Source organism: Microbacterium sp. CFBP9023 (genome assembly GCF_034045055.1).
In the GTDB taxonomy this organism is placed as follows: domain Bacteria; phylum Actinomycetota; class Actinomycetes; order Actinomycetales; family Microbacteriaceae; genus Microbacterium.
Genome location: NZ_JAXCWI010000003.1, coordinates 56,755 through 170,577 on the forward strand (window position 1 = coordinate 56,755; position 113,823 = coordinate 170,577).

At 68.6% G+C, this 113,823-nt stretch carries 102 protein-coding genes and 2 tRNA genes (2 of these 104 cut by a window edge); 67 read left to right on the top strand and 37 right to left on the bottom strand.

The window, feature by feature from the left end:
- The 9 genes from SOM10_RS14965 to SOM10_RS15005 all read left to right on the top strand — a co-directional run.
- Window positions 1-208, top strand: the final stretch of a protein-coding gene (locus SOM10_RS14965; protein WP_320490808.1) for an ABC transporter ATP-binding protein. It extends 1,568 nt beyond the left edge of the window; 208 of the gene's 1,776 nt are visible here — the last part of the coding sequence; its start codon lies beyond the left edge, outside the window; it ends in the stop codon at window positions 206-208.
- Window positions 209-236: 28 nt separating this feature from the next.
- A complete protein-coding gene (locus SOM10_RS14970; RefSeq protein WP_320490810.1) occupies window positions 237-1,328 on the top strand; it encodes a Gfo/Idh/MocA family oxidoreductase in 1,092 nt (363 codons plus the stop codon).
- The gene (locus SOM10_RS14975) at window positions 1,325-2,254 is read left to right on the top strand and encodes a hypothetical protein (RefSeq protein ID WP_320490811.1); all 930 of its coding nucleotides are present in this window, start codon (window positions 1,325-1,327) and stop codon (window positions 2,252-2,254) included. Before SOM10_RS14970 ends, SOM10_RS14975 begins: the two co-directional genes overlap by 4 nt.
- 163 nt (window positions 2,255-2,417) lie before the next feature.
- Window positions 2,418-3,713 (top strand): ABC transporter substrate-binding protein, encoded by a 1,296-nt coding sequence (locus SOM10_RS14980; RefSeq protein ID WP_053098762.1) that lies wholly within the window; start codon window positions 2,418-2,420, stop codon window positions 3,711-3,713.
- Between the two features lie 67 nt (window positions 3,714-3,780).
- Window positions 3,781-4,782, top strand: a complete 1,002-nt coding sequence (locus SOM10_RS14985) for a carbohydrate ABC transporter permease (RefSeq protein ID WP_053098763.1) — start codon at window positions 3,781-3,783, stop codon at window positions 4,780-4,782.
- Entirely contained in the window at window positions 4,779-5,720 is a 942-nt protein-coding gene (locus tag SOM10_RS14990) for a carbohydrate ABC transporter permease (RefSeq protein WP_053098764.1), read from the top strand. Before SOM10_RS14985 ends, SOM10_RS14990 begins: the two co-directional genes overlap by 4 nt.
- A gap of 2 nt (window positions 5,721-5,722) precedes the next feature.
- Window positions 5,723-6,400 (top strand): hypothetical protein, encoded by a 678-nt coding sequence (locus SOM10_RS14995; protein WP_053098765.1) that lies wholly within the window; start codon window positions 5,723-5,725, stop codon window positions 6,398-6,400.
- Window positions 6,401-6,442: 42 nt separating this feature from the next.
- Entirely contained in the window at window positions 6,443-7,444 is a 1,002-nt protein-coding gene (locus SOM10_RS15000) for a LacI family DNA-binding transcriptional regulator (protein ID WP_320490815.1), read from the top strand.
- A gap of 203 nt (window positions 7,445-7,647) precedes the next feature.
- Window positions 7,648-7,736: transfer RNA gene (locus tag SOM10_RS15005), tRNA-Ser, on the top strand.
- Between the two features lie 37 nt (window positions 7,737-7,773).
- Here SOM10_RS15005 and SOM10_RS15010 read toward each other — a convergent pair.
- A complete protein-coding gene (locus tag SOM10_RS15010; RefSeq protein ID WP_346433363.1) occupies window positions 7,774-10,398 on the bottom strand; it encodes an excinuclease ABC subunit UvrA in 2,625 nt (874 codons plus the stop codon).
- A gap of 228 nt (window positions 10,399-10,626) precedes the next feature.
- On the opposite strand from SOM10_RS15010, the gene SOM10_RS15015 reads away from it, so the two are divergent.
- From SOM10_RS15015 to SOM10_RS15025, 3 genes are all read left to right on the top strand, one after another.
- Window positions 10,627-11,667, top strand: coding sequence for an aldo/keto reductase (locus SOM10_RS15015; protein ID WP_320490819.1), 1,041 nt, complete (start codon window positions 10,627-10,629; stop codon window positions 11,665-11,667).
- Between the two features lie 99 nt (window positions 11,668-11,766).
- Window positions 11,767-12,423, top strand: coding sequence for a GntR family transcriptional regulator (locus SOM10_RS15020; protein WP_320490821.1), 657 nt, complete (start codon window positions 11,767-11,769; stop codon window positions 12,421-12,423).
- A 38-nt stretch (window positions 12,424-12,461) separates the two neighbouring features.
- Complete coding sequence (locus SOM10_RS15025; RefSeq protein ID WP_320490823.1) at window positions 12,462-13,436, top strand: NAD-dependent epimerase/dehydratase family protein; 975 nt, start codon at window positions 12,462-12,464, stop codon at window positions 13,434-13,436.
- Window positions 13,437-13,445: 9 nt separating this feature from the next.
- Here SOM10_RS15025 and SOM10_RS15030 read toward each other — a convergent pair whose 3' ends face one another.
- From SOM10_RS15030 to SOM10_RS15040, 3 genes are read right to left on the bottom strand one after another with little or no spacing between them, the layout of a single operon-like run.
- Window positions 13,446-13,841: a VOC family protein gene (locus SOM10_RS15030; RefSeq protein WP_053098770.1), complete on the bottom strand. Its 396-nt coding sequence runs from the start codon at window positions 13,839-13,841 to the stop codon at window positions 13,446-13,448.
- A 39-nt stretch (window positions 13,842-13,880) separates the two neighbouring features.
- Complete coding sequence (locus tag SOM10_RS15035) at window positions 13,881-14,816, bottom strand: NAD(P)-dependent oxidoreductase (protein ID WP_320490825.1); 936 nt, start codon at window positions 14,814-14,816, stop codon at window positions 13,881-13,883.
- 22 nt (window positions 14,817-14,838) lie between these two features.
- The gene (locus SOM10_RS15040) at window positions 14,839-15,822 is read right to left on the bottom strand and encodes a LacI family DNA-binding transcriptional regulator (RefSeq protein WP_053098772.1); all 984 of its coding nucleotides are present in this window, start codon (window positions 15,820-15,822) and stop codon (window positions 14,839-14,841) included.
- A 99-nt stretch (window positions 15,823-15,921) separates the two neighbouring features.
- Here SOM10_RS15040 and SOM10_RS15045 point away from each other — a divergent pair, with 99 nt between their 5' ends.
- From SOM10_RS15045 to SOM10_RS15055, 3 genes are read left to right on the top strand one after another with little or no spacing between them, the layout of a single operon-like run.
- Window positions 15,922-17,052 (top strand): Gfo/Idh/MocA family oxidoreductase, encoded by a 1,131-nt coding sequence (locus SOM10_RS15045; protein ID WP_320490827.1) that lies wholly within the window; start codon window positions 15,922-15,924, stop codon window positions 17,050-17,052.
- Complete coding sequence (locus tag SOM10_RS15050) at window positions 17,049-17,780, top strand: cupin domain-containing protein (protein WP_320490828.1); 732 nt, start codon at window positions 17,049-17,051, stop codon at window positions 17,778-17,780. The genes SOM10_RS15045 and SOM10_RS15050 overlap by 4 nt, the downstream gene beginning before the upstream one ends.
- The gene (locus SOM10_RS15055; protein ID WP_320490830.1) at window positions 17,777-18,838 is read left to right on the top strand and encodes a Gfo/Idh/MocA family oxidoreductase; all 1,062 of its coding nucleotides are present in this window, start codon (window positions 17,777-17,779) and stop codon (window positions 18,836-18,838) included. Before SOM10_RS15050 ends, SOM10_RS15055 begins: the two co-directional genes overlap by 4 nt.
- A 136-nt stretch (window positions 18,839-18,974) precedes the next feature.
- Here SOM10_RS15055 and xylB read toward each other — a convergent pair whose 3' ends face one another.
- Complete coding sequence (gene xylB / locus SOM10_RS15060; protein WP_320490832.1) at window positions 18,975-20,261, bottom strand: xylulokinase; 1,287 nt, start codon at window positions 20,259-20,261, stop codon at window positions 18,975-18,977.
- 5 nt (window positions 20,262-20,266) lie between these two features.
- The gene (gene xylA / locus SOM10_RS15065) at window positions 20,267-21,454 is read right to left on the bottom strand and encodes a xylose isomerase (RefSeq protein WP_056276871.1); all 1,188 of its coding nucleotides are present in this window, start codon (window positions 21,452-21,454) and stop codon (window positions 20,267-20,269) included.
- A gap of 86 nt (window positions 21,455-21,540) precedes the next feature.
- On the opposite strand from xylA, the gene SOM10_RS15070 reads away from it, so the two are divergent.
- The 4 genes from SOM10_RS15070 (at window position 21,541) to SOM10_RS15085 (ending at window position 25,268) form a co-directional block, all read left to right on the top strand.
- Window positions 21,541-22,710 carry an ROK family transcriptional regulator gene (locus SOM10_RS15070; RefSeq protein ID WP_320490833.1) on the top strand — a complete coding sequence of 390 codons (1,170 nt, stop codon included), beginning with the start codon at window positions 21,541-21,543 and terminating at the stop codon, window positions 22,708-22,710.
- A gap of 89 nt (window positions 22,711-22,799) precedes the next feature.
- Window positions 22,800-23,663, top strand: coding sequence for an AraC family transcriptional regulator (locus SOM10_RS15075; protein ID WP_072590736.1), 864 nt, complete (start codon window positions 22,800-22,802; stop codon window positions 23,661-23,663).
- A 107-nt stretch (window positions 23,664-23,770) separates the two neighbouring features.
- Window positions 23,771-24,403, top strand: a complete 633-nt coding sequence (locus SOM10_RS15080; protein ID WP_320490837.1) for a GyrI-like domain-containing protein — start codon at window positions 23,771-23,773, stop codon at window positions 24,401-24,403.
- 67 nt (window positions 24,404-24,470) lie between these two features.
- Window positions 24,471-25,268, top strand: coding sequence for a DUF1206 domain-containing protein (locus SOM10_RS15085; RefSeq protein ID WP_053098781.1), 798 nt, complete (start codon window positions 24,471-24,473; stop codon window positions 25,266-25,268).
- Window positions 25,269-25,277: 9 nt separating this feature from the next.
- Here SOM10_RS15085 and SOM10_RS15090 read toward each other — a convergent pair whose 3' ends face one another.
- Window positions 25,278-25,925, bottom strand: a complete 648-nt coding sequence (locus tag SOM10_RS15090) for a LysE family translocator (protein ID WP_320490839.1) — start codon at window positions 25,923-25,925, stop codon at window positions 25,278-25,280.
- Between the two features lie 209 nt (window positions 25,926-26,134).
- On the opposite strand from SOM10_RS15090, the gene SOM10_RS15095 reads away from it, so the two are divergent.
- From SOM10_RS15095 to SOM10_RS15115, 5 genes are all read left to right on the top strand, one after another.
- Window positions 26,135-28,660 carry a prealbumin-like fold domain-containing protein gene (locus tag SOM10_RS15095; RefSeq protein ID WP_320490840.1) on the top strand — a complete coding sequence of 842 codons (2,526 nt, stop codon included), beginning with the start codon at window positions 26,135-26,137 and terminating at the stop codon, window positions 28,658-28,660.
- A gap of 67 nt (window positions 28,661-28,727) precedes the next feature.
- Window positions 28,728-30,209, top strand: coding sequence for a SpaH/EbpB family LPXTG-anchored major pilin (locus SOM10_RS15100; protein WP_320490842.1), 1,482 nt, complete (start codon window positions 28,728-28,730; stop codon window positions 30,207-30,209).
- Between the two features lie 102 nt (window positions 30,210-30,311).
- The gene (locus SOM10_RS15105; protein ID WP_320490843.1) at window positions 30,312-31,274 is read left to right on the top strand and encodes a class C sortase; all 963 of its coding nucleotides are present in this window, start codon (window positions 30,312-30,314) and stop codon (window positions 31,272-31,274) included.
- Window positions 31,271-31,864: a hypothetical protein gene (locus tag SOM10_RS15110; protein ID WP_053098786.1), complete on the top strand. Its 594-nt coding sequence runs from the start codon at window positions 31,271-31,273 to the stop codon at window positions 31,862-31,864. Before SOM10_RS15105 ends, SOM10_RS15110 begins: the two co-directional genes overlap by 4 nt.
- A gap of 259 nt (window positions 31,865-32,123) precedes the next feature.
- A complete protein-coding gene (locus SOM10_RS15115) occupies window positions 32,124-34,028 on the top strand; it encodes a sigma-70 family RNA polymerase sigma factor (protein WP_320490845.1) in 1,905 nt (634 codons plus the stop codon).
- Between the two features lie 4 nt (window positions 34,029-34,032).
- On the opposite strand, the gene SOM10_RS15120 is transcribed toward SOM10_RS15115, so the two are convergent.
- Window positions 34,033-35,619, bottom strand: coding sequence for a helix-turn-helix domain-containing protein (locus SOM10_RS15120; protein WP_320490847.1), 1,587 nt, complete (start codon window positions 35,617-35,619; stop codon window positions 34,033-34,035).
- Window positions 35,620-35,773: 154 nt separating this feature from the next.
- On the opposite strand from SOM10_RS15120, the gene SOM10_RS15125 reads away from it, so the two are divergent.
- From SOM10_RS15125 to SOM10_RS15160, 8 genes are all read left to right on the top strand, one after another.
- Window positions 35,774-37,795, top strand: coding sequence for a sigma-70 family RNA polymerase sigma factor (locus SOM10_RS15125; RefSeq protein ID WP_320490849.1), 2,022 nt, complete (start codon window positions 35,774-35,776; stop codon window positions 37,793-37,795).
- Window positions 37,796-37,851: 56 nt separating this feature from the next.
- On the top strand, window positions 37,852-39,174 hold the full coding sequence (locus SOM10_RS15130; protein WP_320490851.1) for a cysteine desulfurase: 1,323 nt from the start codon (window positions 37,852-37,854) through the stop codon (window positions 39,172-39,174).
- Window positions 39,171-39,605: a Fe-S cluster assembly sulfur transfer protein SufU gene (gene sufU, locus SOM10_RS15135; RefSeq protein ID WP_056276906.1), complete on the top strand. Its 435-nt coding sequence runs from the start codon at window positions 39,171-39,173 to the stop codon at window positions 39,603-39,605. The genes SOM10_RS15130 and sufU overlap by 4 nt, the downstream gene beginning before the upstream one ends.
- A gap of 31 nt (window positions 39,606-39,636) precedes the next feature.
- The gene (locus SOM10_RS15140; protein WP_320490853.1) at window positions 39,637-40,584 is read left to right on the top strand and encodes a GNAT family N-acetyltransferase; all 948 of its coding nucleotides are present in this window, start codon (window positions 39,637-39,639) and stop codon (window positions 40,582-40,584) included.
- Between the two features lie 56 nt (window positions 40,585-40,640).
- Entirely contained in the window at window positions 40,641-41,282 is a 642-nt protein-coding gene (locus SOM10_RS15145) for an NADPH-dependent F420 reductase (RefSeq protein ID WP_320490855.1), read from the top strand.
- A gap of 138 nt (window positions 41,283-41,420) precedes the next feature.
- Window positions 41,421-42,071: a GntR family transcriptional regulator gene (locus SOM10_RS15150; RefSeq protein WP_053098794.1), complete on the top strand. Its 651-nt coding sequence runs from the start codon at window positions 41,421-41,423 to the stop codon at window positions 42,069-42,071.
- Between the two features lie 150 nt (window positions 42,072-42,221).
- On the top strand, window positions 42,222-42,467 hold the full coding sequence (locus tag SOM10_RS15155; RefSeq protein ID WP_072590746.1) for a hypothetical protein: 246 nt from the start codon (window positions 42,222-42,224) through the stop codon (window positions 42,465-42,467).
- A gap of 10 nt (window positions 42,468-42,477) precedes the next feature.
- Entirely contained in the window at window positions 42,478-43,341 is an 864-nt protein-coding gene (locus tag SOM10_RS15160) for a hypothetical protein (protein ID WP_320490858.1), read from the top strand.
- A gap of 1 nt (window position 43,342) precedes the next feature.
- Here the strand turns inward: SOM10_RS15160 and SOM10_RS15165 are convergent, their stop codons facing one another.
- Complete coding sequence (locus SOM10_RS15165; RefSeq protein ID WP_295101754.1) at window positions 43,343-44,182, bottom strand: SDR family NAD(P)-dependent oxidoreductase; 840 nt, start codon at window positions 44,180-44,182, stop codon at window positions 43,343-43,345.
- Window positions 44,183-44,310: 128 nt separating this feature from the next.
- Between SOM10_RS15165 and SOM10_RS15170 the strand changes: the two genes are divergently transcribed.
- Both SOM10_RS15170 and SOM10_RS15175 read left to right on the top strand, forming a co-directional pair.
- Window positions 44,311-44,892: an asparagine synthase gene (locus tag SOM10_RS15170; protein WP_072590748.1), complete on the top strand. Its 582-nt coding sequence runs from the start codon at window positions 44,311-44,313 to the stop codon at window positions 44,890-44,892.
- 66 nt (window positions 44,893-44,958) lie between these two features.
- A tRNA-Arg gene (locus tag SOM10_RS15175) sits at window positions 44,959-45,031 on the top strand.
- A gap of 233 nt (window positions 45,032-45,264) precedes the next feature.
- On the opposite strand, the gene SOM10_RS15180 is transcribed toward SOM10_RS15175, so the two are convergent.
- Window positions 45,265-46,311: a LacI family DNA-binding transcriptional regulator gene (locus SOM10_RS15180; RefSeq protein ID WP_233277289.1), complete on the bottom strand. Its 1,047-nt coding sequence runs from the start codon at window positions 46,309-46,311 to the stop codon at window positions 45,265-45,267.
- Window positions 46,312-46,479: 168 nt separating this feature from the next.
- On the opposite strand from SOM10_RS15180, the gene SOM10_RS15185 reads away from it, so the two are divergent.
- The 5 genes from SOM10_RS15185 (at window position 46,480) to SOM10_RS15205 (ending at window position 53,332) form a co-directional block, all read left to right on the top strand.
- Window positions 46,480-47,805, top strand: coding sequence for an ABC transporter substrate-binding protein (locus tag SOM10_RS15185; protein WP_320490862.1), 1,326 nt, complete (start codon window positions 46,480-46,482; stop codon window positions 47,803-47,805).
- 63 nt (window positions 47,806-47,868) lie between these two features.
- Complete coding sequence (locus SOM10_RS15190) at window positions 47,869-48,753, top strand: carbohydrate ABC transporter permease (protein ID WP_053098799.1); 885 nt, start codon at window positions 47,869-47,871, stop codon at window positions 48,751-48,753.
- A 4-nt stretch (window positions 48,754-48,757) separates the two neighbouring features.
- Entirely contained in the window at window positions 48,758-49,663 is a 906-nt protein-coding gene (locus SOM10_RS15195) for a carbohydrate ABC transporter permease (RefSeq protein WP_230101259.1), read from the top strand.
- Window position 49,664: 1 nt separating this feature from the next.
- A complete protein-coding gene (locus SOM10_RS15200) occupies window positions 49,665-52,289 on the top strand; it encodes a family 78 glycoside hydrolase catalytic domain (RefSeq protein ID WP_320490866.1) in 2,625 nt (874 codons plus the stop codon).
- A complete protein-coding gene (locus SOM10_RS15205) occupies window positions 52,286-53,332 on the top strand; it encodes a family 43 glycosylhydrolase (protein ID WP_320490867.1) in 1,047 nt (348 codons plus the stop codon). The genes SOM10_RS15200 and SOM10_RS15205 overlap by 4 nt, the downstream gene beginning before the upstream one ends.
- Window positions 53,333-53,336: 4 nt before the next feature.
- Here SOM10_RS15205 and SOM10_RS15210 read toward each other — a convergent pair whose 3' ends face one another.
- Window positions 53,337-54,269, bottom strand: a complete 933-nt coding sequence (locus SOM10_RS15210) for a LysR family transcriptional regulator (protein ID WP_056276933.1) — start codon at window positions 54,267-54,269, stop codon at window positions 53,337-53,339.
- Window positions 54,270-54,340: 71 nt separating this feature from the next.
- Between SOM10_RS15210 and SOM10_RS15215 the strand changes: the two genes are divergently transcribed.
- Window positions 54,341-56,071 (top strand): L-aspartate oxidase, encoded by a 1,731-nt coding sequence (locus SOM10_RS15215; protein WP_320490869.1) that lies wholly within the window; start codon window positions 54,341-54,343, stop codon window positions 56,069-56,071.
- 76 nt (window positions 56,072-56,147) lie between these two features.
- Here SOM10_RS15215 and SOM10_RS15220 read toward each other — a convergent pair whose 3' ends face one another.
- Window positions 56,148-56,567: a hypothetical protein gene (locus SOM10_RS15220; protein ID WP_320490870.1), complete on the bottom strand. Its 420-nt coding sequence runs from the start codon at window positions 56,565-56,567 to the stop codon at window positions 56,148-56,150.
- A gap of 16 nt (window positions 56,568-56,583) precedes the next feature.
- Between SOM10_RS15220 and SOM10_RS15225 the strand changes: the two genes are divergently transcribed.
- The 5 genes from SOM10_RS15225 (at window position 56,584) to SOM10_RS15245 (ending at window position 61,117) form a co-directional block, all read left to right on the top strand.
- Window positions 56,584-58,077 (top strand): L-serine ammonia-lyase, iron-sulfur-dependent, subunit alpha, encoded by a 1,494-nt coding sequence (locus SOM10_RS15225; RefSeq protein WP_320490872.1) that lies wholly within the window; start codon window positions 56,584-56,586, stop codon window positions 58,075-58,077.
- Window positions 58,078-58,129: 52 nt separating this feature from the next.
- The gene (locus SOM10_RS15230) at window positions 58,130-58,882 is read left to right on the top strand and encodes an AAA family ATPase (protein ID WP_320490874.1); all 753 of its coding nucleotides are present in this window, start codon (window positions 58,130-58,132) and stop codon (window positions 58,880-58,882) included.
- Window positions 58,883-58,916: 34 nt separating this feature from the next.
- Window positions 58,917-59,513 (top strand): TetR family transcriptional regulator, encoded by a 597-nt coding sequence (locus SOM10_RS15235; RefSeq protein WP_320490876.1) that lies wholly within the window; start codon window positions 58,917-58,919, stop codon window positions 59,511-59,513.
- Between the two features lie 96 nt (window positions 59,514-59,609).
- Window positions 59,610-60,386, top strand: a complete 777-nt coding sequence (locus SOM10_RS15240; RefSeq protein ID WP_320490878.1) for an ABC transporter ATP-binding protein — start codon at window positions 59,610-59,612, stop codon at window positions 60,384-60,386.
- Complete coding sequence (locus SOM10_RS15245; protein WP_320490879.1) at window positions 60,383-61,117, top strand: ABC transporter permease; 735 nt, start codon at window positions 60,383-60,385, stop codon at window positions 61,115-61,117. The genes SOM10_RS15240 and SOM10_RS15245 overlap by 4 nt, the downstream gene beginning before the upstream one ends.
- Before the next feature lie 7 nt (window positions 61,118-61,124).
- Here SOM10_RS15245 and hrpB read toward each other — a convergent pair whose 3' ends face one another.
- The 3 genes from hrpB to SOM10_RS15260 form a co-directional block, all read right to left on the bottom strand.
- Window positions 61,125-63,677 carry an ATP-dependent helicase HrpB gene (gene hrpB / locus SOM10_RS15250; protein WP_320490880.1) on the bottom strand — a complete coding sequence of 851 codons (2,553 nt, stop codon included), beginning with the start codon at window positions 63,675-63,677 and terminating at the stop codon, window positions 61,125-61,127.
- Between the two features lie 103 nt (window positions 63,678-63,780).
- Window positions 63,781-65,382 (bottom strand): SPFH domain-containing protein, encoded by a 1,602-nt coding sequence (locus SOM10_RS15255; protein WP_053098808.1) that lies wholly within the window; start codon window positions 65,380-65,382, stop codon window positions 63,781-63,783.
- 250 nt (window positions 65,383-65,632) lie between these two features.
- Window positions 65,633-66,061, bottom strand: coding sequence for a MarR family winged helix-turn-helix transcriptional regulator (locus SOM10_RS15260; RefSeq protein WP_053098809.1), 429 nt, complete (start codon window positions 66,059-66,061; stop codon window positions 65,633-65,635).
- 307 nt (window positions 66,062-66,368) lie between these two features.
- On the opposite strand from SOM10_RS15260, the gene SOM10_RS15265 reads away from it, so the two are divergent.
- Window positions 66,369-67,952 carry an SLC13 family permease gene (locus SOM10_RS15265; RefSeq protein WP_320490881.1) on the top strand — a complete coding sequence of 528 codons (1,584 nt, stop codon included), beginning with the start codon at window positions 66,369-66,371 and terminating at the stop codon, window positions 67,950-67,952.
- 17 nt (window positions 67,953-67,969) lie between these two features.
- Here SOM10_RS15265 and SOM10_RS15270 read toward each other — a convergent pair whose 3' ends face one another.
- Together SOM10_RS15270 and SOM10_RS15275 are read right to left on the bottom strand one after the other, a co-directional pair.
- The gene (locus SOM10_RS15270) at window positions 67,970-68,872 is read right to left on the bottom strand and encodes a PfkB family carbohydrate kinase (RefSeq protein ID WP_320490883.1); all 903 of its coding nucleotides are present in this window, start codon (window positions 68,870-68,872) and stop codon (window positions 67,970-67,972) included.
- Between the two features lie 124 nt (window positions 68,873-68,996).
- The gene (locus SOM10_RS15275; RefSeq protein WP_320490885.1) at window positions 68,997-70,013 is read right to left on the bottom strand and encodes an NAD(P)-dependent alcohol dehydrogenase; all 1,017 of its coding nucleotides are present in this window, start codon (window positions 70,011-70,013) and stop codon (window positions 68,997-68,999) included.
- Window positions 70,014-70,144: 131 nt separating this feature from the next.
- On the opposite strand from SOM10_RS15275, the gene SOM10_RS15280 reads away from it, so the two are divergent.
- The 4 genes from SOM10_RS15280 (at window position 70,145) to SOM10_RS15295 (ending at window position 74,459) form a co-directional block, all read left to right on the top strand.
- The gene (locus SOM10_RS15280; protein ID WP_157538090.1) at window positions 70,145-70,843 is read left to right on the top strand and encodes a DUF2306 domain-containing protein; all 699 of its coding nucleotides are present in this window, start codon (window positions 70,145-70,147) and stop codon (window positions 70,841-70,843) included.
- A gap of 4 nt (window positions 70,844-70,847) precedes the next feature.
- Window positions 70,848-71,963, top strand: a complete 1,116-nt coding sequence (locus tag SOM10_RS15285) for a sensor histidine kinase (protein ID WP_320490889.1) — start codon at window positions 70,848-70,850, stop codon at window positions 71,961-71,963.
- Window positions 71,960-72,646: a response regulator transcription factor gene (locus SOM10_RS15290; RefSeq protein WP_320490891.1), complete on the top strand. Its 687-nt coding sequence runs from the start codon at window positions 71,960-71,962 to the stop codon at window positions 72,644-72,646. The genes SOM10_RS15285 and SOM10_RS15290 overlap by 4 nt, the downstream gene beginning before the upstream one ends.
- A 178-nt stretch (window positions 72,647-72,824) precedes the next feature.
- A complete protein-coding gene (locus tag SOM10_RS15295) occupies window positions 72,825-74,459 on the top strand; it encodes an Ig-like domain-containing protein (protein WP_320490893.1) in 1,635 nt (544 codons plus the stop codon).
- 66 nt (window positions 74,460-74,525) lie between these two features.
- Here SOM10_RS15295 and SOM10_RS15300 read toward each other — a convergent pair whose 3' ends face one another.
- Entirely contained in the window at window positions 74,526-75,068 is a 543-nt protein-coding gene (locus SOM10_RS15300; RefSeq protein WP_053098813.1) for a hypothetical protein, read from the bottom strand.
- Window positions 75,069-75,222: 154 nt separating this feature from the next.
- Here SOM10_RS15300 and SOM10_RS15305 point away from each other — a divergent pair, with 154 nt between their 5' ends.
- Entirely contained in the window at window positions 75,223-76,443 is a 1,221-nt protein-coding gene (locus tag SOM10_RS15305) for a sensor histidine kinase (RefSeq protein ID WP_056277026.1), read from the top strand.
- Window positions 76,440-77,042, top strand: a complete 603-nt coding sequence (locus SOM10_RS15310) for a response regulator transcription factor (protein ID WP_053098815.1) — start codon at window positions 76,440-76,442, stop codon at window positions 77,040-77,042. Before SOM10_RS15305 ends, SOM10_RS15310 begins: the two co-directional genes overlap by 4 nt.
- 206 nt (window positions 77,043-77,248) lie before the next feature.
- Here SOM10_RS15310 and SOM10_RS15315 read toward each other — a convergent pair whose 3' ends face one another.
- Together SOM10_RS15315 and SOM10_RS15320 are read right to left on the bottom strand one after the other, a co-directional pair.
- Window positions 77,249-77,965, bottom strand: a complete 717-nt coding sequence (locus tag SOM10_RS15315) for a cation transporter (protein WP_320490899.1) — start codon at window positions 77,963-77,965, stop codon at window positions 77,249-77,251.
- Window positions 77,965-78,300 carry a helix-turn-helix domain-containing protein gene (locus SOM10_RS15320; protein ID WP_320491359.1) on the bottom strand — a complete coding sequence of 112 codons (336 nt, stop codon included), beginning with the start codon at window positions 78,298-78,300 and terminating at the stop codon, window positions 77,965-77,967. Before SOM10_RS15320 ends, SOM10_RS15315 begins: the two co-directional genes overlap by 1 nt.
- Window positions 78,301-78,421: 121 nt before the next feature.
- On the opposite strand from SOM10_RS15320, the gene SOM10_RS15325 reads away from it, so the two are divergent.
- Window positions 78,422-78,892: a GNAT family N-acetyltransferase gene (locus tag SOM10_RS15325; RefSeq protein ID WP_320490901.1), complete on the top strand. Its 471-nt coding sequence runs from the start codon at window positions 78,422-78,424 to the stop codon at window positions 78,890-78,892.
- Window positions 78,893-78,908: 16 nt separating this feature from the next.
- Here SOM10_RS15325 and treZ read toward each other — a convergent pair whose 3' ends face one another.
- From treZ to SOM10_RS15345, 4 genes are read right to left on the bottom strand one after another with little or no spacing between them, the layout of a single operon-like run.
- Entirely contained in the window at window positions 78,909-80,666 is a 1,758-nt protein-coding gene (gene treZ, locus SOM10_RS15330) for a malto-oligosyltrehalose trehalohydrolase (RefSeq protein ID WP_320490903.1), read from the bottom strand.
- On the bottom strand, window positions 80,663-83,011 hold the full coding sequence (treY, locus tag SOM10_RS15335; RefSeq protein ID WP_320490905.1) for a malto-oligosyltrehalose synthase: 2,349 nt from the start codon (window positions 83,009-83,011) through the stop codon (window positions 80,663-80,665). The genes treZ and treY overlap by 4 nt, the downstream gene beginning before the upstream one ends.
- Complete coding sequence (gene glgX, locus SOM10_RS15340) at window positions 83,008-85,218, bottom strand: glycogen debranching protein GlgX (RefSeq protein ID WP_320490907.1); 2,211 nt, start codon at window positions 85,216-85,218, stop codon at window positions 83,008-83,010. Before glgX ends, treY begins: the two co-directional genes overlap by 4 nt.
- Window positions 85,215-85,499 carry a hypothetical protein gene (locus SOM10_RS15345; RefSeq protein WP_053098820.1) on the bottom strand — a complete coding sequence of 95 codons (285 nt, stop codon included), beginning with the start codon at window positions 85,497-85,499 and terminating at the stop codon, window positions 85,215-85,217. Before SOM10_RS15345 ends, glgX begins: the two co-directional genes overlap by 4 nt.
- 178 nt (window positions 85,500-85,677) lie before the next feature.
- On the opposite strand from SOM10_RS15345, the gene thrC reads away from it, so the two are divergent.
- Window positions 85,678-87,081, top strand: a complete 1,404-nt coding sequence (gene thrC, locus SOM10_RS15350) for a threonine synthase (protein WP_072592216.1) — start codon at window positions 85,678-85,680, stop codon at window positions 87,079-87,081.
- Between the two features lie 5 nt (window positions 87,082-87,086).
- Here the strand turns inward: thrC and SOM10_RS15355 are convergent, their stop codons facing one another.
- The 4 genes from SOM10_RS15355 to SOM10_RS15370 form a co-directional block, all read right to left on the bottom strand.
- Window positions 87,087-87,497: a VOC family protein gene (locus SOM10_RS15355; protein ID WP_053098821.1), complete on the bottom strand. Its 411-nt coding sequence runs from the start codon at window positions 87,495-87,497 to the stop codon at window positions 87,087-87,089.
- Window positions 87,498-87,591: 94 nt separating this feature from the next.
- A complete protein-coding gene (locus SOM10_RS15360; protein ID WP_320490911.1) occupies window positions 87,592-87,858 on the bottom strand; it encodes a thioredoxin family protein in 267 nt (88 codons plus the stop codon).
- A 62-nt stretch (window positions 87,859-87,920) separates the two neighbouring features.
- Window positions 87,921-88,319 (bottom strand): DUF1801 domain-containing protein, encoded by a 399-nt coding sequence (locus tag SOM10_RS15365; protein WP_320490913.1) that lies wholly within the window; start codon window positions 88,317-88,319, stop codon window positions 87,921-87,923.
- Between the two features lie 40 nt (window positions 88,320-88,359).
- Window positions 88,360-89,370 (bottom strand): FUSC family protein, encoded by a 1,011-nt coding sequence (locus SOM10_RS15370; protein WP_053098824.1) that lies wholly within the window; start codon window positions 89,368-89,370, stop codon window positions 88,360-88,362.
- An 88-nt stretch (window positions 89,371-89,458) separates the two neighbouring features.
- Here SOM10_RS15370 and SOM10_RS15375 point away from each other — a divergent pair, with 88 nt between their 5' ends.
- Complete coding sequence (locus tag SOM10_RS15375) at window positions 89,459-90,802, top strand: M20/M25/M40 family metallo-hydrolase (protein ID WP_053098825.1); 1,344 nt, start codon at window positions 89,459-89,461, stop codon at window positions 90,800-90,802.
- 58 nt (window positions 90,803-90,860) lie between these two features.
- Window positions 90,861-92,315 carry an MFS transporter gene (locus SOM10_RS15380; RefSeq protein ID WP_320490915.1) on the top strand — a complete coding sequence of 485 codons (1,455 nt, stop codon included), beginning with the start codon at window positions 90,861-90,863 and terminating at the stop codon, window positions 92,313-92,315.
- A gap of 31 nt (window positions 92,316-92,346) precedes the next feature.
- Here SOM10_RS15380 and SOM10_RS15385 read toward each other — a convergent pair whose 3' ends face one another.
- The 3 genes from SOM10_RS15385 to SOM10_RS15395 form a co-directional block, all read right to left on the bottom strand.
- Complete coding sequence (locus tag SOM10_RS15385) at window positions 92,347-92,604, bottom strand: hypothetical protein (protein WP_320490917.1); 258 nt, start codon at window positions 92,602-92,604, stop codon at window positions 92,347-92,349.
- Window positions 92,605-92,751: 147 nt separating this feature from the next.
- Window positions 92,752-93,156 carry a VOC family protein gene (locus SOM10_RS15390; RefSeq protein WP_072590779.1) on the bottom strand — a complete coding sequence of 135 codons (405 nt, stop codon included), beginning with the start codon at window positions 93,154-93,156 and terminating at the stop codon, window positions 92,752-92,754.
- A gap of 33 nt (window positions 93,157-93,189) precedes the next feature.
- Window positions 93,190-93,957, bottom strand: a complete 768-nt coding sequence (locus tag SOM10_RS15395) for a siderophore-interacting protein (protein ID WP_072590780.1) — start codon at window positions 93,955-93,957, stop codon at window positions 93,190-93,192.
- 102 nt (window positions 93,958-94,059) lie between these two features.
- On the opposite strand from SOM10_RS15395, the gene SOM10_RS15400 reads away from it, so the two are divergent.
- Genes SOM10_RS15400 through SOM10_RS15415 form a run of 4 tightly spaced genes read left to right on the top strand, consistent with a single transcriptional unit; the run spans window position 94,060 to window position 97,873 of the window.
- A complete protein-coding gene (locus SOM10_RS15400) occupies window positions 94,060-95,052 on the top strand; it encodes a siderophore ABC transporter substrate-binding protein (protein ID WP_285365127.1) in 993 nt (330 codons plus the stop codon).
- Window positions 95,053-95,104: 52 nt separating this feature from the next.
- The gene (locus SOM10_RS15405; RefSeq protein WP_056277730.1) at window positions 95,105-96,103 is read left to right on the top strand and encodes an iron chelate uptake ABC transporter family permease subunit; all 999 of its coding nucleotides are present in this window, start codon (window positions 95,105-95,107) and stop codon (window positions 96,101-96,103) included.
- The gene (locus SOM10_RS15410; protein WP_320490924.1) at window positions 96,096-97,121 is read left to right on the top strand and encodes an iron chelate uptake ABC transporter family permease subunit; all 1,026 of its coding nucleotides are present in this window, start codon (window positions 96,096-96,098) and stop codon (window positions 97,119-97,121) included. The genes SOM10_RS15405 and SOM10_RS15410 overlap by 8 nt, the downstream gene beginning before the upstream one ends.
- Window positions 97,118-97,873 carry an ABC transporter ATP-binding protein gene (locus SOM10_RS15415; protein WP_285365125.1) on the top strand — a complete coding sequence of 252 codons (756 nt, stop codon included), beginning with the start codon at window positions 97,118-97,120 and terminating at the stop codon, window positions 97,871-97,873. The genes SOM10_RS15410 and SOM10_RS15415 overlap by 4 nt, the downstream gene beginning before the upstream one ends.
- Before the next feature lie 3 nt (window positions 97,874-97,876).
- On the opposite strand, the gene SOM10_RS15420 is transcribed toward SOM10_RS15415, so the two are convergent.
- The 3 genes from SOM10_RS15420 to SOM10_RS15430 are packed head-to-tail and all read right to left on the bottom strand — an operon-like array spanning window position 97,877 to window position 99,808.
- On the bottom strand, window positions 97,877-98,074 hold the full coding sequence (locus SOM10_RS15420; RefSeq protein ID WP_053098832.1) for a hypothetical protein: 198 nt from the start codon (window positions 98,072-98,074) through the stop codon (window positions 97,877-97,879).
- Between the two features lie 38 nt (window positions 98,075-98,112).
- Window positions 98,113-99,072: a DNA-3-methyladenine glycosylase 2 family protein gene (locus SOM10_RS15425; protein WP_320490928.1), complete on the bottom strand. Its 960-nt coding sequence runs from the start codon at window positions 99,070-99,072 to the stop codon at window positions 98,113-98,115.
- A 34-nt stretch (window positions 99,073-99,106) separates the two neighbouring features.
- Complete coding sequence (locus tag SOM10_RS15430; protein ID WP_053098834.1) at window positions 99,107-99,808, bottom strand: winged helix-turn-helix domain-containing protein; 702 nt, start codon at window positions 99,806-99,808, stop codon at window positions 99,107-99,109.
- A gap of 328 nt (window positions 99,809-100,136) precedes the next feature.
- Between SOM10_RS15430 and SOM10_RS15435 the strand changes: the two genes are divergently transcribed.
- The 4 genes from SOM10_RS15435 to SOM10_RS15450 all read left to right on the top strand — a co-directional run bounded on the left by SOM10_RS15435 (window position 100,137) and on the right by SOM10_RS15450 (window position 106,356).
- Window positions 100,137-100,445: a GNAT family N-acetyltransferase gene (locus tag SOM10_RS15435; protein WP_053099389.1), complete on the top strand. Its 309-nt coding sequence runs from the start codon at window positions 100,137-100,139 to the stop codon at window positions 100,443-100,445.
- A gap of 153 nt (window positions 100,446-100,598) precedes the next feature.
- On the top strand, window positions 100,599-102,044 hold the full coding sequence (locus SOM10_RS15440; protein WP_320490932.1) for an MFS transporter: 1,446 nt from the start codon (window positions 100,599-100,601) through the stop codon (window positions 102,042-102,044).
- A gap of 109 nt (window positions 102,045-102,153) precedes the next feature.
- Window positions 102,154-103,308 (top strand): exonuclease SbcCD subunit D, encoded by a 1,155-nt coding sequence (locus tag SOM10_RS15445; protein WP_053098836.1) that lies wholly within the window; start codon window positions 102,154-102,156, stop codon window positions 103,306-103,308.
- A 51-nt stretch (window positions 103,309-103,359) separates the two neighbouring features.
- Complete coding sequence (locus SOM10_RS15450) at window positions 103,360-106,356, top strand: SMC family ATPase (protein ID WP_320490934.1); 2,997 nt, start codon at window positions 103,360-103,362, stop codon at window positions 106,354-106,356.
- A gap of 26 nt (window positions 106,357-106,382) precedes the next feature.
- On the opposite strand, the gene SOM10_RS15455 is transcribed toward SOM10_RS15450, so the two are convergent.
- The gene (locus SOM10_RS15455; protein WP_056277071.1) at window positions 106,383-106,940 is read right to left on the bottom strand and encodes a nucleoside phosphorylase; all 558 of its coding nucleotides are present in this window, start codon (window positions 106,938-106,940) and stop codon (window positions 106,383-106,385) included.
- A gap of 112 nt (window positions 106,941-107,052) precedes the next feature.
- Between SOM10_RS15455 and nadE the strand changes: the two genes are divergently transcribed.
- From nadE to SOM10_RS15470, 3 genes are all read left to right on the top strand, one after another.
- Window positions 107,053-107,871 (top strand): ammonia-dependent NAD(+) synthetase, encoded by an 819-nt coding sequence (nadE, locus tag SOM10_RS15460; RefSeq protein ID WP_053098839.1) that lies wholly within the window; start codon window positions 107,053-107,055, stop codon window positions 107,869-107,871.
- Between the two features lie 68 nt (window positions 107,872-107,939).
- A complete protein-coding gene (locus SOM10_RS15465; RefSeq protein WP_320490936.1) occupies window positions 107,940-111,410 on the top strand; it encodes a TM0106 family RecB-like putative nuclease in 3,471 nt (1,156 codons plus the stop codon).
- Window positions 111,411-111,434: 24 nt separating this feature from the next.
- The gene (locus SOM10_RS15470) at window positions 111,435-112,226 is read left to right on the top strand and encodes a hypothetical protein (RefSeq protein WP_320490938.1); all 792 of its coding nucleotides are present in this window, start codon (window positions 111,435-111,437) and stop codon (window positions 112,224-112,226) included.
- Window positions 112,227-112,254: 28 nt separating this feature from the next.
- On the opposite strand, the gene SOM10_RS15475 is transcribed toward SOM10_RS15470, so the two are convergent.
- Together SOM10_RS15475 and SOM10_RS15480 are read right to left on the bottom strand one after the other, a co-directional pair.
- Window positions 112,255-113,292: a methionine synthase gene (locus SOM10_RS15475; RefSeq protein WP_295101159.1), complete on the bottom strand. Its 1,038-nt coding sequence runs from the start codon at window positions 113,290-113,292 to the stop codon at window positions 112,255-112,257.
- Between the two features lie 20 nt (window positions 113,293-113,312).
- Window positions 113,313-113,823, bottom strand: partial view of a putative oxygenase MesX gene (locus tag SOM10_RS15480; protein ID WP_320490941.1) — the 3' portion only. It continues 497 nt past the right edge of the window; 511 of the gene's 1,008 nt are visible here — the last part of the coding sequence; its start codon lies beyond the right edge, outside the window; it ends in the stop codon at window positions 113,313-113,315.

A 113,823-nucleotide genomic window follows, 5' to 3' on the forward strand; every position in this document is an offset into this window, starting at 1 on the left:
CGAGGGACTCGTCAAAGAGGCCCTTGAACGGCTCATGCGCGGTCGCACGACGCTCGTGGTCGCGCACCGGCTGTCGACGATCCGGCAGGCCGATCGCATCGTCGTGCTCGAGCACGGACGTATCGTCGAACAGGGCTCGCACGACGAGCTGCTCGCCGCCGACGGGCGATACGCCCGCCTGCACCTGGTGCAGAACGGCATCAGATGACCCCGGCTCAGCGTCCTGAGGAGGAACGATGACAACCGAGAAGACCCTTCGCGCGGCCCTGGTCGGCACCGGGGCGGTGGCGAACGCGCACGCCCGCGCGGTCGCCGCGTACCCGCGCGCCGAGCTCGTCGCCGTCGCCGACCTCAGCCGGGAGAAGGCGCAGGAGTTCGCCGGCCGATACGGCATCGATGCCGCCTACGGCGACCTCGACGAGATGCTCGCCGCCGAGCACCCCGACGTCGTGCTCATCTGCACGCCGCCCGGGCCGCACCGTTCGCAGTCGCTCGCAGCCTTCGCAGCCGGCGCGCATGTGATCGTAGAGAAGCCGCCGGCACCCTCGCTCGATGAGCTCGACGAGATGCGCGCGGCGGCCGATGCCGCGGGCAGGCAGCTGGCGGTCGTCTTCCAGCAGCGCACCGGCACGGCCGCGGCGCACGTGCGCGGGCTGCTGCAGAGCGGAGCCCTCGGGCACCCGCTCGTCGCCGTGTGCCAGACGCTCTGGTTCCGTGACGCCGACTACTTCGCGGTGCCGTGGCGCGGCAAGTGGGAGACGGAGGGCGGCGGAACGACCCTGGGCCACGGCATCCACCAGATCGACCTGCTCGCGCACCTGCTGGGCGACTGGTCGTCGGTGCAGGGCAGGCTCTGGCGGCTCGACCGCGAGACCGAGACCGAGGACGTCTCGACCGCGACCATCGTCTTCGGCCAGGGAGTGGTCGCGCAGCTCGTCACCAGTGCCGTGTCGCCGCGAGAGACGAGCTCGATCCGCATCGACACCCAGAAGGCCACGGTCACGGTCGACCACGTCTACGGCCACGGTCATGAGAACTGGCGGATCACCCCGGCGCCCGGCTTCGAGTCGGAGGCCGAGGGATGGGCGTTCCCGGATGCCGAGGAGCGCAGCGACCACGAGCCGCTGCTGCGCGACGTGTTCGACGCTCTGCTGGAGGGAGCACCCCTGCCTCCTACTGCTGATGCACCCGCACGCTCGCTCGAGATCGTGGCGGCCATCTACGCCTCGGCCGCTGCGGACGGCACGGTGATCACCCCCGAGCTGCTGGGCTCGCACCCCACGCACCGGGCCGGCTTCGCGAGTCCGGTCACCGATCTCCGCAGATGAGAGAGCTCTACCGCGACCCCGTCTACGACGGAGCCACCGACCCGCGGGTCGTGGTCGACGCCGACGGGCTGTGGTGGATGTTCTACACCCAGCGTCGGGCGAGCCTCGCCGATGCGGGACCGGGGGTGTCGTGGGTGCACGGCAGCCGGATCGGGGTCGCGACATCGACCGACGGTCTGGACTGGCGCTACGACGGAACGCTCGAGCCCACGGCATCCGATCTCGTCCTCGAGCCCGGCCCGCCGCCCGCCGAGGTCGACCGCACGCACTGGGCCCCGGAGGTCTTCTGGGACGGTGCGCGCTGGCGGATGCATCTCACCGAGATCGACGGCATCCCCGACCGCTGGCCGGGGTTTGCTCGCGCCATCGTCGAGTACGCCTCCGACGACCTGCGGCACTGGTCGAGACGCGGCCTGCTCGTGCTGAGCAGCGATCGTGTGATCGATGCGGCCGTCGCGCGCACGCCCGACGGACTGTGGCGCCTCTGGTACAAGGATGAGGCGGCGGACTCGGTGACCATGGTCGCGTCATCGCCCGACCTCGTGGACTGGTCCCTCGACGGCGTCGCGATCGGAGGACGGCCGCACGAGGGGCCGACCGTGTTCGAGCTCGGCGGTCTCTGGTGGCTGATCGTGGACGAGTGGCGGGGGATGGGCGTCTATCGCTCCGACGACGGCACGCGCTGGACGCGTCAGGGTGATGCGGATGCCGTGATCCTCGCTGATCTGCCGACCGGAGGGGTCGGCAGTCACGGCGCGCAGGTGCGCGTCGGCGACGACCTGTGGTTCTACTTCTTCGCCGCCGCCGCGGAGCGGGCTCCGGCCCACGCTGCGACGGGCGAGCAGAGGCGATCCGCCGTGCATCGCGTGGGGCTCGAGGTCGAGGGCGGGAAGCTGATCGTGAGAGGATCGAAGACCCCGCGGTAATCGATGTAATCCCCGCCGCGAATTGCCGGTTGCGAAACGTTTCAATCTGGATTAGCGTGCAGGTAAGCGTTTTCCCCGCACGATGGAGATCGCATCCCGCACCACATGGACACAGGCGTTCCGCGGCCCTGCCGAACGAGGACGTTCATCAGAGAGGACAACGATGTTCAGCAAGAAGCGTCTGGCGGCCGCAGCGGCCGTCGCCACCAGCGCAGCGCTGGTACTCGCCGGCTGCGCCGGCGGAGGCAGCCCCGAGGGCGAGCCCACGTACGACCCCGACGAGAAGGTCACGCTCGACCTGGCGTTCTGGGGCAACGACGTCCGCGCCGATCTCTACAACCAGGCGATCGAGGCGTTCAACGAGGAGTACCCGAACATCACGGTGAACGCGACGTTCCTCGGGTTCCCGGAGTTCTGGGAGAAGCGCCAGACCGAGGCCGCCGGCGGCGGACTCCCCGACGTCATGCAGTTCGACTACTCGTACCTGCGTCAGTACTCGGAGAACGGCCTGCTGCTCGACCTCGAGCCCTACCTCGGCTCGGTCATCGACACCGAGCCGCTCTCCGAGAACATCCTCGGCATCGGCGTCGTCGATGACACGACCTACGGCATCACCACGTCGACCAACGCGTGGGGCGTCTTCACCAACCCCCAGCTGCTCGAGACCGCAGGCGTCGAGGAGTTCCCCGGGGGTGACTGGGAGGACTACGACGAGTGGATGGGCGAGATCACCGATGCCGGCGCGGGTGAGTTCTGGGGCGGGTCCGACTGGACGGGGCGCATCCAGAACTTCGAGCTGCAGCTGCGCAGCGAGGGCAAGAACCTGTTCGACGAAGACGGCACGCCCGGCTTCGACGAAGACCGTCTGAAGGAGTTCTGGGAGGCCGGAGACGACATCCGTGACGGAGTCGTCGTTCCGCAGCAGGTCGTCGAGGAGCTCAACCCCCTCACCGCGTTCGACGCCGCGAAGAACGCCAGCGAGCTGACGTGGGACAACTTCGGTGCGGGCTACCTCGCCAACCTCGGCGAGAGCTACACCGAGCTCGGCCTCGTCGCCCCGCCGGTCACGAAGGAGGGCGCGAAGGATCTGTACCTGAAGCCCTCGATGCTGCACACGATCTCGGCCAAGACCGAGCACCCGGAGGCGGCGGCGACGCTCGTCAACTTCCTGGTCAACTCGCCCGAGTCCGGCGAGATCTTCGGCACCAACCGTGGCCTCCCCGCATCCGAGACCGCTCTCGAGGCCGCAGAGCTCGATCCCATGAGCCAGCTCGTCAAGGACTACGAGGAGTCGATCGCCGACCGCCTCGGCGACGCTCCGCCCGTGCCGATCGTCGGCTACGGCACCCTCGAGGAGAAGTTCCGGGTGCTGGGCACCGAGCTGAACTTCGGCACCACGACGGTCGACGAGGCCGTGACGCAGTTCTTCTCCGAGATGGACGTCGTCCTCAACCAGTGATCCCGTCGGTGGGCCGGGTGGCATCCGCCCGGCCCACCGCATCCCATCCACTTCGGAAGGAGCTGTCATGAGCACGACGGCGACCAGGACGATCGTCACGGGCAAGAAGTCCGGGCGAGGGCGGGCGCTGCGCAGCGGCCGCCGCCCCGAGAACGAACTCGCGCGGCCGGGCCAGCGCGCACGTCTGCGGCGTGAGACGGCGACCGGCTATGCGTTCCTCACCCCGTGGCTCATCGGCTTCTTCGGTCTCACCGCCGTGCCAATGATCTACTCCCTGTACCTCTCCTTCACGAAGTACAACATCTTCCAGCCGCCCAAGTGGATCGGGCTGGACAACTACATCCGACTCTTCACGAGCGACCCGAACTTCATCCAGTCGGCGCAGATCACCCTCGTCTACGTCTTCATCGGCACTCCGATCACCCTCGCGGCCGCCCTCGGCGTCGCGATGCTCCTGAACTACCGCGACAAGGGCGCCGGCTTCTTCCGCTCCGCCTTCTACGCGCCGTCCCTCATCGGCGGCTCGGTCTCGGTCGCCATCGTGTGGCGGGCCATGTTCTCCTCCGACGGTCCGGTCGACAGCGGTCTGCAGATCTTCGGCGTGGATCTCGGCGGATGGATCGGCAACCCGAGCCTCGTGCTCCCGATGATGATCCTGCTCGCCGTCTGGCAGTTCGGAGCCACGATGGTGATCTTCCTCGCGGGTCTCAAGCAGATCCCCAAGGAGCTGTACGAGGCCGCAGAGATGGACGGCGCGAACGCCTACCGTCGGTTCCGCGCGGTGACGATCCCGATGCTCTCCCCGGTGATGTTCTTCAACCTGCTGCTCGGTCTCATCGGCGCGTTCCAGGTGTTCGCCTCGGCGTACATCATCTCGAACGGCACCGGCGGCCCCGCCGGCATGACGAACTTCATCACCGTGTACCTGTACAAGCGAGGGTTCTCCGACGGACAGATGGGCTACGCGGCCGCGATCGCGTGGGTCCTGCTCGTCGTCGTCGCGATCATCGCCTTCATCCTCTTCCGCACTCAGAGGTCGTGGGTGCACTACTCGGGAGACGACAAATGAGCACCTCCAATCAGGCAACCACGTCCGGCGCCGCATCCACTCCGGTCTTCGCCGCGCAGCAGACGACGCCCGTCGGTCCGCCCGCCCCGCGTCGCCGCATCAAGCGCAAGACCTGGCAGACCGTCATCTGGTTCATCGGTCTCCTCGTGCTCACCGCGGTGGTGCTCTACCCGTTGTTGTGGCTGTTCCTGTCGACGTTCAAGCCGAACTCCGAGTTCGGTCAGAACCCCGGTCTGCTGCCGCAGGCACCGACGCTCGACAACTACGGGAAGGTCATGGAGGGCATCGCCGGAGTGCCGATGTGGCGCTTCTTCCTGAACTCGCTGATCCTCGCGGTCTCGGCCGTCGTCGGCACGGTGCTCTCGTCGGCGCTCGCCGCCTACGCCTTCGCACGAGTGCAGTTCAAGGGACTCGGCGTGCTGTTCGCCGCGATGATCGGCACGCTGCTGCTGCCGTTCCACGTCGTGATCATCCCGCAGTACATCATCTTCAACCAGCTCGGATGGGTCGACACCTTCATCCCGCTGATCCTGCCGAAGTTCCTCGCCACCGAGGCGTTCTTCGTCTTCCTTCTCGTGCAGTTCATCCGCCAGATGCCCCGCGACATGGATGAAGCGGCGCGCATCGACGGAGCAGGCCACCTGCGGATCTTCTGGTCGATCATCCTGCCGCTCATCAAGCCCGCCCTGATCACCTGCGCGATCTTCTCGTTCATCTGGGCGTGGAACGACTTCCTCGGCCCGCTGCTCTACCTGACGAGCCCCGAGAACTACCCGCTGCCGATCGCGCTGCGCCTCTACAACGACCAGACCTCGTCGTCCGACTACGGCGCGACGGTCACGGCGTCGTTCGTGGCCCTCGTGCCGGTGCTGCTGTTCTTCGTGGTCTTCCAGCGCTTCCTCGTCGACGGAGTCGCCACGCAGGGACTGAAGGGCTAGTCATGTCGGTCATCAACGCAGAGCGTCGGGCGCACCGGGCGGCGAAGCGCGAGGCGCGCTCGGGCGCCGGCCCGACGGTCGCCGGTGTCGAGCCCGGGGTCAACCCCGGAGCGACCGCCAAGTTCGGTCTGTTCGGCGAGGTGCTCACGGTCGGACTGCTGATGACGATCATCGCCCTCGGCGTCGTCACGCTGCCGATCGCCCTGGCTGCCGGCATCCGTCACCTGCGTCGCTTCGTCGCCGCGGAGGATTCGCGCACGGCCCTGTTCTGGGACGACGTGCGCACCGGCATCCTGCCCTCGCTCCGCGTCGGGGTGCCGGCGGCGCTGATCGCCGCCGTGCTCACGGTCGACGTCGTGCTCGCGGGCTCGGGCGCACTGCCCGGTGGCGAGATCATCGCGGTCATCGGCTGGGCGGGGCTGCTCGCTCTCGCGGTCGCCGTGCTGCTCGCCGCCGGCGCCTGGTCGCCGTCGACCGGGTGGACCGCCGCGGTCCGCGCGGTGCCGGGGATGATCACAGCGGATGCCGCCGGAGCCGCGTACATCGCGGCCGCGGCCGTCTTCACCGGCGTCGTGACCTGGGCGCTCGCGCCCCTGTTCATCGCGGGCATCGGCTGCGCGGCGCTCGCCGTCGTCGCGGTTCCCGGGCGTCGCCGGCGCGGAGTTCACCCCGCGGAATGAGAAGGTAGTCGTGGCGCACGCGCGGACGGACGGAGGCAGGCCATGGCGGTAGGGGTGAAGGACGTGGCGGCTGCGGCCGGCGTCTCGGTCGGCACCGTCTCGAACGTGCTCAATCAGCCCGAGCGCGTGTCCGCCAAGACGGTCGAGCGCGTGCAGCGGGTGATCCAGGAACTCGGCTTCGTGCGCAACGACGCCGCCAGGCAGCTGCGCGCGGGTCGCAGCCGCAGCATCGGACTCGTGGTGCCCGACATCGGCAACCCGTTCTTCGCCGAGGTCGTGCGCGGCGCGGAGGACCGGGCAGCGGATGCCGGCATGACGGTGCTGCTCGGCAACAGCGACGAGCGAGACGAGCGCCAGGTCGCGCACCTCGAGCTCTTCCAGGAGCAGCGGGTCAACGGCGTGCTGCTCACACCCGCCACCGACGACCTCTCGGCCGTGCATCGATTCGCCGCGGGCGGCATGCCGGTGATCCTCGTCGACCGCGAGGTGGAGGAGGGGCTGCTGCCGTCGGTCTCGGTCGATGACGTCGAAGGCGGACGCCTGGCTGCCGATCACCTGCTGGCTTCGGGACGTCGCCGGCTGGCATTCGTCGGAGGACCGCAGTCGGTGCAGCAGGTCGCCGATCGTCTGCGCGGCGTGCAGGCGGCCGTCGCCGCTCACCCCGATGTCACTCTCGAGATCTTCGAGCAGTCCGCGCTCACGGTGCTCCAGGGCAGGGCTGCGGGCGAGGCCATCGCGGCGCGTGGGCCCCAATCGCGCCCGGATGCCGTCTTCGCCGCGAACGACCTGCTCGCCGTCGGGCTGCTGCAGGCGTTCAGCTTCGGCTCCGGCATCCGTGTGCCACAGGACATCGCCATGGTCGGCTATGACGACATCGACTTCGCCTCGGCGACCGTCGTGCCGCTGAGCTCCGTGCGCCAGCCCGCCAGGCTGCTCGGCTGGACCGGGGTGGATCTGCTGCTGAAGGAGCTCGACGGCGTCGAGCACGACCGTCGCGTGCGGTTCCAGCCCGAACTCGTGGTGCGCGAATCGAGCGCCGGCTGAGGGATCGTCTCGGGTCACGCGCCGTCACCCGTGCTGTGTGCATGACCGGAGCACGGATGCGGGAGCATCCGTCGGGTCTCGTCCTGCAGATGTGCTTTCGTCCTGCAGGCGGCCCGGCCGAGGACCCTGAGCCCCGATTCGTTCCAGCCACGGGAACCCGTTATGATTGCAAGGTGCATCCGCTCTTCACGGTTCGGATGCCTGGAGACGTCGCATAGTCCGGCCGAGTGCACCACCCTGCTAAGGTGGAGTCCCCTCACGGGGACCAGGGGTTCAAATCCCCTCGTCTCCGCAGAAAGAATCCCTGCCTCGGCAGGGATTTTCTGTTCTCAGGCGCTGACTCCGAGTTCCTGAGCCGCGATGGCATCCGCGAGGTACGACGCCGTGGTGCTTCCGCTCGCGGAGGCGACGGAACGCGGAGTTCCCTGCGCCACGACAGTGCCGCCGAGCTCTCCGGCTCCCGGTCCCATGTCGATCACCCAGTCGGCCTGTGCGACCACGCGCATGTCGTGCTCGACCATCACGACCGTGTTGCCGGCGTCGACGAGATGCTGAAGATGGACGAGCAGCCGATCGGTGTCCGACGGATGCAGTCCTGAGGTGGGCTCATCGAGCAGGTAGAGGGTGTCGCCGTGCTGGGCGCGCCGCAGTTCGGACGCCAGCTTCACGCGCTGCGCCTCGCCGCCGGAGAGCTCGGTCGCCGACTGGCCCAGCGGCAGGTACCCGAGCCCCACGTCGAGGAGGGCATCGAGGTGTCGCGCGACGTCGGCATCGTCCTCGAAGAGGACACGCGCGTCGTTCACGCTCAGGGCGAGGACGTCGGCGATGGTGTGCCCGTGGAGCTCGATCTCGAGGGTCTCCGGGTTGTAGCGCGTGCCGCCGCAGGTGCCGCAGGGGGCGTGGACGGTGGGGAGGAAGAGCAGCTCGACCTCGACCGTGCCCTCGCCCTTGCAGGTGGGGCATCGCCCGCTCGCCAGGTTGAACGAGAAGCGGCTCGCGGCGTAGCGCCTCCGACGTGCTTCCGGTGTCGCGGCGAACAGCGCGCGGACGCGGTCGAAGAGCCCGGTGTACGTCGCCACGTTCGATCGAGAGGTGCGGCCGATCGGCTTCTGACTGACCTGCACCACGCGTCGCACGCGGTCGGCGGGACCGGAGGCGCGACCCGTCGTGTGGGCGATCGGTGCGGAGAACAGCGGATCAGCTGCTGCGCTGCCCTGCTCTTCCCTCGTCGACGTGTCGGTCGACGAGCCGTCCACCTCGCTGGAGAGGCTGCTCTGCAGCAGGTCGGGCAGGGCCTGGGTGACGAGAGACGACTTGCCCGAACCGGAGACGCCCGTGACGGCGGTGAGGCAGCCGAGGGGGACCGACACGGAGACGCTGCGGAGGTTGTTCCGCGAGACGTCGACGAGCACGAGTTCGGCGTCGGGTTCGCGAGGGTTCCGCGGCTGTGCCGTCGGCTGCTCGGCTCGCAGGTCGTCGGCGAACAGATATCGTCTCGTCTGGGAGCGTTCCGCGTCCCGCAGCCCGTCGATCGGGCCGGAATAGACGATCTCACCCCCGGTGGATCCCGCTCCGGGGCCGATGTCGACGATCCAGTCCGCATGCCGGATCACGTCGAGGGAGTGCTCGACGAAGAAGACCGTGTTTCCGGAGTCTCGCAGCGAGCGGAGGATGCGCACGAGCGCTTCGCCGTCGGCGGGGTGGAGGCCGGCAGACGGCTCGTCGAGCACGAACATGACCCCGAACAGCTGCGACAGCACCTGGGTCGCGAGCCGCATACGCTGCAGCTCACCCGACGAGAGCGTCGGGGTCGAGCGATCCAGCGAGAGGTAGCCCAGACCGAGCTCGATGATGGGGGAGATCCGATCGCGCAGCTCGTCGACCAGCCGGTGCGCCGCGAGCTTCTTCTCGGGTGAGAGCGCTTCGCCACCGGCGCCGGGGGCATCCGTTCCGTTGCCGGAGGAGTCGAGTGCCGTCTCGAGGAGTGCCTCGAGGTCCGCGAGTGGCATCGCGGCCATCTCTGTGATGTCGAGACCGGCGAACGTCACGGCGAGCGCCTCGGGCTTCAGGCGGCGTCCGTCGCACATCGGGCAGCGGACGCTGACCATGAAGCTCGCCGCCTTCTCGCGCATCTTCGCGCTCTTCGAGTTGGCGAAGGTGTTGAGCACGTACTGCCTCACGCCGACGAACGTGCTCATGTACGAGGGCTCGATGCCGGCCGCGACGGCTTTGCGCACCTGCGCCGGGCCGCGGTCGGTGAACACCGGAACCTGAGGCGACTCCTCGGTGTAGAGCACCCACTGACGCTGCTTCTCAGGCAGATCGCGCCACGGGATGTCGATGTCGTAGCCGAGCGATATCAGGCTGTCGATGAGCTGCTTGCCGTGCCAGGCGCGCGGCCAGGCGTCGAGCGCACGGTCGCGGATCGACAGCGACTCGTCGGGGACCATGAGGTGCAGCGGCACGTCGTACACCTGCCCGATCCCGTGGCAGCGCGGGCACGCGCCCTGCACGGTGTTCGCGGAGAAGTCCTCGGCGAACAGCGGCTCCGCCCCACTGGGGTACGTGCCCACTCGCGAGAACAGCATGCGGATGACGTTGCCGATCGACGTGGCGCTGCCGACGGTCGATCGAGCGCTTCCCGCGGTGCGCTGCTGGGGGAGGGCCACCGCCGGAGGCAGCCCGCCGATGGCGTCGACGTCGGGGATGTCGACCTGGCTCATCAGGCGCCTCGCATAGGGCGCCACCGACTCGAAGTACCGACGCTGCGCCTCGGCGTACAGCGTGCCGAATGCGAGGGAGCTCTTGCCCGAGCCGGAGACGCCGGTGAAGGCCACGAGGGCATCACGGGGTATCGCGACGCTCACGTCGCGAAGATTGTGCACCCGTGCTCCGGTCACGACGATGGCGTTCGACGTGCCGGACAGCTTCGACGGTGGGGTCCCGCCCATCATGGACCTCTTCTCGTTTCCCGCGGGGAGCGGGGGTGAATGCGATGATCGCCGTCTCTCCGTCACGCTACCCCGACCGTCGGACTTCGTCGGTGTGGTTGACAGCGGTCGGTCGGGCCTGCGAGCGCGGACACCCGTATGCCGGCGCAGCATGCATCGGAGTCCTGGTCCCGCTGTGCGAGAAAGCGCTATCCTGAAGCTCTTCCCGCCTCGGATCCAGGAGCGTCCCTCATGCCCATCGCCGCCGATGACCCCCGCCTGACGCATGCCTACGAGGCTGCGGCCACCCGCTACACCGACGTGCCGTTCCAGCGCGCAGGCTCCAGCGGGGTGAAGCTGCCGAAGGTGTCGCTCGGACTCTGGCAGAATTTCGGTCGCGACCGCACCTTCGACAGTCAGCGCGAGATCGTGCTGCACGCGTTCGACCGCGGTGTCGTGCACATCGACCTCGCGAACAACTACGGTCCGCCGTACGGGTCCGCCGAGTCGACGTTCGGCGCCGTTCTCGACAGCGGGCTCGCCCGCTACCGAGACGAGCTGTTCGTCACGACCAAGGCCGGCTACGACATGTGGCCGGGGCCGTTCGGCGACGGCGGATCGCGCAAGTACCTCATGCGCTCGCTCGAGCAGAGTCTGCAGCGCATGAACACCGACTACGTCGACGTGTTCTACTCGCACCGCCCCGACCCCGAGACCCCGCTGGAGGAGACGGTCACGGCGCTCGCCGACATCGTGCGCAGCGGCAAGGCGCTGTACGTGGGCATCTCGAACTACCCGGCCGAGCTGGCGCGTCGCGCGTATCAGCTGCTCGCGGATCAGGGCGTGAGGCTGCTGCTGCACCAGCCGCGGTACTCGCTGTTCGACCGCACTCCCGAGGCCGAGCTGTTCCCGGCGCTGCGCGAGCTGGAGATCGGCAGCGCCGTGTTCTCGCCGCTCGCGCAGGGCCTGCTCACCGGCAAGTACATCGACGGTGACGTCCCGGCCGACTCGCGTGCCGCGAACAGCCATTTCCTGAACGGGTCCGCGCTCACCGACAGCTACCTCGAGCGCATCCGCGGCATCGACCGCGTCGCGAAGGACGCGGGCCTCTCGATTCCCCAGCTCGCCGTCGCGTGGGTGCTGCGGGACTCCGTGGTGACCACCGCGATCATCGGAGCATCGCGCACGGGCCAGATCGACGACGCGGTGGCGGCCAGCCAGGTCGAGCTCTCCGACGACGTCGTCACCGCTCTCGAGGAGTTCGCTGCGGCGCCCGGCGCCAGCGTCGTCTGACTTTTTCCCTGGCGCTGCGTAATATTCCGGGCGGCAGCGAGTCTGTCTAGTGGGGGCCCCTGTCACAGGGGGCGTACACAACGGACCTGGGGAGCACCAATGACCATCGCCTACGCGGATCCACGGACGCACCACTGGACCCATCGCGGTGCCGTGCCACTGCCCGAACTTGCCTTCCAGCACATCCTCGGGGCGATCCTGCGGGGGGACTACCGGTCGGGCGACACGCTCAACACGATGCGCTTCGCCCGAGAGCTCGACATGTCGCTCAACCCGATCCGCGAAGCGATCATCCGGCTGCGTGACATCGGACTGGTCGAGGTCACTCCCGCGCGCTACACCAAGGTCGCGGACCTCACCGCACCCGAGTCGCGTGCCGCGATCAGCTACGCCGGCGTGCTCGCGGGGACGGCGCTCCGCACGGCGCTGCCCACGGCCGCGGAAGGCGTCCGCTCCGATCTCGCGGCGTATGCCGAGGAGATCGGTCGCGCGCAGGCCGCAGCCGACCGCGACGCCGCGGCCATCGCGTTCCTCACCGCCGTCGACGATCTCGTGCGGCATCCGCGACAGGCGATGCACCTGGTCGAGGCCACGATCCTCGCTCAATGCGCGCTGCAGTTCTCCGAGACTGCGTCCGGAGACGACGCGACACCCGGGCTGGTCGCTGCGGCCGAAGCCGCCGCCCTCGCGATCCGTGCGGAAGATCCGGATGCCGTCGAAGGGGCCGTCCGCGCGCTCTTCGAGCACCTCGCCTAGGCGGCCTCCCCGCCTGACCCGTCGCTAGAGTCGGATGCATGACTGCGACGACGGTGTTGTTCATCGGTGGAACCGGAATCATCTCCTCGGCGGCGAGTGCGCTCGCGGCGTCCCGGGGGCTGGAGGTCACTCTGCTGAATCGCGGACAGTCGCAGCGCGAGCCCGCTGACGGCGTCGAGGTGCTGACGGCGGATGTGTCGGATGCAGCAGCGGTCGACGCCGCCCTCGCCGGTCGTGAGTTCGATGTCGTCGCCGACATGATCGCCTTCACGCCGGATCAGGTGCAGCGGGACATCGAGCGCTTCGAGGGCCGGACGGGACAGTACGTCTTCATCAGTTCGGCATCCGCCTACCAGAAGCCGGTCTCTCGTCTTCCGATCACCGAGTCCACACCGCTGCGCAATCCGTACTGGCAGTACTCGCGCGACAAGATCGCCTGCGAGGACCTGCTGACCGCCGCGTACCGGGATCGCGGATTCCCGGTCACGGTGCTGCGGCCTTCGCATACCTACGACAAGTGGACGATCCCGGCGTTCGGAGGGTGGACGGCGATCGACCGCATCCGCCGGGGTGAGGAGATCATCGTCCACGGCGACGGCACGTCGCTGTGGACGCTCACGCACTCGAGCGACTTCGCGGTCGGCTTCGCAGGGCTGCTCGGCAACCCGCTCGCCTACGGCGACACCTTCCAGATCACGAGCGACTTCGTCTACACCTGGAACGAGATCTACGCGATCCTCGGTCGCGCGGCGGGAGCAGAGCCGAAGATCCGGTACGCCACGAGTGCGGCGATCGAGGATGCCGCACCCGACCGCGCCGGGCAGCTCACGGGTGACATGGCGCACTCCGTCGTCTTCGACAACACCAAGGTCCGCCGCCTCGTGCCGGACTTCGCCCCGCTCGTGCCACTGCACACCGCGGCGCGCGAGATCATCGACTGGCACGACGCGCATCCCGAGCTGCAGCGAGTCGACCCGGCCGTGAACGAGCTCTTCGACTCGCTCCTCGCTTGAGAGCGGCGCTCAGCCGGCGGCGAGCACGGCGAGGACGTTGCCGGCGGGGTCCGTGAACCAGGCGATGTCGGGCCCTCGATCGGGACCGCCTCGCAGGATGCCCTTCTCATCGGTGGCGAACTCCGAGTCGTCGTAGATCTTGGTCACGACGCCCCGCTCGTTGAGCTCGTCGACGGCTGCTTCGACGTCGTCCACCGGGAAGTTCAGGATCGTGAAGCTCGCGGGCTCATGGTTCGGCTTGCCGTAGACGAGGATCGATCCGCCGTCGGGCAGGCTGATGTCGAGGAACCCCATGGCATTGGTGGTGACGTCCATGCCGAGGGTGTCGCCGTAGAAGGAGCGGGCGGCGTCGATGTCGTCGACGCTGAACCCGCTGAACGCGTGTGTGGTCTGAAAGGCGGTCATGCCCTCAGCATGCGCCGCTCGCCCCGCGGTGTCCAGACCCTAGGGGTGCACCTGGTTGAGGAGATCATCGCCCGCGAGGAGGCGGGTCACGTTCTGGTTGACCAGGCGTGCCGCTCCGACCGGACGGTTGCCGGCGATGTGAGGGGTGATGAGCAGGTTCGGTGCGTCCCACACCACGTCGGATGCCGGAAGCGGCTCGGACTTCGCGACATCGATCGCCGCGGCGCGCAGCTGTCCCGACTCCAGCGCCGCGATCAGCGCGGCCTCGTCGACGGTCACACCACGACCGACGTTCACGAACACCGCGCCTGGCTTGAGCGCGAGGAAGAGCTCGGCGTCGAACAGGTCGGCGGTCTCGTCGGTGGCGGGCAGGATCGAGACGAGCACGTCGGTGTCAGCCAGCACGGCGGCTGCATCGGCATCCGAGTGCACCCGATACCCGGATCGCTCTCCGGCGGTGCGGGCGATGCCCTGCACCTCCGCGCCGAGTGCGGTGAGGAACGGCGCGAGCGTCGAGGCGATCGAACCGAATCCCCAGATGGTCACGCGGGCGCCGGACAGCGTGTAGAGCGCGCGAGTGGGCGCGGCGCTCTGCTCCTCGTTGAACGCCTCGTCCCAGACGTGCTCGCGCTGAGCGTCGCGCAGCCGGTCGAGACGTCGAACGGCGCTCAGGATCAGGGTCAGCGCATGCTCGGCGACGGGTCCGTCATGCAGCGAGCGACCGGAGCAGATGCGCACGTCGGCGCCGAACCCGGCGTTGAGAACCGCATCCGCGCCGGAGGCGAGGGCCTGGACGAGACACAGGCGGGGCAGTGCGCGGGCGGCTTCCCGGAGCCACGACGAGGAGTTGTGCCAGACGACGAGCGCTTCGGCGTCACGGTGCTCGGCGGGAATCTCGGCGTCGATGTCGTAGACGACGGTCTCGACGTCTGCGGTCACCGGCAGCTCGATGGTGTTCGGGATCAGGATCTTCATGTGCGCCTCCAGGTCTCGGCGGTCAGTGGGGAGAATCGGTCGACTCGCGCCAGATGACGGTCAGCAGACCGTCGGGCTTCATCGGCTCATCGCCGCCGCGGACGGCTGCGATCAGACGGTGCATCGAGTAGGCGCCCAGTCTCTCGCGGTCCTGCGACACGCTCGTCAGCGACGGCACGAGGAACGCGCTCTGGGGGTGATCGTCCCACCCCGTGACGGCGACGTCGTCGGGCAGCGTCCATCCGCGTCGTGTCGCCGCTCGGATGGCTCCGGTCGCGATCACGTCGTTGGCGGCGATCACGGCGAGCGGCGGTGCGTCTGCGGGCAGCCTGTCGACGGCGGCCTCACCGGCGCTGCCGCTCCATTCCTCTCCGAACACACCGAGCGACTCGAGTCCGAGACGCTCGATCGCTTCGAGGTAGGCCGCGCGACGGGCTCGTGCCGACGGGAAGTCGTCGGGGCCGGCCAGATGCACGAATCTCCGATGTCCCTGTGCCGCGAGGCGTTCGATCATCTCGGTGATGGGTCGCGAATCGGTGAAAGCGCCGGTCATGTGCATCGCGTCATCGAACTCGCCGACCGAGAGCACGACGGGGCCGTCGGCGGGGGAGTCGGTGGCGGGCAGCGGCGTGAACGCGAGCACGCCCTCGTACTGCCCCGACCCGATGAGATCGGCGAGGCGATCGTCGCGCGCGGTCGCCTCCTCGGGCAGGCTCACCACCTCCACGACGTAGCCTGCCTCGCGCGCGGCGGAGATTGCGCCGGAGAGCAGAGTGAGCGGATTCATCGTGGCGATCGGCACGACGACGGCGAGGCGGCCGGTGCGCTGGGTGCGCATGGACCGGGCGGCCAGGTTGGGTCGGTAGTTCAGCTCGGATGCTGCGCGAAGCACCCGCTCGCGCGTCGCCTCGGAGATCCCCGGCCGCCCGGTGAAGACGAAAGAGACGGTGGACTGCGAGACCCCGGCGAGGTGGGCGACGTCGTGGCTGGTCGGGCGTTTCTCCACGGCATCCTCCTTTCCGGGCTTGACGTGGCGGGTGTCTGTCTCGATAGTATCTACTACGTCTTAGTAATACGTAGTAACACCTCATCGGGGAGGCAGCGAATGCTCAGGATCGGCATCATCGGCACCGGCGGGATCGCCGACGCGCACATCAGCGGATACCTCGCCTTCGCGGGCGACTGCGAAATCGCCGCGCTCGCCGACGTCATCCCCGGCCGGGCCGCGCAGAAGGCCGAGGTGTTCGGGCTCACGCGGGCGGCGACGTTCGATGATCCGCTCGCGATGATCGCCTCGGGTCTCGTCGACCTGGTGAGCATCGCGACCCCGCCGTCGACGCACGCCTCGCTCGCGACCGCTGCGCTCGATGCCGGCATCCACGTGCTGGTCGAGAAGCCCATGGCTCCGTCCCTCGAGGAGTGCGATGCGATGCTCGCCGCGCAGGAGCGCTCGGGCCGCGTGCTGTCCGTCGTCGCGCAGAACCGCTTCCGCGACGATCTCGCCGCGCTGAAGGAGGTCGTCGACTCGGGTCTGCTCGGATCGATCTCGCACGTCCGGGTCGACTCGGCGTGGTGGCGTGGGCTGCCGTACTACGACCTCTGGTGGCGCGGCACTTGGGAGAAAGAGGGGGGCGGCTGCACGCTGAACCACGCCATCCACCACATCGACCTGCTGTTGTGGCTGCTCGGACGCCCGGCCGAGATCACGGCCATGCTCGCCAACGCGCAGCACGACAACGCCGAGGTCGAGGATCTCTCGGTCGCCGTCTTCCGCTACGAACGGGGGCTCGCGCAGCTGACCAGCTCCGTGGTGCACCACGGGGAGGAGCAGGCGATCGTGATCCAGGGGGCGAACGCTCGGGTGTCCCAGCCGTTCTCCGTCGTCGCCGAGCAGTCCCGACGCGACGGATTTCCCGCTGACGGCGGAGACCCCGAGGCCGTCGCACGCATCGAGGAGCTCGTCGCCGGCCGTGCCCCGCTCGCCCACCTCGGGCATGAGGGCCAGATCGGCGACCTGCTCAGCGCGATCCGTGAGGGGAGAGTCCCGATCGCCGGCGGACAGGACGGCCGCGATGCGGTCGAGGTGGTGACCGCGATCTACAAGTCCGGCTTCGAGCGCCAGTTCGTCTCGCTGCCGATCACGGCGTCCGATCCCTACTATCGGGCGGGACAGCTGGTGGCGAACGCCCCGCACTTCTTCGAGAAGACCGCGTCGCTCGTGGAGGCGGCATCGTGACCGCATCCTCGTTCCCCGGCGGCACATCGCTGTCGCACCTCGACGTCTACCCGGATGCCGCGCCGGACGGCATCTGCGGCGGCAGCCCTCACATGCACCTCGTCTCGACCGAGGCCTATGTCGTGATCTCCGGTGAGGGAGCCCTGCAGACGATCGACGCCGCCGGGTTCCATGAGACCCCGCTGAGGTCGGGGTCCGTCGTCTGGTTCACCCCTGGCACCATCCACCGTGCCGTGAACGGCGGCGACCTGCGGGTCGTCGTGCTGATGAGCGACGCCGGACTCCCCGAGGCGGGTGATGCGGTCATGACGTTCCCCGCCGAGATCGTGGGCGACCCCGACGCGTATGCGGCGGCGGCCTCGCTCGGAGACGATGCAGATGAACGCGCCGAGCGAGCGGCCCGACGACGTGATCTCGCCGTGACGGGATTCGAGACGCTGCGGGATGCCGTCTCGGGTGGTGATCACGGCGCGCTCCGCGCGTTCCATGCCGCCGCCGGTGTGCTCGTACGCCACCGCGCCGAGGCGTGGGGCGACCTCGTGCGCCAGGGTCCGCTGGCTCAGGCCGAGCGCTCGGTGGCGCTCGCCGATGCCGTGGCATCCGGTTCGGTGGCGCACCTGGCCGATGCTCGCGCGCACGAAGCCGTACCCTCGGGGGGAGACCGCGGATTCGGCATGTGCGGACGCCTGCGCACCTATGACATGAACCACGAGGAGACCCGGCGATGACCCGCACCTACACCTTCGATCCGCTCCCCGAACCTGTCGTCGCACCCGGCGAGTTCGTCTTCGCCGCGATCGGACTGGACCACGGTCACATCGTCGGCATGGTCGAGCAGCTGATCGAGGCCGGCGCAACCCTTTCGCTGGTCTTCGACGAGGACCCGGTGAAGATCGCCGACTTCCTCGAACGCTTCCCGCAGGCGCGTGCCGCCGCGAGCGAGCAGGAGGTGCTCGACGACCCGGAGGTGCGGCTCGTCGCCAGTGCATCGATCGCGAATCGGCGGGCTCCACTCGGCGTGCGCGTGCTCGACGCGGGCAAGGACTTCTTCGCCGACAAACCCGCCATCACGACGATGCACGACCTCGATGCCGCTCGAGAAGCCGTCGAGCGCACCGGGCGGAAGTTCGCCGTGTACTACGGCGAGCGCGTGCACTCCGAGGCGGCGATCCTCGCCGGCCAGCTGATCGATCGGGGCGCGATCGGCACCGTGCTGCAGGTCGCGTCATTCGGCCCCCATCGCATCGGCACGGGGCGGCCCGACTGGTTCTACGATCCCGAGCAGTACGGCGGCATCATCTGCGACATCGGCAGTCACAACTTCGAGCAGATGCTGTACTACACGGGCGCGACGACCGGCGAGATCGTGAGCTCGACCGTCGCCAACTACGCGCACCCCGACACTCCGGGCCTGCAGGACTTCGGAGACGCCCACGTCGTGCTCGACAACGGCACCACCGGCTACGTGCGCGTCGACTGGTTCACCCCGGTGGGGCTCGACGTCTTCGGCGACGGTCGCACCGTGCTGCTCGGCACCGACGGATACATCGAATTGCGCAAGTACACCGACATCACGACCGACAACGGCGGCGGACAGGTGCTGCTCGTCGATCAGGACGGACAGTTCCGCTTCGACGCGACAGGGAAGACGGGGTTCCCGTTCTTCGGTCAGCTGATCCGCGACTGCATCGACCGCACCGAGCACGCGATGACGCAGGCGCACGCCTTCGCGGCGGCGGAGCTGAGCATCATCGCCCAGCGGGACGCCAGGGTGCTGGCCGGCTGACGGCATCCGCCTCGCTCGTGTGCTCGGTCGTTCGGTCGCCCGCTCGGGAGGAGAACTGCGCTTCGGGAGGACGGATGCGGCGAATTCGTCCTCTCGACAAGGAGATCTCCTCCCGGCGGGGTGCGTTCCGGCGGGATCAGCCGACGAGCTGTGATGCCTGCCGGGCGGCGCCGAGCGCGACGTACTCGCCGGGCTCGGGCACCTCGACCGGCAGGCCGAGGATCTCCGGCGCGATGCGACGCACGGCCGCCGACTGCGCTCCGCCGCCGATCAGCAGGGCGCGTTCGAGCGGGATGCCGAGATCGCGCAGTGCATCGAGCCCGGCGCCGAGTCCTCGGAGCATCCCCTCGACGGCGGCGCGGGCGAGATTCTCCCTCGTCGTCGAGGCGAGTGTCATCCCCGAGAGGGAGGCCGTGGCATCCGGCAGATTCGGGGTGCGCTCGCCCTCGAAGTAGGGGAGCAGAGTGAGGCCGCCCGCGCCGGTGGCGGCCCGCAGCGCGAGGTCGCTGAACTCGCTGTGCGTGACCCCGAGCAGCGCAGCGGTCACATCGACCACCCGCGCGGCGTTGAGCGTGGCGACGAGAGGCAGGAAGTTGCCCGAGGCATCGGCGAAGCCCGCGACGGTCCCGGTCGGGTCACTCAGAGGAGTGGTGCTGATGGCGCAGACCGTGCCCGAGGTGCCGATCGACACGACCACATCACCTGGAACGGCGCCGAGTCCGAGCGCGGCGGCCGCGTTGTCACCCGCTCCCGCACCGACGCGCCGGTCGTCGGCATCCGTCACCCACTCGTCGTGGGCGAGCACCCGGGGGAGGATCGCGTCATGGCCGAGCGCCGCCACCAGCAGCTCGCGGTCATAGTCGCCCGTCGACGGGTTCCAGTATCCGGTGCCGGAGGCGTCGGACCGATCGGTCACCAGCTCGTCGAGCGCGGGGTTGTCGGGTCCGAACCCGCGTAGACGCCACGTCAGCCAGTCGTGCGGCAGAGCGACGGCGGCGACCCGTGCCGCGTTCTCCGGTTCGTGGTCGCGCAGCCAGCGCAGCTTGGTGATCGTGAATGAGGCGACGGGCACGAGGCCGGTGCGGTCGGCGAGTTCGGACGCACCGAACTCGCCGATCAGATCCTGCGCCTCACCCGCGGAACGTGTGTCGTTCCACAGCAGCGCATCGCGGATCACCGCACCCGACTCGTCGAGCGCGACGAGGCCGTGCTGCTGCCCGCCGATCGACCACGCGGCGATGTCGTCGAGCGACCCCGCCTCCGCGATCGCGGCGTTCAGCGCCTGCCACCAGGCTTCGGGGTCGACCGACGTCCCCTCCGGGTGCGACGCGCGACCGGAGCGGACGACCGCCCCGGTCGACGTGTCGACGACGACGACCTTGCACGACTGGGTCGACGAGTCGACCCCGAGAACCAGTGGCATGACGATCAGCGAGCGCCGAGCAGGTGCTCGGTCGCGAGCTGCTGCAGCCGGACGAACCCGAAGCCCTTGCCGCCGAAGTACGAGTTCGCGTCGAAGTCCTCGTATGCCGAGCGATCGGCGAGGAAGTCGTCGTAGCTCTCTCCGGGGTTGAGGGTCGGCGTCGAGAGCTCGTCGACGCGGGCGGCGGCGAGCGCCTCCTGCACCTCGGGGTCGGCGCGGAATGCGGCCGCCCGCTCCTTGAGCAGCAGGTACGTGCGCATGTTCGCGGCGGCCGACTCCCACACGCCCTTCTCGTCTTCGGTGCGGCTCGGCTTGTAGTCGAAGTGACGGGGGCCGTCGTAGGCGGGCACTCCACCGGGGCCGCCGTTCTCGAGCAGATCGACGAGCGAGAAGGCGTTGTGCAGGTCGCCGTGTCCGAAGACGAGGTCCTGGTCGTACTTGATGCCGCGCTGGCCGTTGAGATCGATGTGGAAGAGCTTGCCGTGGAACAGCGCCTGAGCGATGCCCGCGGTGAAGTTGAGTCCTGCCATCTGCTCGTGCCCGACCTCGGGGTTCACGCCGACGAGCTCAGGGCGCTCGAGCGAGTCGATGAAGGCGATGGCGTGGCCCAGCGTCGGCAGCAGGATGTCGCCGCGCGGCTCGTTGGGCTTCGGCTCGATCGCGAAGCGGATGTCGTAGCCCTTGTCGGTGACGTAGTCGCCGAGCAGGTTGACGGCCTCGCGGTAGCGCTCGAGCGCCTGGCGGATGTCCTTGGCCGAGTCGTACTCGGCACCCTCGCGGCCACCCCACATGACGAAGGTCTTGGCCCCGAGCTCGGCACCGAGATCGAGCTGACGGAACACCTTGCGGAGTGCATAGCGGCGCACGTCGCGGTCGTTCGAGGTGAAACCGCCGTCCTTGAAGATCGGCGCGCTGAAGAGGTTGGTGGTGACCATCGGCACGACGAGGCCGGTGTCGGAGAGCGCACCCTTCAGGCGGTCGATCTGAGTCTGGCGCTCGGCATCGGTCGAGCCGAAGGCGAACAGGTCGTCGTCGTGGAAGGTCAGGCCGTACGCGCCGAGCTCGGCGAGCTTCTCGACGGCGTGCACCACGTCGAGCGCCGGGCGCGTGGGGCCGCCGAACGGGTCGGCGCCGTTGTAGCCGACGGTCCACAGGCCGAAGGAGAACTTGTCGTCACGGGTGGGGGTGGTCATGGCTGCTCCTGTGCAGGTCATCGAATAAGTTGCGATTCACAACATATCTCATGACAGAAGGTGCGTCCACCCCCTACAGTGAAGGGATGCCGACGCAGCCGAGCCCCGCGCTGGGCACCCGCCCGCACAACCTCGCCCTCCTCCTGCGGCTCGTGCACGAGAACGGCGCGCAGTCGAGAGCCGCTCTGACCGAGCAGACCGGGCTCAACCGCTCGACGATCGCCGACCTCGTCGCAGAGCTCGTCAGACGCGGTCTCGTAGACGAGCGCATACCCGACGTACCCGGCCGTGTGGGGCGTCCCTCACCGGTCGTGACGGCGTCGGCTCGCGTCGTCGCCATCGCGGTGAACCCTGAGGTCGACGCGATCGAGATCGCTGCGATCGGCCTCGACCGCAGCATCGTCCTGCGCGAGCGACTGCCGAACGAGACCGTTCCGACGCCGGATGCGGTGGTGTCGACGATCGCCGAGCGCATCGTCGCCTGGCGCGAAGGGGCGCTCGCCGCGGCACGGATCGCGGCGATCGGTGTCGCGGTCCCCGGCCTCGTGCGAACATCCGACGGTGTCGTGCGCAATGCGCCTCATCTCGGTTGGACCGATGTGCCGCTAGCCGAACTCGTCCGTTCGGCGACGGCGTCTGCCGCCTTCGTCGACAACGACGCCACGCTCGGAGCCATCGCCGAGCACCGCTACGGCGCCGGCCGGGGGATCGACGACGTGGTCTACCTGAACGGAGGTGCGTCGGGTATCGGCGGCGGACTGATCATCCACGGGAAGCCGGTCGCCGGGGCGGGCGGCTACGCGGGGGAGTTCGGTCAGAACAGACCCCGGATCTCGGCAGACGCCGACCGCCGCACTCGCGACGGTGTGCTCGAGGCCGAGGTGAGCCGCCGGCTGCTTCTCGATGCGGTCGGCCTCGACTCCGCCGACGATGAGACGCTCGCCGCCGAGCTCTCCGAATCCGACTCGCCGGTGGTGGCCGCCGAGATCACGCGTCAGGCGCATGTGCTCGCGAGCGCGCTGGCCAATGCCGTGAACGTGCTCAATCCTGCTCTCGTGGTGCTGGGCGGATTCCTCGCCACCCTCGCCGATCTGCGGGCGGATCAGATCGTCGATGATGTGACGGCGCTCGCGATGTCGGAGAGCGCCGAGGCGCTCGAGATCCGCCCGGCCGCTCTCGGCGCTGACAGGCTGCTGATCGGCGCGGCCGAGCTGGCATTCGCCGACCTGCTCGCCGATCCGGGCGAGCGGAGCTGACCTCCGAGAGGCGATCGATCGGATCCGACACGGAAAGTCGGGTCGCAGATCGCCCTCGGGCCGCACGATGGTGGGGAAAGGAGGACCTCATGATCGGAACGCTCAACGCACTGGTCGATCTCGTCGAGGCAGGCACCGGCGACGAGATCGACGTCGCCGGGTTCGCTCGCGTGCACGGCACGACGGAGTACCACCTGCGCCGGATGTTCTCGGCTCTGGCGGGGATGCCGCTGTCGGAATACGTCCGCCGTCGGCGGATGACGCTGGCCGGCGCAGAACTCGCCGCCGGCGCCCCGAACGTGCTCGACGTCGCCGTGCGACACGGGTACGGCTCGATCGAGGCGTTCGGCCGGGCGTTCCGCGCCGTGCACGGGATCAGCCCGGTCGATGCGCGCCGAGACGGGGGTCCTCTCCGCACACAACCCACGCTTCGGTTCCGCCTGAGCGTCGAAGGGAGCACCCCGATGCACGTCACCATCACCACCACCCCCGAGCTCGTCCTCGTCGGCCATGCCGCACGAGTGCCGCTCATCCACGAGGGCACCAATCCGCACATCCAGGCGCACATCTCCTCGATCGCCCCGGAGGAGCATGCTCGCCTCAAGGCGCTGAGCGATGCGCAGCCCGAGGGGATCCTGGCCATCACGGGGGACATCGCTCAGGATGCGCCGGAGGGCACCGAGCTCACCTACCTGCACGGAGTCTCCGTGCGGCCGACCACCTCGGTGCCCGACGATCTCGATGTCGTGAGGGTCGAGGCGGGCGCCTGGGCGGTCTTCGCCGCTACGGGGCCGTTCCCGGAGACCCTGCAGACACTGTGGGCGGCGACGGCGACGGAGTGGTTCCCGTCGAATCCGTGGCGGCTGCGGCCCGCGCCCTCGATCGTCCGGTATCTCGAGTTCACCGGGACGCACGCGTCCTGCGAGCTGTGGCTCGCGGTCGAGCCCGCCTGAGCGCGTCAGGGTGGTCGGCGCGGATGCGCGCCGACCACCCGACGTCCGTCGCCCGTGCGACACTGTGCCGACGGTCGGATGCCGATTCCGCCGTGAGAGGACCCGCGATGGCGCTCGACCCGAAGAAGACCCTCGACGCCTATCAGGCGAAGCACGGGGAGTTCCGCATCCTCGATGTTCCCTCGATGCAGTATCTGATGGTCGACGGGGCGGGCGATCCCAACACCGCCCAGGCATACCAGGAGGCAGTGTCCGCACTCTTCCCGATCGCCTACGCGCTCAAGTTCGCGAGCAGGGAGCAGCTCGGGATCGACACGGTCGTGATGCCGCTCGAGGGGCAGTGGCACGCGCCCGACATGGAGTCGTTCACATCGCGCCGCGACAAATCGGCGTGGCGGTGGACTCTCCTGATCATGGTGCCCGACCACATCGCCCCGGAGATGTTCGACCACGCGGTCGACACGGTCGAGGCGAAGCTGACGAAGAAGAAGCAGCCTGCACCCGCCCTCCGCTCTGTGCGTCTCGAGACCCTCGACGAAGGGCTCAGCGTGCAGACGCTCCATGTCGGCTCCTACGACGACGAGGCCCCGGTGCTCGACGAGCTGCACCATCGATTCATCCCCGAGAACGGCCTGTCGATGACGGGCCTGCACCACGAGATCTACCTCAGCGATGTCCGACGGGTCGAACCGGCGAAGCTCCGGACGATCCTGCGCCAACCCGTCGAGAGGGCGACCTGACGAGGGCGGCTCTCAGCGACGACGCAACCCCCTCCGACGTCTTCGCGCCGACAGATATCCTGCTCGGATGACCTCAGCGAAGGGTGCCGCGCGCACGGCGCAGCGATCCGATGCCTTCCGGCGCGTGGCGCGGGCGGGATTCGTGGTGATCGGCCTCGTGCACATCATCATCGGGGCGATCGCCGTGTCGATCGCCAGCGGCGGCGGCGGAGACGCCGATCAGGACGGCGCGATGGAGCAGATCCGCTCGACTCCCGTCGGCGGGCTGGTCCTCGGCGTGATCGCGGTGGCCCTGATCGCGCTCGCGGTCTGGCAGGTCGCCAGCGGTCTCCTCACCGGCGGCAAGGAGACCAGGAAGTGGGGGATGAGGATCAAGCTGATCGGCATCGCGGGCGCGTACCTCGTGATCGCCGGCTTGGCCCTGATCTTCGCCTTCGGCGGGCACGTCGAGTCCGAAGACACCTCTCGGGCGCTCAGCGCCGTCGTGCTCTCGGCGCCGGGTGGCATCGTGGCGCTCATCCTTCTCGGTCTGACCGTCGCGGGTGTCGGCATCGGATTCATCGTCATCGGATTCACTCGGGGCTTCGAGAAGACGATGGATGTCCCGACGGGCCCGTCGCGGCCCGGGATCATCGCCCTCGGGGTCGCCGGCTACATCGCCAAGGGAATCGCGATCGCGGTCACCGGAGCGCTCTTCGTGGTCGCCGCGTGGACGCAGGATCCGCAGAAGGCCGCTGGTCTCGATGCGGCTCTGCGGAGCCTCGTCGACCTGCCCCTGGGCCGAGCGATCCTCTGGCTCGTCGGGGTCGGACTCGCGATCTACGGCGTCTTCTCGATGGTCCGCGCCCGCTTCGCGCGTATGTGAGTCTCGGCCTCAGGCGTTCGCAGGCTTGTCGTTCCACAGCAGGAGGAACGCGCCGAGCCCGATCATGAGCACGCCGCCGGTGGCGCCCATCGCCTCGATGCGTCGCGGAGAGCGTCCGAACCATTCGCGCGCGGCGCTCGCCAGCAGCACCCAGATCGCATCGCAGGCCACCCCGATCGCGACGACGATCGTGCCGAGCACGAAGAGCTGCATCGGCACCGACCCTGCGTGCAGGTCGACGAACTGAGGAAGGATCGCCAGGAAGAAGGCGATCGACTTGGGGTTGGTGACCCCGACGACGAACCCCTCACCGAGCAGACGCACGCCTGATCGCCGCGCCACAGGTCCTGTCACCGTGGCCGCGGCATCTTTTCGATGCCGGATGGCCTGGACGCCGAGGAAGACGAGGTAGCCGGCGCCCAGCACCTTCACGATGGTGAACAGCACGATCGACTGCGCCACGACGGTGCCGACGCCCAAAGCGACGGCGATGACGAGCAGGATCGAGCCGAGCGCCGTGCCCAGGATGCTGAGGAACCCGCCCAGTCTCCCCAGGGCCATCGCCCGGCCGATCGTGAACAGCACTGTCGGTCCGGGGATCACGACCATGACGAACGCGGCCACGACGAAGGTCGTGAGGGTCTCGGCGCTGAACATGGTGCGAGCTTAGGGCAGCCCGAAGAGCCCCCCGAAAAGTTTTCTCCCGCGCCCGTCATAAAAAGTCCGCGCCGGGGTCTGGGTATGTGACGGGCGGCTTCTGCTTCCTGTCTCGCACTGGGGACACACACGACTTTCGGGGACAGGCATCCGCCTCTCGCGCTCCGCCGTATCCGGCGGGCCGAGGGCGTGCCGGGATTGGGACATTCATGAGCATTCGCTCGCACCACCGCACGACGGAGCGGCCATTACGCTCCGCAGTCGCGCCTCGCCGACGGGCGATCACGCGGCTGCTCGGCGTGCTCGCCATCGCCGGCGTGCTCGTCGCCGGAGCGACGCTCGCCCCCAACAGTGGAATCACAGCCGCGGCGACGGTGCCCGGCACACCGGGAACGCCTCAGCCGGGTACTCCGGTGTACACCGAGGACTTCTCGAACCAGAGCGCAGCACTCGCCGCACGGTCGATCACCACCTACGTCGGCGGTGCGGCAGCCGCGAACTCGACGTACACGGCTTCGACGCAGTACACCCCGGCCGGCAACCAGTGCAACGGCTGGATCATGAGCGGTGCGACTCCGACGGCGCCCGTCACTGACCTGGGCTGCCTGAACAACGTCAGCACGACGTGGACGACGCTGCAGCAGATGGCTCGTGCGCTCGGAGTCGCGCAGGGCCAGACGACGACGCAGGCCGCGACCAACCAGGTGCTGACGTCGTACACGAATGCGACGAACGGAGCGATCGCCGCGGGCACGCAGTTCCGCACGGTCAACACCATCCCGGCCATCGGCGGTCACTACTACGCGGTCTCCGCATACTTCGCTGCGGTCAACTGCCCCGCAGCCGGCGGAGCGAACCAGCCCAAGGAGACCTTCAGCCTCCTCGTGAACGGCACCCCGATCACCCTGAGCACAGGACTGAACCCGTGCACGAACAACACGGTGTGGGAGACGCAGATCGCGAAGCTGCAGTCGGCCGCCTACCAGGTGCCCGTCGGAACCACGGCGAACCTCGGTCTGATGCTCTACAACGCGACGGCCACCGGCGCGGGCAACGACGTCGCCTTCGATCTGCCGCAGATCGTCGATGTGACCCCGCAGCTCGACAAGGCGTTCAGCCCGACCGTGATCACCAACGGCTCGACCTCGAAGATGACGCTGACCGTCACGAACACGACCGACCTCATGGCCAAGAGCGATTGGACCATCACCGACGCGCTGCCGACGAACCTCAAGATCGCGGCGGCCCCGAACGTCGGCGGCACCTGCACGCAGCGCACCGGTGCGGCTTATGTGGTCACGGCGCCGGCCGGCGGAACCTCGGTGTCGGTCACCGGCGGCGACCTCGCCCTCGGGCAGGCATCGTGCACCATCACGGTCGATGTCACCTCGACGGTGAACGGCACCTACATCAACGGTCCCGCCAACATCACGACGAACCTGAACCCGCCGGCCAACGCGTCGCTCGAGGTCATCCAGCCGTCGATCGACATCGTCAAGAGCATCACCGCCGTGAACGGAGTCGCCGTGACGAGCGACACCGATCCCGACAAGGCGTACTCGAAGGTCGGCGACGTCATCACCTACAGCTTCGTGGCGACCAACACGACTCCCAAGGCCGCGACGAACACGACGCTCAACACGAACCTCACGAACGTGCGGATCACCGAGGACACGTTCTCGGGTGCGGGCGACATGACGACGCTGTCCTGCACGCCGATTCAGGGATCCACACTCGCCAGTGGCGCCAAGATGACCTGCACGGCCACCTACGTGGTGCAGCAGGCGGACCTCGACAGCGCTCCGCTGACGAACGTCGCACGGGCCACCGGAACGCCGGCGGTCGGACCGAACGTCACGGACACCGATGACGAGATCATCCCCGCCATCTGGACGCCCGCCCTCGTGCTCGACAAGACCGCCTCGGTCGTCGACATCGATCAGGACGGCGTGACCGGGCTCGGCGACCACATCATGTACGCGTTCACCGTCACCAACACCGGAAACATCACGGTCGCGAACATCACCGTGGTCGATGACCGCCTGACGCAGCGCAACATCACCGTCACCTGCACGCCCACGACGATCGCGCCGACCCAGATCTCGACGTGCGCCGCGAATGCGCCGTACGTCATAGGCCAGGCAGACGTCGACGCGAAGAAGGTCATCAACACGGCCTACTCCACGGGAACCGACCCCAAGGGCGGTCCGGTGCGCTCGAACAACGACAGCACCGAGACCCCCGTCGAGCCGTTCCGCATCCCGCTGAAGATCGAGAAGGTCGGCGAAGCGGCAGCGAACACCTGGGTGCGCATGGACGGCTCCTCGTTCGCGGTGCTCGCAGACGCGAACGGGCAGCCGGGCACGGCGCTTCCCTTCACCATCAACGGGGTCGAGACCGGTCTGTTCCAGATCGACAGCATCCCGGCCGGTACGTACTGGTTGAGCGAGCTGACGGCACCCGACGGGTTCAGCCTGCTCGCCGCTCCCGTGAAGTTCGTCATCAACCCGGACCGCACGGTGAGCATCACCGCAGGCGGCGATCAGGCGGTGACCTCCACCGGTCAGATCATCACGGTGCGCGACGTGCCGGCGCTGACCCTTCCGACCACCGGAGGGACGGGCGCACTGCCCTACATCCTCGCCGGTTCCCTGACCGTGCTCGGCGCGGGCGGGCTGGCCCTCTGGGTCCGCCGACGCAACACACGTGCCGACACCACAGACCCGCAGATCTGATCTGCACTTCTCACAATCCACCATCTGCAACCCACCAGGGCGACCTGGCCACCTAGAGAGAGACACAGTGAACACTCCCACCAACGGACGCGGATCCCGCGTCGCGGCAGGTCTGCTCGTCGCAGGCGTCGCCGCGCTGACCCTCGCAGCGCCTGCAAGCGCCGCGACGCCCAACCTCGTCGACCCGGACGCCGTCGGTTCGCTGACGATCCACAAGTTCGAGGCACCCGAGACGCCCACCGGCCTGCCGAACGACGGCACCGAGCAGAACGTCGCACTGGCACCGCTGCCGGGCGTGGGCTTCACGGTCTACAAGGTCGACACGATCGACCTGACGAGCAACCAGGGCTGGGTCGACGCGAACGATCTCGCCGACCTGAACCCCGACAGCGTCGCTGACATCACGGCTGCCGGATACACGGCCAGCGCGATCGGCGGTCAGACCCTGACCGACGCGAACGGTGAGATCGCCCTGGCGAACCTCGACCTCGGCCTCTACTTCGTGGTGGAGACCGCTCCGCTCGCTGGCTCCACCGGCGTGGCCCCGTTCCTCGTGACGGTCCCGCTGACGGACCCGGCCGATGACAGCACGTGGCTGTACGACGTGCACGTCTACCCGAAGAACGCCCTCACCGAGGCGACCAAGACCGTCGAGGACTCGGCCGACATCAAGCTCGGCGACGAGATCGACTTCACGATCACGGCAGGCATCCCCAACGTCGCAGTCATCGACGGCTACAAGATCGTCGACACGCTCGACGCCAAGCTCGACTACGTGAGCGCCGCTGTGACGCTCGTCGACGGGACCCCGCTCGCTGCGGGTGACTACACGGTCGTCCACGACGCCGCCACCAACGCGGTGACGGTCGAGTTCACCGCCGCGGGTCGCGCAGTTCTCGCGGCTCACCCGGCCACCGAGGTTCAGGTCGTCATCACCGCCGAGGTAAACACGGTCGGCGAGATCGCCAACACGGCAGTGCTCTACCCGAACGCCGGTTCGTACACGGTCGCACCGGGCGAGCCCGGCGGACCCACCGTCACCCCCGAGGTCATCACCAAGTGGGGCGACATCACGGTCGAGAAGACCGACAAGGCCGGCGCACCGCTCACCGGTGCAGTGTTCTCGGTGTACCCGACCCAGCAGGACGCGATCGACGGCACCAACGCCATCGCTCTCGCCGGTTCGACCGAGTTCGCGGTCGCCGCTGACGGCACCGTGACCATCTCGGGTCTGCGCTACTCCGACTGGGCTGACAACGCCACCGTCGCCGTGGGCGAAGACGGCTACCAGTCGTACTGGCTCGCTGAGATCGTCGCACCCGACGGATTCGAGCTGCTCGCAGCTCCGATCGAGTTCACCGTCACCGCCGCCACCTCGGCTGTGGGCGTCGACCTCGAGGTCGTCAACGTTCCCTCGAACGCCGGCTTCACCCTGCCGCTGACCGGTGGCACCGGCACGACCCTGTTCCTCGCCGGCGGTGTCATGCTGCTCGGTGGAGCGGTACTGCTCGCCATCCGCAGCCGTCGCAAGGCCGCAGCACAGGCGTAACCCGAAAGACCGGCCGTGCGGGGGAGGTGAAGAGATCCCTTCCCCCGCACGGCCCATTCGTTTCCACCTACTTCTTCTCCAGCTCCGATCAGAAAGCGCAGCATGACCCTCATCGACGCGTCCGCACCGGACGCCCCAGCGCGACCCGCTACGGGTGCCACCGCCCAGAAGGCGCGGTGGGGATGGAGCCAGTCGATCGTCATGCTCATCGCGACCATCGGCATCGTGGTCCTCGTCTACCCGACCGCGGCCTCCTGGTTCTCGGCCTGGTCTCACGACACCGACGTCGACGGGTACATCCAGTCCGTCGAGCAGATCCCCGATGAGGCGGTCGACGAGATGCTCGCCGCCGCTGAGGAGTACAACGAGAATCTTCCGACCGGGCCGCTGCGCGACCCGTATGCCCTCGGAGCAGACGGACAGCAGACGGCGATCGGCGAGGGGGCCTCGGCGTACTTCGACACTCTGACCACCGAGGGAACCGACACGATGGCGCGGATTCGCATTCCGAGCATCCACGTCGATCTGCCGGTCTTCCACGGCACCGATGAAGACACACTGTCTCGCGGTATCGGGCACCTCTACGGCTCATCGCTTCCTGTCGGTGGACCGGGGACGCATTCGGTGCTCACCGGCCACAACGGCTTCGTGCAGGCCACCCTCTTCGATGACATCGATGAACTCGTCGAGGGCGACGTCATCATCGTCAGCGCACTGGGCGAAGACCTCTACTACGAGGTCGATCAGACCAAGACCGTGCTTCCCGACGACGCGGAAGACCTGCGTCAGGTCGCCGGCGAGGACTACCTCACGCTCGTCACGTGCACGCCCACCGGGGTCAACACGCACCGCCTGCTCGTGCGCGCAGAGCGCATCGATGCTCCGACCGAGCACTCCGCCGTGACGACCATCGCGGACACCACCGACCCCGCCGGCTTCCCGTGGTGGGCACTGCTCGTCGTCGGAGTGCCGGCACTCACGTTCATCGTCGTCAAGCCTCGCCGTGCCCGGAAGAACCGCAGCGGCCGACGAGCGACGCACGTGTCCGCTGGCTCCGACTCATGACGGTCGACGTCGCAGTGGACCGCACCGCCGCGAACGGCGACGAACCCGGCGAGCCCGTGACACGCCGCCGCCCGCGGCGACGTATCGGTCTGCTGTCGACCAGCATCCTGCTCGTCGGACTGGGAGCATCCTTCCTCTCCGCATCCGTGCTCGCCCCCGATGCGGTCGACAAAGTGACCGGTGACGTCAAAGTCTCGGTGCTGAAGACATTCCATGAGGTCTTCGCGCCCGACGAGCTTCCCGTCATCAGGCTCGGGGTCGAGGGCGGGATGGTCGAGCTCGACCGATGCGACGGCACGTTCACCGAGATGGTCAGCTACCGCATCGACGACGTGCTGCCGCTGTTCGCCGCACACAACAACTGCGGGGGAGACGTGATCCTCGGCTGGGAGCTCGGTCAGCGGGTCACCGTCGAGGGCTCCGACGTGATCTACGAGGTGGTCGAGGAGCGGCACACGCCCAAGTGGTCGAACGTCGAAGAACTCACCGGTATGACGGGGGAGTTCATGGTCCAGACGTGCTTCTACGGCGAGAACAAGATGCGCTTCCTGTCGCTCGCGCCCGTGGACCCGGCGGCGAGCGGCAGCTGATGTCCTGCACAGCGAGAATCTCGGGTTCTGACCGTCACGATTTCCGGTCATACCGGTCTTGTAGGTATGGCCATCGGCCTCGCGTCGGGTTCCCGGCCGACGCCCGCACAGCAGAGGTCGACCACTCCCCGGCCGAACCTTCTCAGAGCGGATTCGACCCTTACGAGAGTCGGAGGGACGAGGCATCCCCACTGCCTCGTCCCTCAACCGTCTCCGGCGCTGCGCTCGCGATGCCGGACTCGACAGCATCCGGAGCAGCATGATCCTCGGTACGTATCTCGACGACGACGACATCTCGGGTGAGCCGTCCGATGCCGAGATCATCGAGGCGGTGCGGGGTGGCGACATCGGCGACTTCGCCCTCCTGTGGCGCCGGCATGTCGAATCCGCGCGCCGAGCCGCGCGAGCGATCTCGCCCTCGGCGGATCCCGACGATCTCGTGAGCGAGGCGTTCGCGTCGATACTCCGGGTGACCAAGGCGGGCGGCGGGCCGAGCGACGCGTTCCGGCCGTATCTCCTCGCCACGCTGCGCAACACGGCCGCGCGCTGGTCCCGCAACGGGACCGACCTGTCGATCGACCTGATCTCGGAGGGCGATCTGTCGTCGGAGGGCGGCGATGCCTTCGAGCGCATCGCCGAGCGATCCAGCATCGCGGCTGTGTTCGGCACGCTGTCGGCTCGGCATCGCACGCAGCTTTGGTATCTCGAGGTCGAGGGCATGAAGCCGCGAGAGCTCGCGCCCCTGATGGGGATGACGGCCAATGCGGTCTCCGCTCTGGCGGCGCGCGCACGCGACAGCTTCAAACGCGCCTGGCTCGAGGCGCACATCCACGATCCCTCGCGGTCTGAGGACTGCAGGTGGTTCTGCGAGCGCGTGGTCGACCGTCGCGGTCGTCCGGTCGCGGTCGGCGACGCCGACCGTTTCAGAGAGCACATGAGCGTGTGCGGCGGATGCCGGATCGTCGCCGCGGAGATCGATACCGTCTCGCAGCGGCTGCGGGCGATCCTGCCTGCCGCGCTGTTGGGAGGCGTGGCGGCGGCGATCTACACCGGTGATGCCTCCGCGGAGGCGCAGGTCATGGGCGCGAGCTCCGTGGTGGGGTCCACAGGCTCGTCTGGCTGGGCCGATGCGGCGACCTCCTCGATCGGCGCGGGGGCGCCTGTCGCCGCGCACGGAGCAGCGGCGGTGGTACCGGCCGGTGGCCTGGCCGCCTTGGCGGCGACCGCCGTCGTCGTGGTCGGAGCCGTCATCCTGGCGGGCAGCGTCCTGAGTCTGTCCGCCGAGGAATCGGACGATTCGGAACTCACCCGGTCGATCTCCGAGGCGTCGGTCTCCGGTGAGGCGGGCCCGGTTCTCGAAGATCTGCCGCGCTTCCCCACTCAGCCGCCCGCATCGGAGCCGATGCCCGAACCGCAGCCCCTGCCGTCGCCGGAGCCCGAGGCCGATGCGGGACTGGAGCCCGATTCGGATGCGAGCCGTGAACCGGAGACTCCAGGACCCGGCGAGAGTCAGCCCCCACTGACCCCGCTCAGTATCGCCCCGGCCCCGGCCCCGGCGACAGCGGTTCCGACCCCGACTCCGACCCCGACCGACGCTCCGTCGGAGACACCGCCGCCCATCGACCTGGCGGAGTTCCGCATCACCCGGTCGATCGCCCAGGACTCTCTCGTGCCGGATCTGATCGAGGGGGTCGGCGCTGCAGGCGCGGTCGTCACGGTGACCGACGAGAGCGGCGTCATGCTCGACACCGGGGTGATCGACGAAGACGGCGCATTCGTGCTCGACGTCTCGGGCGAAGCCCTGCGTCAGGGCATGACGCTCAGCGTGAGGCAGTACGACGCGGCGACCGGAGTCACCGAGTGGGCGGAGGCGATGGGGCCGCTCACCTTCGCGACGCCCACGATCGCGGCCGCGGACCAGGATGCCTGTCCTGAGGCGTCCCTCGGCGCTGTCAGCTGTCTGCATCTGAGCGCCGCACCGGATGCATGGGTCGAGCTGCTCGATGAACGGGGGCGATCGCGCACTGTGCGGCTCGCGACCGACGACATCGACGGGATCGTCGTCCGATCCGGTGTCGGTGAGCCGTTCGTCGCCGCCCGGTACATCGAGCCGTCCACGGGTCGTGCCGGAGTGACCGTGCTGCTGCCGGCGGCGATCGAATGAGTCCTCACACTGCGCTGCGCGCGGTCGCCGACAGCCGGAGCCAGAGCCAGAGTCGCGTGGCCGGCGAATCGATGTCGATCCCGAGCTCGTTGCGCACGACATCGAGCCGATACCGGACGGTGTTCTGGTGAACGTGCAGTGCGCTGGCGGTCTCACGCACACTGCCGAGCTGGTCGAGGAAGACCCGCATGGTGTGCGTCAGACGGGTGCCCTGCGCGGCATCATGCTCGGCGAGGATGCTCGCGGCGTCGCCGACCGTGGCATCCAGGCCGTCGATCAGGTCGGCGACCTGGAGGATCGCCAGGCGATCGCGCATCTCGTCGAAGGTCGCGATGCGGAGCTCATGGTCGTCGCGGAGCGACGAACTCACGAGCACGCCGGCCGTGGCCCCGGCCTCACGATAGGAACGGCCGATGCCGTTGATGTCGTACGCGAGCGTGCCGATGCCGGCGATCAACGCGTCGTCGATCCGGATCACCGCCTGGGTGAAGGTCTCGACCGCAGCCGCGTTCGGGCCCGGGATGAGCGTCACGACCTCCGAGCCGACGACCGCGCTGTGGGAGCCGGGGAAAGCGGCGCCGGACACGCTCATCGCCAGATGGAGTACTCGCTGCAGACCGCGCATCGCCTCCACCTCGTCGAACGTGGTGATCCGGAAGCACACGACCGTGCATCCGGCTTCGGGACGGATGAGGAGCTGCGACGCCGCGCCGCGGGCATGCCGTCGATCTTCGAGAAGCGTGCGGAGCAGGTCGGATGTCCGACGGTCCCGGTCGCCCGCCTCCGCTCGAGCACGAAGCAGATGCTGGGCCACGATCGGTTCCATCTCCTCCAGCAGGGACCGGGTCCGGGCGGCCGGCGATGGATCGATCTGGATCACCCAGAGAGAGCCGAGCAGCTCGCCGGACGCTCGCACGGCGATCCCGACGCGTCCGAACTCGTCGGTGCTCGAGGGGAAGTGCCGTGCCTCGCTGGCGCGGAGCAGCGACCGGTAGCGCGAGTCGGATGCGATCGAGATGTCCTCCTGCAGCAGCAGAGTGGTGCGTCGACGGACGTCGTCGATCGGCTGCTCGCTGTGCGTGGAGTAGCCGACGATCTGACCGGTCGAGTCGACGATGCTGACGGCACCGTCCGCGAGGGTGGCGATGGCGTTGGCGAGGCCGAAGAGGTCTCCCAGTCGCACACCCGAGACCCGGCCGATCGAGTGACCGCTCAGCAGCGACCGCAGGACGTTCGCCAGCTGTGCCCAGTCCCCGTCACTGTGGTGGAGGACAGGCAGGGCGACGTGCAGATCGAGGGCAATGCGCTCCAGGCCATCGCCGTCATCGGGAGCGCGCACCACCAGCGCGGCCGCCCCGACATCGGCCAGCTCGGCGACGAGGGCCGGAACGCTCGTCGTCGCGACACCGGCCCCGAGGACGATGCGATCGGTGTAGTCGGATGCGGATGCCGACGGATCGTAGAACTCCACGCCCACGTACGTCCTGGCATCGAGCCGCGTGCTTCGACGCGGGGAGAAGAGCCTCCCGTCGCTCAGACGGAGCGCGTCGCGCAACGTGGGAGCTTCGGCGCGGATGTCATCGAAGGCCATGGAATCTTCTCTATTCGGTGTCGAGAACTCTCGTATGAATCTACATACCGGTCAGATCGCGATGTCGCGAGACTGACAGTAAGAAGTCGAAAGGGATCCCTGTGAACGACCCGTCCGTTGCTCCTGCCTCGATTCGCGCCGAACGGGTCGCGCCATGAGCTCGTCGACAGTGCGCGAGCGGCGCACGCGGATCGATCCCGAGACGAGTGACGACGAGCTCGTCCTCGCGACCCGAGCGGGGAGCAGCAGTGCGTTCGGCGTGCTGTGGGATCGTCACTCGCCGGCAGCCCTCCGCGCGGCGCGTTCGATCACGAGCTCGATCGACCCCGAGGATCTCGTCAGTGAGGCGTTCGCCAAGACCTTCAGCGCGATCCGCAATGGCGGAGGTCCGACGGATGCGTTCCGTCCCTACATCTTCGCGGCCGTGCGCAGCGCGGCCGCCACATGGGGAGGAAAGCAGAAGGACGTCGTCGCGCTCGAATACATCGAGGAGCTTCCGGCCGAGCACACGGAGGATTCGCTCGACCTGCTCTCTGACAAGGCGCTGCTGACGGTGGCGTTCAAGGACCTCCCCGAACGGTGGCGCACACTGCTCTGGTACCTCGAAGTCGAGGGCATGAAGCCGCGTGAGATCGCGCCGCTCATGGGCATGACTCCCAACGCCGTCTCGGTGCTGGCGGCCCGGGCGCGCGAGGGCTTCAAGCTCGCCTGGCTGCAGGCCCACATCAAGGAACCGGGACGTGACCCGGAATGCCGGTGGGTCTGCGAGCGCATCGTGGCGCAGGGGCGCAGGCGCCATGTGGCGCGTGCCGACCGAGCGCGATTCGACGCGCACCTGGAGCGCTGCCAGCGGTGCACGATGGCGAGCGCCGAGATCGAGCAGGCGTCATCGAAGCTGCGCGCCGTGCTGCTTCCCGTGATCATCGGCGGACCGGCGGCGTTAGCCTATTCGGCCGGATCTCCTGCGCCTGCGACGGCTGCGTCTGCGCCGGCCTGGATGCCCAGGGGTACCGCTCGGCGGCTGGTCGTCGGCGGATCCGTCGCGGCAGCCGGGGCCGTTGTCGCGGTCGCAGCGGTGGCCGCACAGCTGGCGCCCGTGGGCGCGCCGAACGCCGAGGAGTCGTCGACACCGTCGTCCGCGCTCGTCGTCGCATCTCCGGCGCCGATCATGTCGCCCGAATCGACGGCGGTCCCGAGCCCGATCGCGCCGGCGGAGGAGGCCGAGACGGGTGTCGACCCGCAGACGCCCGTGACCGTTCCCGAGGAGCACGCCGGCCCCGAGGTCGTCATCGACCCGATCATCGTGGTTCCCCCGGTGGTCGACCCGTCCGTGGTCGCGCCTCCCGCCGGCGGCCCCTCGGTCATCGCGCCTCCCGTCGTGAAGGCGCCGGTCGTCGACCCTCCTGTCGTCGACCCTCCGGTGGTCGACCCGCCGGTGGTCGACCCTCCGGTGATCGACCCTCCGGTCGTCGACCCTCCGGTGATCGACCCTCCTGTCGTCGACCCTCCGGTGATCGAGCCCCCGGTGGTCGACCCGCCGGTGGTTGACCCTCCCGTCGTCGAGCCGCCTGCCGTCGAGCCTCCGGTGATCGACCCTCCGGTCATCGAGCCTCCCGTCGTTGAGCCGGTGACGATGGACTGGAGCATCCTGCCGGGGACGACTGTTCCCCCGACCATCACCGGCACGGGAACTCCGGGAGCAGCGGTGCAGATCATCGACGAGACCGGCCTCGTGATCGCCTCCACCCTCGTCGGTCCTGACGGAGATTTCTCGGTGCGCCCCGATGTCGACACGCTTCACCAGGGCATGTCGATCTCGATGCGCCACACATCCCGGACCACCGGCGTGCGGACGGTGAGTGATCCGACGGGGCGCCTCTACTTCCCGGTCCCGGGGCTCGCCGAAGACTCGGACGGTGCGATCTCCCGCGTCGACTCCGACGGCGACGGGCGACGGGATGACCTCTCGCTCGACGTCCGCGGCGTCGCCGGCTCGACGGCATCCGTGTCCCTGGACGGGAAGACGGCATCGCTCGCGCTGCTCGACGACTCCTCGACCATCGTGTCGTTCATCGACATCCGGCCCGGGCTCCATCGGATCACCCTGCGCTACGTCGACCCGGCGACGGGGATCCTCGGCATCTCGGACACGGACTACATCCTCGTCGTTCCCTGACCGTCGCCCCGTGTGCGCAGGGCCCCGCGGGGTGCGCCAGATGAGAAGCTAGAAGGATGAGCATCTCCCGCGAATCCGACGTGATCGCCCCGACCGGGGGCGGCCCGCTGACCGATCTCGAGGTGAGGCGACTCCGCGAGGACTTCCCGATCCTGCGCTCCGAGGTCAACGGGCACCCGCTCGTGTATCTGGATTCGGGTGCGACGTCGCAGCGTCCGCTCGCCGTGCTCGACGCCGAACGCGAGTTCGCCACCACCCTCAACGCGGCCGTTCACCGTGGTGCGCACACTCTCGCAGCCGAGGCCACCGAGGTGTTCGAGGACGCTCGGGCCGCCGTCGCGCGGTTCGTGGGTGCCGACGAGGGCGAGATCGTGTGGACGTCGAACGCCACCGAGGCGCTCAACCTCATCGCGTATTCGATCTCGAACGCCTCGCTCGGCCGCGGGGGAGCGGCAGCCGAGCGCCTGCGTCTGCGCGAGGGCGACGAGATCGTCACGACCGAGATGGAGCACCACGCCAACCTCATCCCGTGGCAGGAGCTCGCGGCCCGCACAGGAGCGACCCTGCGGGTCATCCCGCTCGACGACGACGGTGCCCTCCGGCTCGACGCCGCCGCAGATCTCATCACCGACCGCACGAAGCTCATCGCCGTCACGCATGTGTCGAACGTGCTCGGCGTCATCAATCCGGTCGAGCATCTTGTGGCGCGTGCGCGCGCCGTCGGCGCGCTCGTCGTGCTCGACGCCTGCCAGTCGGCACCCCATCTGCCGCTGGATGTCCGCGCACTCGACGTCGACTTCGCCGTGGTGTCCGGTCACAAGATGCTCGGGCCGACGGGAATCGGCGCGCTCTACGGGCGGCGTGAGCTGCTCGAGGCCATGCCGCCGTTCCTGACGGGCGGATCGATGATCACCACCGTCACCACGACGGAGGCGGAATACCTGCCGCCGCCGCAGCGGTTCGAAGCCGGCACCCAGCGGGTGTCCCAGGCGGTCGCGCTCGCCGCGGCGATCGACTATCTGACGGCGGTGGGGATGCCGCGCATCGCGGCGCACGAGGCTGCATTCGGCGCGCGGCTCGTCGAGGGGCTCACGGCCATCGATGGGGTGCGCGTGCTCGGTGCCGGCATCGATCTGCCGCGTGTGGGCCTGGCGAGCTTCGACGTCGAGGGCATCCACTCGCACGATGTCGGGCAGTTCCTCGATGATCGCGGCATCGCGGTGCGTGTCGGACACCACTGCGCACAGCCGCTGCATCGTCGCCTCGGTGTCACCTCCTCGACGAGGGCCAGCACGTACCTGTACACGACCGATGACGAGATCGACGCCGTGATCGACGGCGTCCAGGGTGCGATCGACTTCTTCCGGAGGGGCGCATGAGCGATCTGCAGAACCTGTATCAAGAGCTCATCCTCGATCACTCCCGCACCCCGCACGGGTTCGGGCTCCGGGGTGAGATCGCCGCGCAGTCGCACCAGGTGAACCCGACCTGCGGTGACGAGGTGACTCTGCAGGTGCACCGCGGCGCCGACGGCGGCATCGAGGCGATCGCGTGGGAAGGGCACGGATGCGCCATCTCGCAGGCATCCGCGTCGCTGCTCGCCGAGCTCGCCGAGGGGCTCACGGTCGACGAGCTCGAGATCCGCATCGCCGCGTTCCGCGAGGCGATGCGTTCCCGCGGCAAGATCGAACCGGATGAAGAGCTGCTCGGCGATGCCGCGGCTCTCGGGGGCGTCTCGCGATACGTGGCACGGGTGAAGTGCGCCATGCTCGCCTGGGTCGCTGCGGAGGATGCACTCCACAAGTCCTGAGCACCGAGGCGATGCGGTGCAGGATGGAATCATGCCTCTTGAACTGACTCCTCTCACCGCAGACGCCTTCGACGACTGGCGCGAGGCCACCAGAGCGCGACTCGTGTCACTGCGGCAGGAGTCCGGGATGCACGTCGGCGACGATGCCGTCTCGCACGTCGACGCCGTGCTCGACGAGCTGCTCCCCGCAGGGCACGACACCGAGACCTCGCTCATCCTCACGATCGATGACGGCGACGCCCGGATCGGCACCGTCTGGCTCGCCGCGAACAACGGCGTGCTGTTCATCGTCGATCTCGCGTTCGCGACCGAGCCGAGTGACCGACAGCTCGACGACCTCCTCGACGAGCTGACGACGCTCGCGCGGAGGCAGCAGGTCGGTCGTCTGAGTGTCGCCCTGCATTCCTCCGACACCGCTGGTCGCGGTTTCGTCGAGGGGCGGGGATTCGAGGTCGCGTCGATCCAGATGCTTCTCGAACCGCTGCCGTCTCGGGCGGCACAGCCGTCAGACGGCGCGTTCGTCGTGGCGCCGATGACCCCGGAGCGCTTCGTGCGCTTCGCTGCCGCGTCTGAGGCGGCCTTTGCGGAAGACCTGGTGGCATCCGGTCGGTATTCGGCGGAGGATGCCGTCGTCGAGTCGCACCGGCAGATGGAGCTCGAGCTGCCGGACGGCATCGATTCGGAGGGGCAGGAGCTGTTCACCGCCCATGTGGACGGCGTCGAGGTCGGGGTGCTGTGGGTCGGCATCCGTCGGCGAGGAGGGTGCCCGCACGGGTTCATCCTCGACATCGAGGTCGCCGAGGACCAGCGCCGCAAGGGCTATGGTCGTGATCTCATGCTCGCGGCCGAGCGCGAGGCCGTACGATTCGGTGCCGACTCGATCGGGCTGCACGTCTTCGGTTTCAACGCCTCCGCGATCCGTCTCTACGAGAGCCTCGGCTATCGCCGGGTCGAGGAGCGCTTCCTGCTCACGGTGTGATCGCGACACGCGGGGTCACGCGGGAATAGCGGCGCGGGACGGGCGTTGGGCCCAACATGACTACTCTCGGAATCATCGGTGCAGGACACATCGGCAGCCAGATCGCACGGGTCGCCGTGGCGAACGGCTACGACGTGGTGATCGCGAACTCCCGTGGACCGGAGACGCTCTCGGATCTCGTCGCAGAACTCGGCGATCGAGCGACTGCCGCAACCGCGGTGGATGCCGCTGCGGCCGGAGACGCCGTGGTCGTCACCGTCCCCCTGGGCAAGATCGACGAGCTGCCGGTCGCGCAGCTCGCGGGCAAGATCGTGCTCGACACGAACAACTACTACTTCGAGCGCGATGGGCACATCGAGGCCCTCGACCGCGGCGAGACCACCACATCGGAGCTTCTGCAGGCGCAGCTGCCGACGTCGCGCATCGCCAAGGCGTTCAACCACATCCTCGCGGCCGACATCACGACCGACGGATCGCCCGCGGGCACACCCGATCGACGCGCCCTCGCCACAGCGGGCGATGACGCGGAGGCCGTCGCCTTCGTCACCCGCTTCTACGACGAGGCCGGCTTCGACACGGTCAACGTCGGACCCCTCAGCGAGTCCTGGAGGGTCGAGCGCGATCGCCCGGCATACGTCGTGCGCCAGAACGCCGACGAGCTGACGGCGAACCTCGCGATCGCCAACCGTCTGCCCTGACGGCACGGACGAGGGGAGCGGATGCCGAGGCATTCGCTCCCCTTTTCTCTGTCCGCCCCCGATGAAGCACCCGTAACATATGCGCCGCGTTGGGATACCAAACTTGTCGGGCGGTTCTCCGAGTGAGACAATTCGGTCATGGCGGGGGTGGGGACTACCGGCGAACTCGAGTCGGTGCGGGTGACGCGCGTTCTTCGCGATGACATCGTGCTCGGTCGGCGCGCCCCCGGTTCCCGGCTGGTCGAACGAGATATCGCGGCCGAGCTCAATGTCTCGCGGCTTCCGGTGCGCGAGGCCATCCGCACTCTCGTCGGCGAGGGAGTGGTCGTCGCACGCCCGCGGACCTGGGCAGTCGTGCGGGAGTTCACGCATCGGGACATCCGGGATTTCGGGGAGGTCCGCGAGGCGATCGAGACCCTGATCTTCGTCTTCGCCGCCGAACGTCACACCGACGAGGGGATCGCGCGGCTTCGGGCGGCCTATGAGCGCGAATTCGCCGCAGCATCCGCGGGCGAGATCGAGGCAGCGCGAATCGCTGCGGGCGAGTTCCACGAGATCTCGGCCGAGCTCGCCGGCAACGAGATGCTGGGCGAACTCATCGCGGTATTCGTCACACGGCTGCGCTGGCTCTTCGGGCAGCACGACGATCTGCTCGCGATGGCCGAGGAGCATCGGCTGATCCTCGAAGCGGTCGCCGCACGTGACACGGACGCCCTGCGCGTGATGGTCCCGCGCCATCTGGCCAGTGGGCAGGAAGCCGCCGAGCGACGCCTCAGCGACCAGGCCTAGTCGATCTGAGCGTCCCCGCCCGGAGTGCCGCGCGAACGCAGCGCACGACCGCGCCGCGCGGCCGACACCGACCGGCCTGGAGAGCGGTCTCCCGCGGGGATATATTGGCCATACGGAATGGTTCCGGAGAGTCGTGTCCTGGGGAGCGATATGAGAGGCGTCGCCGTCGTCGCGGGGGGACTGCTGCTCCTCGGCGGAACGGTGCTCATCGCTGTCGCGGATCAGCAGCGTGTGGATGCCCTCGCCGAGGCGAGGGCGGCTGTCGTCCAGGCGGAAGAGCGGCTCGAGCTCGCGCGCGAGGTGAACCTCCGTCTTGCCGAGCAGCTGACGGCACTGCGCACCACCATCGCCGAACAGGAGACGCTGCTCACCGACACCTCCGGGTTCCTGCCATGAGGCGAACTCTGTGATCCGGCGGTTCCTCTCCGTGACGATCGTCGCAGCAGTGATGCTGACTGCGGGCGTCGTCGGTCGCGCCGCGGCCCTGGACGAGGACAGGGCAGAGGCGATCGCCGAGCTGCAGTCGCTGGCGCAGTCGATCCGTACGGCGGAGATGCGCACGGACCACCTCGACGGATCGATCGCGATCGCCGAGAAGGACACCGCCGCGCGTGCCGCAGTCCTCGAGGTGCGGCCCGCTTTCGTCGACGAGATCGCGGCGCTGACTGCGGCGATCGAGGGAGCAGCCGGCAAGGTCGACACCTCGGCACACAGGGCCTCTGCGCAGTCGGCCCAGCAGTCCGTGCTCGACGAGCGCAAGAACCCGGCGACCGTGGTCGCCGCCACAGCCACCGTGCATGCCCTCATCGACAAGGTGGGTCAGGACATCGGCAGCTGGGAGACGGCGCAGTACGCCGCTCCCTCGGGCCCCGCGTGGGCGTCGAGCGGTCCGGACGGGTACGCGCGCGTGCGTGCCGCTCTCGACCAGGTCGGCGGCGGGGGAGTCGGGCTCTACGAATCGGCTTCCTGTGCGGGAGGGACCGCGCCGGCGTGCGCGAACAGCGGCGGCTTCATCAAGTACCGCGCCGACATCGTCGACTGGAGTGCCGACCGACTGAACTGGGCGATGGCGCATGAGCTGGCGCACATCTACCAATTCCGGGTGTGGGGCGCCCTGACGTCGTCAGATGCCTACTACTCCGCGTTCGGAGGAGACGCCGAGTTCCTTGCGAACTGCATGGCGGTGGTTCGCGGATATCCGGGATCTGTCGGGTGCGACGCCGACCAGCAGGCGTGGGCGTCCGGGATCTGGGTCGGCGCAGTCGGCTGACTCAGGCGATCGGCGTCGTCGTGTCGATGGCCTCGCGCAGGGGACGCCGCATGACCCGCCAGTAGCTCGACGGGGCGACGCGGGTGAGCACATCGATCAGTCGCGCTTCGCGTCCGACCATCGTGCGGGCGCGGCGACGTTCGGTCGCGCGCACGATCAGCGCCGCGGCATCCGCGGGCTCCGTGTGGTACATCGCCGCCTGGGCGGCCGCGGCTCGCGCGGCGACGGCCGGCTCGATCGCCGCGGCATACCGTCCGTGCAGGATGATGCCCGTGCGCACGCCGGCGGGATACACCGCTCCCACCGTCACCGAGGTGCCGTCGAGTTCGTGGCGCAGGGCCTCGGAGAACGCGCGCACCGCGAACTTGCTCAGGGAGTAGGGGATGCGTCCCGCGGGGGCTGCCAGCGCGTAGACGCTGGCGAGGTGAGTGATGTGGGCGGCCGGCGCCGCGCGCAGGGCGGGGAGCAGCGCCTTCGTGATCGACACCGTGCCCCAGAGGTTCACATCCGTCAGCCAGCGCATCTCCTCCATGGTCAGCTGGTCGAGGTCGCCGAGCATCGACGAGCCCGCGCACGTGATCAGAGCATTCACCCTGGGGTGCGCCGCGGTGATCTCCGCGGCCGTGGCGAAGACGGCGTCGTCGTCGCGGAGGTCGACCACATGGGTGGTGACGATGGCGCCCGTGAGCTCGGCGGCGATGGCTGCGAGGCCGTCGGCGTTGTGGTCGATGAGCGCCAGATGCACGCGTCGGCGAGCGAGCAGCCGGGCGATGTCGGCACCCATCCCGCTCGCAGCGCCCGTGATGACCGTCGTGCTTCCGGTGAGCGTGAGACGCTTCATCGCATCCCTCCTGGCGGCGATCGGGAGAGCAGCCGGTCGTGGAGCGGGTCGGAGAGACCCGATTCCGATCCATTCTGGCCCACTGCATCCCCGAGCGATACCGGTACTCTCGAAGGGAGGAGGTAGGGGTGGGACGAACAGCGGATGCCATCGCCGAAGGCGTTGCGATCGCGACCGCTGCGGCGCGCCTCGCCGTGAAGAATCACATCCTCATCGGCACGATCGCCGAGAACGGCGTCTTCGACACGGACAAGTACGTCGCCGATGCGCGGGAAGCGCTGCGGGCGATGGCCGAGGAGTCCGAAGAGGTCGAGCGCAACCTGACCGAGCTGCGCAAACGCGCTCGCGGTCGCCATTCCGACCCCTCGGGAACCCATGACTACCGGGACCGCGACGTGCGCAACCTGCGTCGGAGGGCCAAGCAGTCGCACGGGGTCGCGACCAAGCTGCGCGACATGATGGAGGACGAGGCCGCCCTGCGCGTCATCGTCGAAGAGGCGCGCGAAGGAGCCTGGGCTGACGTGCGGCACAACCTCGATCGTCGGCTGCGCGTCGAGGGCATGCGACCCGATCAGGACCCCGATTACGACCGGATGCGCGAGGCGCGGATGCAGGCGCTGCGACTCGTCGACCTGCAGGCGCTGTCGTCTCTGCAGCGTGCGAAAGCGAAGCGGAAGAACAAGCAGAACACGCCCGACAGTGACGAGTGAGCGCTCGTTTCGCTTTCGCGTCTCGTCTGTTGTAGGCTGTTCTACGGCCCGCTGAGCGGTCCAGGAGCGCCCGTAGCTCAATGGATAGAGCATCTGACTACGGATCAGAAGGTTAGGGGTTCGAGTCCCTTCGGGCGCACATCAGCTGAAACCCCCGTCGCGAAAGCGGCGGGGGTTTTGCGTTGTCCGGCATCCATGCGGTCTCCATCTTCGGCTCCACTTTTCGGCCCTCACGCCCGTCCAGCGAACGCCCGTGCAGCGAACGCCCGTCCAGCGAAGGAGAACTCACGCCGCGAAGGAGCGGATGCGAGTTTCAGACCTTCGGCACGGGTGATCTCCGTCGCAGCGAGCGAGCGGGGACAAGACTGCAGGTCAGTCCCTGCGCCACATCTCGCCGAGGGTGGACGTGCGGGGGAGCAGGCGCGGCTCGAGGGTGACGCTGCGCGCCGCCGCACCGGGGTCGGCGATGCGCTCCAGCAGGAGATCTGCTGCGACGGCGCCCATCTCCTCGCCCGGCTGACTCACCGTGCTGATCGGGATCGCACTCTCGGACGCGAAGTGGTTGTTGTCGTAGCCGGTGATGGCGATGTCGTTCGGAACCGAGAATCCGGGCACCTCGTTGAGGATCTGGATGAGGCCGATGGCCACGAGGTCGGATGCCGCGACGATCGCGTCGTAGGCGCCCGCACCGCGGGCGAGGATCTGCCGTCCGGCATCCCGTCCGTGCCTGATGTTCACGCCTCGCGTCTCGAGGATCTCGATGCGCGCGTCGGGGTGCGCGGCGGTCGCCTGCTCGGCGCCCTCCCAGCGCTGGTTGACGGCCGTGAGGAAACGCGGACCGCCTACGAAGAGAAGTCGTCGGCGCCCGAGCGCGATCAGGTGCGATGCGGCGAGCGCCCCGCCGTGGCGCTCGTCGACGGTGACTCCCGGGTACGCGAGAGACGGGGACTCGAAGTTCACCAGCACGGTCGGAGTGGTGCGGTTCTCGGGGTGCGGTGACTTCGCGAGCGCCGTGTCGAGAGGGGCGAGGATGATGCCGGCCACGCGCGAACGGTCGAGCAGCTCGAGGTTGTGCACCTCGCGATCGGGGTCGACGTCCGAGTTGACGATCAGCACGTCCATCTTGTGGCGCCGTAGCGCTCTCTCGGCGCCGCGCGCGATGTCGACGAAGAAGGAGTTGCCGAGGTCGGCCAGCACCAGGCCGACCGAGGTGCTGTTTCCCGCGGCGAGAGAGCGCGCAGCATCATTGCGGACGAATCCGAGCTCGGCGATGGATGACAGCACCTTGCGACGGGTCGCCTCTCGCACCTTCTCGGGATTGTTGAGGGTGTTGGACACAGTGCCGAGGGCGACTCCCGCGTGAGCGGCGACGTCCGCCATGCTGGGCTTCGAACGCCCGGGCGGGGGAGTGTCGGTCACGTCATCCTCCTCGGCATCGTCGCCATGACCTGGCTCTTCAACTCTAGAGCATCACTATTCGTGAAGCGCTTCATTTGTGATGCGTAACTCTCTTGACAATGCCTTTTTTTCTATGGCATGGTGTGAATGAAGCGCTTCAAAAGAGGCGTCGCTCTTCAAGGAGGAACAGTGACCACAGCAATGAGGCGCGCCCGTCGCCTGGCCCCCGCAATCGCGCTCATCGGCGTCGGCGCTCTCGCGCTCTCCGCCTGCTCCGGCGGCTCCGGAGGATCGGGCTCCGAGTCCGGCGCCGGTTCCGGCGAATTCACCTATCTCGGTCAGACCGAGAACACCACGATCATCAGCACGCTCGAGACCCTCGCCGGCGACCAGTGCAAGGCTGCGGCCGATGCGGCGCCGCTGACGTCCGATGACATCTCGGGCACGCAGTGGGACCAGCAGCTCCAGCTGCTCGCGAGTCAGGACGGTCTGTCGGACATGCAGATGGCTGCCGGCACCCCCGCGCTCATGTCGGAGTTCATCGACGGGGGCAAGGTGCTCGACCTCTCCCAGGCGCTCGACGACCTGGGCGTCTCCGACCGGCTGCTGCCCGCGGCTGAATCGACGGTCAAGGCGCTCTATGGTGACGGTGCCCTGTACGCGCTGCCGACCGAATTCAACATCGAGGGGTTCTGGTACAACAAGGAGCTTCTCGAGAAGAACGACATCGAGGTGCCCGAGACGTGGGACGACCTCGTCGATGCCGCAGCCACGCTCAAGGACGCCGGCGTCCAGCCGTTCGCCACCGCGGGCAAGGACGGCTGGCCCGTCACCCGCCTCGTCGGCGACTACATCTTCCGCACGCTCGGCCCCGACGCACTCCAGAAGGTCGCGGACGGCGATGCGAAACTGACGGACCCCGAATACGTCGCCGCCGCAGACGCGGTCGCTGAACTCGGCAAGGCCGGATACTTCGGTGACGCCGTCGGCTCGATCGACTACAACGCCTCGATGAACCTGTTCCTCAGCGGGAAAGCCGCCTTCTACTACATGGGCAGCTGGGCGCTGGCGAACTTCAACGACGAGGAGCAGAACCAGATCGGGGTCGACAACGTCGGCTTCGCGCGCTTCCCCGCAGTCGAGGGCGGCGAGGGCAGCATCGACCAGATCCCGGCCAACGTCGGCATCCCGGTGATGTTCGCCGAGAAGAACTACGACGATGAAGCGGCCGCGTGGCTGAAGTGCATCGCTGAGGGCTACGGCGACACGGCGCTGAACGAGAGCGGTGTCGTCTCGGGCTTCGTGGTCGTCAACCCTCCCGCCGATCTGCCCTCCACGACGCAGACCGTGCAGGACGAGATCGCGAACGCTCCGTCGAGCGTGCTCTGGTTCGAGGCGCTCTTCACCCCGAAGGCGACCGGCATCAGCCAGAACAACGGTGCAGGTCTCGCCAACGGCAGCCTCTCCGGCGAAGAGTTCATGACGCTCGTCCAGGCCGCCAACGACGAAGGCTGACCCACTCTCGGGGCGGGCATCCGCCCGCCCCGAGACCGTCCTCGTCGCATCAGGAGATCCACCATGCACAAAGTCCTCGGTGACAAGCGCGCCATCTTCGTCCTGCTCGGACCCGCGCTGCTCGTCTACTCCCTCGTCATGCTCGTCCCGATCGTGTGGTCGCTGTTCTACACGGTGCAGGACGGCAACCCCATCACGGGCTTCACCTTCAACGGGTTCGACAACTTCACCAAGTTCTTCCAGGACCCCGCCGCCTGGGACGCGATCTTCTTCACCCTGAAGTACGCGCTCATCCTCACCGCCCTGCAGGTGATCGTGGGCTATCTGCTCTCTCTGATGTACGTCTTCTGGCTGCGCAAGGGATCGGGGATCATCCGCACGATCGTGTTCTTCCCCGTGGTGCTCCCCACGGTGGCGGTCGCGCTGCTGTTCCAGCGACTGTTCGAGGCCGCGCCGACCGTCGGACCGGTGAACTCGTTCCTCGGGATCCTCGGCGGGCAGAACCTCGACTGGTTCGGCACTCCTGATGCCTCCTTCTGGGTGATCATCGCGATGGACCTCTGGCGGTCGATGGGCTTCTATGCCGTGCTGCTGTACGCCGGACTCGTCGACATCCCCGATGAGTTGATCGAGTCGGCGCGCATCGACGGGGCATCCGGCTGGAAGCTCATCCGCACGATCGTCCTGCCGCTGTCGCTGCCCGTGCTGCTGTCATCGATCATCTTCAGCATCAACGGCACGCTGAAGGTCTTCGACACGGTCGTGGCGCTGACCAACGGCGGACCCGGCAACGCGACCACGCCGCTGACCCTGTACATGTTCCGCACCTCGTTCGCCTACGGCGACTACGGGTACGGGAGCACGATCGCCCTCATGCTGACGATCCTGTGCCTGCTGTTCACGGTCTTCATCTTCCGCTCCACCCGCCGCGATCTGACGAAGGACTGAACCAGTGAGTGCGACAACCGCCATCGTCACGGGCACCCCGCTGCCCACCCGCCGCGACGTCGATCCGAACCGTCGAGGCGCCAGAGACTTCTTCCGACGGCTGCCGATCCGGCTGCTCATCGCCGTGCTGCTCATCGTCGAGGTCTATCCGATCCTGTGGATGCTGCTCGGGTCGTTCAAGACGCAGAACGAGTTCCTCAACGAGCCGTTCTGGGCTCTGCCGCAGTCGTGGGACATCGTCAACTACATCGAGGTGTTCACCACCGGCGAGTTCGGCAAGTACATCCTCAACAGCGTCGTCGCAGTGTTCCCGTCGCTGGCGATCATCCTGGTCTTCGGCACCGCAGCCGGCTTCGCGCTCGAGGTCATGGTCTGGAAGGGGCGCGGCACGGTGCTGCTGCTCTTCCTCGCGGGCATCATGGTGCCTGCGCAGATGATCCTGCTGCCGCTGTTCACGATCTACTTCCGCACGAACATGACCGGCACGCTGTGGCCGCTCATCATCACCTACGTGGCGCTGGGGATGCCGTTGACCGTGTTCATGATGGCGACCTTCTTCCGCTCGGTGCCTCGGGAGATCTTCGAGGCGTCGACACTCGACGGCGCATCCATCTTCCGTTCGTTCTTCTCGATCGGCCTCCCGCTGGTCAAGAACGCCCTGTTCACGATCGGTCTCGTGCAGTTCTTCTTCCTCTGGAACGACCTGCTCATCGCCCTGACGTTCACCAACAGCAGCGACCTGCGCACGATCCAGGTCGGACTGCTCAACTTCACCGGAGAGTACGGAGCGGTGCAGTACGGGCCGACCTTCGCCGCGATCTCGGTCAACGTGCTCGGGACGCTGCTCATCTACGTGTTCCTCAACCAGCAGGTCATGAAGGGCCTGACCGCCGGATCGGTGAAGGGCTGACATGACGAACATCATCGAGATCTGGCTGGAGAACAGGCGCGGAGGCAAGACCCTCGGCATCGGCGAAGCCGAACCGCGGATCTCCTTCGTGGCGGATGCTGCGGCAGACGCCTTCGAACTGGAGTTCGTCGCCGACGACGGAACGGTGCGCGCCGAGCGCACGACGTCGACGCAGCGCGTCGCCTGGCCGTTCGCGCCTCTCGCGCCACGCGCCGGGGGAGACCTGCGCATCCGCGCCCTCGATTCCGGCCCCTGGAGCGAACCGGTGCGGATCGAGTCCGGGCTCGGTGACGACTGGCAGGTCGACTTCGCCTCGCCCTCGGTCGTGGCCGACCGCACGGCACCGCGGCCCGCGTATCTGCTTCGGGCTGCCATCGTCGAGGGGGCACTGCCCGGCGACATCGTGCGGGCCCGGATCCACTCCACGGCGCACGGCGTGTACGAGCTCGAGGTCAACGGCGAGCGCATCGGGGACGACGTGCTCGCACCGGGGTGGACGAGCTACGGCAACCGTCTGCGCTATCAGACGCACGACGTCACCGCGGCGCTTCGCGTCGGAGAGAACGTGATCGGCGCATGGCTCGCCGACGGCTGGTACCGCGGCCACATCGGGTTCGACGGGGGCGTGTGGGACATCTACGGATCGGATGTCGCGCTGCTCGCGCAGCTCGAGGTCACCACGGCGGACGGTGTCACTCGACAGGTGGCCCTCGAGTGGCTCACGGCGCCGTCGCCGATCACCGCGGTCGGGTTGTATGAGGGCGAGAGCTTCGATGCGCGGTTGACGGAGGACGGCTGGTCCGCGCCGGGATTCGACGCCTCCAGCTGGAGTCCGGCGGCCATGTTGCCCCGAACCGATTTCCCGGCGGCGATCGAACCGCCGACCGCTCTGCCGGTGCAGGAGACCGAGACGCTGCACCCGGTCACGGTCGAGCGTCAGCCGAGCGGCCGCATCCGTCTCGACTTCGGTCAGAACATCTCGGGGGTGCTCCGTATCCGGGTGCGAGCGGATGCCGGTCACACCGTGACGCTCCACCACGCGGAGGTCATCGAGAGCGGCGAACTCGGCATCCGTCCGCTCCGGGCGGCGACATCGGTCGACAGCTACACCGCCGCGGGTTCGGGTGAGGAGATCTACACCCCTCGCTTCACGATCCACGGCTTCCAGTACGCCGAGCTCGAGAACTGGCCGGGCGAGCTCCTCGACGGAGACGTCGAGGCGGTGGTGATCCACACCGGCATGCGGCGCACCGGCTGGTTCGAGTCGTCGAACGACGGGCTCGACAGGCTGCACTCGAACGTCGTGTGGAGCATGCGCGACAACTTCGTCGATCTGCCGACCGACTGCCCGCAGCGTGACGAGCGCGTGGGGTGGACCGGCGACATCCAGGTGTTCGCGCCCACCGCGCTGCGCCTGTTCGCGGCCCACGGCACTCTCACCGGTTGGCTGCGCGACCTCGCTGTCGAGCAGGCTGATCAGGGGCATGTACCCAACTTCGTACCGTGGGTCGAGTGCGGCTTCCCGAACTTCCCGACGGCCGCGTGGGGCGATGCGGCCGTGATTGTGCCGTGGGAGATGTACCGCAACGACGGCGACATCCGGATCCTCTCCGACCAGTACCCGAGCATGCGCGCCTGGGTCGACCTGGTCGACGAGCTCACCGATCACACAGGACTCTGGAACACCGGCTTCCAGCTGGGCGACTGGCTCGACCCGACCGCACCACCGGAGGACCCCGGCAAGTCCCACACCGACAAGTACCTGGTCGCGACGGCTTATCACGTGCGCACGGCGCGCATCGTGGCCGACGCTGCTGCTCTGCTCGGCGAGGAGGCGGATGCCGCGCACTATCGCGGTGTCGCCGAACGAGCGTCCCGGGCCTTCCAGGATGAATTCCTCAGCGACAGCGGCCGCGTGGTCAGCGACACTCCGACCTCGATCGCCGTCGCGCTGGTGTTCGAGCTCTTCGAGAACGAGGAGCAGGTGCGGCGGGCCGGTTCGCGGCTGCAGGAGCTCGTCGGAGCGGGCGGCTTCCACATCTCGACCGGTTTCGTCGGCACCCCGATCATCTGCGATGCGCTGGTGCGCGCCGGGAGCATGGACTACGCCTATCACCTGCTGCTGCAGGACGAGCTGCCGTCTTGGCTATATCCGGTCAGCATGGGCGCGACGACGATCTGGGAGCGCTGGGACAGCATGCTGCCGGACGGATCCATCAACCCCGGCGACATGACGTCGTTCAACCACTACGCGCTCGGAGCCGTCGCCGACTTCCTGCACCGGGTGGTCGCGGGGCTCGCGGCGGATGCGCCCGGGTGGGAGAGGATCCGCTTCGAGCCGCAGCCGGGCGGTCGTCTCGAGCACGCGAGTGCGCGGTACGACAGCGTTCGCGGCACGGCGTCGATCGCGTGGCGGCGTGACGGCGAGCGCCTGTCCATCGACGTCGAGGTGCCCGCGGCATCCATCGGCGTGCTCGTTCTTCCGGGATCCGCGGAGGAGATCCCCGTCGGCCCCGGGCGCCACTCGTTCACCACGACGTTCCGCGCCGTGGAGGACGACCCCGAACGGCCGTTCTTCGGCTGGCGCAGACCGGAGCCCGTTCTCGAGACCGAGGGAGCAGCATGACTCAGCAGCACATCCGGCCGGGGCAGGTGTGGCTCGACACGAAAGGCGAGCGCATCCACGCCCACGGCGGATCCGTCATCACCGTCGACGGCGTGCACTACTGGTACGGCGAGAACAAGGAGTTCTCGACGCCGGGGAGTGGGATCTGGCACTGGGGAGTGCGGTGCTACTCGTCGATCGACCTCGTGAACTGGGACGACCGGGGCGTCATCATCCCGCCGGACGAGGACGACGAGTCCTCGCCGCTGCATCCGACTCAGGGGCTCGACCGACCGCACATCATCTTCAACGCAGAGACCCGCACGTACGTGTGCTGGGTCAAGGTCATGACGAAGGGATCGGTGCAGCGCTCGACGGTGCTCACCAGTGACAGCATCCTCGGTCCGTACGAGATCCAGCGCACCTGGCTGCGTCCGCTCGACATGAGCGCCGGGGATTTCGATCTGGTCGTCGATCCGCACGACGGCAAGGGGTACTACTACTTCGAACGGGTGCATTCCGAGATGATCTGCGCCGACCTCACCAGCGACTACACCGATGTCACCGGGTACTACTCGACCCACTTCCCGCAGCCGCAGCCGCCGTACGTGCGCGAGGCTCCGGCGCACTTCCGGCGCGGCGGACTGCACTACCTGCTGACCTCCGGCACCACCGGGTACTACCCGAACCCGTCCGAGTCGGCGGTGGCGCGCACCTATCACGGTCCGTTCGAGGTGCTCGGCGACCTGCATCCGGGCGACGAGTCGCGCACCTCGTTCCACTCCCAGATCTCATCGGTGTTCCGGCATCCGGGCAAGAAGGACCTCTTCATCGCCGTCGCCGACCGGTGGCTGCCGCGGTATCTCGAGCACGGCGACCGCGCGCGACAGGCGTTCATCGAGCATTTCGCACCGGGGAAGGACGGCGACGAGCCGATGGAGGAATTCGCCTACGTCGACACCTCGATCGCCGACTACGTCTGGCTGCCGATCCGATTCGAGGGCGACCGGCCGATCATCGACTGGCGCGACGAGTGGTCTCCCGACGAGTACGAGGACGCCTGAGCGATCAGTCGAGCAGGCTCGTGATGGCAGGGTCTCGGCGGGCGACCTCAGCGGCCGTGCCGACGATGACGTGACGCATCGCGGCCACCGCGACGGCTGGCGTGACGTCTGCACGGTGGGCCAGGCTCACTGTGCGCCTCATCATCGGGTGCGAGATCCTGACCGACCGCAGCGCCGGCTGATCGAGCAGCACCATCGCCGGGACCACGGCCACGCCGACGCCTCGTTCGACGAAGCGGAGCAGCGCGTCCATCTCGGCCCCCTCGAGGACGAAGTTCGGGGTCAGCCCTGCCGAGCGGAAGGCCGCATCTGTCGTCGCCCGCAGCTCATAGGTCTCGTCGAGCGCGATCAGCGGCAGGGTGGCGAGGTGGGCGAGGCTCATCACCGTGGAGGTCGAGACGGGAGGCTCGGATGCCGCGGACACGACCACCAGCTCTTCGGTCAGCAGCGGCATGCGCGTCAGGCTGAAGCCCGACGGCGGCGGACCCTCCGACTCCGTGATGAGAGCGATGTCGACGGCACCCACGGCCAGCTGATCGACGAGCAGCCTCGACCCGCTCTCGGTGAGGTGCAGGTCGACGCCCGGGTGGGCGGCGTGGAAGGTGCTGATCGCCTCGGCGACGAGGCTGATGCAGAGGGTGGGCGGTGCGCCGAGTCGCACGCGGCCACGGCGGAGTCCGGCGAGTTCGGCCATCTCCTCGCGGATCGCGTCGGACTCGGCGAGCATGCGCTGAGCGCGGGGGAGCAGGGCCTCTCCGGCGGCGGTGAGTCCGATGTGCCCGCGCGCCCGGTGGAAGAGCTCGGCGCCGAGCTCGCGTTCGAGTGTCGAGATCTGTCGGCTCAGCGACGGCTGCGCGAGGTGCAGGTGCTCGGAGGCGCGGGTGAAATGGCCGAGGCGGGCGACCTCGACGAACCCGCGGAGCTGCTCGAGGTTCATGTTTTCAGTGTATCGATACCAGTAGAACAATGCATTGGAGTTATCGGGACACCGTACTTAGCGTGGAAGGCATGAGCACTCGCGAACGTCAGATCTCCACCACGGTCCTGGTCATCGGCACCGGCGGCTCCGGGCTGCGGGCGGCGATCGAGGTCGCCGAGCACGGCATCGACGTCCTCGCCGTCGGCAAGCGCCCGCGCCAGGACGCGCACACCTCGCTCGCCGCCGGCGGCATCAACGCCGCGCTGGGCACGATGGACGAGGCCGACAGCTGGCAGCAGCACGCCGCCGACACGATCAAGGAGAGCTACCTGCTCGCCAACCCGCACACGGTCGAGATCGTGACGCAGGGGGCCGAGCGCGGCATCCGGGATCTCGAGCGCTGGGGCATGGACTTCGCCCGCGAGGACGACGGCCGCATTTCGCAACGGTTCTTCGGGGCGCACACCTTCCGTCGCACGGCCTTCGCCGGCGACTACACGGGTCTCGAGATCCAGCGCACCCTCGTCGCGAAGGCCGAACAGCTCGAGGTGCCGATCCTCGACCACGTCTACATCACGCGTCTGCTCGTGCGCGACAACGTCGTCTTCGGCGCCTACGGCTTCGACCAGTCGGACGGCACGCGCTACCTCATCCACGCGGATGCCGTGATCCTCGCCGCGGGCGGGCACAACCGCATCTGGCGCCGCACCTCGTCACGACGGGACGAGAACACCGGAGACTCGTTCCGGCTCGCGGTCGATGCGGGCGCCCGCCTGCGGGACCCGGAGCTCGTGCAGTTCCACCCGTCCGGGATCATCGAGCCCGAGAACGCCGCCGGGACCCTGATCTCGGAGGCGGCCCGCGGCGAGGGCGGGATCCTGCGCAACGCCCTCGGTGAGCGCTTCATGTCGAAGTACGATCCGGAGCGCATGGAACTCTCGACACGCGACCGTGTCGCGCTCGCCGCGTACACCGAGATCGCCGAAGGACGGGGCACCGAGAACGGCGGCGTCTGGCTCGACGTCTCCCATCTGCCGCGCGAGACGATCATGACCCGTCTGCCCCGCGTCTACCAGACGATGATGGAGTTGCAGATGCTCGACATCACGATCGATCCGATCGAGATCGCGCCCACCGCGCACTACTCGATGGGTGGCGTGTGGGTGCGTCCCGACGACCACCAGACCGACGTCGACGGGCTCTACGCGATCGGCGAGGCATCGAGCGGCCTGCACGGAGCCAACCGCCTCGGCGGCAATTCGCTCATCGAGCTGCTCGTCTACGGGCGCATCGTCGGGCAGGCGGCCATGGCGCATGCCGCGGGGCTCGACGCTCAGCGCCGCTCGGCGGACGCGGTCGCCCAGGCCCGCGCCGAGATCGACGACCTTCTCACGGCCGACGGTCGCGAGAATGTGCGAGCCCTGCAGCGCGCGATCCGCAACACCATGACCCAGCACGCCGGTGTCGTGCGGTCGGAGGACGGACTCCGTGCCGGCCTCGCCGAACTCGACATGATCGAGGGGCGGATGGAGGACATCGGCATCCACCCGGACATCGCCGGATTCCAGGATCTCGCGCATGCCTTCGACCTCAAGGCATCGGCGCTCGCCGCGCGAGCCACTCTCGAGGCTGCGCTGGAGCGTCGGGAGACGCGCGGATGTCACAACCGCAGCGACTACCCCGACACCGACCCGACGCTGCAGGTCAACCTCGTCTGGTCGCCGACCGGCGGAGTCACGCGCGAGTCGATCCCGGAGATCCCCGCCGAGATCGCCGAGCTCATGCGCGAGGTCGACACCGAGGGCAAGCTCGTCGAATAGCCGCATCCGAACTCGCTCCCGTCGCAGGGTGCATCGCGACGGGAGCGGTGGGGTGGTCGAGCGAGGTAGGAGTCGCTCAGTCGCCCTCGTCGGTCTCCGGACCGTCGATGACCCCGATCCCGACCGCCTCATGGTCGGGCTCGGGGTCGTTTCGCGACGGAGCCTTGGGCTCTTCCGAGGGCTCCTTCTCGGTGCTCGGCTCTTCGAGTTCGTCGTTGCTCGGAACCTCCGGCGGATCCGCGTCTTCGGGGGACTCCGCCTCCGCCGGCTTCTCGGCGGTGTTCGCCGGATCCTTGAACTCGCCGGCATCGCCGGACGAGGGCGTGGGAGTGGGGGTCTGGGCCTCGGGGTCGAGGCCGGAGGTCGGGTCCTGCTCGGGCGTGCTGTTCGTCATGATCGTCCCTTTCGCATCGAGTGCACCCCCAGCATCCGTCAGCGGCTGCGAGGCGAGAAGGGCCTTGACGACAGCCTCCGGAGCGTCCGTCTTCCTGCGCACGACGTAGGCTGAGGAGGTGACAGCGTACGTCTCGGCCTTCGATCTCTTCTCCATCGGAGTGGGTCCCTCGAGCTCCCACACGGTCGGGCCGATGCGGGCGGCCCTCGCGTTCGCTCAGCGCCTGCGCTCGTCCGGAGCTCTCGATCGCGTCGCCCGCATCGCATGCACGCTGTACGGCTCTCTCGGCGCCACCGGAATCGGTCACGGCACGCCGGATGCGGTCGTCGCGGGCCTTCGCGGGCTGTCGCCGGAGGGCTGCGACCCGGCCGACGTGCGCGCCGCCTGGACCGACCTTCGCGACGGCGCCACGGTGCGCGTCGACGGGGTCCATGAGATCCCGTTCTCGAAGGCCGACATCGTCTTCGAGCCGCGAACCCGGCTGCCCGGTCATCCGAACGCGATGACCATCACCGCCCGGGACGATGCCGGCGGTGTCGTCGCCGAAGAGACCTATTACTCCGTCGGCGGCGGGTTCATCCGCCGGGACGGCGAGGAGGCGAAGCTCGCCTCGGCCCCACTGCCCTACTCGTATGCCGACGCCGCGTCGCTGCTCGCACTGTGCGACGAGCACGGACTGTCGATCGCCGAGATCGCGCGACTCAACGAGACCGCTGAGCGCTCGGAAGAAGAGGTCGCCGCCGGACTCGATGCGATCTGGGACGCCATGGCTGCGTGCGTCGAGAACGGACTGCACTCGGACGGCGTCCTGCCGGGGATGCTCAAGGTCAAGAGGCGGGCGAGCATGATCCGGGCGCAGCTCGAGGAGGCGGAGGCCGACGGTCATCGCGAGCTGCCGGGAGAGTGGCTCGGTGCCTTCGCGCTCGCGGTCAACGAAGAGAACGCGGCGGGCGGTCGCGTCGTCACGGCGCCGACCAACGGCGCGGCCGGCATCCTCCCCGCCGTCGCGATGTACTGGTGGCGGTTCCTGGCGGATTCGGGCCTCGGTGCGGGCAATGCCGTGACGCCGTACGGAGAACTCGTCGGCAGTGCGCTGCTCGGCTTCGACGGCACGCGGGCGATGGAGGCGGCGCAGGCCGAGGACGACGACGCCGTCGCCGACGCGAACCGCCGCCGTGGCATCCGTCGGTTCCTCCTCACGGCCACGGCACTGGGCTCGCTGTTCAAGGCCAACGCCTCGATCTCGGGGGCCGAGGGCGGCTGCCAGGCCGAGGTCGGCTCGGCCTGCGCGATGGCTGCCGGAGGGCTCACCGCCGTGATGGGCGGCACCAACCGGCAGATCGAGAACGCCGCCGAGATCGCGATGGAGCACCACCTCGGGCTCACCTGCGACCCGATCGGCGGCCTCGTGCAGATTCCGTGCATCGAGCGCAATGCGATCGCCGCGTCGACGGCGGTGACGGCCGCCCGTCTGGCGCTGCGCGGCGACGGCAGCCACTATGTCTCCCTCGACGCGGTGGTCGAGACGATGCGCCAGACCGGAATCGACATGTCGACCAAGTACAAGGAGACCAGCGAGGGTGGTCTCGCGGTCAACGTCATCGAGTGCTGAGTCATTCCGAGCGCGTCGGCGGCTGCGGATAGCCTCCTCTGAGGAGGCGCGCATGGAATCGATCTGGACCCCGGGCAGTCGCAGGCGGCGGGAGCAGCCCATCGTCGCCGTGCGCGCGAATGGTGACGCGCCGGATTCCGGCCGCATGTGGCCGACCACCATTCCCGCCGTCGCCCAGGTGCTCGAGAAAGGCATCGATCTCGCTCCCGGGGTGACCTTCCTCGTCGGCGAGAACGGCAGCGGCAAGTCGACGATCGTCGAGGGCATCGCCGTCGCCTACGGGCTCTCGCCCGAGGGAGGGTCCCGCCAGGCGATGCACAGCACGCGCCCCAGCGAGTCGCCGCTGTCGGAGTGGCTGCAGCTGCAGCGCGGAGTCGGAGCCAACCGCTGGGGATTCTTCCTGCGAGCCGAGACCATGCACTCGTTCTACACCTACCTCGAAGAGAATCCCTCCGCGAGGGGCGACGTGGCGTTCCACGAGATGAGCCACGGCGAGTCCTTCCTCGCTCTGCTCGACAGTCGATTCGATGAACCCGGCTTCTACTGTCTCGACGAGCCAGAGGCAGCGCTCTCGTTCCAGTCCACCCTCGCCCTGATCGCGGTGCTGCAGCGCATCGTCGACGACGGAGGTCAGGTGCTGTGCGCGACGCACTCGCCGGTGCTCGCCGCGCTGCCGGGAGCTCGCATCCTCGAAGTGGGGGAGTGGGGCATCCGTCCCGCCGAGTGGAACGACCTCGAGCTGGTGAACCACTGGCGGTCGTTCCTGCAGGACCCGCCGCGGTACCTGCGGCATCTGCTCGACTGAGGGGAGCGCGCAGATCTGGTCGTAGGCTGGCGCCATGACCGAGCAGCGTGCGCCCAAGAAGCGCGGGCGTCCGCGTGGCGTGTCCGATGCGCGCGAACGCATCATCGCCGCCGCAGTCGACGAGTTCGGCGAGCACGGATACGACGGCACGACGGTGCGCTCGATCGCGGCTCGTGCCGACGTCGACTCGGCGCTCGTGCACCACTACTTCGGCACGAAGGCAGACCTCTTCGCTGAGGCGGTCGGCATTCCGCTGCGCCCCGACATCGACGTGCCGGCCATCGTCGCGGGTCCGCGTGACGCCGTCGGCGAGCGTCTCGTGCGGTACGTGCTCGAGGCCTTCGAGCAGCCCGACATCCGTCGCCGCGGCGTCATGCTCATTCGGACGGCGATCGGCAGCCGGCTCACCACGCCCCTTCTCGCGGGGTTCCTCTCTCGCGAACTCATCGGCCGGATCGCGAAGACGCTCGGCGTCGCGGATGCCGAGCTGCGTGCCACACTCGTCGCCTCGCAGATCGCCGGCCTGCTGCTCACGCGCTACGTGCTGCGGCTCGCGCCGATCGCCTCGGCATCCGTCGATGACATCGTCTCGCGGGTCGGACCGACCGTGCAGCGCTACCTCTTCGAATAGCGCGGGCCACGCGCCGCACTGCCGCCTGCATCGCGCCTCGGTTTCGGGCACGAGTGCCCGTTGACCCCGCGACTCGCGCGGCGGATAATTCATCACATGATGAATAAAGCGGCGGTCGAGATCTCGGGGCTGCGAGTGCGACGGGGAAGGACGCAGGTCTTCGACGGTGTCGACCTGGTGATCCCCCGGGGCGAGATCACCGGCTTGCTGGGTCCCTCGGGATGCGGCAAGACCACGCTGATGCGCTCGATCGTGGGTGTGCAGCGGATCACCGCCGGAATGGTGACGGTGCTGGGAGAACCGGGCGGATCGCCGCGGCTGCGGCATCGGGTGGCGTACGGAACACAGGGTGCCGCCGTGTACGGCGATCTCACCGTCCGGCAGAACCTCTCGTACTTCGCGGCGGTGCTGAAAGCACCGAAGGGCGACGTCGACCGGGTGCTCGACGAGGTCGGGCTTCGGGCGCAGGCCGCCCAGCTCGTCGACTCGCTCAGCGGTGGCCAGGCGACGCGCATCTCGCTGGGGATGGCACTGATCGGATCCCCCGAGCTCATCGTCCTCGACGAACCCACGGTCGGCCTCGACCCCGTGCTGCGCGCCGAACTGTGGGACCTGTTCCGCGGCCTCGCCGCGCGCGGCGTCACCATGATCGTCTCGAGTCACGTGATGGACGAGGCGCTGCGATGCGATCGGCTCGTGCTGATGCGGAGCGGGCGGATCATCGCCGACACGGACCCAGCCGGACTCCTCGCCGACACGGGCACGACGGAGCCCGAGGCGGCGTTCCTCGCCCTGATCGAGCGGGACAGCAGAGCGACCGGGGGTCCAGCGGCGGGCAGCACCCGGCGCGCACGGCGGGAGGCCTCGGAATGAACGGCGGTCGGATGCTCGCCACCGCCGCCCGGGTGCTCGGACAGCTGCGGCACGATCCTCGCTCGATCGCGCTGATGCTGATCGCCCCGAGCCTGCTGGTCGGACTCTTCGCGTGGCTCTTCAGCGATCAGGACGGCGTGTTCGATCAGTTCGGGGGAGCGATCCTCGCGCTGTTCCCATTCATCGTGATGTTCCTGATCACCTCGATCACCACCCTGCGGGAGCGACGCTCCGGCACCCTCGAACGTCTGATGACCACTCCGCTCGGCAAGGCCGACTTCATTCTCGGCTATGCCCTGGCGTTCGGGCTGATGGCGCTGCTGCAGGCGATCATCACCGTGTCGTTCGCGGTCGGCGTCTGCGGGCTCGACGTCGAGGGTGAGCTCTGGCAGCTCGGACTCGTCGCCGTCGTCGACGCTCTCCTGGGCACCGCCCTTGGGCTCCTCGCGAGCGCCTTCGCGCAGACCGAGTTCCAGGCGGTGCAGTTCATGCCGCTGCTCGTCTTCCCGCAGATCATCCTCGGCGGGCTCTTCATGCCGCGCGATCAGATGCCCGACGTGCTGTACGCCATCTCGGACTGGCTGCCGCTGAGCTATGCGATCGACACGATCAACGCCGTCACGGCCGGCGACGAGGGGTGGGACGTGTACGGACCCCTGCTGGTCGTCGTCGCCTTCGGAGTCGGAGCGCTCGTCCTCGCATCGCTGACCCTGCGACGTCGCACCGCGTGAGGCAGGGTCAGCGCGCGGCGCGGTTCTTGGTGTGCTTCGTGGGCACGGCCGCCCACGGATCCTCCGGCCAGGGATGCCTCGGGTAGCGCCCTCGCATCTCCGCGCGAACCTGGGCGTAGGGGCCCGACCAGAACGAGGCGAGGTCGTCGGTGACCGCGAGAGGGCGCCCCGCGGGCGACAGCAGATGGAACAGCACCGGCACGCGTCCGTCGACCAGTCGAGGGGTCTCGGCCCAGCCGAAGCACTCCTGCAGCTTCACAGCGACGACCGGGGGTGCCGAGGTGTCGTCCGGGTCGGGGTAGGCGATGCGGATACGGGATCCGCTCGGCACCGCGAGGCGCTCGGGTGCGAGCTCGTCGAGGCGCGCCGCCTCGGGCCACGGCAGCAGTCGACGCAGAGCCGAGGACAGATCCACTCGCGCTGCGGGGGTGCCGCCCGCCAGGGTGTCGAGCTCGGGAGCGAGCCAGTCGTCGAGAGTGCCGAGCAGCCCGGAATCCGACACGTCGGGCCACGGGCCGCCGAGCTCTCGCCGCAGCAGGGCCAATCGGCGTCGGAACGCGGTCGCGGCATCCGACCAGGCGAACATGCCGAGCCCGTCGCGCAGGACCGCGCGGCGCACGGCATCCCGCCCCTCTCGAGCAGAGGGGCGCACGGGCGAGGACGAACGCAGGATCGCACCGACGCGGCGCTCACGGCGCGCCTGCACGCGACCTCCCGTGAACTCCGCCTCGACTCGGTCGGTCAGCAGGTGGCTCGCAGCGCGTTCCATCTGGGCTTCCGTGAGCACAGCCGCGGATCGGATGATCGCGCCTGACCCTGCCGCCACTCGCGCCGTGGCCCGCGCGACGTCGGCGACCGCGAGCCACTCGACTGCGGCGAGCGGGCCGGTGACTCCGGCACGGGTTCCGGACGCCAGGAGGAAGACCGCTCCGTCGGCGGTGCGCTCGACACGATGCGCGATCCGGTCGGGGAATGCGAGTGCGATCACGAGTCCGACGCCGTCGAGATCCGATCGCACGTCTCTCGCCGGAGCGACCATGCGCTCGAGGCGGTTCGCGTCCTCACGCCAGCGGCGAGCGTCCGGTGTCCGTCCGCCGCGCAGGGTGATGAGCGCCGGTGCGACGTCGGCCTCGGCGATGCGCAGGTCGCCGCCGAGCACGGCGACGACCTCTGCGGCGAGACGGCTGCCGACGACCGGGCCGCCGTCACGGAGAGCGCGGGCGAGCCGGGGGTCGGCGGGGATCCGGGCGAGAGCTCGACCCTCGGCCGTGGCGCGGCCCTCGTCGTCGATCGCGCCGAGACCGCGCAGCACCGAGACGGCATCGGCCAGGTTGTCTGGGGGCGGCGGGTCGATCATGCGCAGGCCTTCTGCCCCCGGGGCACCCCAGCAGGCGAGCAGCAGGGCGGCATCCGCGAGGTCGGTCACCGCGATCTCGGGTGCCGGGCGGGCCGGGGAGGCCGCATAGGTGCGCTCGTCGACGCAGCGGATGACGACGCCCGGTCCCTGGCGCGTGGCGCGACCGGCGCGTTGCACGCATGACGAGCGCGACGCGGCAGTCGTGACCAGACCCGTCATGCCGCGCGCGGCATCACGCTGCGGATGCCGCGACAGACAGCTGTCGACGACGAGGCGCACTCCGGGCACGGTGAGCGACGACTCCGCGAGCGAAGTCGTCACGATGATGCGCGGAGGCTCGTCCGGTCGACGGCCGCGGATCACGGCATCCTGCTCCGCCGCGGGGATCTGACCGTGCAGCTCTCGCACGTCGAACGCCGCGCTCGCATCGCGGATGCGGCGGGCGATCTCCGACACCTCCCGCGCGCCCGGGGCGAACACCAGCACATCGGCCCGAGGGTTCTCGCGGACCAGCTCGAGTGCGGCCGCTGTCGTCGTGCGTGCGACGTGGTCGAGGAAGCCCCAGGTGACACCACGCTCATCGAGGCGCGGCGTCGAGCTGGGAGCCCAGCGCTCGGTGAGAGGGAACGCCGGCACAGCGTGGTCGACGATCGCTGCGGGCAGGTCGTCGGTGCCGAGGACGGAGGCGATGCGCGCAGCATCCAGCGTCGCCGACATGGCGACGACCACGAGGTCGTCGCGCAGCTCGCGGACCTCCGAGAGCAGGCCGATCAGCAGGTCGGTCTCGAGTGCGCGCTCGTGCACCTCGTCGAGGATGACGGCATCCACACCGTCGAGGCCGGGGTCGTCGATCATGCGACGCAGCAGCACTCCGGCGGTGACGAACTCGATGCGGGTCGCCGCACCTGCCGAGCGCTCGCCGCGCACGGTGAAGCCCACGCGGGTGCCGAGCGCCGAGCCGTCGAGATGAGCGAGGCGGCGGGCTGCGGCGCGAGCCGCGACGCGGCGAGGCTGGGTGACGATCACGCGCCCGGACGACCGTGACGCCAGCAGCGGCGGCACGAGAGTGGTCTTGCCCGTGCCGGGCGGGGCGCTCACGACCACTGATCCGCTCCCGTCGAGCGCGGCCCCGAGTTCGTCCAGCGCGGCCGCGAACGAGAGCCCGGCGCCGATGGCGGCGAGGTCGAAGGCGTCGGCGGTCATTCCCTCAGTCTGCCTGGTCTTCGGAGTCATCGAGCACGGGTGGCGGAGACGACGGATGCCGCGACCGAATCGGCCGCGGCATCCGCTGTGCGCTGTGTGCTGACTACTCCGCTGCGGGAGCCGGAGGTGCCGGCGGCGGCGGGGTGGTCGGCGCAGACTGGCGGGTCGGCGTCGACGGTGCGGATGCCGCAGCCACGCCTTCGCCGATCCCGCGACCCACGGCCTGGCCCTGGATGATCGACGCGAGGTCGAGGCCCGTCGCCGCGCTGACGCTGTCGAACACCGACTTGAGTGCCTTCGCGCTGTCGGCGCCGACGACGCTCGACGCGCCGTCCTCGCCGGAGCCGCCGATGATCGAGACGCTGCCGATCGCGGCGTAGCCCTTCGAGAACTCGGCCATGATCGACGGCAGGGTGTCGAGCACCCGCTGCGACAGGAACGCGTCCTGGTTCGAGGCGATGGCCTTCGCCTCTGCCTCGACGGCGGCGGCTCGCGCCTCACCCTCGGCGCGGATGGCGTCTGCTTCGGCGTTCGCACGCAGTCGGCGGGCCTCGGACTCGGCCTCGGCCTGCGCACGCAGTGCGTCGGCCTCACCGGTGGCTCGGGCGATCGCGGCTGCGGCCTCACCGTCGGCCTTGGCCTTGTCGGCCTGCGCCTGCTGCTCGGCGATGCGGGTGCGGGCCTCGGCCTGCTTCACCTGCTCGATCGCGCCCGCCTCCGCCGCACGCTCACGCGTGTAGAGCTCGGCCTGTGCCCGGGTCTCTGCCTCATAGCGCTGTGCGTCGGCGACGCGCTTGACGTCGGCGTCGAGCTGGGCCTGGCGGTTCTCCGCCTGCTGCTGCAGCACGGCCTGCTGAGCCTGCTCGCGGGCGAGGTTCTCGGCCTGCTCGGCCTCGGCGCGAGCCCGACCGATGCCGGCGTTGGCGTTGGCGGTGTTCGTGTCGAGAGCCGTCTGCTCGACCAGGTTGGCTTCCTGGTTGGCGATGTTCTTCTGGTTGATCGCGCGGTCGGCGTTGGTCTGCGAGATCTCGGCAGACTGACGCTTCGCCTGGATCTCGGGAGCACCGAGCGACTGGATGTAGCCGACCTTGTCGGTGATGCCCTTGATCTGGAACGAGTCGAGGATCAGACCCTGCTCGGCGAGCTCCTGCGAGACGTCGGCGGCGATCTGGTCGGAGAATTTCTTGCGCTCGCGCATGAGCTCGACGACAGACAGCGTCGCGACGATTCCACGGAGCGCACCTTCGAGCTGCTCAGTGGTGAACTGCTCGATCGCCTTGTCCTGCGAGGCGAAACGCTCGGCGGCGCGGCGCACGAGGATGGGGTCGGAGCCGATCTTCACGATGGCGACGCCGTCGACGTTGAGGGTGACGCTGTCGAGCGACTGGGCCTCGGCGTTGAGCGACACCTGACGCGAGCGCAGCGAGATGATCTCGTGGCGCTGGGTGATCGGGTTGACGAGGGACTTGCCGTTCACGATGACCGTGACGGGCGACTCCGACATCTCGTCTCTGGTCGTGCCGTCGGCCGAGATGACGGCCCGCTGCACCTTCTGCTTGCGCCCCGAGATGACGAGCGCCTCATCGGCGCGAGCCACCTTGATCCAGCTGCGTGCGAACAGCAGCAGGATGAGCAGGACGACGATAGCGATGGCTATGCCGATCCCGACGATGATCAGGATGCCGACGATTCCGGCGATCTCCATGGATGACCTCCCTGGTTCCCCCCGAGGGGGCGGTCGTGGATGCCGGCGCGGCCGCGCGGGCGTTCACGCTCCACCCTGCCAGAAAAGAGGGGAGGGTGTCGGGGCGGGATGCCGCCGGATCTCGGCGATGCGGAGGAGATCTGCGATACGGAGGAGACTCAGCGCCGCGACATCCTCCGTACGGCGGAAACCCTCCGTATGCGCCGAGCTCGTTCGGTCAGCGACCGCGGATTGCGAGCGTGCGTCGGGGTCAGCGACCGCGGAGCTTCTCCGCCAGATCGCGGAGCGTCTTCAGCTCGGCGTCGTCGAGGCGCGACATCCGCTCGGCGATCGACCGGCCATGCACCGTGGCGACGCTGCGGAACTGGCGCACACCGGCATCCGTGGCCCTGATCAGCGCACCGCGCCCGTCGTCGGGGTCGGGGCACTTCGAGACGAGTCCGCGGGCGACCATGCGGTCGACGAGGCGCGAGACGCTCGGCTGGCTGATCAGCATGTTCGCCGTGACGTCGCGCAGGCGGGCCGACATGCCGGGGGAGCGGGTCACAGTGAGCAGCACGTCATACTCCGCCTGCCCGAGATCGGTGTCATCGAAGTCGGTGTTCATCTCCGTGAACAGCTCGTGCTGTGCACGGAACAGGCTCTCCCAGGCCTCGAGGGCGAGCTTGCGATCGGTCATGGAGAACAGCGTACTGGCAACAGTAAAGGGCCGGTCGGAGAGGCTCCCGACCGGCCCTTGTCCCTTGCACCAAGAGTGTCCTGCAATCACATGCGGTGTATGCCACAGCAAACATTCACCGTGCGATCACTCTATAACGGCGAGGTAACGAATGCAACGGTTTGGTCACGGAAATCTCGAGGGCCTGGGAAGCGATCCGGCTGAGGGCAGGCGAAGATGGTGATGTCTCCTGAACAGGGGACGACGCGCTCGCCGCCGACAGCCTTCCCATTCGCTCTCATGCGCACCCCGACACCGGAGACACACGATGAACCCCGAGATCATCACCTTCCTCATACTCGGTGCGGCCGTGATCGCGTTCGTGTCGAACCGCATCCCGATGGTCATCGTCGCGATGGCGGTGCCCATCGCTCTGTGGGCGACGGGAGTGCTCTCGCTCGGCGACGCCTTCGCCGGGTTCGGCGATCCCATCGTCCTGTTCATCGTCGCTCTGTTCATCGTCAGTGAGGCGCTGGATGCCACGGGCGTCACGTCGTGGGTGGGACGGCAGCTCATGCGCCGCGCCGGCAAGAGCCGTTCGCGCCTGCTGCTCATCGTGTGTCTGCTGGCCGCCGTGCTGTCGGCGGTGATCAGCATCAACGGTGCCGTGGCTGCCCTCCTTCCGATCGTGGTGCTCGTCGCGGTACGGGCAGGCATCGCGCCGTCGCGCATGCTCCTCCCGCTCGCATTCGCCGCCGGCGCGGGGTCGCTCCTCACGCTCACCGGAACGCCGGTCAACATCCTCGTGTCCGAGGCGGCTGCGGAGGCCGGTGGGCGTGCGTTCGGGTATTTCGAGTTCGCGATCGTCGGCATCCCGATGGTCGTCCTGACGGTCGTGCTCGTGCTCGCGCTCGGAGACAGGCTCCTGCCCGAGCGCGTTCCGGACCGTCTCGAGGAGCCCGCCGACCCGAGTCACGATGCACGCGCCTGGCGCGAGACGTATGACGTCGCGCTCGATACGGGCAGCCTCTTCACGGTCGGCGAGGGCGTCGCGGAGGTGCTCATCGGGCCGAGGTCGAGCCTGATCGGCCGGGTCGTCTCGCCCGGGATGACGACGCGACAGGAGGACCTGGTGATCCTCGCGCTCCGGCACGGCAGCCGTCCGGGCGATGTGGGCGGAAGGGCGACCGGCGCGGTCACGCTGCAGGCGGGTGACTCCGTGCTCGTCCAGGGGCCGTGGGAGGCACTGCACCGCTATACGAGCTCACCCGATGTGATTCCGGTCAGCTCGCCCCAGCAGATGCAGCGGACAGTGCCGCTCGGCCGGGGTGCGCGGCGCGCGCTGGTGATCCTCGGAGCGATGGTCGTGCTCCTCGCCACGGGTGTCGTCCCGCCCGTCATCGCTGGCCTTCTCGCGGCCGGTGCCCTCATCGTCACGCGGGTGCTCACCGTGACGCAGACGTTCTCGGCGATCTCGTGGCCCACTGTCACGCTCATCGCCGGGATGATCCCGCTGTCATCGGCGTTCGTCTCCACCGGCGCCGCCGATCTCGTCGGCGACGCGGTTCTCCAGCTGGTCGGCTACACCTCGCCCCATCTCGCTCTGCTCACCATCTGCGTCGCGTCGGTGATCCTCGGGCAGTTCATCTCGAACGTGGCGACCGTGCTCGTCATCGCGCCGATCGCGGTGTCGGTCGCATCGAGCATGGGCGTCAGCGTGCAGCCGTTCATGATGGCGCTCACGGTCGTCGGAGCGGCTGCGTTCCTGACGCCGATCGCGACACCCGTCAACCTCATGGTCATGCAGCCCGCCGGCTACCGATTCGGTGACTACTGGCGTCTCGGTCTCCCACTCGTCGCGATCTACGTCGCCGTCGCGGTGCTCTACGTCCCGCTCATCTGGCCGTTCTGACTCCCGATCACGCGGCATCACCGCACGAGGTGCGCGAGTTCCGGCCGACCGCCCAGCCGTGCCACGGTCGACGAGGCAGCCCGTGCAGCGAGATCCGCGACGCGATCCATCGACCACCCGTTCGCGATACCCCGCACGAGTCCCACGAAGAATGCGTCGCCGCCTCCCGTGCGGTCCACCACGGTTTCGTCGTCGTCATGTGCGCGGTAGGCGCTGCCGTCCTCCCAGACGACGAGGTCGCCTTCGCCTGCCACCTCCACGGCCGCTATGCGGGGTCCGCGAGCGAGCAGCCACCGGCACGCCTCGTGAGCCGAGTCCAGGTTCGACACGGCGATCCCCGTCAGTCCTTCGGCTTCCGTGGCGTCGGCACGCACGACGTCCGCTCCGCCGAGCAGTTCGTCGCGAACCTCCGGCTCGGGCGCTCCGTCGAGCGCCACCGTCGCGTCCGCTCGTCGCGCGATCATCAGAGCGGCCGACAGTGCATCGCCCGGTTGCTGAGACTGCAGACAGATCGTGCCTGCACGGCTGACCGCGCTCGCCGATGCCTCGACATCCGCGACGGTCAACAGCGACGTCGGCGGGACGTGCTCGAGCAGCATGCGCCGCGATGCCGGATCGACGACGTCCACCAGCACGGCCGAGCCCCCGCGCCGCACCACCCCGCAGACATCGATTGCGTCGTGCAACAGGGCGGTGACGAGCCGCTCTCCGATGTCGTCCTCTCCGACCACGCCGACGATCGCGACCGAACCCCCGAGCTGACGAAGGCCTACGGCCTGGTTCGCGCCTTTGCCGCCGAGGAGCCGTCGCAGCTCCGACACGCTGACGGGCTCATCCGGCTCGGGGAGCGCATCTCCCCTGAGGACCAGATCCTGGGCGATCTGGCCGAACACCGCGAAGCGGTCTCTTCTCTCCGACATGGGTGCGCCGCCCTTCGACCATCGTGACAGCACGAGGCTAAGCGTCGACGACGCCCACCGAGAGGGCATTGCGCGAGCGGGGCGCCGCTGTTAGCCGCGATGTCGAGCGAGATGCTGCCGGTCATCACCCATGCGCGTGGTTCGCTCCGGGCTGGGGGATGCGCAGCACCACGTTTCCCCGCTTGCGGCCGGTGTCGACGTGGCGGTGCGCCTCGACGATGTCGGCCAGATCGAACGTCCTGTCGATGACGGCCCGGAAGCGACCGGAATCCGCGAGGCTCACGAGGTGGGCGAGGTCCTCCGCGCCCGGCGTGCCGACGTTCCAGGTGACGAGCTTTCCCGACCGGCGAGTGTGCCCGCGGCTCGTCAGCATCGACCGCAGATCGCTGATGACGAGCAGCAGCGCACCGCCGGGGTTGATGAGTGTCTCCACCCGGCTGAAAGGGGCATTGCCGACGCAGTCGACGATCACGTCGTACGTGTCGCCCCCCGCCGCGAACTCCTCGCGGGTGTAGTCGATGACCCGATCGGCGCCGAGGGACGCGACCAGTGGGACGTTGCCGCCGCTCGTGACGGCGGTGACGTCTGCTCCGAGCTGCTTCGCGAGTTGTATCGCGGCAGTGCCGACCGCGCCGGATGCTCCGTTGACGAGCACGGAGGTGCCGGGGCCGATCGCGACCTGGGCGAAGAAGCACTGCGCGGTGATGCCGCCGAACACCAGCGTCACCGCCTCTTCGAAGCTCATCGTGTCGGGAGCTCTGGTGATCGGGCCGTCGGCAGACAGGCGCACGTACTCGGCATGACCGCCGAACGCTCCGCCGGTCGAGGCGATCACCCTGTCGCCGGGTGCGAAGGCGGTGACGCCCGAGCCGACAGCCGCGACGACGCCCGCGGCATCCATGCCCAGGATCGGCCGACTGGGACGGAACACGCCGAGTCCGACTGCGGCGAGCACCCCGAGGCCGGCCGGGATGTCCCGAGCGCGGGCGCGATGATCGCCGACGCTCACGGTGCTCGCGTGCACCCGGATGAGCACATCGCCGGGCCGGGGCGTGGGGACCGCCCGCTGTTCGAGGCGGACCTCCTCAGGGGCGCCGAAGCGGTGGTAGACGGCCGCGGTCATGGTCGTGTCAGTGGTCATGTCTCGATGCTTGTCGTCCCGGGGATGTTCGTCATCGGCCAGGAAGCCCGGATCCGCTCGGCCGAAAGTACGGTTCCGAGTCCGTGCTGACGGCCGATGCCCCCGACTGTCGATGAGACGAGCATCGAGACATGTCGCAGCAGATGAAGGCCGCCCGATCGACTCCCGAGCAGAAGGAGCGGCGTCGGCGATCGAAGAGCGGGTGGCCGGCGATCACCGGCCTTCTGCTGCTCAGCGTGCTTCCCGTGATCGGTGGAGTGCTTCGTCTGCAGGAGGTGAGCGGGGAACCCGTGAGGACTCTCCTCCTGGCGTCGACGGTCGCGATCGTCGCTCACATCGTGGCGATGACCGTCTACTGCGTTCTCGGGGCATTCCAGTTCTCACCCGCGCTGCGAACGCGGCATGCCTGGCACCGCGTGGCCGGCCGCGTGCTGATTCCCGCAGGATTCGTCGCGGCCCTCTCAGCGGCCTGGCTAGCGGTCTTCTTCGGTGGTCCACCGGATGAACTCGCGCTCGCGATGGTTCGTCTCGTCTTCGCCGTGGCGATGACCCTGTTCCTCGTGCGGAGCGTGATCGCGATCACACGACGCGACTTCGTGGCGCACGGGGCCTGGATGACCCGCGCCTACGCCACCGCCGTGTCGGGCGGAACCCAGGCGCTCGTCTTCGCGCTGTGGACGATCCCCCTCGGTGAGGTCGACGCCTTCGGTGAGGCATGGCTCGTCGCCGCCGCGTTCATGATCAACAGTGCCGTGGCGGAGCTGCTCATCCGGCGCCGCTCTCGCCGGCGGACGCGCGGGGTGTCGCGCCGTGGTGCGCTTGTATCATGACAGCGTGACCGGGCTCGTGCGTTCCGTGTGGAGTGCGCCGAGCGCTGTGCCCCCTCCGCCGTCCCGAGTCTGGCGGGATTGGGTGCTCCTGGCCCTCGTCGCCGTCCTGGCCGTGGTCGAGGGCATCGTCCGCACCGACCTGACGCAGCCGCTGTTCGCGGTGATCGCCCTCCTCGTCGTGCTGCCGACCGTGCTGTGGCGCCGCACGAAGCCGCTTCTCATGCTCATCATCGTGATGGTGCCGGTCGATCTGCTCCTGCCCGACTCGGCGCTGTACTCGAGTCTCTTCGTGATGGTGAACGTGTACGCCGTGTACCGGTGGGGGGCAGGTCGCGACCTCGTGATCGGGTCGGCCATCCTCCTGGCGAGCCTCGCGCTGACATTCGTCCGCGGGGAAGGCTTCGATGAACTCGTCGGGGGGTTCGCGCTGCTGCTGACGGTCGCCCTGTGCGGCATCGCCTTTCGCTACCGGGCGGGATCGAGACGACGAAGCCTCGACCGGATCCGGATGCTGGAGCGCGAGCACCTGGCTCGCGACCTGCACGACACGGTCGCCCACCATGTCTCGGCGATCGCGATCCGCGCCCAGGCGGGCATCGCGGTGGCCGGGCGGGACTCGCGCGCAGCGCAGGATGCGCTCGGCGTGATCGAGGCGGAGGCGGCCCGGACGCTGAGCGAGCTGAGGTCGATGGTGCGAGTCCTGCGGCAGGGCGAGACGGCCGAGCTTGCGCCGAGCGCGCAACTGGACGACATCGCGCAGCTCGCCGGAACGCGGCCGGGCGGAACGGTCGTCGTCGTCGAGGTCGCGCGCAACGACGACAGCATCCCGCCACCCGTGGCTGCCGCCGTCTTCCGTCTCGCGCAGGAATCGGTGACCAACGCCCTCCGTCACGCGCGACAGGTCACCCGCGTCGACGTCCGCGTGGAGGCAGACGCGGGTGGTGTGCGCCTGACAGTGACGAACGACGGAGACGTGGCCGCGTCGCCGACTCCCGGCTTCGGCATCATCGGCATGAGGGAGCGTGCTGCCCTCCTCGGCGGTGCCTGCGAGGCGGGTCCGGCGTCAGGCGGCGGATGGATCGTCAACGCGGTGCTGCCCCGCGCCGGGTGGGCGCCATGATGATCCGAGTGCTCGTCGCCGACGATCAGGAACTCGTGCGCACCGGACTGAGCATGATCCTCGGCGCCCAAACCGACATCGAAGTCGTCGGTCAGGCGGCCGACGGCACCGAAGCGGTCGCCCTCGCCCGCAGTCTGCGACCGGACGTGTGCCTGTTCGACATCCGGATGCCCGGCCTTGATGGCATTGAGGCGACCCGGATGCTCGCCGGCCCAGGGGTGCCCGATCCCATAGCGGTCGTCCTCATCACGACCTTCGACCTCGACGAGTACATCTTCGCGGGATTGCGGGCCGGCGCCAGAGGGTTCCTGCTCAAGGACGCCGGGTCGGAGCTGCTCGCCCAGGCGATCCGCGCCGCAGCGAGCGGTGATGCCCTGATCGCCCCCAACGTGACGGTGCGCCTGCTCGAGGCCTTCGCCGGATCGGCCGCCGCCGCACCATCGCCGCCGCCGGTCGAGTCGCTGACCGAGCGCGAGGAGCAGGTGCTCGCGAAGGTGTCTGCGGGTCTGAGCAACGGCGAGATCGCGCGCGAGCTGTTCATCACCCTCAGCACGGTGAAGACGCACGTGGCGAGCCTCATGACCAAGCTCGGGGTCCGCAATCGCGTCGAGATCGCCATCTGGGCGCATCAGACGGGGCGCATGAGCCCGCGAGCCACGGGCGGGGAAAACCGGAATCGATGACGGCCGGGACGCGTCGAGACAGTCCGCGGTACGCGGCAGCCAACACCGCATCCCGGTATATCGGAGTTGTATACCGGTTGCCGCGTAATCCCCCCGCTTTTTCCTGATCTCTTAGATGTGTCGCATTGGGAGCGACGCGAATCGGATGGGGAGAACGATGACTGGGGAGCGTGGTGTCGTGCGTGCACGGACGAAGAGGATGAATGAGGCCAGGAGAGCCGGGGGAGCGAGGCCGCGACAGCGCGGCATCGTGGCGATCATCGTGGGGATGGTCTTGGCGATCGCGGGGCTGCTCGGCTCCACCGCGCCCGCAATGGCGGCTCCGTCCGTGACCTATCCGGGGGCGATCGGCAGCGTCTCGCTCGAGAACGAGAACGGCGGTGGCCCGCTGGTGCAATGGCAGACCGTGCGGATCACGGGCGAGTGGGCCGTCCCGACCGGGGCGCAGGCAGGGGAAACCTTCGGGATGACCCTGCCCGCGGAGTTCAGCCGTCAGTCGGCCGGTGAGTTCACGATCACAGACCCCGTGACGGGTCTGGTCATGGCGAACTGCGTCGTCGCTGCCGGCCAGGGGCCGGACATGGTGTGCACTCTGACCGCAGCGGTCGACGGCCTCGAGGAGGTCGGCGGCTCGTTCTGGATGGAGGCGCGGGCTTCGCAGTCGACGACCAGCGAGACCGTCGAGTTCGACCTGGGCGACACGATCGAGATCGTCGACCTGCCCGGTGACGGCGGAGTCGTACCGGGAGATTCGGCGGAAGAGGACGAGCCCTACAAGTACGGCGGCGAGACCGCGACCCCTGGACTCCTGAAGTGGGTCATCGGTATTCCGAGCGGCTATGTCGACGATGGCGCCTTCACGATCACCGACACCCTCGATGCCGGACTGACCGAGCACCGCTACACCGGCGAGTTCCATCTGGCGCGACGCGCTGTCGAGAACGGTGCAGTGGTCGGCGACTGGAGCGCGGTCGATTCGTCGGCCTACGTGATCGATCTCGCCGACGACGGGCGCTCATTCGAGTTCGCCGTCACCGATCTGCCGACCGGCGGATTCGCTTACGAGCTCGTGTACTTCACGCAGGCGGATGCGCCGGTGTCCGAGGGAGATGTCTTCGGTAACCACGCGATCGTCAACACGTTCGCGACCTCGGCGACCCACACGGTCGTCGAAACGGGTGGTGGCGACGGCAGTGGTGTCTCGTACACGACGTTCGGCATCACGAAGGAGCTCACTGGCGCGCAGGCGGATGCCGCTCGGGATGCGACCTACACCGTGCGCTATTCGGTCGAGGGTTCGGATGCGGCAGCCACAACGATGACGGTTCCGGTGGGGGAGTCGGTGCTCAGCGGACGTGCTCCGCTCGGTTCGACCTTCGTGATCGAGGAGATCGATCTGCCTGAGATCCAGGGTGTGACCTGGGGTGAGTGGACGATCACCGGCGACGGCGTCGTCGACGTCGGAGACGGCACCTTCGAGGTCACGCCGGAAACCACGGCCGGTATCGAGCTCACCCTCACCAACATCGCCAACCCGGTGCCCGTCGTGACGCCGACGCCGACTCCGACGCCGACTCCGACTCCGACGCCGACCCCGGCCACGCCGGTTCCGACCCCGACCCCGACGCCGGTCGCAACTCCGGCACCGACTCCGGCGCCGACGCAGGCCCCGGTCGCGGCTCCCGGCGAGCTCGCTCTGACGGGAGGCGAATCGGGCGCGGCATTCCTGTCGTTGGCGGTCGCACTGATCGTCGGTGGCGGACTGGCCACCGGAATCGCCGCCAGGCGCCGTTCGAGCGCCGGACGTCGCTGACCCCGACACGCACGGAAGCCCACTCGCGTTCGGCGAGTGGGCTTCCGTGCGTTCGACGTCGTTGTCTCAGCGGATCGCGTAGACGGCGCTGCCGACGATCACCGCGACGATCGTCGTCCAGCCGATGATCGCGACAGCCTGCCAGATGAGGATGCGGACCTTGCCGACACCCGCCGCGGCGAGCATCGTGGCGGTGAACTGCGTCGGCAGCAGCAGCGGACCGAGCAGGCTGACCCCCGGCACGCCGTAGCGCTCGAACGCCCGCTGGAACTTCTCGCGGCGGGCGCCACCGCGGTCGGAGTCGATCGTGTCTGCGGGTGCCGCCTCGACGGCTCCGCCACCGGCCGCAACGGCCTGCCGGCTGCGGGACCGGTTCACGATCGCGGTGCGTGCACCGGAGCTCGCGATGACGAGCACGGCCACGCAGAGGAAGTTGCCGACGATCGCCGCGACGGCCGCGATCACCGGATTGATGCCGCCGATGATGCCGATCGACACGGCTCCCTCGCCCTCGATGAAGGGGATGGCGCCCGCGAGGGCGACGATGAGCGGCTGAATGAGTTCAGGCACCTGGGCGACGAAGCCCTGGAAGGTCTCGATGAGATTCATGGGTGGCTCCTGCCGGTCTGAGCGACGGTGTCTCCGTCGCGATGCATCCAGTCCACCGTCTGGCGTCGTGCTGCGGCAGTGCCGAACCGTCACTGCTTTCCGGGTGGTTCGCCCGCGGCATCCATGACATGTGTCACGCCCGTATCGTGGGGGCATGCGCAGCACTTCTCCGGTCGTCGATCCTGCCGACGACCCACCCCCGGGAGCCCGCCAGCTCGCCCGAGGCATCACCGCGACCTGGTGGTACACGGTGTCGGCCGTGGCCTTCCTCGAGCTCTTCCTGGTGCTGGTCTGGACGCTGCAGGCGCTCGCAGTGCCCGGCGATGCGACGGCGGCGTTCGTCGTCGGCGTGGGTGGCCTGCTCTGGTGGGGCTCCACCATCGTGCTGCTCGCGGACTATCGCCACCGGCTGGATGCCGAGCCGGGCATCGCGTGGACGCGCATCGCCCTTCCGCTGCTCATCGCGGTCGGCTACGGGATCGCGGGCGGCCTCGTGCTCGACAGCTGGCTGCTCGCGCTCATGCCCATCGCTCAGTCGGTGCTGCTGCTCAACTGGCCCAAGGGGGTGCGCCTGCGGATGGTCGTCCTGACCACCGTGGTGCTCGTGCTCGTCGCCGTCGCCGACGCCGCTCGGGGCGCGACCGAGATCGCGCTCCCCGGCTGGATCCCTGCGCTGTACGCGATCCTCATCCCGGCGATGTCGGTGAGCTCGCTGTGGTGGTGGGATGTGCTGGTCACCGTCGATCGTGCGAGGGCGTCGGAGGCCCGCCTCGCCGCGACGCAGGAGCGTCTGCGCGTGGCGACCGACGTGCACGACCTCCAGGGGCACCACCTGCAGGTGATCGCGTTGCAGCTCGAACTGGCCGAGCGCCTGATGAGGATCGATCCCGACGCCGCGCTCGAGCAGCTCCGGGCCGCCAGGGTCAGCGTCGACGAAGCCAGGCAGGGGACCCGAGATCTGGCGACGCGCTTCCGCTCGGTGCCGCTGGGTGACGAGGTGGCGAATGCCCGTGACCTTCTCGCCGCGGCCGGACTCTCCGTCGAGGCCGACATCGCACCCGACGCCGATGAGGCGCCGTCATCGGCTCTCGGTCCCGTCATCAGGGAGACGACCACGAACGTCCTGAGGCACGGGGCCGGGCGACGGGCTCGGCTCGACCTTCGCAGGGTCGACGACGGGTGGCGCTACGAGGTCGCGAACGATGTGGTGACCGGCGTGGCGACACACCCCGTCGGGTCGGGCCTCGACGGAGTGCGACGCCGGATCTCGGAGGCGGGAGGAACCCTGGAGATCCGGGAGGATGCCGACGAGTTCATCGTCTCGGTGACGGTTCCGCGATCCGATGTGTCGACCGCAGATGGGCAGAGCCGATGATCCGTGTGCTCCTCGCTGACGACGAGGGGATGATCCGTTCGGCGCTCGCCGCCCTGTTGCGTCTGGAAGGAGACATCGAGGTGGTCGCCGAGTGCGCCGACGGTGAGCAGGCGCTCGCTGCCGCGCTCGCTCTGACGCCCGACGTGTGCCTGCTCGATCTCGAGATGCCCGGTCTCGACGGTGTGGAGGTCGCGGAGCGATTGAACCGAGCCATCGTCACGCGCTGCGTGGTGGTCACCCGTCACGCGCGTCCCGGGGTGCTTCGGCGGGCTCTCGCATCGGGTGTCGCGGGCTTCCTGCCGAAGTCACGAGGAGCGGATCAGGTCGCCGATGTCATCCGCAGGGTCGCCGCCGGTGCCCGCTACGTCGATCCTGAGATCGCGGCCGACGCGCTGAGCGACGAACGGTCGCCCCTCACGGATCGGGAGCTGGACGTGCTCCGCGCCGGGCGCCGCGGTGAGACGACGACCCAGATCGCCAGGACCCTCTCGCTCGCGCCCGGCACGGTGCGCAACCACATCTCGGCGGTGCTCGCGAAGCTGTCGGTCGGCACCCGCCAGCAGGCGGTGCTGATGGCCGAGGAGCGCGGCTGGATCTGACTGCGCGGACGCCTGACCCGTGAAGCCCGGAAGGGCGGGTGGGGCCGTGGGAGTTGCCCCACCCGCGAGCCGCTCAAAGGGGAGAGTGCGGCTCAGACCCGAAACCGGCTCGTATCCCCCCAGGCCGACTTCAGGTCTCGTATGCAAGACCCCGAACTCGGCGGAAAGTGACGCGGGCGGGAATTCTTTCTGGAACTCCGTGGTCGTCAGTGCATGTGACGCGCGTCGTCGTGACGGTGGTCGTCGTGCACGTGCTCGTGGTCGTGGTCGTGGTGCTCGTGCTCGTCCTCGAGGATCATGCCGATCGAAGTGGCACAGGCGTCGCCCTTCCAGGCTTCGAGACCCTCGCGTACCGCGAAGACCGCGATGACGAGGCCGGCGACGGCATCCGCCCACCACCACCCGGACAGGCTGTTGACGCCGAGTCCGATGAGCACGGCGGCCGAGAGGTAGCTGCAGATCAGCGTCTGCTTCGAGTCGGCGACGGCCGTGGTCGACCCGACCTCGAGGCCGGCGCGTCGCTCGGCGAACGACACGAGCGGCATCACGATCACACTGACCGCGGTCAGCACGAGACCGACCGTGCTGTGCTCCGGCCGATCACCGCCGAGCAGCGACAGCACCGACGACGTGACGACATAGGCCGCGAGAGCGAAGAACGCGACGGCGATGACACGGAGGGTGGGCGTCTCCCAGCGCTCGGGGTCGCGTCGCGTGAACTGCCAGGCCACGGCCGCTGCCGAGAGCACCTCGATGCTCGAGTCGAGCCCGAACCCGATCAGCGCGGCCGACGATGCGACTGACCCTGCGGCGATCGCGACGGCCGCCTCGATCACGTTGTAGACGATCGTGAACGCCACGATGAGGCGGATGCGGCGGTGCAGAGTCGCGCGTCGTTCGGCGGTGAGAGTGCTCGTCGACATCAGCAGCTGCATCCTTCGCCGTCGCAGCAGTCCGGATCGACGATCAGCGTGATGCGCATGAGCTCGTCGAGCGCGGTCGCGAGATGCGGGTCGGCGAGCGCGTAGCGGCTGCGGCGTCCGTCCTGGACGCTTTCGACGAGCCCGCATGCTCGAAGGCACGCGAGATGGTTCGACAGGAGCTGTCGGCTGACCCCGAGCTCGTCCGCGATGTCGGACGGGTACGCCGGCGCCGCTCGAAGCGCCAGCAGGATGGCTGCGCGCGTCGAGTCCGACAGGGCATGACCCAGGCGGGCGACGGCGGCGGTATGGGTGGGCGAGGCGGCGAGGGTCACGATGCGACTGTACAGAAAAACGTGAATTAAGAGAATCGTGAATCTATGGTGACGCGCGGCAACATCCCCGACATCTTCGCTCGGTACCGTGAATCGGGCGGCGACATCGGATCGAGAGGGCGACATGGGAGTGACGGTCGAGCGGGTGACATGGTCGCATCCGGATGCGGAGCGGCTCAGGGCCGCGCAGCGCAGCGAACTCGATGCGCGGTACGGCAGCGACGACCATGAGCCGGGCGTCATCCCCTCCGCGGACGACGTGCCCGTCTTCCTCGTCGCACGAGAGGAGAGCGGGCTCGCCATCGTATGCGGCGGTCTCCGACCCCTCGATCCGGCCGTGCTCGGAACCGACGTCGCAGAGATCAAGCGGATGTACGCGGCTCCCTCCGCGCGCGGGACGGGCGCAGCCGTGGCGCTGCTGCGCGCACTCGAGGGAGAAGCGCGCCTGCTCGGCATCCGGTCCCTCGTGCTCGAGACGGGCACCGCTCAGCCGGATGCCGTGCGCTTCTACGAACGCGAGGGCTACGGACCGATCCCGCTGTTCGGCCACTACATCGGCAGCGGTCTGTCCCTGTGCTTCGCCAAGTCTCTCTGACCTGGCCGAAAGGCGATCAGCGCGCAGGTGCGACGATCGCCGCGGACTCGGGTGCGAGCACGATGGTCCGCGCGATCGTCCGCACGGGCGCCGTCTCCAGCAGTATCCGCGAGTCGGGGGCGAGATCGAACTCCACCTCCTGCTCGGCGAGATTCACGAGCACCGACACCTCGCCTCGTTCGATCCGGTAGGCCCGGTTCTCCGGTGCGCCCTCCGTCTTCGACACGATGACGTGGTTGTGCGACATCTCGGGATCGGTCAACTCGGGCACCTCGCGCCGCAGGGCGATCAGGCGTCGATACAGATCGAAGATGCGGGCGTGCGATGCCGATGCGAGCTCGCTCCAGTCCAGCCGCGATCGCTCGAACGTAGCCGGGTCCTGTGGGTCGGGCACGGCGGCCGGGTCCCATCCCATGCGCGCGAACTCCGCGATCCGCCCCTCCGCGGTGGCTTTCGCGAGCTCCGGTTCCTTGTGCGACGTGAAGAACTGCCACGGGGTGGACGCAGCCCACTCCTCGCCCATGAACAGCATGGGGGTGCCCGGTGCGGTCAGGGTGAGAACCGCGGCGACGGCGAGTCGATCGGAGGAGAGCGAAGCGGCCAGCCGATCTCCCGCTGCACGGTTGCCGATCTGGTCGTGGTCCTGCGCGAATGTGACCAGTCGCCAGGCAGGGACGCTCGGCGGCAGCGGCGCGCCGTGCGTGCGCCCGCGGAACGACGAGTACGTCCCGTCGTGGAAGAACCCGGTCTGAGTGACCTTCGCCAACGCGTCCGGCGCGGCGAAGTCGGCGTAGTACCCGTCGGTCTCGCCGGTGAGCGCGACGTGCACCGCGTGATGCCAGTCGTCTGACCACTGCGCGGTGAGGCCGTTCCCTCCCTCCTCGTGGGAGAGGACCATGACCGGGTCGTTCAGATCCGACTCGGCGATCAGGCTCAGCGGGCGATCGACCTCGCGAGCGAGCGCATCTACGCGCTCGGACAGCTCGTGCAGGAGGTGCGGGGTGCTCTCGTCGTGCAGTGCGTGCACGGCGTCGAGCCGCAGCCCGTCGACGTGGAAGTCACGGAGCCACATCAGCGCGTTCTCGATGATGTACTCGCGCACGGCCGGCTCGTCGAGGTTCACCGAGTCGCCCCACGCCGTGTGCCGGCCCTCGCGCAGATACGGACCGAACTCGGGCAGGTAGTTGCCGCTGGGTCCGAGGTGGTTGTAGACGACGTCCTGGATCACCGCGATGCCGCGTGAGTGGGCGGCGTCGACGAACCGCTGGTATGCGGCGGGTCCGCCGTACCCCTCATGCACGGCGTACCAGAGCACGCCGTCGTAACCCCAGTTCCAGTCGCCGCTGAACGCGTTGACCGGGAGCAGCTCGACATGCGTGATGCCGAGTTCGACGAGGTGATCGAGATGCCCGATGAGCGCGTCGAGCGTGCCGTCCGGTGTGAATGTCCCGACGTGCAGCTCGTAGATCACGCCACCGTCGAGCGGCGCACCGCGCCAGTCCCCGTCGGTCCACTCGAAGCGGGCCGGATCGAAGAGAGCCGAGGGCCCGTGCACGCCCCGCGGCTGCCGCAGCGACCGCGGATCAGGGCGCAGGTCGTTGCTGTCGCCGAGGAGGAAGCCATAGCGCTCGCCCTCGGACATCGCCACATCGGTGCTCCACCATCCCGAACCGTCATCAGCCGACGTGAGGTCGTGCTCCGAGATCGTGGTGCACGCGGGTGTCAGACGACGCAGCCGCACGCTGTCGGCGCGGGGAGCCCAGACCGAGATCATCGCTCGTCCACCAGCAGCGCGACCGGATACGTGTCGAGCAGGTCGGCCAGCCGGACCGGACCGCGGCCGAAGCGGCGACCGGTGATCGCGTCCGTCGCCGGCAGTTCGCGGCGCAGCAGCACGGTGTCGCCCCATCCGCCGCGGCGCTCGAGTCCGACGGGCAGACGCGACGCCACCGCCAGCACACCGCCCCGGTCCATCGCGACCACATGATCCGACGCCTCACCGGCGACACCGCCCGGGCGATACCGGTAGAAGAGCTCGGGGTTGTCCCGGCGCAGACGCAACGCGCGCGACGTGACGAGCATCTTCGCGAGGCCCGAGTCGTCGATGGGAGGAAGGATGCCGCGAGAGACGTCGGCATCGAGTCGACCCAGCATCGCCGAACGCGCTGCGAAATCGACCGGCCGCCGGTTGTCGGGGTCGACGAGCGAGTGGTCCCACAGCTCGGTGCCCTGGTAGACGTCGGGCACACCGGGAGCTGCGAGCTGCAGGAGCTTCGCGGACAGCGAGTTGACTCGACCGGGGTCGACGATCTCGCCGACGAATCCCTCGAGGATCGGTCGAGCCCGCCCGTTCGCCGCCTCGGCGATCGCTTCGACGCCCTTCTCGAACTCGAGGTCCGGATGCTGCCATCCGGTCGACTCCGCAGCCTCGCGCGCGGCCTTCAGCCCGTAGGCGAGCAGGCGCTCCGACGAGATCGGCCATGCTCCGACCGCGGCCTGCCAGAGAAGGGAATCGAGTGGCCCGTGTCCTGTCGAGGCGACGGCACGGAGCTCGGCCAGCACCTGCGCCCAGCGGTCCGGAATCTCGGAGAGCACCGACAGACGCGCACGGACGTCCTCGGATCGCTTGGTGTCATGGGTCGACAGAGCGGTGAGCGAGTGCGGCCACGACGCGAGCCGCGCCTGCTGGGCGTCATGGAACTCGTCGACCGAGACGGAGGCGATCGAGGGATCGCCGCCGACCTCGGTGAGGGTGCCGAGGCGGGTGTGGCGGTAGAACGCGGTGTCCTCCACGCCCTTGGCCATCACCGCTCCCGTCACCTGCGGAAAGCGCTGCGAGACCTCGAGCGAGGTGTCGAGCAGCAGGGGCGTCAGCTCGGCGATCGATCCCGCGAGGTCGGGGCGGCGCCGTGCGGCGTCGTCGATCGCGTGCTGCAGATGCTCGCGTCCCGCCGGGAGGTAGGACCGGTAGACCGGGAAGCTCGCCACGATCTCGGCGAGCGCGTCCTCGGCGCCGACCACGCCGAACGGCAGAGCCCTGACGAGGCGTCGCACCTCGGACTGCAGGAGGTCGTCGGCGATCATCCGCTTCGTGGAGTGGATCAGGTCGGCCCAGGACTTCGCGGCCGGCAGACCGGTCTCGTCCCGCAGCCGCGAGTCGAGGAGGTCGAGGGCTGCGACTCCGTCGCCGTCGATCAGCACGCGGTCGATCTCGCCCATCGCGTCGTAGCCGGTCGTGCCGTCGGTGCGCCACCAGGACGGCAGCTGCTCACCCGGTTCGAGGATCTTCTCGACGACCGTGTACGCGCCGCCGGTGATGTCGGCGAGTCGCTCGAGGTACTCGCCGGGATCCGTCAGCCCGTCGGGATGGTCGACGCGGAGTCCGTCGGCCAGACCGTCGGTGATCCACCGGGCGATCTCGCGGTGCGACTCCTCGAAGACATCCGGGATCTCGACGCGGATGCCGGCGAGCTCGGACACGGCGAAGAACCGACGGTAGTCGAGGTCGGTGTTCTGGTCCTCCCAGAACCGCAGCTCGTAGTGCTGGGCGTCGAGGAGGGCAGGCAGATCGTCTGCGAGCTCTCCCGATCCCGGTGCCAGGGGAAGCACGTGGTCGAAGTACGACAGCGTTCCGTCGGGGGCATCGTCGGCCGGGGTCGTGTCGACGACGATCTCATCGGCTGACAGCACCTCCGCGAGCGACGACCCGAGGATCGGCAGTCGCACCCGTCCGTCGGACAGTCGCGGGTCGACGTCGAATGCCAGCGCATGGCGCGATGAGCGCCCGAGCCGCAGCAGATCCCACCACCAGAGGTTCGCGCGCGGGACGGCCACGCCGACGTGGTTCGGGACGATGTCGACGAGGACCCCGAGCCCCGCTGAGCGGGCCGCGGCGGAGAAGCGCTCGAGCCCCTCGGGGCCACCGCGGGCATCGTCGACCCGCGAATGATCGACGACGTCGTAGCCGTGGTCCGACCCCGGCACGGCCGCGAGCAGCGGTGAGAGGTACGCCCACGAGGCACCCAGCTCGGTGAGGTACTCCGTGATCGATGCCGCGTCGTCGAGCGTGAAACCCGCTCGGATCTGCAGACGATAGGTCGAGAGCGGGCGGTGGGTCATCGAGGCAGCTCCGGGGTCGGGGCGGGTGACGGAGCTTCGGCGCGCTCGGTCTGGATGCGCAGCGAGGCCTCGACGGAGTCGTCCGTCGGCACCTCGGTCTGATCGACTTCGCGCAGCACCAGCATCGAGTTGGCTTCGAGGGTCACCGGAGCGCCGGCGTCGATCGCGTCGCCTCCGGCACGGTCGCCGGCGGTGTCGACGGCGACCTCCCACGCACGCCCGTGGCGCTCGTCGGGGAGCACGGCGTCGATAGCCTCCGTCCCGCTGTGGAAGTAGACGAGGAAGTTGTGATCCGTCACCGGCTGTCCACGGCGGTCCTTCTCGCGGATGCCCTGTCCGTTCAAGAACATGCCGATCGCGAGACCGAATCCGGAATCCCAGTCCTCGGGCTCCATCCGGCGGCCGTCGGGTCGCAGCCAGACCACATCCGGCACTCGTTCGCCGTCCTCCGACCGCACCGGTCGGCCGTCGAAGAACCGGCTGCGGCGGAACGTCGGGTGCATGCGGCGCAGTCTCGCCACCGCTGCCGTGAACTCGACGAGAGGACGATCCGCCGCCTCCCAATCGACCCAGGTGAGCTCGTTGTCCTGCGCGTAACCGTTGTTGTTGCCGTCCTGGGTGCGACCGAGCTCGTCGCCGTGCGCGATCATCGGCACTCCCTGCGACAGCAGCAGTGTCGCGAGGAAGTTGCGCTGCTGTCGGGCGCGGACGCGGTTGATCGTCTCGTCGTCGGTGGGCCCCTCGACGCCGTTGTTGCTCGAGCGGTTGTGGGATTCGCCGTCGTTGTTGTCCTCGCCGTTGGCCTCGTTGTGCTTCTCGTTGTACGACACGAGGTCGCGCAGCGTGAAGCCGTCGTGAGCGGTGACGAAGTTGATCGACGCCACGGGACGCCGACCGGAGTGCTCGTACAGGTCGGCGGAACCGGTGAGACGCGATGCGAACTCGCCGAGCGCCTGCGGCTCACCGCGCCAGAAGTCGCGCACGGTGTCGCGGTACTTGCCGTTCCACTCCGTCCACTGCGGAGGGAAGTTGCCGACCTGGTATCCGCCGGGGCCCACATCCCACGGCTCGGCGATGAGCTTCACCTGCGAGACGATCGGATCCTGCTGCACCAGCTCGAAGAAGGCCGCGAGACGGTCGACGTCGTAGAACTCGCGCGCGAGAGTCGAGGCGAGATCGAAGCGGAAGCCGTCGACATGCATCTCCGTGACCCAGTACCGCAGCGAGTCCATGATCAGCTGCAGCGCGTGCGGGTTGCCGGCGTTGAGGCTGTTGCCCGTGCCCGTGTAGTCGGTGTAGTAGCGACGGTCCTCTTCGAGGCGGTAGTACGCCTCGTTGTCGATGCCCCGCATCGACAGCATCGGCCCCATGTGGTTGCCCTCGGCGGTGTGGTTGTAGACCACGTCGAGGATGACCTCGATCCCCGCCGAGTGCAGTGCGCGCACCATGGCCTTGAACTCCTGCACCTGCTGACCGTGCTGCCCGCTGGAGGAGTAGTCGTTGTGCGGCGCGAAGAAGGCGAGCGTGTTGTAGCCCCAGTAGTTCGTGAGGCCCTTTTCCTCGAGGGTCGAGTCGTAGACGAACTGATGCACCGGCATCAGCTCGATCGCGGTGACGCCGAGGTGCACCAGGTGCTCGATGACCGACGGGTGGCCGATGGCCGCATACGTGCCCCGCAGCTCCTCGGGGATGTCCGGGTGCAGCTGGGTCAGTCCCTTGACGTGCGCCTCGTAGATCACGCTCTGTGCGTAGGGGGTCTTGGGCAGTCGGTCGCCCGCCCACTCGAAGAACGGGTTCACGACGACGCCCTTGACCATCGTCGCGGCGGAGTCTTCATCGTTGCGGGAATCGGGGTCGCCGAAGTCGTAGCCGAACAGGGGCTGCCCCCAGTCGACCCGGCCGGCCACGGATTTCGCGTACGGGTCGAGGAGGAGCTTGTTCGGGTTGAATCGCTTTCCCTGCGCGGGGTCGTACGGTCCGTGCACGCGGTATCCGTAGAGCTGTCCGGGCTGCACGGAGGGCAGATAGCCGTGCCAGACGAACGCGTCGACCTCTTCGAGCGGGACGCGCTCCTCGCTGCCGTCGTCGTCGAACAGGCACAGTTCGACCTTCTCGGCGCCCTCGCTGAACAGGGCGAAGTTCGTGCCCTGGCCGTCGAAGGTCGCGCCGAGCGGGTAGGGGGAACCGGGCCAGACCTCGTGGCTCACTGAGCGCGCCGCTTCGAGACGGCGCGGTGCAGGACAGTCCTCACCGCGTCGTGGAAGTCATGCACCTGAGCGATCTCGTCGGCGTGCGGGTAAGGGTGGCCGACGTAGCAGACGAAGACAGGATGCACGTGCTCGACGTATCCGACGGGGCCGTCGTGCAGCACGACGTAGCGATCGAGGTCGACACGCTCGTAGAGGGGTTCGGCCGGCGTCGAGGCTGTCGTGGGAGCCTGGCCGTCCGCGGGCTTGTGGTCATGCGCGGTATGGGTCTTCGCAGTCATGAGGGCTCCTGTTCTGTTGATGGGGTCCACGCTAAGAGATACGAGTTCACAGCGGAACACCATTGCCTCCGCGCGATGAACGCGCTATGTCGTGAGACGCGCATCCTGATCGTGAAATCACCCCGCGCCCACCTGCGACAATGGAAGCCCCGTGCCGATCCCGAACCGAGGAGCTCCCGTGCAGTACATCTCCACCCGAGGCGGCATGCAGCCGCTGCCGTACTGTGAGACCCTGCTCGAGGGGCTCGCGCCCGACGGAGGACTGGCCGTCCCCGAGACGATGCCCACGGTCGACGGAGAGACGCTCGAGCGCTGGCGTGCCCTGACGTATCCGCAGCTCGCCACCGAGGTGCTCGGTCTCTTCGCCACGGACATCCCGCGGGCCGATCTCGCCCGCATGACGGAGGCCGCCTACGAGCCGTTCCCTGAAGAGGTCGTGCCCCTGCGGTCGATCGGCGACGATCTCACCCTGGTGGGTCTCTCCGAGGGGCCGACCCTCGCTTTCAAGGACATGGCCATGCAGTTCCTCGGGCAGGTCGTCGAGTACGCGCTCGAGCGCAAGGGCTCTGTCCTCAACATCCTCGGCGCGACCTCGGGAGACACCGGCTCGGCTGCCGAGCACGCTCTTCGCGGCAAGGACCGCATCTCGGTGTTCATGCTGTCCCCGAAGGGGCGCATGAGCGCGTTCCAGCGCGCGCAGATGTTCTCGCTCGACGATGACAACATCCACAACATCGTCGTCGACGGCGTGTTCGACGATTGCCAGAACCTCGTCAAGTCCCTCGCCGGCGACCTCGACTTCAAGCGCGCTCAGCACCTCGGTGCGGTCAACTCGATCAACCTCGCCCGCATCACCGCCCAGGTCGTCTACTACTTCTGGGCGTGGCTGCGTGCGACGGACGCCGGCGGATGGACCGAGGTGTCGTTCACGGTGCCGTCCGGAAACTTCGGCAACATCCTCTCGGGGTTCTTCGCGAAGGAGATGGGGCTGCCCATCCGTCGCCTCGTGCTCGCCGCCAACGAGAACAACGTCCTCGACGAGTTCTTCCGCACCGGCGTCTACCGGCCGCGGAGTGCGGCGCAGACGCTCGCCACCTCGAGCCCGTCGATGGACATCTCGAAGGCGTCGAACCTCGAGCGCTTCATCTTCGAACTCGTGGGTCGTGACGCGAGCCGCGTCGTGAAGGCCTGGCAGGAGCTCGACACCCAGGGTTTCTTCGATTTCACCTCCGATCTGGCGCGTTTCGTCGAGGAGTTCGGCATCGTCAGCGGCACCTCGACGCACGACGACAGGCTCGCGACGATCAGGTCCGTCTATGAGGCGACGGGGGACATCATCGACCCGCACACGGCCGACGGAGTCAAGGTCGCTCGCGAGAACGTCGAGCCCGGTGTGCCCATGCTCGTGCTCGAGACGGCGAAGCCGCAGAAGTTCGCCGAGACGATCCGCGAGGCGATCGGCGTCGAGCTCGAGTACTCCTCAGAGCTGCGCGCGATGCTCGACGCTCCGCAGCGCAGGACCGAGATGGCCGACGACGAGCACGAGCTCCGAGCGTTCATCGAGGCCGAAGCCCTGCGCTGAGCGACTCACTCGGGGTCGCCGTGCAGCATCCAGGGCACTCCGAAACGATCGACGAGCATTCCGAACGTGCCGCCCCACGGCGGGGTGTCGAGCGGCATGGTGATCGCCGCACCGTCGGACAGGGCGTCCCAGACCTGTTGCGTCTTCTCCTGCGAGTTGCCGCTGAGTGAGACCGAGAATCCCTGGGGCGGCTCGAACGGGATGCCGTCGGGGGTGTCTGAGGCCATGAGCACCAGGCCGTCCGGCGTCGTGAGCTGCGCATGCATCACGAGATCGTGCTGATCCGGGTTCTGGACCATGTCGGGGAACTCGCCGAACACGTTGATCTCGAGATCACCGCCGAGCACGCCCTGATAGAACTCCATCGCCTGTCGCGCCTCGGTGCGGAACGAGAGATAGGGATTGAGATTGGCCATGACTGCCCCCAGCCTTGTCAGGCGGGGCCGCCGTCGGTCCCGCTGCGGCTCATTCTGCGCCGGGGGTCGGACATCCGCAAGAGCGACGTCGCGCTCAGGCGGGGAGGGCCTTCACCGCCGCCGTGAGCACCTGAGGCACCGTCGGCACACCTTCGGCGCGGAACACTTCTGCGCCCGAATCATCGCGGATGATGACGGTCGGGGTGAAGCGGATGTCGAGCGCCTCCGCGGCATCCGGTTCTCTCGCGACGTCGATCTCGGTGACGATCGCGTCGGGGAGGTAGCGCACGGCGTCCTCCACGACCGAGCGGGTGCGCGAGCACGCTCCGCAGAACGCGGAGGTCACGAGCGTCAGTTCCATGGCTCTCCTCTCGGCTCTCGAGGTGCAACCGCGCACCGTCTCGCGGTGTTCCCGAGCCGCGATCAGAACGAGGTGCGCTTGACGAGGCCCCGGTTCGTGCGGATGTGCTCGTAGTCCCATTGCACGACCCGCGACTCCGACATCCAGACGGCGAGCCGGTCGGTGTCGATCTCCGAGGCGGAGGTGAATCTCTTCTCGGCGGCCTCGAAGGATCCTGAGGCGACGAGTCCGGGCTCTGCGAACGACTGGCCGCTCCAGAACATCAGTCGGACGGCATCCTTCAAGCGGTCGTATCCGACGATCGGATTGCCGTCGAGGAACCAGACCGGGTGCGCGTGCCAGACCTTGGCGGCGGCGTCGGGGAGTGCTCGGTCGATCTCGTCCGCGAGGAGGTCGCAGATCAGCCGATCCTCCGAGCTGAGCCTGCGGTGGTAGTCGGCGATCTCAGGCGCACGGGTCATGCTGCGAGTATGGCGCGTGCGACGGCAGACGTCGAGAGAGTCACACGGAAGACGTGGTCGCGCGCGGATGCAGCAAGCCGGAGATCGCACCCAGAGCAGCTCCGACGAGGGTGTCGACGATCCTCTCCCCGGCGACGTCCATCGAACCGATCTCGCCCGTCGCTGCGCCCGTCAGCAGAAGCACCAGAGGGGTGATGAAGACGAGCGCGAGAGCGTAGTGCCTGACGACGACGAGCTCGATCGTGAACTGCAGCGCGCCCAGCAGCAGAGCGAGCCACAGCCCCGACGGATGCAGCAGCGCGAGCAGCGCGTACACGCCGGCCCCGACCACGGTTCCGAGCATGCGATGGAGTCCGCGCTGGACGGCAGCGCGACGGGCGGCGGCCACGCCGATCACCGCCACCGCCGACCCCACGATCCAGTACGTCCGGGTGGGGTCGATCACCAGTCCCAGCAGGACGCCGATGACGGCGACGATCGCGACCCGGATCACGAGCATGCGCGAATCGGGGGTGAATGCGGGGCCCGGGAGCAGCTCGCTCAGCGGCCGAGCGGAGATCGAGCGCGCTCGAGGACGCAGAAGCGGCGCCATCGCGACCAGATAGGAGAACACGCAGCCGGCCGCGAGTGCCCCGAGGTAGGTCAGCGGTGCCAGGGGCGAGCTCGCCACGACGTGCGCCGACAGGCCGAAGACCAGCACGAAGAAGAGCGGTCCGGGCGGGCCGAGCCGGAACCCGAACGCCAGGGCAGCGCTGACGACCGCGACCACCACGACGCCGATGCTCACGAGCCAGGCGTTGGCGGAGACAGCCACTCCGAGAGCGGCGCTGACGATGAGGCCCGCGGCGACGAACGGCAGGATCCTCGCCCGATCGATCACCGGTGCCGTCCCGGCGAAGAGGACCGTGAACGCGCCCGAGGCCGCGACGTAGCCGAGCGACGCCTCGCCGAGCACGGTCATGACCGCTATCGGCACCGCGATGCCCAGCGCCGCTTGGGTGGCGAGATGCCAGCGCGGACCGCGCTTGGGCGCCAGGGCGAACAGGCTCATCCCTCCATTGTCTCGCGTCGCCGGCGCTGAGCAGGACGGACGTCGACCGGAGTGCGGCGAGCCGGCGGGAATTGTCCCCGGCGATACGATGGCCGACGTGACGGAACCTCGACCGGGAATCGCCGAACGGCTTTCGCAGATGATCCAGCTGCCGACCGTGTCGGCCGAGGTCGAGGAGCGCGGAACCGAGCCGTTCGAGTCGTTCGTCGCTCTGATCGCGCAGCTCTACCCGCTCGTCCACGAGCATCTCGCACTCGAACGGCACACCGATTTCGGGCTGCTCTTCCACTGGACGGGCAGGGACGCCGGCGCTGCGGGGCCGGTCGTGCTGATGGCGCATTATGACGTCGTCCCCGTCGACGAGAGCGACGCATGGACGCATCCCCCGTTCGAGGGCGTCATCGCCGACGGAGTCGTCTACGGTCGTGGTGCTCTCGATGACAAGGGTCCGCTGATCGTCGTGCTCGAGGCGGTCGAGAACCTGCTCGCCGACGGGTTCACCCCCGCACGGGACGTCTACCTGTCGTTCGGGGGCAATGAGGAGACCTTCGGTCGAGCAGCCGAGGAGATCGCCCGCGTCCTGCGCGATCGCGGCATCATCCCGTGGCTCGTGGTGGACGAGGGCGGCGCCGTCGTGGATGCGCCGCTGCCCTTCGTTCCGGGACGGGCGGCGATGATCGGCGTGGGGGAGAAGGGCGTCATGACGCTCACGCTCTCGGCGCGTGGTGAGGGCGGTCACGCCTCGGCACCGCCCGCTCTCACAGCGGTCCGGCGCGTGGCGAGGGCCGTCGATCGGCTTGGCCCCCGCACGTTCCGACCGCGTCCGTCGAAGGCGATCGGACGGATGCTGTCGCAGCTCGGAGCTCAGACTCCCGGTCCGGCAGGGCATCTGCTCAGGCTGCTCGGCTCGGCCCCGCCGGTCACCGGCCGGCTGTTCGCCGCGCTCGGCGGCGAGCCCGCAGCACTCGTGCGCACAACGGTGGCTCCGACCATGCAGTCGGGCGGCACTGCCGCGAACGTCCTGCCGTCGCAGGCCTCGGCGACGGTCAACCTGCGCATCGCGCTGGGTGAGACGACGCAGCAGACGGTGCTGCGGGTGCGTCGGCGCATCCGGGATCCGCTCATCACCGTATCCGTCGAGGAGGCGAGCGAGCCGTCGCCCGAGTCCGCGACCGACAACGCCCAGTTCACGCTGCTCGCCGACGCTCTCGCCGTCTCTCACCCGGGAGTCCCCGCGGTCCCGTACGTGATGATGGCGGCGACGGACTCCCGCCACTTCCACCGTTTCGCCCCCGCCGTCTACCGCTTCGCGCCGCTCGAGATGTCGAACGCACAGCGGGCGTCGATCCACGGCGTCGATGAGAACGTCGAGATCGTCGCGCTCGAGCGGGGGGAGCGGTTCCATCGGGCGCTCCTCGAGCGGCTAGGGTGATCTCACCCCTCCGCGGGCGCTTCGGTGCCCGATCCAGTCCTTTCACCGAGGAGCCGCGATGACGCGCACCCGAACTCTGGGAACCCTCGCCACCGTCGTCGGCTTCCTCGCCTTCGTCGAGTTCACCAGCGGCGTGCTGCAGGGCTACTACACGCCCATGCTCACGGACATCGCGCGGCACCTCGGCATCCACGACGCCGATGTCAACTGGCTCGAGGGCACGCAGCTCATGCTGTCGGCTCTGGTGGTGCCCGCTTTCGCGAAGCTCGGCGACATGGTCGGCCACAAGCGGATGCTGCTCATCTCGACGGCGCTCACCGCCGCGGCGGCGCTCGTCCTGCCCTTCACCGATTCGTTCCCCGTGTTCCTGATCGGCTGGACGCTGATGGGGTTCTACGTCGTCTGGCTGCCGCTCGAGATCGCGCTCATCTGGTCGCGCTCCCGTCGCATGGAGGGGCGTTCGTCGATCACGGCGAAGGCCGCGGGACTCCTCGTCGCGGCGCTCGAAGGCGGCGCGATCATCGGTGCACTCGTGGGTGGAGCCCTGATCGATGTCCTGCCCCTGACGGTGGTGCTGCTCATCCCCGCCGTGCTCATCGTCGTGTGCTTCTTCGTGATCCTGTTCGGGGTGAAGGAGTCTCCCGATCCGACCGGCGGTGTCTTCGACACTGTCGGCGTCGTGCTGATCTCGCTCGCCCTGATCTGCTTCACCGGGGGTCTCAGCCTGCTCCGTCTCGAGGGCGGACTCGTCAACCCCTGGTCCTGGGCCGTCGTCGTCCTCGGCATTCTGCTCGTCATCCCGTTCGTGCTCTGGGAACTGCGCTGCGACGACCCGCTCATCGACGTGCGCATGTTCCGCTCGCCGGCACTCGGCCCGGTCTTCCTCACCGCCGGCCTGTTCGGGGTGAGCGTGCTGGGTGCACAGGCGCCGCTGTCGACGTTCGCCCGCACCGACCCCGGTGTCTACGGCTACGGGCTCGGAACCACGGGTTTCGCGACGTCCCTGATCATCGGGCTCTACCTGATCGCGATGATCGCGGGAGCCCTGCTGTTCCCGCTCATCGCTCGTCTGCTGACTCCGCGGATCACCCTGATGGGCGCATCTCTGCTCGTCGGCATCGGCTTCCTGCTGTTCCTTCCGTTCCACGATTCGTACCTGCAGGTGGTGACCAACATGGTCATCGTCGGCCTCGGCTCGGGTGCTCTCGTGGCCGCCCTTCCCGCGGCTGCGGCGTCGGCGGCTCCGGCGACCCAGACGGGCGTCGCGACAGGCCTCACGAACTCGGTCAAGACCGTGGGCGGAGCGATCGCCTCGTGCATCTTCGGGATCGCGCTCCTCAACGGCGTGAGCGGGGCGGTCGAAGGCACTGCGGGATCATTCGCCGGGTACATCACCGTGTGGGTGGTCTGTGGCGTGACCGCGCTGATCGCCGCCGCGATCCTCGCCTTCGTTCCGAAAGAAGCCTTCACCGACCGCACGGATGCCGAGGCCGTCGCCGCACCCGTGGTCTGAGCTGCGGGCGGCCGGCTGCCGGTGTCAGTCGTCAGTCGCGGTCGAGGCCGAATGAGCGCTTCACGACGGCCTGCATGTCGCGGTCGAGTCCGTCGATCCGCGTGTTCACGGCATCGAAGCGGGCGTTCATCTCGCCCCGGAGTCCGCCGATCTGTGCGTTCATCTCCCCGCGCAGCGCGCCGATCTCGGTGCGCACCACGCGGATGAACAACGTCGAGACGACCGTGAGCATGCCGAACATGAGCGCGGTGAAGCACCCGATCATGGTCCAGATCTGAGCGTCGTTCATGAGGTGCACCGTGTCATCCTCGCATCGTTCCAGACGAGGAATCGGAAGAGGCGTCGCTGTATACCGCCATCCCGAACAGTGGGAGGAACTCGTGTTCCGGCCTCGGTGTGCAGGAGAGCCGGGCTCACCCGCCGCAGAGCGCGCGCGTCACTGGGACTCGCGCGGCGGGTTGTGCATGAACTCGATCCGGATGCCGTCGGCATCCTCCACGAACGAGGCGTAGTAGCGCTCCGTGTATCGCGGATATTCCTTGGGCTCGCGCACGGCCGACCATCCCGCATCGCGCGCGACGGCGTGAAGGCGGTCGACCTCGTCTCGCGTCGACACCGAGAAAGCGATGTGCTGCCATCCCACGCGGCCGTGACGATGGGGCCCGGATTCCTCATCCCAGGCGTACAGGATGATCTCGGTCTCGTCGCCGTTGTGCCACGAGATCGAGTGGTCGTCCTCGCCGCCGCTCTGATAGCCGAGGGCCGTCAGCACGGGATGGAACTGCGCGCGACCGCGCTCCAGCTCGTTGACGGTGATGCCCAGGTGATCCAGAAGAGCCATGCGTCCAGTCTTCCAGTCGGCGCCCGGATCGCACTAGTGCGGAGCGTGGTACTCCGCTTCGCCCCGCTTCCAATAGCCCTTGACCACCGCGTTCGCGGAGTCGACGCCCCACCGGCTGAGCAGCGCGCGCCCGGGCTTCACGACCGACTGCTCGGCGGCGATGAACACGAACGGGTCGTCGCCGACCGAATCGTCGGCGGTCAGGCGGTTGAGGAATGCGATGAGGGCGGAGCCTTCGGCGGCGTCGCCACGGTGCAGCCATTCCACGTCGACCGGGGTGTCGATCTCGATCTCCCGGCCGACGGAGGCCGTCTCGATCACGATGCGGGCGGGCACCCCGGCGGGTATCGACGAGGCGAAGCGTCGGATCGCCGGGATGGCGGTCTCGTCTCCGACGAGAAGCCAGGATCCGGGGCTGCCGCTGAGCACGGCCGAACCGCGGGGGCCACCGACTCCGATCGATGCACCCAGCGGAGCGGTCGCGGCCCACGGGGCGCCGACCCCTGCGTCGCCGTGCACCGCGAACTCGACGTCGAGCCAGTCGTCGCCCCAGGCGAGAGGTGTGTACTCGCGACTCGGCGCCTCCCGCATCTGCTCGAGGGACTCCACGGGACCGGACGGGAAGAAGAGGCGCATGTGGTCGTCGGAGCCGGGAGAGTCGAAGCCCTCGAGGTCACTGCCACTGAGCCGGACACGCACGTAGCCAGGGGCCAGCCATTCCCGGGCGGTCAGCGTGACGGTGCGGAAGCGCAGATCGAGGCCGCGGCGCTCGATGGAGAAGCGGGATTTCGTATCGCTCATAAAGTAAGGCTAACCTATCTTGGAGGTGGAGTTAGGGCATCCTAAGTCCGCCGTTCCCGCGCCGTTTCCGCGCACTCATCACCGCAGAACAGGAGTCTCTCCATGTCCATGCCCAGAATCCTCACCGCCACGAGCGTCGGTCTCGTCGGCCTCCTCACCCTCGCCGGCTGCGCCTCCGGCTCCGACGCCGAGCCGCAGGGGACCGCAGCCGCAGCGGACTCGGTCACCGTCGAGGACAACAGCGGATCGCACGAGATCGCCACGCCCCCTGCATCCGTCGTCGCACTGGACAACCGCACGTTCCAGACCCTCTCCGACTGGGGAGTCGAGCTCTCGGCCGGCGCCGTCGCGCTCATGCCGGACACCGTGTCGTACCTCGACGACGAGTCGATCGTCGACATCGGCCTGCACAGCGAGCCCGACCTCGAGGCGATCGTCGCCGTCGAACCCGACCTCATCATCAGCGGCCAGCGATTCACCCAGCACAACGAGGCGATCGCCGAGCTCGTGCCGGACGCCACGATCATCGACCTCGAGCCGCGCGAGGGCGAGCCCTTCGACGAGGAGCTCAAGCGTCAGACCACCGTCCTCGGCGAGATCTTCGGCAAGCAGGACGAGGCGCAGGCGCTCGTCGACGATTTCGACGCGGCCGTCGAGCGGGCCAAGGCCGCATACGACGACGCCGACACCGTCATGGCGGTGAACACCTCCGGCGGCGAGATCGGGTACCTCGCGCCGACCGTCGGGCGCTCGCTCGGACCGATCTACGACATCCTCGGTCTGACGCCGGCGCTCGAGGTCGACGACGCCTCCGACGACCACCAGGGCGACGACATCTCCGTCGAGGCGATCGCCTCCTCCAACCCCGACTGGCTTCTCGTGCTCGACCGCGATGCGGTCTTCGCCGCCGAGACCCCCGACTACGTGCAGGCGTCCGAGATCCTCGAGAGCTCCGAGGCGCTCGCCGGCGTCACCGCCGTTGCCGACGAGCAGATCGTCTACATGCCCACGGACACCTACCTGAACGAGGGCATCCAGACGTACACCACGTTCCTCGAGGACCTCGCCGACGCGCTCGAGGCCGCGCAGAAGTAAGGCCGACCGGCGGCATCCGCTCCGAGCGGATGCCGCCGTCCGGCGTCGCATGATGACCCGCACCCACACCCGCACCGCATCCATCGAGTCGCCCCGTTCCGTCGGGCGGCTCTTCGACGTGAAGCTGCTCGTCGGCATCCTCGTCGTCGTCGCACTCCTCGTCGTGTCGCTCTTCACGGGCGTATACGACATCGCGGGGGCCGCGGACGGCGCGGAGATGTTCCAGATCACCCGCGTGCCGCGCACGATCGCTCTCGTCCTCGCGGGAGCCGCCATGGCGATGGCCGGGCTCGTGATGCAGCTCCTCACCCAGAACCGCTTCGTCGAACCCACGACCACCGGCACCACCGAGTGGGCAGGGCTCGGTCTGCTGACCGTCATGGTGCTGGTGCCGAACCCGTCGATCCCGTTGAGGATGACGGGCGCCATCATCGCCGCCTTCATCGGCACGATGGTCTTCTTCGCATTCCTGCGCCGCGTCTCCCTCCGGTCGTCGCTCATCGTCCCGATCGTCGGGATCATGCTCGGCGCCGTCGTCGGATCGGTGTCGACGTACTTCGCGCTCGTCACCGACTCGCTCCAGGCGATCGGCGTCTGGTTCGCCGGCAGCTTCACCTCGGTGCTCCGCGGGCAGTACGAGATGCTCTGGATCGTGGCGGTCGTCGGGGTCGTCGTCTTCATCGTGGCGGACCGCCTCACGATCGCCGGACTGGGGGAGGAGATCGCCACCAACGTCGGCGTCGACTACAACCGCGTGATCCTGCTCGGGACCGTGCTGATCGCCGTCACCACCGGAGTCGTCACGGTCGTCGTCGGCAACCTCCCGTTCCTCGGACTGATCGTGCCCAACATCGTCTCGATGGTCCGAGGAGACGACCTGCGCAGCAACCTGCCGTGGGTGTGTCTGCTGGGCATCGCGATCGTCACGGTCTGCGACATCATCGGCCGCACGATCATCATGCCGTTCGAGGTCCCGGTCTCGCTGATCCTCGGGATCGTCGGCGCGATCGTCTTCATCCTCCTGCTGCTGAGGCAGCGTCGTCGTGGCTAGCGCACTCGCGGTCGATGCCCGCACCTCCGGATCCTTCACATCCGCGCGTGCGCGCCGTCGCTACGCCCTGGTGCTGGGCGTCCTCATCGTCCTCTCCGCGGCCTTCGCCTTCGCCCTGCTCGCCTGGGACAACCCCATGCCGATCGGATCGCCTGGGTTCTGGCGCATCGCGAAGCTCCGCGTGACGAATGTGACCGTGATGGCAGTGGTCGCGGTGGCGCAGGCGATCGCGACCGTGAGCTTTCAGACGGTCACGAACAACCGCATCATCACGCCGTCGATCATGGGGTTCGAATCGCTCTATCGGGTGGTGCAGACGACTACGGTCTACCTGTTCGGCGTCGCAGGGCTCGTCGCGATCCAGGGCGTCTGGCAGTTCGGCCTGCAGGTCGTCATCATGGTGGGGCTCGCGATGGCGCTCTACGGATGGCTGCTGTCGGGGCGCTACGGAAACCTCCAGATCATGCTCCTGATCGGGATCATCATCGGCGGCGGACTCGGGGCGATCTCGACCTTCATGCAGCGGCTGCTCACACCGAGCGAGTTCGACGTGCTGGCGGCTCGCCTCTTCGGCAACGTCTCCAACGCGGACGCGTCCTACCTGCCGCTCGCGATCCCGCTGTGCATCGCCGCGTCCGCGCTGCTGTGGCTGCGGGCGCGGCGGCTGAATCTCCTCGCGCTCGGACCCGACGTGTCGCGCTCGCTCGGACTCGACCACAAGCGCGAGCTCTATGCCGTGCTCTTCCTCGTCGCCGTGCTGATGGCGACCTCCACCGCGCTGGTGGGCCCGATGACGTTCCTCGGCTTCCTCGTCGCGACCCTCGCGTACCAGTTCGCCGATACATACGACCACCGGCTCATCTTCCCGGTGGCGGTGCTCACCGCCTTCACGATCCTCGCCGGGGCGTACTTCGTCATGAAGAACGTCTTCTACGCGCAGGGCATGGTGTCGATCCTCATCGAACTCGTCGGAGGAACCGTGTTCCTCGTCGTCATCCTCAGAAAGGGCAGGCTGTGATCACACTCGACGGCGTCCGCCGCGACTACAGCGACCAGGTCGCGATCGGCCCTGTGGACCTCCGGATCCCCTCCGGCGGCATCACGGCACTGATCGGTCCGAACGGCGCGGGAAAGTCGACTCTGCTGACGATGATCGGCCGGCTCGGCGGCATGGACGCCGGAGCGATCGAGATCGCCGGATACGACGTGGCGACCACGAAGTCGAAGGATCTCGCCAAGATCGTCTCGGTGCTGCGGCAGGAGAACCACTTCGTCACCCGTCTCACCGTGCGCCAGCTGGTGGGCTTCGGGCGCTTCCCGCATTCGAAGGGCCGGCTGACGCGCGCCGACGAGGAGCTCATCAGCAGAGCGATCGACTTCCTCGATCTCGGGGACCTCGAAGGTCGATACCTGGACGAGCTCTCCGGCGGCCAGCGACAGCGAGCCTACGTCGCCATGGTCCTGGCGCAGGACACGGAGTTCGTGCTGCTCGACGAGCCACTCAACAACCTCGACATGAAGCACGCCGTGCAGATGATGAAGCACCTGCGCCGGGCGTCGGAGGAGCTGGGGCGCACGATCGTCATCGTGCTGCATGACATCAACTTCGCGGGGCACTACGCCGACCACATCTGCGCCATGAAGGACGGAGCCGTCATCGAGTTCGGGGCGCCCGCCGAGATCATGACCGGCGACGTGCTCACCCGGGTGTTCGATACGCCCGTGCGGGTGGTCGAGGGGCCGTCCGGTCCGTTGGCGGTCTACTACTGACGCTCAGAGCTCGACGCCGTGGTCCTCGTCGTTGACGCCGGTGTTGTGGCCGCGCCGGGACTCGTAGCCGATGAACCAGCCGAGCCAGACGATCGCGGCGAGCAGGATGCCGAGCCAGACGTTCTGGAAGATCAGGCCGATCACGACACCGACGATGAGCAGCCCTGCCGTGACGGAGAAGCGAAGTGCGTTGCGGGACATGGCCTCAGCCTAGGGGCGATCCGCGCCGTGCGGCAGGGTCAGCGACTCCGATGATCTTCGGGGGAGAGCCGCGGCCCACGACGGGGTTCGCTCACCCTGCTCGCGAAGATGAGGCGGATCACTCGCTGCCGGTGGCCGGCCCACGGGGCGAGCAGCTCGAGCATCCCGCCGTCATCCGTGCGGTGGCCCGTGAGGGCATAGCCGACCTGATGAGCCAGGTGGTAGTCCCCGACGCTCACGGCGTCAGGATCGCCGAGGGCTCTGATGCGCGTCTCGGCCGAGGTCCAGATGCCGACGCCGGGCAAGCTCGTCAGCACGCGATCGCGCTCCTCGCCGGTGGGGGCGGCCAGAAGTGCGCGCGAGACGCTCTCAGCGCGCTCGGCGGCTCGCACGACGGTCTTCGACTGCGGCGGCTGCACCGCGACCCGGTGCCAGTCCCACGACGGGATGCGGCGCCACTGCGCGGCGGTGGGGGCGGTGTACATCGGCCTCGGGGTGGGACCGGGTGCGCGCTCGCCGAACTTCGTGACGAGCTGTCTCCATGCGCGGAACGCCTCGAGGCCGGTCACCTTCTGCTCGATGATCGCGCACGCGAGAGCGTCGAACACGACGCCCGTGCGAGCCAGGCGGATGCCGACCGACCGGCGTGCGACGTCGGCGATCAGCGGATGATGGGAGGGATCGAAGCCGGTGGGGTCGTCGTTCGCGCCGCACAGCTCCGGGACGCTGTCGAGCGCGTGCTCCGCTCCGTCGCCCCACGCCGTGGCGATGATCTCGTCGCCGCGGGCGCGCAGCGCGAGTGCGGCAGGACCGAGCGGCGTTCGCAGCGTGCGCCAGATCACCGGGCCGTCGAACACCATGGTCGGGTCGCCGGGCCCCCGTCGCAGCATGCCCACCGTCGCGCGGAGATCGACGGCTGCGGCCGGCCGATACACGGTCTCGCGCGGCGCGCCGCGGGAGGCCGCATCGGCGGCTCCGGCATCCGCGGTCAGGGTCATGCGCCCACCATACGTGGCGGGGCTGACACTCGGATCAGAAGCGGTCGGGCGAGGGCGTTCCGTGGCCGTAGCGGATGACGACGTCGGCGTGCCGGTCGAAGCGGTAGCCGATGCCGCGCACGGTGCGGACGATGTCCTCGTAGCGGCCGAGCTTCGCGCGCAGACGCCGCACGTGCACGTCGATCGTGCGCTCGCCGGGAGTCTCGTCGTCCTGCGCCTGCCAGAGCGCGGAGACCAGCTCGCTGCGCTCGATCGTCCGTCCTTCACGGAGCACGAGGTACTGCAGCAGCTCGAACTCCTTGTAGGTGAACGCCGCGGACTCGCCGTCGATCAGCACGCGCTTGCGCGAGATGTCGACCACGACGCCGCCTTCTTCGTCGGTCGCCTCCTCTTCGGCAGCGGCCTTGGTGCGTGCGATCGCACCCGGCTCGTGCAGTGCGAGACGGACGACGTCGAGGTCGCGGCCGCCGGAGCCGTGCGGGGCCAGGGCGACGGTGGCGTGCGTCTCGGCACCCGGTGCGAGCTCGGCGAGGGTGCGGCGCAGAGCGTCGACCAGGAGCGGGAGGCTGACGCCGGCTTCGGCCGCCTTGATCTCGTCGAGACCGACGTAGAGGGCGAATCCTCGCGGCGAGCGGACGGCGGGAAGATCTGCATCGAGCGGTGCGGCGGGCTCCGACGAGACGGTGCGGACGGCGGTGGCGGCGGCGGGACGCTCGAGAAGTGCGATGTTCGACATGATGATGTAGTCCTCAGGACGTGAGCCGGAAGAAGGCTCTGATGCGTTGCATGAATGACCGGGCGAGCCGGGAAGCGAGCACGGGGTGGGTGCTCGGAGACCAGTCCTCGCAGATCGCGAGAAGTCAGGTCAGACGGAGTGGCTGTTCGTTCAGCGACACATTCGGCAACACATGTCAACGCGACCGGGCATCATCATCCCGGCAGTCCTGTTCGCCTCCTGGGCGGACAAAGGGCTTGCGTTGGTAGTCATGGGGGGATTATGTCGGAAGAAGTCCGCGCGTGTCAAAACGGCCGCCGGCCGGGGAGCGAGGCGTAACGTGGAGAAGGTGACCACTTCGACCCTCGCTGCCGGCTTCATCCTCACTGATGAGAAGGACGCCTCGCGGTACACGCTGACGCGCGACGGGCAGCTCGTCAGCGTGCTCGACTATCGCGACGACGGGAACACGATCGCCCTGACGCGAGCCTTCACCATCCCGACTTTCCGCGGCCACGGCTACGCGGGCGTCGTCGTGGAGGGAGCGGTCGCCGAGATCGAGGAGCGCGGAGATCGCAAGGTCGACGCCGTGTGCTGGTATGTCGCCGACTGGTTCCAGGCGCATCCCGAGCACGCGTCCCTGCTGCGCTCGCGCTGACGCATCGACGTGTGACGCTGTGTTACGCGGCGTCATTCCTCCGGTAATATGGATGCTCTGCTCAGCCCCGTCGGCTGAGGTGGTCAGGCGCTGACGCGCGCTGGTCCGAGGCTCGAAACCTCCGGCATCGTCCCCGACACCGGAGGTTCTTCCATGTCATCGTCCCTGCGCGCCCGCCCCCAGACACGGTGGTGGGCGCTCGTCGTCATCTCCCTCACGCAGCTGATCGTCGTCCTCGACGGCACCATCGTCAGCATCGCCCTGCCGCAGGCGCAGGCATCGCTCGGTCTGAGCGACGGCCAGCGTCAGTGGGTGGTCACGGCCTACGCCCTCGCCTTCGGCGCGCTGCTTCTGCTCGGAGGACGCATCGCCGACTACCTCGGTCGCAAGCGCACCTTCATGATCGGGATGGTGGGCTTCGGCGCGGCGTCCCTGTTCGGCGGCCTCGCGCAGTCCGGCTGGGAGCTGATCCTCGCGCGCGGCCTCCAGGGGGTCTTCGCCGCGCTCCTCGCTCCCGCCGCCCTCGCTCTCCTCACCGTGACCTTCCCCTCCGGGAAGGAGCGCAACACGGCGTTCGCCGTCTTCGGGACGGTCGCAGGAACAGGAGCGGCCGTCGGTCTGCTCCTGGGCGGATTCCTCACCGAGTTCACCGATTGGCGCTGGTGCCTGCTCGTCAACCTGTTCTTCGTCGCGATCGGACTGATCGGCGGAGCGCTCTTCCTGACGGAGAGCAAGGCGGACGGCGACAACCGCTACGACGTCTGGGGCGCGATCACCGTGACCCTCGGTCTCGGCTCCCTCGTCTACGGGTTCAGCCTCGCCGAGAACGGCTGGGGCGACCCGCTCACCATCACCTTCCTCGTGCTCGGAGTCGTGCTGCTCGCCGCGTTCGTCTGGGTCGAGAGCCGCGTGGCCCAGCCGCTCCTGCCGCTGCGGGTCGTCGCGGACCGGGTCAGGGGTGGTGCGTTCCTGATCCAGGGCGTGGCCGGAGCGATCATGATCGGCGCGACGCTCTACCTGACCTTCCACCTGCAGTTCGTGCTCGGGATGGGCGCGCTTCAGGCGGGCGCGGCGACCCTGCCGCTGCCGATCGCCACGATGATCATCGCCCCGATCGCGACCAAGCTGCTCGGAGTGATCGGACCGCGGCCGATGATGATCGTCGGACCGCTCATCGCCGCGGCGGGTCTGTTCCTGTTGTCGGGCATCACCCCGGACGGCGCCTACCTGGTGCAGATCGCCCCGGCACTCCTGCTGCTCGGCGTCGGCATGGGCTTCGTCTTCATCCCGCTGCAGAACCTCGCTCTCACCGGAGTGGCTCCGCACGACGCGGGCATCGCGTCGGCAGTCGCCAACTCGGCCATGCAGATCGGCGGATCGATCGGCCTGTCGGTGTTCACAGCCGTGTACGCCGCGTCGGTCGGAGGGCACGCCCAGGCGGATCTCGACCCCGGGCAGCTGACCGACGCTTACGGCTGGGTCTTCATCGTCGCGTCGATCCTCATGCTCGTCGCCGCCGTGATCGCCGCGGTGATGGTGCGGGGCACGAAGGACGAGCTGATGCCGGCGCAGCCGGGACTGGCCGTCGCTGCGCACTGACGTCGTCGTGGCGTCCTCTCTCGGCCGGATCGCGGAGATCTCGATGCGGGGAACGGGCGCCACGGCACGCCTCGGACCGAATGTCGGTGGGGGTTCGTAGCGTGTGAGTATGCGAATCCTGCACACCTCCGACTGGCACATCGGCCGCACCTTCCATGGCAACTCGACCATGGACGCGCTGGCCGAGGTGCTCGGGGCGCTCACGGCGCAGGTTCGCGACCACGCGGTCGACGTCGTCATCGTCGCCGGCGACGTTTTCGACTCGGCGACCCCCGCCGGCCCCGCGTACACGCTTCTCGGTGACGCTCTCGTGGCGCTGCACGAGACGGGGGCCCGTGTGATCGTCACGAGCGGCAACCACGACTCCGCCGCGCGGCTGGGGTTCCAGGCGCGACTGCTGCGTGACGGCATCCATGTGCTGACCGACCCCCTCGCGATCGGCACTCCGGTGACACTGACAGACGCCGACGGCCCCGTGCACTTCTTCGGCATCCCCTACCTCGAGCCCGCCATCGTCCGACAGCACTGGAACGGGGCCGAACTGCGCACGCAGGCGCAGACGCTGGCGCACGCCATGGACCTCGTACGGGTCGGTATGAATGAACACCCCGGCCGGTCCGTTGCGATCGCCCACTGCTTCTCCGCCGGGGTCGACGCCACGGTGGGCCTCGAGCGCGAGGTCCGGCAGGGCGGTCTCGACGTCGTGCCGCTGACCGTGTTCGACGGTCCCGACTACGTCGCCCTCGGTCACATCCACGGGCGCCAGCAGATCAGCGAGCGCGTGCGCTACTCGGGCGCCCCCCTGCATTACAGCTTCGGCGAGCAGAACAAGCCGCGCGGGTCCTGGCTGGTCGAGCTCGACGCGACCGGACTGGCATCGGTCGAGTGGCTCGAGCTCCCCGTGCCTCGCCGTCTCGTCACGCTCACGGGCACCCTCGAGGAGATCCTGTCGACCGAGAACGTCGCCGCTCACGCGGAGGACTGGGTCTGCGCGGTCTACACCGACGCGCTCGCCCAGACAGAGCCGATGCGCCGACTCCGTGAGCGGTATCCGCACTGCGCGATGGTGCAGCATCAGCCGTCCCAGACCTCCGAGACGATCGAGCGGTCGTACGTCGAGAGGTTGCAGGGTGCCGTGACCGATCCTGAACGGATCGAGGCCTTCCTCGAGCACGTCCGCTCAGGGCACGGGGCGACCGAGCGCGAGGCCGAGCTGATCCGCGAGGTGCTCGATGACCGCGTTCGTGCAGAAGCCCTCGTCTAGTCCGGTGGCCGCTCGACGCGAAGACTCTCCGACAGCGAAGGAGGCGCTCTGATGCAGCTGCACCTCCTCGAGGTCGAGGGCTTCGGGCCGTTCCGCGATCGTCAGGTCGTCGACTTCGACGCCTTCGCAGACGACGGCATCTTCCTGATCGCCGGTCGCACGGGAGCAGGCAAATCCAGCATCCTCGATGCGGTCTGCTTCGCTCTCTACGGTGGCGTGCCACGGTACGAGGGCGGCGAGAAGCGACTGCGCAGCGACCACTGCGAGCCCGACGACGTCACCGAGGTCGTCGTCGAGTTCAGCACTCCGGCAGGCCGATACCGGGTCACACGTTCGCCCGAGTACGAGCGGCCCAAGAAGCGTGGCGGTGGGATGACGGTGCAGTCGGCAGCCGTGCAGCTCGACACGCTGGTCGGCGGCGAGTGGATCGGACTCGCTGCGAAGGAGCGCGAGGCAGCCTACGAACTCGACGAGATCCTGCAGCTCAGCCGTGAGCAGTTCCTGCAGGTGATCCTGCTCGCGCAGAACCGCTTCTCGGAGTTCCTGCTCGCCGGCAGCCGTGAGCGGCAGGCACTGCTGCGGCGGCTGTTCGGCACCGAGCGGTTCGAGGACGTGCAGACACGTTTCGACGAGCGACGCAAGGCGGCGGAGCGGTCGCTCGGAGCCCGTCTCGCCACCGTGTCAGTCCGCCTCGACGAAGGCGAGCGACTGGTCGACAACGCCGACCTCGGGCATGACACCGACGCGCAGGGAGGCGACACCGCTTCGAGTGAGGCGGAGTCCCTCGTGATGACGACGGACGAGCGTCTCGACCGTCTGCGTCGCGCTCAGGCTCGAGCGGACTACCGCGCCGAGCGTCGCGCGGCGGAGCGTGTCGACGCCGAGAAGGAGTCGGATGCCGCGGATGCGGCGCTCGCGACGCTGCGAGACGAGCAGAGGGCGCAGATCGAGCGCGATCGTGCCAGGGCAGCGCTCGATCGTCTCGAGGCCGAGGAGCCTCGGATCGCGGACGCGCGGACGGAACTGCACGAGGCTCGGACTGCGGAGCTTCTTCGGGGCCCGATCACGGCCGCGGCGACGGCGTCTTCTGCGCTCGATGCTTCGGTCGAAGCCGAGAAGCGCGCACGCGCCGTGTGGGCGGCTCACGACATCGTCACGGACGATCTCGCGGAATGGGCGGCTGAACGCACCAGGCAGACGGGCACGTGGCAGCGGGCGGCGGAACTGGAGGGTTCCGCGTCCGCTCTCGACGCCGAACTCACCGCAGCCGCGGATGCCGTGGCGGCGGCGACCGCGCGCATCGAGGCGGCGGAGGCCGATCGCGTCGCTCTTCCGGGACAGCTCGAACAGCTCACTCTCGACCGTGACGCGGCGAGGCAGCGTGCCGATCGCGTCGCGGATCTGGCTGCAGCGCGAGATGCTGCCGCCGTGCGGCATGCCGCCGCGCTCGAGGCGGAACGCCTCCGTGTCGCGCACGCCGGAGCGGAGCGCGAGCTCGCTGAGGCCAGCGTCGCGCTCGCCGCGGCCCAGACGGCGCTGGCTCAGCTCAGACAGCGCCGCCTCGACGGCATCGCGGGAGAGCTGGCGGCTTCCCTGCAGGACGACGAAGCGTGTCCGGTATGCGGATCCCCCGAGCATCCCGCTCCCGCCGTGCACACGGATCCGGTGTCCGCCGACGACGTCGACGAAGCCGAGACCGAGCGCGACATCATCGCCGGGCGTGAGCGTGACGCCGCCGAGCACGTGTCCTCGCTGCGTGCGGATCTCGCCGCCGCAGTCACCCGGGCCGACGGCCGAGCAGCCGATGAGGCTGCCACAGAGTTGCACGACGCGACCGCCGCACACGCGGAGAGCATCGAGGCCTCGCACGAGCGGACGAGGCTCGAACAGCGGCGCGACGCCCTGATCGAACGCATCCGGCGGCTCGAGATCGATCGCGAACGTGACACCGCCGCGCTGGCCGCAGCCCGCGAGGAGCACTCGCTCGTGGCTCAGCGCATGGCCGAGGCGCGTCAGGCGATCGCCGACGCGAAAGGACCGTTCGACTCCGTGGCAGCGCGGCTCGCTGCGACGCTCGATGAAGTTCAGGCTGCTCTCGCGCTGGTCGAGGCGTCGGCCGAACGTGAGCGCAGAGCAGAGGCGGCGACCGCGGCGATGCTCGAGCGGGACGCCGCACTCGCCGCGTCCGAGTTTCCCGACGTGGCCGCTGTCGAGCGGGCGCTGCGCTCCGCCGCTTCCCAGGCGGCGCTCGAGAGCCGGATCACGCAGCATGCCGTGCTCAGAGAGAAGGAGCGCGCGATCCTCCTCGACCTCGAACTGCGCACGCTGCCCGAGGAGCCGATCGATCTCGATCCCGCCGAGCTGAGGTCCCTCGCCGCTCGGCAGCGCTGGTCGGCAGCGGTCGACGAAGCCGGGCGAGCTGCCGCCGTGGCGGAGCAGCTCGCGGCACTCATCGAGGCCGCCGCCGCCGAGCACGCGCGCACCGCGGAGGACGCCGCCGAGTACGAAGTCCTGCAGAACCTGGCCGACACCATCGCCGGGCGCGGTGCGAACACGCGCAAGATGACCCTCGAGACGTTCGTGCTGGCCGCAGAGCTCGAGGAGATCGTCGAGGCGGCCAATCGACGCCTCGGTGACATGTCGACCGGGCGCTACCAACTGCGTCACTCCGACGCGCTCGCCGCGCGCGGCGCGGCATCCGGGCTCGGGATCGTCGTGTTCGACGCATTCACCGGCCAGACGAGGCCAGCGCAGTCCCTGTCAGGCGGCGAGACGTTCCTTAGTTCGCTCGCCCTCGCTCTCGGACTCGCCGAGGTGGTCACGGCGCGAGCCGGCGGCATCCGTCTCGACACCCTCTTCATCGACGAGGGGTTCGGATCCCTCGACGGCGACACGCTCGACGTCGCTATGCGCACCCTCGACGAGCTCCGACAGGGCGGTCGCACCGTCGGGGTGATCAGCCACGTCGAAGCGATGCAGGAGCAGATCCCCGCGCAGCTCTCCGTACGCGCGACGCCGAACGGGCCGAGCGTCATCGAGACGCGCTGAGACCCCGCACCGACGCGGTGCCCGTCTCAGACGCCGTACTCCCGACGGATCACCTCGCGCAGCTGCACGCTGCAGCGGGCGATCGCCTCGCGGAAGTCGACGAGCGCACCGTCCTCGGCTCGATCGGAGATCGCTCGGAAAGCACGGATCGGCACCCCGAACTTCTCGGCGACCCAGATGTACGCATAGGTCTCCATGTCGACCAGTCCCGCACCGGACGGCCGGATGACGGCCGTGATCCCCGCATCGCCGACGAAGCTGTCTCCGGTCGCGATCAGCACACCCTCGCGGCCCGTCGACACGCGCGCCGGCAGGGATACGTGCTGCCCTGCGACACCGTCGAGGTCGAACACGTCATGCTGCAGCGCGCTGCCGATCTCGTGGACCGTCGCCTCGAGTTCAGGGTCGATCCCACCGGCGGTGCCGACGACCACGACCTCGGAGTACTCCTTGGCGTCGAGCGCACGGGTCAGGGCGTAGACGGCCTGCATCTTGCCCTCGCCGGTCACGAGCTGGTCGAATCCCTCGAGCTCCTCCGGGAACGCTGCGAGTTCGGAGGCCATGGCTGCGACGAGAAGTTTCACTCCGCCATCCTCTCAGGTGCATCGGCCGCCGCGGAGTCACGCGCGTGCGATCCACGTCATCTCGATGTAACACTGGAGGAGGATACTGACGTCGGGTAGACCGGAGGAACACATGACCCTGCAGCAGCAGATCTCTGAAGCGCTCGGCGTGAGGGCCGAGATCGACCCCGAGATCGAGGTGGAGCGCCGCGTGCAGTTCCTCGTCGACTACCTGCGCACCACCGGCGCGAAAGGTTTCGTGCTCGGCATCTCGGGCGGTCAGGACTCGACACTCGCCGGTCGTCTGGCGCAGCTCGCCGTCGAGCGGGTGCGAGCAGAGGGCGGGGAGGCGAAGTTCCTCGCCGTCCGGCTGCCGTACCGCATCCAGAAGGACGCGGCGGATGCCCAGGCAGCACTCGAGTTCATCGAGCCGGATGCGTCGGTCGAGGTGAACATCCAGAACGGCGTCGACGGCGTCGAGGAGGACATCGAGTTCGCCGTCACGAGCGACATCAGCGACTTCAATCGCGGCAACATCAAGGCGCGAGTGCGCATGGTGACGCAGTACGCGCTGGCCGGCCACGACGGTCTGCTCGTGATCGGCACCGACCACGCGGCTGAGGCCGTGACGGGCTTCTACACGAAGTTCGGCGACGGGGCCGCCGACATACTCCCGCTCTCCGGACTCACCAAGAGGCAGGGGCGTTCGCTTCTCCTGCTCCTCGACGCTCCCGACCAGCTCGCCTACAAGGTGCCCACCGCCGATCTGCTCGACGGTCAGCCCGGTCGCGCCGATGAGGACGAGCTCGGACTCACCTACGAGCAGATCGACGACTTCCTCGAAGGGCGCCAGGTCGACCCGGAGGTCGCCGGGCGCATCGAGTCGCGCTATCTCGCCACCCAGCACAAGCGCAACCTGCCGGTCACGCCCGACGACTCCTGGTGGCGCTGAGCGGCCCATCGTGATCCCGTGTCGGATGCCGCGGCTAGTGTCGAAGTGTCCGACAGAACGGGAGCATCGTGCGGATCGACACTCAGGCGCAGCGCGTCATCTGGAGCGCGAGCGACCTCAAGGCGGCCGCCGAATGCGAGTTCGCGTGGTGCCGCGCGATCGACGCCAAGCTGGGGCGGGTCCCCGCGGTCGACGAGCCCGAAGACGCGACGCTGGCGCGGGCGGCGCTGCTCGGAGACGTGCATGAGCGGAACGTCTTGGCGCGCTATCTCGAGGATCTCGGCGCCGATCGGGTGCATCTCGTCGAGAAGGTGTCGTCCGTCGACGCAGTTGCCCTGGCGGCGGCGGTCGAAGAGACGGTCCAGGCCCTCGGCTCCGACGCTGTCGTCGTCTTCCAGGCGGCTTTCGCTACACCCGAGTTCGTGGGATTCGCAGATTTCCTGAAGCGCGACGACGACGGTCGCTGGCGGGTTCAGGACTCGAAGCTCGCCCGAAAAGCGCGGGTCACGGCCCTCATGCAGCTCGCGGCATATGTCGATCAGCTCGATCGGCTCGGCATCCCACGATCCGACGAGGTCGACCTCATCCTCGGCGACGGCTCAGTGAGCACCCACTCCGTCGACGACCTCCTCCCGTTGTTCCAGGTGCGACGGGCGCGTCTGCGCGCGCTCATCGCAGATCGTCGCATCGACGACGGTTCCGCCGGGCCCGCGCTGGCGTGGGGCGACGACCGCGGCGATCTCGAGGTCGTGGCGTGCGGGCGCTGCGCCACCTGCGAGGAACAGGTGATCGCGCACCGAGATCTCCTCATGGTCGCCCGCATGCGGCCCGTGCAGCGTGCGCGACTGAGAGCCGCCGGCATCGAGACCATCGACGCCTTGGCAGAGGCGCCCACGCCCCCGGACGGCATGAACACCGACACGTTCGAGACTCTGAGGGCACAGGCCCGACTGCAGATCCAGGCGGATGCCGACGGTGCGCCGACCTATGACGTGCACTACGCGGCCGCGATCCATACGCTCCCGGTGCCGAGCCACGGAGACATCTTCTTCGACTTCGAGGGTGACCCTCTCTACACCGAGCCGGCGCCGGACGGTCAGGCTCACTGGGGGATCGACTACCTCTTCGGATGGGTCGACAACTCCGATCAGTACACCGCGCTCTGGGCACACGATTTCGCGGCGGAACGCGAGGCGTTCGAGAGGTTCCTCGACTTCGTGAAGCTGCGGCGCGCGGCTCATCCGGGCATGCACATCTATCACTACGCCCCGTATGAGACCTCGCACCTCGTGGCCATGGCGGCGCGGCACGGCGTCCGTGAGGGCGAGATCGATCGACTGCTGCGTGAAGGAGTGTTCGTCGACCTGTATCCGCTCGTGCTGCGGACCGTGCGGGTCGGCACGAGGTCGTACTCCATCAAGAAGCTCGAGCCTCTCTACATGGGCGCGGATGTGCGCACGAGCGACGTCCAGAAGGGCGATGACTCGATCGTGCAGTACGTCGCGGCTCGAGAGCTCGCGGCGGCGGGGGAGCAGGAAGAAGCGGATGCCGTGTTCGCCGACCTCGCCGACTACAACCGCTACGACTGCGTCTCCACCCGGCGCCTCCGCAACTGGCTGATCGACATCGCGAGGGCTGAGGGCGTGACTCCGGCGCCGCCGGATGAAGCGGACGAGGTGATCTACGAGCCGTCACCGCGCTCGGTGTCACTGCTCGCCGATGCGGAGCGCGCGGTCGACGCAGGCGACGACGGTCAGGTGCATCGCATCGCGGCCGCGGCGATCGACTACTTCCCGCGCGAGGCGAAGAGCTTCTGGGTCTCGCACTTCCAGCGACTGCGCGAACCCGTCACGATGTGGGACGGCACGCGTGACGTCGTGCGCATCGACCGCGCCTCATCGCGCGTGCAGAGGGACTGGAGCATCGGCGAGGGCCGACGGGTGATGTCGCGGGACATCGAGATCCGCGGCGAGGTGTCGCCGGGCACCACTCTGGGCGCCGGGGCGCAGCCGTTCGCCCTGTATCCCGTGCCGGCTCCCTTCGACACCGAGGCACCGTCACGAGCGGTGCATGTCCCTCACACCGTCACGGTCGCCGAGTTGCTCGACGACGGCTACCTGATCACCGAGACGGCGATCCAGGGGCAGACCTGGGACGAGCTTCCCCTCGCTCTCACTCCGGCTGCGCCGCCACGGGTCGTCTCGCTGCAGGGCGCGATCGATGAGTGGGCGGACTCCGTCCACGCGGCCGCACCCGGGTTCCCGCGTGACGCGGCCACCGACGTGCTTCGTCGCATCCCTCCGCGCACGCTGTCCGGTCGTCCGCTGCCCGAGCAGGGCGACGACGTGATCGACGCCATCGTCCGAGGCGTGCTCGATCTCGACCGCAGCTACCTCGCTGTGCAGGGTCCCCCGGGGACCGGCAAGACCTACACGGGCTCGCAGGTGATCGCCCGGCTGGTGAAGGAGCACGGATTCCGGATCGGTGTCGTGGCGCAGTCCCACGCGATCATCGAGAACCTCCTCGAACGAGTCGTCGCCGACGGTGTGCCGGCGAGTCAGGTCGGCAAGGCTCCGAAAGACCCCTCCGTCGAGCCGGGCTACACCGTCATCCCCAAGAACGGCATGGCGTCATTCCTCGCCGAGCAGGCCGAGCACGGTGCGGTCGTCGGCGGCACAGCGTGGGACTTCAGCAACACCGCCCGCGTCGAGCGCGGAGGGCTCGATCTCCTCGTGGTCGACGAAGCAGGGCAGTTCTCGCTCGCGTCGACGATCGCCGTCGCGGCCGGAGCGAAGAACCTTCTGCTCCTCGGAGACCCGCAGCAGCTTCCTCAGGTCAGTCAGGGCGCGCACCCCGAGCCGGTCGACACCTCGGCGCTCGGCTGGGTCATGGACGGCGACGCGGTCATCAAGCCCGATCACGGCTACTTCCTCGCGAGATCGTGGCGCATGCATCCGTTCGTCGCGGCCCCGGTGTCCAGGCTCGCGTACGCGGGCCAGCTCGCCTCGGCACCCGGAACCGAGAGGCGGTCGATCGACGGCGTCGACGCGGGGCTCCACGTCGTCCCGCTGCGGCATCGAGGCAACGCCACAGAGTCGCCGGAAGAGGCGGCCGAAGTGGTGGCGCTGGTACGCGGTCTCGTCGGACGCACGTTCACCGACAATGATGCGGAGTCCACGGCGCGCCCCCTGGCGCAGAACGACATCATCGTCGTCGCGCCGTACAACGCCCAGCGTCAGACCGTGCACGATGCGCTCGCCGCGGCGGGCTTCCACGACGTCCCGGTCGGCACGGTCGACAACTTCCAGGGCAAGGAGGCGGTGGTCTCGATCACCTCGCTCGCGGCGTCCAGCGGACGCGATGCTCCGCGAGGCCCGGAGTTCCTCCTGCTGCAGAATCGGTTGAACGTGGCGATCTCGAGGGCGCAGGTCGCGGCGTACCTCATCCACTCACCGGCCCTGCTCGACGATCTTCCGCGCACTCCCGAGGGGGTCGCTCGGATGAGCGCCTTCGCGCGTCTGGTCGGAGCGGCGAGCTGAGGTCGCCGTCGGCAGAGGAGAGCGATGACTCACACGATCGATGATGTCCTGCGAGCCTCGGCCGCGTGGGTGTGGTTTCCCCGCGGCAGCGAGCAGCAGCGGAGCCATCTGCAGCTGGTGCGGTATCCGACGCGATTCGGTGGCGGAGTGCGCGGCTCGCAGGTCGACTCGGATGCGGATGCCGCGACCGTCGTAGAACACGCCATCGACCGCACGAGGGCGTGGGACGAGAGCGAGCTGCGGTTCTGGACCAACGAGTCCGATCGCCCCGATCTCGAAGCCGAGCTCCTCAGGCGCGGAGCCGAGCACATCGACACCGTAGCCGTCTTCGCGAGCCGGATCGACAGCGCCACGATCGACAGCGCCGCGAGCGATGTCCCGCCTGAAGCCAGGGCGGAGGTCGTGCGAACGCTCGAGCAGGTTCGCGAAGTCGACGCGATCAATGTGCCGGTCTGGAAGCAGCAGCCGCTCGATGACGAAGGCCTTCGCATCGAACTCGACGAGATCACATCGGCGTACGACGCAGGCACGCAGGTGCGTGTTCTCGCCCGTCTCGGCGCGGACGGCGAGGCGGTCAGCACGGGCGGCTGCACGATCGTCGACGGCTTCGCACGCCTGTGGGGAGCGGCGACGATCGAGCACGCACGGGGACGAGGAGCCTACCGTGCCGTCCTCGTGGAGCGGCTTCGCCAGAGCGCGGCACGGGGAGCGACCACGGCGTTGGTGAAGGGGCGCACCGCCACCTCCGCGCCGATCCTCGCGCGAGCGGGTTTCACGAAGTACGGCGAGGAGCGCTGCTACCTCGTGAGGGCGTGAGTCACACGACGCGGCTGCTCGAGCGCGGTCAGGCGCCAGTGCCGCCGAGTTCGTCGCGCACGATTCGCGCTCCCGCTGACAGGGCGCTCATCTTGTCGAGAGCGACGCGCCTCGGTAGGGGCGCCATCCCGCAGTTCGAGCTGGGGATGAGCAGGTCCGCATCGACGAACTCGAGCGCGCGCCGCAGGGTGTCGGCGACTTCTTCCGGAGTCTCGATCTGCTCGCTCGCGACGTCGATCGCGCCGAGCATCACCTTCTTGCCGCGGATCAGCTCGATGAGGTCGAGCGGCACGTGGGAGTGGTGGCTCTCCAGCGAGACGATGTCGATGGTGGATCGCTGCAGAAGCGGGAACGACTCCTCGTACTGCCTCCACTCGGCTCCGAGGGTCGCCTTCCAATCGTTGTTGGCCTTGATCCCGTAGCCGTAGCAGATGTGGACCGCGGTCTCCGCACGCAGTCCTTCTGCTGCCCGCTCCAGAGCAGCGACGCCCCAGTCCTTCATCTCGTCGAAGAACACGTTGAACGCGGGCTCGTCGAACTGGATGATGTCGACTCCGGCTGCCTCGAGCTCTTTCGCCTCCTGATTGAGGATCGTCGCGAACTCCCATGCCAGCTTCTCGCGGCTGCGGTAGTGGCGGTCCGACAGCGTGTCGATCATCGTCATCGGGCCAGGCAGCGCCCACTTGATCGGCTGGTCGGTCTGCTGGCGCAGAAAGGCCGCGTCGTCCACGAACACGGGTGCGCGGCGGCTCACTGCGCCGACGACGGTCGGCACGCTCGCGTCATAGCGATCGCGAATGCGGACCGTCTCCCGATTCTCGAAGTCGACTCCGTCGAGATGCTCGATGAAGGTGGTGACGAAGTGCTGACGGGTCTGCTCCCCGTCGCTGATGATGTCGATCCCGCGTCGACGCTGCTCGTGCACTGCGGCGCGCAGGGCGTCATGCTTGCCCTCCACGAGCGCATCGCCCTGAAGCTCCCACGGCGACCAGAGGACTTCGGGCCGGGCGAGCCACGCCGGCTTGGGCAGACTTCCGACGATCGAGGTGGGGAGGAGTTCTCGCACGGTCGACGATCCGCGGCCGGTCATCGGACCGCAACGGGGAAGGCGGACACGGGGGAGGACGGAGCGGGATACCCGGCAGCCCACTGGTCCAGCACCGCCCGGTGCGGCGTGACGAAGTGCTCATCGGCGTAGCGTCCCTGCACGACGGCGAGCTGGCTGCGCTCCTCGCGGTCGTACGTGATCTCGGTCTGCTGATAGTCGTCGTGGGCGAGGCTCGGACGGTAGACGCTCTCGGCGGACGCATTCGCGTTGTAGATCTCAGGCCGGTAGATCTTCTGGAAGGTCTCCATGGTGCTGATCGTGCCGATGAGCTGCAGATCGGAGTAGTCGCTCAGGAGGTCGCCGCGGAAGTAGAAGGCGAGGGGGGCGACGCTGCCGCGTGGCATGAAGTAGCGGACCTGCAGCCCCATCTTCCCGAAGTACTCGTCGGTGAGTGAGAAGGAGTCCTGCACGTACTCGGCGCCGAGCACGGGGTGGTGGTTGCCGTTGCGGTGATAGGTTCTGCTGGTCGAGACGCTGATGCAGATCACC

Excerpts from the sequence above, each read along its gene's own strand:
- SOM10_RS14970 (WP_320490810.1), top strand. The coding sequence starts at position 237 with ATGACAACCGAGAAGACCCTTCGCGCGGCCCTGGTCGGCACCGGGGCG.
- SOM10_RS14975 (WP_320490811.1), top strand. The coding sequence starts at position 1,325 with ATGAGAGAGCTCTACCGCGACCCCGTCTACGACGGAGCCACCGACCCG.
- SOM10_RS14980 (WP_053098762.1), top strand. The coding sequence starts at position 2,418 with ATGTTCAGCAAGAAGCGTCTGGCGGCCGCAGCGGCCGTCGCCACCAGC.
- SOM10_RS14985 (WP_053098763.1), top strand. The coding sequence starts at position 3,781 with ATGAGCACGACGGCGACCAGGACGATCGTCACGGGCAAGAAGTCCGGG.
- SOM10_RS14990 (WP_053098764.1), top strand. The coding sequence starts at position 4,779 with ATGAGCACCTCCAATCAGGCAACCACGTCCGGCGCCGCATCCACTCCG.
- SOM10_RS14995 (WP_053098765.1), top strand. The coding sequence starts at position 5,723 with ATGTCGGTCATCAACGCAGAGCGTCGGGCGCACCGGGCGGCGAAGCGC.
- SOM10_RS15000 (WP_320490815.1), top strand. The coding sequence starts at position 6,443 with ATGGCGGTAGGGGTGAAGGACGTGGCGGCTGCGGCCGGCGTCTCGGTC.
- SOM10_RS15010 (WP_346433363.1), bottom strand. The coding sequence starts at position 10,398 with ATGATGGGCGGGACCCCACCGTCGAAGCTGTCCGGCACGTCGAACGCC.
- SOM10_RS15015 (WP_320490819.1), top strand. The coding sequence starts at position 10,627 with ATGCCCATCGCCGCCGATGACCCCCGCCTGACGCATGCCTACGAGGCT.
- SOM10_RS15020 (WP_320490821.1), top strand. The coding sequence starts at position 11,767 with ATGACCATCGCCTACGCGGATCCACGGACGCACCACTGGACCCATCGC.
- SOM10_RS15025 (WP_320490823.1), top strand. The coding sequence starts at position 12,462 with ATGACTGCGACGACGGTGTTGTTCATCGGTGGAACCGGAATCATCTCC.
- SOM10_RS15030 (WP_053098770.1), bottom strand. The coding sequence starts at position 13,841 with ATGACCGCCTTTCAGACCACACACGCGTTCAGCGGGTTCAGCGTCGAC.
- SOM10_RS15035 (WP_320490825.1), bottom strand. The coding sequence starts at position 14,816 with ATGAAGATCCTGATCCCGAACACCATCGAGCTGCCGGTGACCGCAGAC.
- SOM10_RS15045 (WP_320490827.1), top strand. The coding sequence starts at position 15,922 with ATGCTCAGGATCGGCATCATCGGCACCGGCGGGATCGCCGACGCGCAC.
- SOM10_RS15055 (WP_320490830.1), top strand. The coding sequence starts at position 17,777 with ATGACCCGCACCTACACCTTCGATCCGCTCCCCGAACCTGTCGTCGCA.
- xylB (WP_320490832.1), bottom strand. The coding sequence starts at position 20,261 with ATGCCACTGGTTCTCGGGGTCGACTCGTCGACCCAGTCGTGCAAGGTC.
- xylA (WP_056276871.1), bottom strand. The coding sequence starts at position 21,454 with ATGACCACCCCCACCCGTGACGACAAGTTCTCCTTCGGCCTGTGGACC.
- SOM10_RS15070 (WP_320490833.1), top strand. The coding sequence starts at position 21,541 with ATGCCGACGCAGCCGAGCCCCGCGCTGGGCACCCGCCCGCACAACCTC.
- SOM10_RS15075 (WP_072590736.1), top strand. The coding sequence starts at position 22,800 with ATGATCGGAACGCTCAACGCACTGGTCGATCTCGTCGAGGCAGGCACC.
- SOM10_RS15080 (WP_320490837.1), top strand. The coding sequence starts at position 23,771 with ATGGCGCTCGACCCGAAGAAGACCCTCGACGCCTATCAGGCGAAGCAC.
- SOM10_RS15085 (WP_053098781.1), top strand. The coding sequence starts at position 24,471 with ATGACCTCAGCGAAGGGTGCCGCGCGCACGGCGCAGCGATCCGATGCC.
- SOM10_RS15090 (WP_320490839.1), bottom strand. The coding sequence starts at position 25,925 with ATGTTCAGCGCCGAGACCCTCACGACCTTCGTCGTGGCCGCGTTCGTC.
- SOM10_RS15095 (WP_320490840.1), top strand. The coding sequence starts at position 26,135 with ATGAGCATTCGCTCGCACCACCGCACGACGGAGCGGCCATTACGCTCC.
- SOM10_RS15105 (WP_320490843.1), top strand. The coding sequence starts at position 30,312 with ATGACCCTCATCGACGCGTCCGCACCGGACGCCCCAGCGCGACCCGCT.
- SOM10_RS15110 (WP_053098786.1), top strand. The coding sequence starts at position 31,271 with ATGACGGTCGACGTCGCAGTGGACCGCACCGCCGCGAACGGCGACGAA.
- SOM10_RS15115 (WP_320490845.1), top strand. The coding sequence starts at position 32,124 with ATGATCCTCGGTACGTATCTCGACGACGACGACATCTCGGGTGAGCCG.
- SOM10_RS15120 (WP_320490847.1), bottom strand. The coding sequence starts at position 35,619 with ATGGCCTTCGATGACATCCGCGCCGAAGCTCCCACGTTGCGCGACGCG.
- SOM10_RS15125 (WP_320490849.1), top strand. The coding sequence starts at position 35,774 with ATGAGCTCGTCGACAGTGCGCGAGCGGCGCACGCGGATCGATCCCGAG.
- SOM10_RS15130 (WP_320490851.1), top strand. The coding sequence starts at position 37,852 with ATGAGCATCTCCCGCGAATCCGACGTGATCGCCCCGACCGGGGGCGGC.
- sufU (WP_056276906.1), top strand. The coding sequence starts at position 39,171 with ATGAGCGATCTGCAGAACCTGTATCAAGAGCTCATCCTCGATCACTCC.
- SOM10_RS15140 (WP_320490853.1), top strand. The coding sequence starts at position 39,637 with ATGCCTCTTGAACTGACTCCTCTCACCGCAGACGCCTTCGACGACTGG.
- SOM10_RS15145 (WP_320490855.1), top strand. The coding sequence starts at position 40,641 with ATGACTACTCTCGGAATCATCGGTGCAGGACACATCGGCAGCCAGATC.
- SOM10_RS15150 (WP_053098794.1), top strand. The coding sequence starts at position 41,421 with ATGGCGGGGGTGGGGACTACCGGCGAACTCGAGTCGGTGCGGGTGACG.
- SOM10_RS15155 (WP_072590746.1), top strand. The coding sequence starts at position 42,222 with ATGAGAGGCGTCGCCGTCGTCGCGGGGGGACTGCTGCTCCTCGGCGGA.
- SOM10_RS15165 (WP_295101754.1), bottom strand. The coding sequence starts at position 44,182 with ATGAAGCGTCTCACGCTCACCGGAAGCACGACGGTCATCACGGGCGCT.
- SOM10_RS15190 (WP_053098799.1), top strand. The coding sequence starts at position 47,869 with ATGCACAAAGTCCTCGGTGACAAGCGCGCCATCTTCGTCCTGCTCGGA.
- SOM10_RS15200 (WP_320490866.1), top strand. The coding sequence starts at position 49,665 with ATGACGAACATCATCGAGATCTGGCTGGAGAACAGGCGCGGAGGCAAG.
- SOM10_RS15205 (WP_320490867.1), top strand. The coding sequence starts at position 52,286 with ATGACTCAGCAGCACATCCGGCCGGGGCAGGTGTGGCTCGACACGAAA.
- SOM10_RS15210 (WP_056276933.1), bottom strand. The coding sequence starts at position 54,269 with ATGAACCTCGAGCAGCTCCGCGGGTTCGTCGAGGTCGCCCGCCTCGGC.
- SOM10_RS15215 (WP_320490869.1), top strand. The coding sequence starts at position 54,341 with ATGAGCACTCGCGAACGTCAGATCTCCACCACGGTCCTGGTCATCGGC.
- SOM10_RS15230 (WP_320490874.1), top strand. The coding sequence starts at position 58,130 with ATGGAATCGATCTGGACCCCGGGCAGTCGCAGGCGGCGGGAGCAGCCC.
- SOM10_RS15235 (WP_320490876.1), top strand. The coding sequence starts at position 58,917 with ATGACCGAGCAGCGTGCGCCCAAGAAGCGCGGGCGTCCGCGTGGCGTG.
- SOM10_RS15240 (WP_320490878.1), top strand. The coding sequence starts at position 59,610 with ATGATGAATAAAGCGGCGGTCGAGATCTCGGGGCTGCGAGTGCGACGG.
- SOM10_RS15245 (WP_320490879.1), top strand. The coding sequence starts at position 60,383 with ATGAACGGCGGTCGGATGCTCGCCACCGCCGCCCGGGTGCTCGGACAG.
- hrpB (WP_320490880.1), bottom strand. The coding sequence starts at position 63,677 with ATGACCGCCGACGCCTTCGACCTCGCCGCCATCGGCGCCGGGCTCTCG.
- SOM10_RS15255 (WP_053098808.1), bottom strand. The coding sequence starts at position 65,382 with ATGGAGATCGCCGGAATCGTCGGCATCCTGATCATCGTCGGGATCGGC.
- SOM10_RS15260 (WP_053098809.1), bottom strand. The coding sequence starts at position 66,061 with ATGACCGATCGCAAGCTCGCCCTCGAGGCCTGGGAGAGCCTGTTCCGT.
- SOM10_RS15265 (WP_320490881.1), top strand. The coding sequence starts at position 66,369 with ATGAACCCCGAGATCATCACCTTCCTCATACTCGGTGCGGCCGTGATC.
- SOM10_RS15270 (WP_320490883.1), bottom strand. The coding sequence starts at position 68,872 with ATGTCGGAGAGAAGAGACCGCTTCGCGGTGTTCGGCCAGATCGCCCAG.
- SOM10_RS15275 (WP_320490885.1), bottom strand. The coding sequence starts at position 70,013 with ATGACCACTGACACGACCATGACCGCGGCCGTCTACCACCGCTTCGGC.
- SOM10_RS15280 (WP_157538090.1), top strand. The coding sequence starts at position 70,145 with ATGTCGCAGCAGATGAAGGCCGCCCGATCGACTCCCGAGCAGAAGGAG.
- SOM10_RS15290 (WP_320490891.1), top strand. The coding sequence starts at position 71,960 with ATGATGATCCGAGTGCTCGTCGCCGACGATCAGGAACTCGTGCGCACC.
- SOM10_RS15300 (WP_053098813.1), bottom strand. The coding sequence starts at position 75,068 with ATGAATCTCATCGAGACCTTCCAGGGCTTCGTCGCCCAGGTGCCTGAA.
- SOM10_RS15305 (WP_056277026.1), top strand. The coding sequence starts at position 75,223 with ATGCGCAGCACTTCTCCGGTCGTCGATCCTGCCGACGACCCACCCCCG.
- SOM10_RS15310 (WP_053098815.1), top strand. The coding sequence starts at position 76,440 with ATGATCCGTGTGCTCCTCGCTGACGACGAGGGGATGATCCGTTCGGCG.
- SOM10_RS15315 (WP_320490899.1), bottom strand. The coding sequence starts at position 77,965 with ATGTCGACGAGCACTCTCACCGCCGAACGACGCGCGACTCTGCACCGC.
- SOM10_RS15325 (WP_320490901.1), top strand. The coding sequence starts at position 78,422 with ATGGGAGTGACGGTCGAGCGGGTGACATGGTCGCATCCGGATGCGGAG.
- treZ (WP_320490903.1), bottom strand. The coding sequence starts at position 80,666 with ATGATCTCGGTCTGGGCTCCCCGCGCCGACAGCGTGCGGCTGCGTCGT.
- treY (WP_320490905.1), bottom strand. The coding sequence starts at position 83,011 with ATGACCCACCGCCCGCTCTCGACCTATCGTCTGCAGATCCGAGCGGGT.
- SOM10_RS15345 (WP_053098820.1), bottom strand. The coding sequence starts at position 85,499 with ATGACTGCGAAGACCCATACCGCGCATGACCACAAGCCCGCGGACGGC.
- SOM10_RS15355 (WP_053098821.1), bottom strand. The coding sequence starts at position 87,497 with ATGGCCAATCTCAATCCCTATCTCTCGTTCCGCACCGAGGCGCGACAG.
- SOM10_RS15360 (WP_320490911.1), bottom strand. The coding sequence starts at position 87,858 with ATGGAACTGACGCTCGTGACCTCCGCGTTCTGCGGAGCGTGCTCGCGC.
- SOM10_RS15365 (WP_320490913.1), bottom strand. The coding sequence starts at position 88,319 with ATGACCCGTGCGCCTGAGATCGCCGACTACCACCGCAGGCTCAGCTCG.
- SOM10_RS15370 (WP_053098824.1), bottom strand. The coding sequence starts at position 89,370 with ATGAGCCTGTTCGCCCTGGCGCCCAAGCGCGGTCCGCGCTGGCATCTC.
- SOM10_RS15375 (WP_053098825.1), top strand. The coding sequence starts at position 89,459 with ATGGCCGACGTGACGGAACCTCGACCGGGAATCGCCGAACGGCTTTCG.
- SOM10_RS15380 (WP_320490915.1), top strand. The coding sequence starts at position 90,861 with ATGACGCGCACCCGAACTCTGGGAACCCTCGCCACCGTCGTCGGCTTC.
- SOM10_RS15385 (WP_320490917.1), bottom strand. The coding sequence starts at position 92,604 with ATGAACGACGCTCAGATCTGGACCATGATCGGGTGCTTCACCGCGCTC.
- SOM10_RS15390 (WP_072590779.1), bottom strand. The coding sequence starts at position 93,156 with ATGGCTCTTCTGGATCACCTGGGCATCACCGTCAACGAGCTGGAGCGC.
- SOM10_RS15395 (WP_072590780.1), bottom strand. The coding sequence starts at position 93,957 with ATGAGCGATACGAAATCCCGCTTCTCCATCGAGCGCCGCGGCCTCGAT.
- SOM10_RS15400 (WP_285365127.1), top strand. The coding sequence starts at position 94,060 with ATGTCCATGCCCAGAATCCTCACCGCCACGAGCGTCGGTCTCGTCGGC.
- SOM10_RS15405 (WP_056277730.1), top strand. The coding sequence starts at position 95,105 with ATGACCCGCACCCACACCCGCACCGCATCCATCGAGTCGCCCCGTTCC.
- SOM10_RS15420 (WP_053098832.1), bottom strand. The coding sequence starts at position 98,074 with ATGTCCCGCAACGCACTTCGCTTCTCCGTCACGGCAGGGCTGCTCATC.
- SOM10_RS15425 (WP_320490928.1), bottom strand. The coding sequence starts at position 99,072 with ATGACCCTGACCGCGGATGCCGGAGCCGCCGATGCGGCCTCCCGCGGC.
- SOM10_RS15430 (WP_053098834.1), bottom strand. The coding sequence starts at position 99,808 with ATGTCGAACATCGCACTTCTCGAGCGTCCCGCCGCCGCCACCGCCGTC.
- SOM10_RS15440 (WP_320490932.1), top strand. The coding sequence starts at position 100,599 with ATGTCATCGTCCCTGCGCGCCCGCCCCCAGACACGGTGGTGGGCGCTC.
- SOM10_RS15445 (WP_053098836.1), top strand. The coding sequence starts at position 102,154 with ATGCGAATCCTGCACACCTCCGACTGGCACATCGGCCGCACCTTCCAT.
- SOM10_RS15450 (WP_320490934.1), top strand. The coding sequence starts at position 103,360 with ATGCAGCTGCACCTCCTCGAGGTCGAGGGCTTCGGGCCGTTCCGCGAT.
- nadE (WP_053098839.1), top strand. The coding sequence starts at position 107,053 with ATGACCCTGCAGCAGCAGATCTCTGAAGCGCTCGGCGTGAGGGCCGAG.
- SOM10_RS15470 (WP_320490938.1), top strand. The coding sequence starts at position 111,435 with ATGACTCACACGATCGATGATGTCCTGCGAGCCTCGGCCGCGTGGGTG.